The 88,779-nt window shown below is 67.8% G+C and carries 75 protein-coding genes and 1 other RNA gene (1 of these 76 cut by a window edge); 55 read left to right on the top strand and 21 right to left on the bottom strand.

The genetic code is table 11. The features are described 5' to 3' along the window. Positions 1-28 precede the first annotated feature (28 nt). Positions 29-2,359 (top strand): ribonuclease R, encoded by a 2,331-nt coding sequence (rnr, locus tag AC07OD_RS15665; RefSeq protein WP_218297710.1) that lies wholly within the window; start codon positions 29-31, stop codon positions 2,357-2,359. Positions 2,360-2,458: 99 nt separating this feature from the next. Here rnr and AC07OD_RS15660 read toward each other — a convergent pair whose 3' ends face one another. Beyond that, positions 2,459-3,463 (bottom strand): alpha/beta fold hydrolase, encoded by a 1,005-nt coding sequence (locus tag AC07OD_RS15660; protein ID WP_494597418.1) that lies wholly within the window; start codon positions 3,461-3,463, stop codon positions 2,459-2,461. Positions 3,464-3,630: 167 nt separating this feature from the next. Between AC07OD_RS15660 and AC07OD_RS15655 the strand changes: the two genes are divergently transcribed. After that, a complete protein-coding gene (locus AC07OD_RS15655) occupies positions 3,631-4,350 on the top strand; it encodes a helix-turn-helix transcriptional regulator (RefSeq protein ID WP_494597417.1) in 720 nt (239 codons plus the stop codon). A 69-nt stretch (positions 4,351-4,419) separates the two neighbouring features. Here AC07OD_RS15655 and AC07OD_RS15650 read toward each other — a convergent pair whose 3' ends face one another. Together AC07OD_RS15650 and AC07OD_RS15645 are read right to left on the bottom strand one after the other, a co-directional pair. Further along, complete coding sequence (locus tag AC07OD_RS15650; RefSeq protein ID WP_494597416.1) at positions 4,420-5,937, bottom strand: NAD(P)H-hydrate dehydratase; 1,518 nt, start codon at positions 5,935-5,937, stop codon at positions 4,420-4,422. Between the two features lie 50 nt (positions 5,938-5,987). Next, positions 5,988-6,899, bottom strand: a complete 912-nt coding sequence (locus AC07OD_RS15645; protein ID WP_218341580.1) for a MurR/RpiR family transcriptional regulator — start codon at positions 6,897-6,899, stop codon at positions 5,988-5,990. Positions 6,900-6,998: 99 nt separating this feature from the next. On the opposite strand from AC07OD_RS15645, the gene AC07OD_RS15640 reads away from it, so the two are divergent. The 4 genes from AC07OD_RS15640 to AC07OD_RS15625 all read left to right on the top strand — a co-directional run bounded on the left by AC07OD_RS15640 (position 6,999) and on the right by AC07OD_RS15625 (position 11,893). Beyond that, entirely contained in the window at positions 6,999-8,966 is a 1,968-nt protein-coding gene (locus AC07OD_RS15640) for a bifunctional 5-dehydro-2-deoxygluconokinase/5-dehydro-2-deoxyphosphogluconate aldolase (RefSeq protein WP_494597415.1), read from the top strand. After that, the gene (gene iolB / locus AC07OD_RS15635) at positions 8,963-9,769 is read left to right on the top strand and encodes a 5-deoxy-glucuronate isomerase (protein ID WP_494597414.1); all 807 of its coding nucleotides are present in this window, start codon (positions 8,963-8,965) and stop codon (positions 9,767-9,769) included. Before AC07OD_RS15640 ends, iolB begins: the two co-directional genes overlap by 4 nt. A gap of 127 nt (positions 9,770-9,896) precedes the next feature. Next, positions 9,897-10,871 carry a Bug family tripartite tricarboxylate transporter substrate binding protein gene (locus tag AC07OD_RS15630; protein ID WP_494597413.1) on the top strand — a complete coding sequence of 325 codons (975 nt, stop codon included), beginning with the start codon at positions 9,897-9,899 and terminating at the stop codon, positions 10,869-10,871. Between the two features lie 44 nt (positions 10,872-10,915). Further along, positions 10,916-11,893, top strand: a complete 978-nt coding sequence (locus tag AC07OD_RS15625; protein ID WP_492253501.1) for a tripartite tricarboxylate transporter substrate binding protein — start codon at positions 10,916-10,918, stop codon at positions 11,891-11,893. Between the two features lie 162 nt (positions 11,894-12,055). On the opposite strand, the gene AC07OD_RS15620 is transcribed toward AC07OD_RS15625, so the two are convergent. Further along, positions 12,056-13,000, bottom strand: a complete 945-nt coding sequence (locus AC07OD_RS15620; protein ID WP_218297701.1) for a LysR family transcriptional regulator — start codon at positions 12,998-13,000, stop codon at positions 12,056-12,058. A gap of 112 nt (positions 13,001-13,112) precedes the next feature. On the opposite strand from AC07OD_RS15620, the gene AC07OD_RS15615 reads away from it, so the two are divergent. Then, the gene (locus AC07OD_RS15615; protein ID WP_218341586.1) at positions 13,113-14,636 is read left to right on the top strand and encodes a CoA-acylating methylmalonate-semialdehyde dehydrogenase; all 1,524 of its coding nucleotides are present in this window, start codon (positions 13,113-13,115) and stop codon (positions 14,634-14,636) included. Positions 14,637-14,780: 144 nt separating this feature from the next. On the opposite strand, the gene AC07OD_RS15610 is transcribed toward AC07OD_RS15615, so the two are convergent. Together AC07OD_RS15610 and AC07OD_RS15605 are read right to left on the bottom strand one after the other, a co-directional pair. Next, positions 14,781-16,013, bottom strand: coding sequence for an FAD-dependent oxidoreductase (locus tag AC07OD_RS15610; RefSeq protein ID WP_492253500.1), 1,233 nt, complete (start codon positions 16,011-16,013; stop codon positions 14,781-14,783). Between the two features lie 49 nt (positions 16,014-16,062). After that, positions 16,063-17,421 carry an amidase gene (locus AC07OD_RS15605; protein ID WP_494597412.1) on the bottom strand — a complete coding sequence of 453 codons (1,359 nt, stop codon included), beginning with the start codon at positions 17,419-17,421 and terminating at the stop codon, positions 16,063-16,065. A gap of 214 nt (positions 17,422-17,635) precedes the next feature. Here AC07OD_RS15605 and rpsB point away from each other — a divergent pair, with 214 nt between their 5' ends. The 16 genes from rpsB (at position 17,636) to AC07OD_RS15525 (ending at position 32,692) form a co-directional block, all read left to right on the top strand. Continuing rightward, a complete protein-coding gene (gene rpsB, locus AC07OD_RS15600; protein WP_218297697.1) occupies positions 17,636-18,388 on the top strand; it encodes a 30S ribosomal protein S2 in 753 nt (250 codons plus the stop codon). A gap of 104 nt (positions 18,389-18,492) precedes the next feature. Beyond that, positions 18,493-19,419, top strand: coding sequence for a translation elongation factor Ts (gene tsf, locus AC07OD_RS15595; RefSeq protein WP_218297696.1), 927 nt, complete (start codon positions 18,493-18,495; stop codon positions 19,417-19,419). A gap of 50 nt (positions 19,420-19,469) precedes the next feature. Continuing rightward, positions 19,470-20,192 (top strand): UMP kinase, encoded by a 723-nt coding sequence (pyrH, locus tag AC07OD_RS15590; protein ID WP_056413356.1) that lies wholly within the window; start codon positions 19,470-19,472, stop codon positions 20,190-20,192. 58 nt (positions 20,193-20,250) lie between these two features. Then, complete coding sequence (frr, locus tag AC07OD_RS15585) at positions 20,251-20,811, top strand: ribosome recycling factor (protein WP_218297695.1); 561 nt, start codon at positions 20,251-20,253, stop codon at positions 20,809-20,811. Positions 20,812-20,834: 23 nt separating this feature from the next. Beyond that, complete coding sequence (uppS, locus tag AC07OD_RS15580) at positions 20,835-21,566, top strand: polyprenyl diphosphate synthase (protein ID WP_218297694.1); 732 nt, start codon at positions 20,835-20,837, stop codon at positions 21,564-21,566. Positions 21,567-21,574: 8 nt separating this feature from the next. Further along, positions 21,575-22,432 (top strand): phosphatidate cytidylyltransferase, encoded by an 858-nt coding sequence (locus AC07OD_RS15575; protein ID WP_218297693.1) that lies wholly within the window; start codon positions 21,575-21,577, stop codon positions 22,430-22,432. After that, positions 22,432-23,610 carry a 1-deoxy-D-xylulose-5-phosphate reductoisomerase gene (gene ispC / locus AC07OD_RS15570; RefSeq protein WP_369643761.1) on the top strand — a complete coding sequence of 393 codons (1,179 nt, stop codon included), beginning with the start codon at positions 22,432-22,434 and terminating at the stop codon, positions 23,608-23,610. Before AC07OD_RS15575 ends, ispC begins: the two co-directional genes overlap by 1 nt. Before the next feature lie 26 nt (positions 23,611-23,636). After that, entirely contained in the window at positions 23,637-25,001 is a 1,365-nt protein-coding gene (rseP, locus tag AC07OD_RS15565; RefSeq protein ID WP_218341589.1) for an RIP metalloprotease RseP, read from the top strand. Between the two features lie 45 nt (positions 25,002-25,046). Further along, positions 25,047-27,344 (top strand): outer membrane protein assembly factor BamA, encoded by a 2,298-nt coding sequence (gene bamA, locus AC07OD_RS15560; RefSeq protein WP_218297691.1) that lies wholly within the window; start codon positions 25,047-25,049, stop codon positions 27,342-27,344. Further along, entirely contained in the window at positions 27,344-27,862 is a 519-nt protein-coding gene (locus AC07OD_RS15555; RefSeq protein ID WP_218297690.1) for an OmpH/Skp family outer membrane protein, read from the top strand. The genes bamA and AC07OD_RS15555 overlap by 1 nt, the downstream gene beginning before the upstream one ends. A gap of 24 nt (positions 27,863-27,886) precedes the next feature. After that, complete coding sequence (gene lpxD / locus AC07OD_RS15550) at positions 27,887-28,870, top strand: UDP-3-O-(3-hydroxymyristoyl)glucosamine N-acyltransferase (protein ID WP_218341590.1); 984 nt, start codon at positions 27,887-27,889, stop codon at positions 28,868-28,870. Positions 28,871-28,886: 16 nt separating this feature from the next. Beyond that, positions 28,887-29,327: a 3-hydroxyacyl-ACP dehydratase FabZ gene (fabZ, locus tag AC07OD_RS15545; protein WP_010457855.1), complete on the top strand. Its 441-nt coding sequence runs from the start codon at positions 28,887-28,889 to the stop codon at positions 29,325-29,327. Between the two features lie 20 nt (positions 29,328-29,347). Continuing rightward, the gene (gene lpxA, locus AC07OD_RS15540) at positions 29,348-30,136 is read left to right on the top strand and encodes an acyl-ACP--UDP-N-acetylglucosamine O-acyltransferase (RefSeq protein WP_218341591.1); all 789 of its coding nucleotides are present in this window, start codon (positions 29,348-29,350) and stop codon (positions 30,134-30,136) included. Between the two features lie 9 nt (positions 30,137-30,145). Then, on the top strand, positions 30,146-31,309 hold the full coding sequence (lpxB, locus tag AC07OD_RS15535; RefSeq protein ID WP_218297687.1) for a lipid-A-disaccharide synthase: 1,164 nt from the start codon (positions 30,146-30,148) through the stop codon (positions 31,307-31,309). Then, positions 31,275-31,901, top strand: a complete 627-nt coding sequence (gene rnhB, locus AC07OD_RS15530; protein WP_218297686.1) for a ribonuclease HII — start codon at positions 31,275-31,277, stop codon at positions 31,899-31,901. The genes lpxB and rnhB overlap by 35 nt, the downstream gene beginning before the upstream one ends. Positions 31,902-31,918: 17 nt before the next feature. Next, on the top strand, positions 31,919-32,692 hold the full coding sequence (locus AC07OD_RS15525) for a TrmH family RNA methyltransferase (RefSeq protein WP_218341592.1): 774 nt from the start codon (positions 31,919-31,921) through the stop codon (positions 32,690-32,692). Between the two features lie 59 nt (positions 32,693-32,751). On the opposite strand, the gene AC07OD_RS15520 is transcribed toward AC07OD_RS15525, so the two are convergent. Beyond that, positions 32,752-33,567, bottom strand: a complete 816-nt coding sequence (locus tag AC07OD_RS15520; RefSeq protein ID WP_494597411.1) for a hypothetical protein — start codon at positions 33,565-33,567, stop codon at positions 32,752-32,754. Between the two features lie 286 nt (positions 33,568-33,853). Between AC07OD_RS15520 and carA the strand changes: the two genes are divergently transcribed. The 5 genes from carA to AC07OD_RS15495 all read left to right on the top strand — a co-directional run bounded on the left by carA (position 33,854) and on the right by AC07OD_RS15495 (position 39,840). After that, complete coding sequence (gene carA / locus AC07OD_RS15515) at positions 33,854-35,026, top strand: glutamine-hydrolyzing carbamoyl-phosphate synthase small subunit (RefSeq protein WP_218297683.1); 1,173 nt, start codon at positions 33,854-33,856, stop codon at positions 35,024-35,026. Between the two features lie 20 nt (positions 35,027-35,046). Then, positions 35,047-35,469: a hypothetical protein gene (locus AC07OD_RS15510; protein WP_218297682.1), complete on the top strand. Its 423-nt coding sequence runs from the start codon at positions 35,047-35,049 to the stop codon at positions 35,467-35,469. 10 nt (positions 35,470-35,479) lie between these two features. Beyond that, a complete protein-coding gene (gene carB, locus AC07OD_RS15505; protein WP_218297681.1) occupies positions 35,480-38,725 on the top strand; it encodes a carbamoyl-phosphate synthase large subunit in 3,246 nt (1,081 codons plus the stop codon). A gap of 180 nt (positions 38,726-38,905) precedes the next feature. Continuing rightward, entirely contained in the window at positions 38,906-39,382 is a 477-nt protein-coding gene (greA, locus tag AC07OD_RS15500; RefSeq protein WP_218297680.1) for a transcription elongation factor GreA, read from the top strand. Positions 39,383-39,393: 11 nt separating this feature from the next. After that, on the top strand, positions 39,394-39,840 hold the full coding sequence (locus AC07OD_RS15495; protein ID WP_494597410.1) for a DUF4149 domain-containing protein: 447 nt from the start codon (positions 39,394-39,396) through the stop codon (positions 39,838-39,840). A gap of 46 nt (positions 39,841-39,886) precedes the next feature. Here the strand turns inward: AC07OD_RS15495 and AC07OD_RS15490 are convergent, their stop codons facing one another. Together AC07OD_RS15490 and AC07OD_RS15485 are read right to left on the bottom strand one after the other, a co-directional pair. Continuing rightward, positions 39,887-40,621: a glycosyltransferase gene (locus AC07OD_RS15490; RefSeq protein WP_494597563.1), complete on the bottom strand. Its 735-nt coding sequence runs from the start codon at positions 40,619-40,621 to the stop codon at positions 39,887-39,889. A gap of 53 nt (positions 40,622-40,674) precedes the next feature. Continuing rightward, complete coding sequence (locus tag AC07OD_RS15485) at positions 40,675-41,148, bottom strand: YhbY family RNA-binding protein (protein ID WP_494597409.1); 474 nt, start codon at positions 41,146-41,148, stop codon at positions 40,675-40,677. Positions 41,149-41,255: 107 nt separating this feature from the next. Between AC07OD_RS15485 and AC07OD_RS15480 the strand changes: the two genes are divergently transcribed. From AC07OD_RS15480 to AC07OD_RS15455, 6 genes are all read left to right on the top strand, one after another. After that, positions 41,256-41,918 carry an RlmE family RNA methyltransferase gene (locus AC07OD_RS15480; RefSeq protein ID WP_218297677.1) on the top strand — a complete coding sequence of 221 codons (663 nt, stop codon included), beginning with the start codon at positions 41,256-41,258 and terminating at the stop codon, positions 41,916-41,918. A gap of 175 nt (positions 41,919-42,093) precedes the next feature. Further along, on the top strand, positions 42,094-44,013 hold the full coding sequence (gene ftsH / locus AC07OD_RS15475) for an ATP-dependent zinc metalloprotease FtsH (protein WP_218297676.1): 1,920 nt from the start codon (positions 42,094-42,096) through the stop codon (positions 44,011-44,013). 118 nt (positions 44,014-44,131) lie between these two features. Further along, positions 44,132-44,962 (top strand): dihydropteroate synthase, encoded by an 831-nt coding sequence (folP, locus tag AC07OD_RS15470; protein WP_492245440.1) that lies wholly within the window; start codon positions 44,132-44,134, stop codon positions 44,960-44,962. 95 nt (positions 44,963-45,057) lie between these two features. After that, entirely contained in the window at positions 45,058-46,392 is a 1,335-nt protein-coding gene (gene glmM / locus AC07OD_RS15465) for a phosphoglucosamine mutase (protein ID WP_218297674.1), read from the top strand. An 88-nt stretch (positions 46,393-46,480) separates the two neighbouring features. After that, positions 46,481-47,044 (top strand): GNAT family N-acetyltransferase, encoded by a 564-nt coding sequence (locus tag AC07OD_RS15460; protein WP_494597408.1) that lies wholly within the window; start codon positions 46,481-46,483, stop codon positions 47,042-47,044. Positions 47,045-47,069: 25 nt separating this feature from the next. Continuing rightward, on the top strand, positions 47,070-48,107 hold the full coding sequence (locus tag AC07OD_RS15455) for an amino acid ABC transporter substrate-binding protein (RefSeq protein ID WP_218297672.1): 1,038 nt from the start codon (positions 47,070-47,072) through the stop codon (positions 48,105-48,107). A 232-nt stretch (positions 48,108-48,339) separates the two neighbouring features. Here the strand turns inward: AC07OD_RS15455 and AC07OD_RS15450 are convergent, their stop codons facing one another. Both AC07OD_RS15450 and AC07OD_RS15445 read right to left on the bottom strand, forming a co-directional pair. After that, positions 48,340-50,565, bottom strand: a complete 2,226-nt coding sequence (locus AC07OD_RS15450) for a bifunctional diguanylate cyclase/phosphodiesterase (RefSeq protein ID WP_218297671.1) — start codon at positions 50,563-50,565, stop codon at positions 48,340-48,342. A gap of 122 nt (positions 50,566-50,687) precedes the next feature. Beyond that, positions 50,688-53,639: a bifunctional diguanylate cyclase/phosphodiesterase gene (locus AC07OD_RS15445; RefSeq protein ID WP_494597407.1), complete on the bottom strand. Its 2,952-nt coding sequence runs from the start codon at positions 53,637-53,639 to the stop codon at positions 50,688-50,690. A 202-nt stretch (positions 53,640-53,841) separates the two neighbouring features. On the opposite strand from AC07OD_RS15445, the gene AC07OD_RS15440 reads away from it, so the two are divergent. From AC07OD_RS15440 to AC07OD_RS15420, 5 genes are read left to right on the top strand one after another with little or no spacing between them, the layout of a single operon-like run. Continuing rightward, complete coding sequence (locus AC07OD_RS15440; protein WP_494597406.1) at positions 53,842-54,678, top strand: GNAT family N-acetyltransferase; 837 nt, start codon at positions 53,842-53,844, stop codon at positions 54,676-54,678. Beyond that, the gene (locus AC07OD_RS15435) at positions 54,678-55,547 is read left to right on the top strand and encodes a UDP-2,3-diacylglucosamine diphosphatase (RefSeq protein ID WP_218297668.1); all 870 of its coding nucleotides are present in this window, start codon (positions 54,678-54,680) and stop codon (positions 55,545-55,547) included. Before AC07OD_RS15440 ends, AC07OD_RS15435 begins: the two co-directional genes overlap by 1 nt. Further along, positions 55,544-56,632, top strand: coding sequence for a glycosyltransferase family 4 protein (locus tag AC07OD_RS15430; protein ID WP_494597405.1), 1,089 nt, complete (start codon positions 55,544-55,546; stop codon positions 56,630-56,632). Before AC07OD_RS15435 ends, AC07OD_RS15430 begins: the two co-directional genes overlap by 4 nt. 39 nt (positions 56,633-56,671) lie before the next feature. Then, positions 56,672-58,858 (top strand): polyphosphate kinase 1, encoded by a 2,187-nt coding sequence (gene ppk1, locus AC07OD_RS15425; protein WP_494597404.1) that lies wholly within the window; start codon positions 56,672-56,674, stop codon positions 58,856-58,858. Beyond that, a complete protein-coding gene (locus tag AC07OD_RS15420; protein ID WP_218297665.1) occupies positions 58,855-59,319 on the top strand; it encodes a SixA phosphatase family protein in 465 nt (154 codons plus the stop codon). Before ppk1 ends, AC07OD_RS15420 begins: the two co-directional genes overlap by 4 nt. A 40-nt stretch (positions 59,320-59,359) precedes the next feature. Here AC07OD_RS15420 and AC07OD_RS15415 read toward each other — a convergent pair whose 3' ends face one another. Continuing rightward, the gene (locus AC07OD_RS15415) at positions 59,360-59,929 is read right to left on the bottom strand and encodes a hypothetical protein (RefSeq protein WP_494597403.1); all 570 of its coding nucleotides are present in this window, start codon (positions 59,927-59,929) and stop codon (positions 59,360-59,362) included. A 62-nt stretch (positions 59,930-59,991) separates the two neighbouring features. Beyond that, positions 59,992-61,470 (bottom strand): Ppx/GppA phosphatase family protein, encoded by a 1,479-nt coding sequence (locus AC07OD_RS15410; RefSeq protein ID WP_218297663.1) that lies wholly within the window; start codon positions 61,468-61,470, stop codon positions 59,992-59,994. Positions 61,471-61,737: 267 nt separating this feature from the next. On the opposite strand from AC07OD_RS15410, the gene pstS reads away from it, so the two are divergent. The 7 genes from pstS to phoR all read left to right on the top strand — a co-directional run bounded on the left by pstS (position 61,738) and on the right by phoR (position 68,457). Further along, positions 61,738-62,760, top strand: coding sequence for a phosphate ABC transporter substrate-binding protein PstS (pstS, locus tag AC07OD_RS15405; protein ID WP_218297662.1), 1,023 nt, complete (start codon positions 61,738-61,740; stop codon positions 62,758-62,760). 79 nt (positions 62,761-62,839) lie between these two features. Then, complete coding sequence (gene pstC / locus AC07OD_RS15400; protein WP_218297661.1) at positions 62,840-63,859, top strand: phosphate ABC transporter permease subunit PstC; 1,020 nt, start codon at positions 62,840-62,842, stop codon at positions 63,857-63,859. 43 nt (positions 63,860-63,902) lie between these two features. Continuing rightward, complete coding sequence (gene pstA / locus AC07OD_RS15395) at positions 63,903-64,757, top strand: phosphate ABC transporter permease PstA (protein WP_218297660.1); 855 nt, start codon at positions 63,903-63,905, stop codon at positions 64,755-64,757. Between the two features lie 58 nt (positions 64,758-64,815). Continuing rightward, positions 64,816-65,598, top strand: a complete 783-nt coding sequence (pstB, locus tag AC07OD_RS15390) for a phosphate ABC transporter ATP-binding protein PstB (protein WP_218297659.1) — start codon at positions 64,816-64,818, stop codon at positions 65,596-65,598. 11 nt (positions 65,599-65,609) lie between these two features. Next, entirely contained in the window at positions 65,610-66,311 is a 702-nt protein-coding gene (gene phoU, locus AC07OD_RS15385) for a phosphate signaling complex protein PhoU (protein WP_010457902.1), read from the top strand. Positions 66,312-66,331: 20 nt separating this feature from the next. Next, entirely contained in the window at positions 66,332-67,039 is a 708-nt protein-coding gene (gene phoB, locus AC07OD_RS15380; RefSeq protein WP_142146933.1) for a phosphate regulon transcriptional regulator PhoB, read from the top strand. A gap of 74 nt (positions 67,040-67,113) precedes the next feature. Further along, positions 67,114-68,457: a phosphate regulon sensor histidine kinase PhoR gene (gene phoR, locus AC07OD_RS15375; RefSeq protein WP_494597402.1), complete on the top strand. Its 1,344-nt coding sequence runs from the start codon at positions 67,114-67,116 to the stop codon at positions 68,455-68,457. Here phoR and AC07OD_RS15370 read toward each other — a convergent pair. The 5 genes from AC07OD_RS15370 to trxA all read right to left on the bottom strand — a co-directional run bounded on the left by AC07OD_RS15370 (position 68,411) and on the right by trxA (position 73,969). Further along, positions 68,411-69,778, bottom strand: a complete 1,368-nt coding sequence (locus AC07OD_RS15370; protein WP_369642785.1) for an MATE family efflux transporter — start codon at positions 69,776-69,778, stop codon at positions 68,411-68,413. The two genes, phoR and AC07OD_RS15370, sit on opposite strands and share 47 nt — an antisense overlap. Beyond that, positions 69,778-71,478 carry a hypothetical protein gene (locus AC07OD_RS15365; protein WP_494597401.1) on the bottom strand — a complete coding sequence of 567 codons (1,701 nt, stop codon included), beginning with the start codon at positions 71,476-71,478 and terminating at the stop codon, positions 69,778-69,780. The genes AC07OD_RS15370 and AC07OD_RS15365 overlap by 1 nt, the downstream gene beginning before the upstream one ends. A gap of 106 nt (positions 71,479-71,584) precedes the next feature. After that, complete coding sequence (locus AC07OD_RS15360) at positions 71,585-71,839, bottom strand: type B 50S ribosomal protein L31 (RefSeq protein WP_008906759.1); 255 nt, start codon at positions 71,837-71,839, stop codon at positions 71,585-71,587. 260 nt (positions 71,840-72,099) lie between these two features. Then, positions 72,100-73,362 carry a transcription termination factor Rho gene (gene rho, locus AC07OD_RS15355; RefSeq protein WP_056067265.1) on the bottom strand — a complete coding sequence of 421 codons (1,263 nt, stop codon included), beginning with the start codon at positions 73,360-73,362 and terminating at the stop codon, positions 72,100-72,102. A gap of 274 nt (positions 73,363-73,636) precedes the next feature. Continuing rightward, a complete protein-coding gene (gene trxA, locus AC07OD_RS15350) occupies positions 73,637-73,969 on the bottom strand; it encodes a thioredoxin TrxA (RefSeq protein ID WP_218297655.1) in 333 nt (110 codons plus the stop codon). A gap of 109 nt (positions 73,970-74,078) precedes the next feature. On the opposite strand from trxA, the gene AC07OD_RS15345 reads away from it, so the two are divergent. From AC07OD_RS15345 to AC07OD_RS15335, 3 genes are all read left to right on the top strand, one after another. Next, complete coding sequence (locus AC07OD_RS15345; RefSeq protein ID WP_494597400.1) at positions 74,079-76,634, top strand: PD-(D/E)XK nuclease family protein; 2,556 nt, start codon at positions 74,079-74,081, stop codon at positions 76,632-76,634. 165 nt (positions 76,635-76,799) lie between these two features. Further along, a complete protein-coding gene (locus tag AC07OD_RS15340; RefSeq protein WP_494597399.1) occupies positions 76,800-80,294 on the top strand; it encodes a UvrD-helicase domain-containing protein in 3,495 nt (1,164 codons plus the stop codon). Positions 80,295-80,339: 45 nt separating this feature from the next. Next, a complete protein-coding gene (locus AC07OD_RS15335) occupies positions 80,340-81,695 on the top strand; it encodes a TIGR03862 family flavoprotein (RefSeq protein ID WP_218297652.1) in 1,356 nt (451 codons plus the stop codon). A 144-nt stretch (positions 81,696-81,839) separates the two neighbouring features. On the opposite strand, the gene AC07OD_RS15330 is transcribed toward AC07OD_RS15335, so the two are convergent. Then, positions 81,840-82,595 (bottom strand): hypothetical protein, encoded by a 756-nt coding sequence (locus tag AC07OD_RS15330; protein ID WP_494597398.1) that lies wholly within the window; start codon positions 82,593-82,595, stop codon positions 81,840-81,842. Positions 82,596-82,844: 249 nt separating this feature from the next. After that, an RNA gene (gene ffs, locus AC07OD_RS15325) (signal recognition particle sRNA small type) lies at positions 82,845-82,941 on the bottom strand. Between the two features lie 228 nt (positions 82,942-83,169). Here ffs and dnaX point away from each other — a divergent pair. The 6 genes from dnaX (at position 83,170) to AC07OD_RS15295 (ending at position 88,544) form a co-directional block, all read left to right on the top strand. Continuing rightward, the gene (gene dnaX, locus AC07OD_RS15320; RefSeq protein ID WP_218297651.1) at positions 83,170-85,137 is read left to right on the top strand and encodes a DNA polymerase III subunit gamma/tau; all 1,968 of its coding nucleotides are present in this window, start codon (positions 83,170-83,172) and stop codon (positions 85,135-85,137) included. A 228-nt stretch (positions 85,138-85,365) separates the two neighbouring features. Next, positions 85,366-85,698, top strand: coding sequence for a YbaB/EbfC family nucleoid-associated protein (locus AC07OD_RS15315; RefSeq protein WP_010457931.1), 333 nt, complete (start codon positions 85,366-85,368; stop codon positions 85,696-85,698). 153 nt (positions 85,699-85,851) lie between these two features. Beyond that, complete coding sequence (recR, locus tag AC07OD_RS15310) at positions 85,852-86,442, top strand: recombination mediator RecR (protein ID WP_218297650.1); 591 nt, start codon at positions 85,852-85,854, stop codon at positions 86,440-86,442. A gap of 100 nt (positions 86,443-86,542) precedes the next feature. Beyond that, positions 86,543-86,968 (top strand): MAPEG family protein, encoded by a 426-nt coding sequence (locus tag AC07OD_RS15305; protein WP_218297649.1) that lies wholly within the window; start codon positions 86,543-86,545, stop codon positions 86,966-86,968. Between the two features lie 171 nt (positions 86,969-87,139). Beyond that, positions 87,140-88,192 carry an ABC transporter substrate-binding protein gene (locus AC07OD_RS15300; RefSeq protein ID WP_218341610.1) on the top strand — a complete coding sequence of 351 codons (1,053 nt, stop codon included), beginning with the start codon at positions 87,140-87,142 and terminating at the stop codon, positions 88,190-88,192. A gap of 199 nt (positions 88,193-88,391) precedes the next feature. Beyond that, entirely contained in the window at positions 88,392-88,544 is a 153-nt protein-coding gene (locus AC07OD_RS15295) for a DUF3096 domain-containing protein (RefSeq protein WP_218297647.1), read from the top strand. A gap of 39 nt (positions 88,545-88,583) precedes the next feature. Here the strand turns inward: AC07OD_RS15295 and AC07OD_RS15290 are convergent, their stop codons facing one another. Next, positions 88,584-88,779: the final stretch of a transglycosylase SLT domain-containing protein gene (locus AC07OD_RS15290; protein ID WP_218297646.1), read on the bottom strand. The gene runs 1,331 nt beyond the window's last position; 196 of the gene's 1,527 nt are visible here — the last part of the coding sequence; its start codon lies beyond the right edge, outside the window; it ends in the stop codon at positions 88,584-88,586.

The following is an 88,779-nucleotide window of genomic DNA, read 5'->3' as shown; positions in this document are numbered from 1 at the left end:
CACCTGGGCATTTCAGGAAAGACTAAGATTGTATATCAAAAAAACCACCCCCGGCGCGCAGTCCGCGCATCTGTCGGACGAAATTGAAGGCAGCGTGCAGGGGCACCGTGACGGACACGGTTTTGTCATCCGCGACGATGGCGAAGGCGACATCTATATCCCCCCCAACGAAATGCGCGCTGTCCTGCACAAGGACCGCGTGCGCGTGCGCATCGTGCGCCAGGACCGGCGCGGCCGCCCCGAGGGCCGCGTGGTCGAGATCATCGAGCGCCCGCCCCAGCCCATCATCGGCCGCCTGCTGCAGGAAAGCGGCGTGTGGCTGGTGGCGCCCGAGGACAAGCGCTACGGGCAGGATGTACTGATCCCCAAGGGTGCCACCGGCGCCGCCAAGCCCGGCCAGGTGGTCGTGGTCGAATTGACCGAGCCGCCGGCCCTGTTCGGCCAGCCCGTGGGCCGCATCACCGAAGTGCTCGGCGAGGTGGATGACCCCGGCATGGAGATCGAGATCGCGGTGCGCAAGTACGGCGTGCCGCACGAGTTCTCGGCCGAGTGCCTGGCCCAGGCCAAGGAACTGCCCGACAAGGTGCGCGCGCAGGACAAGAAGCGCCGCGTGGACCTGACCGACGTGCCCCTGGTCACCATCGACGGCGAGGACGCGCGCGATTTCGATGACGCCGTGTACTGCGAGCCCGCCAAGGTCGGCCGCGCCAAGGGCTGGCGCCTGCTGGTGGCCATCGCCGACGTGAGCCACTACGTGGAGACCGGCAGCGCCATCGACATCGATGCCTATGACCGCGCCACCAGCGTCTACTTCCCGCGCCGCGTGATCCCCATGCTGCCCGAGAAGCTCTCCAACGGCCTGTGCTCGCTCAACCCCGAGGTCGAGCGCCTGTGCATGGTCTGCGACATGCTGGTCACCGCCAAGGGCGAGGTGCATGCCTACCAGTTCTACCCGGCCGTGATGTTCAGCCATGCGCGGTTCACGTACACCGAGGTCGCGGCCATTCTGGCCAACACGCGCGGGCCCGAGGCCAGCAAGCGCAAGGACCGCGTGAAGGACCTGCTCAACCTGCATGACGTGTACCGCGCCCTGCTGGTGGCGCGCCAGCAGCGTGGCGCGGTGGACTTCGAGACCACCGAGACGCAGATCATCTGCGACGAGAACGGCCGCATCGAGAAGATCGTGCCGCGCACCCGCAACGATGCGCACAAGCTCATCGAAGAGGCCATGCTGGCCGCCAACGTGTGCAGCGCCGACTTCATCGCGCAGGGCGGCCAGCCCGGCCTGTTCCGCGTGCACGAAGGCCCCACGCCCGAGAAGCAGGAAATCCTGCGCAACTACCTCAAGGCCATGGCCGTGGGCATGACCATCGGCGACGATCCCAAGCCCGCCGAGTTCCAGGCCATCGCCGAGGCCACCAAGGACCGGCCGGACGCGCAGCAGATCCACACCATGCTGCTGCGCTCCATGCAGCAGGCCATCTACACGCCCGTCAACAGCGGCCACTTCGGCCTGGCGTTCGAGGCCTACACGCACTTCACCAGCCCCATCCGGCGCTATCCCGACCTGCTGGTGCACCGGGTCATCAAGGCCATCCTGGGCAAGACCAAATACGCGCTGCCGTCGCTGCCGACGCCGGGCGAGGCCCACGCCAAGCTGGCCAAGCGCCTGGCCGCCCGCGTGGCGGCGCCCGGCACCAAGCCGCGCAAGGACGTGAAGCCGCCGAGCCGCGATACGCAGGCCTGGGAGGCCGCGGGCCTGCACTGCAGCGCCAACGAGCGCCGTGCCGACGAGGCCAGCCGCGACGTGGAAGCCTGGCTCAAGTGCAAGTACATGCGCGAGCACCTGGGCGAGGAGTACAGCGGCGTGGTCAGCGCGGCGACGAGCTTCGGCATCTTCGTCACGCTCGACGCGATGTACGTCGAAGGCCTGGTGCACATCACCGAGCTGGGTGGCGAGTACTTCAAGTTCGACGAGGCGCGCCAGGAGCTGCGCGGCGAGCGCACCGGCATCCGCTACGCCATCGGCGCGCGGGTGCGGGTGCAGGTCAGCCGCGTGGACCTCGATGGCCGCAAGATCGACTTCCGCCTGGTGCGCGAGGGGGAGGAGCTGCTCGGCCGCGCGCTCAAGGACAAGGGCGTTGCCTCCGACGGCCCCGGCGGCGCGCGCAAGGCGGGGGGCCGCCCGGCAGCCCGCAAGCGTGGCCCCGCGCCCGAGGCGTCCAGCACCGAACTCGCATCGCTCACGCGTGAGCGCGCGGCCCGCTCGCCCATCCAGGAGCTCAAGGCCTCGGTGAAAAAGGCCGCGGCCGGCAGCAAGTCCGGCAAGGGCAAGGGGCGCAAGCCGCGCCGGGGCTGACCCACCCGGCTTCCACCCGGGGTGAACCGTCTCCCGGGTCGGAGTTTGCTATATATTTGATAGCTTCCGGCGCTTTCCAGGAGAGCGCCAGGGGTCGATTCAATGGGATTTCTCTGGCATGGAGCGGGAGGGCCGCGCCCCGGGGTGTCGCAGGAATTCCGCATACCGCAGCGCCGTGTCCCGGGGCGCTTCCATCATCGGCAGGTGGCCCACCCCGCGCAGTGCCTCCACCTGCGCTCCCGGCAGGGCCGCCTTCAGGGGCCGCATGCCGGAGGGGTGGAAGACGCGGTCGCTTTCGCCCCACAGGACCAGAGTGGGGTGCTGCTCGAGGGCGGCGAGCTTTTCCTGCAGCAGATAGCGGTCCTTGAGCTGTGCATCCCAGAGCCGCGCATTGGATGCCGCGTTGCGCAGCGCGTCCTGCTGCGTGGCGTGCAGGATGGGATACGGCAGGAAAGGGCGTTTCTCGAACACCAGCGCCATCATGGCGTCGAACGCCGCGGGGTCGTGCGCCACGAGCGGGCGCTGCCCGCTGTTGATGAGGTGGTCCATGGCGCTGGGTTGCGGTGAACGGATGCCGTGTGGTGCTCCGATGAAGGCCACGCTCGCCACGCGCTCGGGGTGTGCTGCGGCGAACAGCGCCGCGATCGTGCCCCCCATGGAGTTGCCTGCCAGATGGGCCTTTTCAATGCCCAGTGCATCGAGCAGGCTGCGCAGGCGTTCGGTGTGGGCGGCGTAGTCATAGGCCTGGTCCTCGCGGCGCGTGCTTTCTCCGAACCCCGGCAGGTCTGGCGCGATCACCCGGTGGGTGGCTGTGAGCGGGCGGGCGAACTCCACCCAGTGGTCCTTCTCGGCAAAGATGCCGTGCAAGAGGACGACCGGAACGCGGGGGAAACTGGTGGCGCCCTGTGCCGGGGGCCCTGGCGTGGCGCCGCTGTCCAGGTAGTGGATCTGGTGCATCGCGGCGTCGACGGTCTTTTCCTCCAGGCCCGACAGGCTGCGATTGAGCGCGAGCAAGGGCTCCGTGAACAGCGAGGGGGCACCGTGGTACAGCGCCGTGGCGGCGAGCGCGAAAGCTGCCACGGCAGCAAGGACAATGCGTTTCAAGGAGGGGTCTCCAGAGGTTGTCGTGGGTGGGCCGGCGCATGCCTGTCCTGCCCGCGCGGGGGCATTGGAATGGGGGGCATGGACGGGGATGGCGAAGGCTATCGGGAACCGTGCGAGAAAACTTGTATGTTTGGGCTATGCGCATGCCAGCACGGAACACACTGACCTTGGGCGCCGACCGTGCGCTGTATCTGGGCGACCTTCCCTCCACGGGCTGGCACTGCCATGCGTCGCCGGTGCTGCTCATCGGCCTGTCGGGGCGCTTTGCCTTGCACTGGCAGCCGGGGCGGGTGGAGACGTGCCACAGCGCGCTGGTGGCCGCCGGGGTGGAACATGTGTTCGACCCCTGCGGAGAGCACGTGGCGCTGATGTATCTGGAGCCCGACTCTCCCGAGGCGCGGGGTCTCCGGGGCCCGTTCCAGCAGCACGATGGCGTGGTCCTCGACGCGGCCAGGGCCGTGGGCTCGCGCAGCGCCATGGACGCTTACCTGCGCCACTTCGATCTGCAGGCCCTGCTGCGGTGCGGGGGCGGGCATGCTGCGGCGCCCCTGGATCCGCGCGTGGCGCGCAGCCTGCTGGCCCTGCGAAGCCCCCGGGACGGGCGGTGGGCGCGCGAGGGGCTGGCGTCGTCCGTGCAGCTGTCGGCCTCGCGCTTCAACCACCTGTTCCGGGCGGAGATGGGCGTCAGCCTGCGCCGCTACCAGGTGTGGTCGCAGGTGCGGCTGGCCATGGCGAACCTCGCGGTCAGCCCCCGGCTGACGGATGCTGCGCTGCAGGGCGCGTTCTCCGATTCGGCGCATTTCAGCCGCATGTTCCGGCAGACCTTTGGCATGACCCCCTCCAGCGTGCTCAAGCCCCTGAAGGAGGTCACGCTGGTGGGCCGGTGAAGGCCTCCTTGGCGGCGGTGGGCAGCGTGCGGCCTCGGCCGTGGCGCGGACAACGCGCTGGCCGTGCCGTCAGCCGCCCGCGCGCCGCGCGAGCCCGCTGGCGGTGAGCGCCAGCCCGGCCGGCCAGGCATCTGCCGCCAGCCCGTGGCCATACACCGCCTCGCAGGCGGCGCGCAGGGCACTGGCCCCGGCGGCCATGTGCGCCGCGACCATGCCGGCAAGCACATCCCCCGTGCCCGCGGTGGCCAGCCGTGCGTTGCCCGTGGGGTTGATGGCGGGCACGCGGCCGGGGGCCGCCACCACCGTGCCCGAGCCCTTGAGCACGGCCACGCAGTTGAACTGCGAGGCCAGTTGCTGGGCCGCGTCCAGGCGGTCCGCCTGGACCTCGGCGGTGGACAGGCCCAGCAGCCGGGCGGCCTCCAGAGGGTGGGGCGTCAGCACCGTGGGCAAGCCGTGCTGGCCGCGCGCCACCACCAGCGCGTGCAGGGCGGCCTGGCTGGCGATGGTGTTGAGGGCATCGGCGTCCAGCACCAGCCGCGCCGAGCGCGTGATGACGCCCGGCAGCACATGGGCGACGGCCTGGCCGCCGCCGCAGCCGCAGACCACGGTGAGCTGTTCCAGCGCCAGGGCGTCGAAGCGGCGGAACATCAGCTCCGGTTGCTGCAGGTCCAGCTCCAGATGGCCGCCGTCGAGCAGGGCCACCAGTACACGCCCCGCGCCGCCATGCAAGGCCGCGGACGCGGCCAGCAGGGCGGCGCCCGCCATGCCCATGCCACGCCCCGCCAGCCCCTCTCCCCCCACCACGGCCACGTCGCCATAGCTGCCCTTGTGGCTGGCATGGGCGCGTGGTGCCGCCAGCGCGGGGCCACAAAGCCAGGCGCTGGGGGGCTCGTGCCCGGCCTCCGCGCCCAGCGCGTCAAACCACACCCTGCCCGTGGCGTCACGCCCCGCGCCGGTGAAGAGGCCGGGCTTGAGGGTGAGCAGGCTCAGCGTGTGCCGCGCGGCGCGCGGCGGGTGGGCTGCGTCGGGCGCGAAGCCCGCCGCGAACTGTCCCGTATCGGCGTCCAGACCGCTGGGCAGGTCCACCGCCAGCACGGGCGCGGGGCTGCGCTGCAGGGCCTCCAGGCAGCGGCGCAGCCGCTCGTCCGGTTCGCGGGCCGGGGGGCTGGCGGGGTTGGCTCCCACGCCGATGCCCAGCAGCGCGTCGATGCACAGGTCGGAGGCCGTGAGGTCTTCGGTGGCGCTGTCGGCCCACAGCACGCCCGCGTCCCGCGCGCGTTCCCACGAACGGCGGGCATCGGCGGGGGCGCGGTCCGGGTTGCCCAGCCAGGTGACCACCACGCGCCGTCCGTCGCGCTGCAGGTGCAGGGCGGCCTCCAGGCCGTCGCCGCCGTTGTTGCCGGGGCCACAGGCTATCCACACGGTGCGCGCATGGGGCGCGAGCGCCCGGGCCAGGCGGGCCACGGCCAGGCCCGCCCGCTGCATCAGCGCGTGCGGGGGCAGGGCGGCGGCGGCCTGCTGCTCCATGCGCCGCGTGGCTGCCGTGTTGAACAGAGGGTGCGGCTGCTGGGGCGTGATGGGGTGCATGGGCGGGGGCTGGCAGGTGGTGGTCGGGGTGGGTGCCGGGGGCGGCGGGCTCAGGGCTTCGCCGTGGAGCGGTGGTCGTAGGCCAGCTCCATCCGGTAGGCCAGGCCCAGGAACAGCGATTGCGCGAGGCTCAGCGTGCTGGTGAGCGAGCGGAAACCAAAGGTGGCACCGTCCTGCGCGATCAGGGTGGCGCTGGCCAGGGCCGCGAGCGGGCTCAGCTGGCTGTCGGTGATGGCAAGCAGGCGCGCGCCGCGCGCCACCGCCGCCTGCGCGAGCTCCAGGGTCTCCTGCGCGTAGGGCTCGAACGAGACGGCGACCAGCACATCGCCGGGCGCCAGCGCGCGCAGCTCGCCCTGGTGCATGAAACCCAGCCCGTGCAGCCAGTGCACCGGCTTGGCCGTGTGCTGCAGCGCGTAGGCCAGGTAGGCGCCCACCGGAAACGCGCGGCGCGATGCGGCCAGCCAGAGCGCGGGGGCCTGCAGCATCAGCTCCACCGCCGCATCGAACTGTGCGTCCGGCAGGTTGCGCTGCAGCGCCTGCAGGCTGTCGATGTTGCCGTCGATCACCTCGTGCGCGAGCTGGGCGGCCGACCGCGCGCTGCCGCCGGGCACGATCAGTTCGCGGATGCGCTCCTGGTAGTTGCGGTTGGGGGCCAGTTGCCGCACGGCTCCGGCGCGGAACAGGGCCTGCATTTCCGTGTAGCCCGAAAACCCGAAATGCTTGGCAAACCGCACCAGTGCCGACGGCTGCACGCCGCATTGCGCGGCCGTGGCCTGCACGCCATCGAGCGCCAGCTGGTCGCGTTGCTTCTCGACATAGCGCGCGATGGTCTTGAGCTGGCGGCTCAAGGGCTCGAAGCCCGCATGCACGGCCGCCAGGAACGCGTCCGCGTCGGGGTAGGGGGCGGACGCGTTGCCGGGGGGCGTGGCAATGGGATTGGCCAGGGTATTTCTATTTTTCATTAAATTAGAAAATATTTTCTATATTGGGCTATCATAGGCGCAACGAACCATTATCCGGCGCGCGCTTTCCCGCCGCCGCGCCCTTGCGGAGACCCATGCATGCTCTCTTTTCCTTCCAACCGGCCCTTTGACGTGGCCTGCCTGGGCCGGCTGGCCGTGGACCTCTATGCCCAGCAGATCGGCTGCAGCCTGGAGGCCGCGACCAGTTTCGCCAAATACCTGGGAGGCTCGTCGGCCAACATCGCCTTTGGCACTGCCCGGCTGGGGCTGCGCTCGGCCATGGTGTCGCGCGTGGGCAATGAGCAGAACGGCCGCTTCCTGCTCGACACCCTGCGGCGCGAGGGCTGCGACGTGAGCCAGGTGCAGGTGGACGACCAGCGCCTGACGGGCATGGTGCTGCTGGGCATCAAGGACCAGGACACCTTCCCCCTGCTTTTCGCCCGCGAGAACTGCGCCGACATGGCGCTGGACGCCGACGCGATCAGCGAGGAGTTCCTGGCGCGCTGCCGCAGCCTGGTGATCACCGGAACGCACCTGAGCACGCCCACCGTGCTGGCCGCGAGCCGCCGCGCGCTGGACATCGCGCAGCGCCATGGTCTGGTGCGGGTGCTGGACATCGACTACCGCCCCGTGCTGTGGGGGCTGGCCGCCAAGGGCGATGGCGAAACGCGCTACGTGGGCAGCGACGCGGTGAGCCGCCACCTGCAGGCGCAGCTCGGATCGTTCGAGCTCATCATCGGCACCGAAGAGGAGTGGCTGATCGCCGGCGGCGTGCCCGGGGACCTGATGGCCAGCCTGCGCGCAGTGCGCGGGCACACACAGGCCGTGCTGGTGGTCAAGCGGGGCCCGCTGGGCTGCAGCATCATCGAGGGGGCGGTGCCCGCCGCCCTGGACGATGCGCCCACGGTGCTGGGCGAGCGCATCGAGGTGCTCAACGTGCTGGGCGCGGGCGATGCCTTCGCGTCGGGCCTGCTGTCGGGCCTGCTGCGGGGCAAGACCCTGGTCGAGTCGGCGGCGATCGCCAATGCCTGCGGGGCCATCGTGGTGTCTCGCCACGGCTGCGCGCCCGCCATGCCCACACCGGCCGAGCTGGCCCACTGGTTCTCGGGGCACCGCCACCCCCGGCCCGACCAGGACCCGCAACTGGCCCATCTGCACCGGGTGACGGCGGCGCGGCCGCAGTGGCCCGAGCTGTTCGTGCTGGCCTACGACCACCGCGCCCAGTTTGAAGACCTGGCGCGGCAGGCCGGTGCGCAGGGCGCACGCCTGCCCGTGCTCAAGCAGCTGCTCAACGCCGTGGTGGCCGAGGTCGAGCGGGACCCCGGGTGCGGGGGGCGCATGGGCGTGCTGATCGACGGACGCATCGGCGAGGCCGCGCTGCACGGCGCCACGGGCCGGGGCTGGTGGCTGGGGCGACCGATCGAGCGGCCCGGCTCGCGCCCGCTGCGTTTCGACGGCACGCATTCGCTGGCCTCGCAGCTGGTGCACTGGCCGCGCGAGCAGGTCGTGAAATGCCTGGTGTTCTACCACCCGGACGACGCGGCCGCGCTGCGCGCCGAGCAGGACGAGTGGCTGCAGCAGGTGTGGGAGGCCACGCGCGCCAGCGGGCATGAACTGCTGCTGGAGGTGATTCCGCCCAAGGACATGCTGGCCCCGGGCGATACCGGCGAGGCCGTGCTGCGCGCCATCCGCCACTTCTACGGGATCGGCCTCAAGCCCGAGTGGTGGAAGGTCGGCGCCATGGCCGCGCGCCACTGGGAGGCGCTGGACGCCCTGGTGCGCGAGCGCGACCCGTACTGCCGTGGCGCGGTGATCCTGGGGCTGTCGCAGCCGGTGGAGCAGCTCATCGCAGGCTTTGCCGAGGCGCGCGCGCCCATCGTCAAGGGCTTCATGATCGGGCGCACCGTCTGGGCCGGGCCCAGCCTGGCCTGGCTCAAGGGCGAGATCGACGACGCCGGGCTGCAGGCCCAGGTGGCCGCCAATTTCCGCCGCCTCATCGCGGGCTGGCGCGACAGCCGCCCGGCGCAGGCCGCCACCGCCCCCGAGGCCGCGGGAGTGCCCGCATGACACTGCTCGTCAAGGCCAACCCGTCGGGCCGGGTGGTGGTGGAGGTGACGCCGGCCACGGCCGGATGGACCCACGTGGGGTTCAAGGCCCTGCGCCTGGGCGCGGGGGACGAGGAGTCGCTGGCCACCGGCGCGCGCGAGCTGTGCATCACGGTGCTCAGCGGGCAGGTGGACGTGCACGTGGGCGCACAGGCCTACCGGGCCCTGGGCAGCCGTGCCTCGGTGTTCGAGGAGGCCTCGCCCACGGCCGTGTATGTGCCGCCAGACCGGGCGGTGCGCATCGTGGCGCGGGGCGCCGCCGAGGTGGCGTTGAGCAGCGCGCCGGCGCGCGGCCTGTATCCCGAGCGGGTGATCGAACCCACGCAGATGCAGCGCAGCGTGCGCGGGCAGGGCAGCAACACGCGCCACGTCTGCGACATCCTGCCCGAGTCGCAGCCCGCCGAAGGCCTGCTGGTCGTGGAGGTGATCACCCCGGCCGGGCATTCATCGAGCTACCCGCCGCACAAGCACGACAGCGCCGACGCGGGCCAGCCACACGCCGAAACCGTGCTCGAGGAAACCTACTACCACCAGCTCCATCCCGCGCAGGGATTCGCCTTTCAGCGCGTGTACACCGACGACCGCTCGCTGGACGAATCCATGGCCGTGGAACACCGCGACACGGTGATGGTGCCGCGCGGCTACCACCCCTGCGTGGCCCCGCATGGCTACGACCTGTACTACCTCAACACCATGGCGGGGCCCGAGCGCCGCTGGGCGTTCAGGAACGATCCCGCGCATGCCTGGATGGTCGCGCCGCGCTGATGCTATTTATTTGATAGCTGCTGGCGCAATCGCATCAAGCGCAAGAGCGCAAAAACACCAAAGATTTCCGAAAAGGTTCGCAGAAAACCTTGCCCCTGAACCGCCAACCTCTGGAGACAAACACACCATGAAACGCAACACCCTTCGCATCCTTGCCGGTGCACTGCTCGCCTGCACGCTCGGCGCCCAGGCGCAGACCGCCGCCTACCCGTCCCAGCCCGTCAAATGGGTGGTTCCCTATGCGCCCGGCGGCACCACCGACGTGATCGCGCGCAGCCTGGCCGTGCGCATGGGGCAGGACCTGGGCCAGCCCGTGGTGGTGGACAACAAGCCGGGCGCGGCCAGCATCATCGGCGCCACCTTCATCGCGCGCTCCGCGGCCGACGGCTACACCGTGGGCACGGCCGATTCGGGCACGCTGGCCTTCAACCCGGCCATGTATTCCGCGCTGAGCTACAACGCCGAGAAGGACTTCAGCTTCATCGGCGGCCTGGGCCGCATGCCCCTGGTGCTGGCCGTGCACCCCGACTTCCCGGCCCGGAACATGCAGGAGTTCCTGGCCCAGGTGCGCAAGAGCCCGGGGGCCGTCTCGTCGGCCTCGTCGGGCCCGGGCTCTCCGCTGCACGTGGCACTGGAACTGTTCAAGCAGCGCACCGGCACGGACATCCTGCATGTCCCCTACAAGGGCTCGGCCCCGGCGCTGCAGGACCTCATGGCGGGCCAGGTGCAGTCGATGTTCGTCGACCTTCCGCCCAGCCTGTCGATGATCAAGGCGGGCAAGGTGCGCGTGCTGGCCGTGGCCACGCCGCAGCGGCTGTCCATCCTGCCCGATGTGCCCACCATGGCCGAGGCCGGCGTACCCGGCTTCGAGGCCTATGCGTGGCAGGGGTTCGTGGGCCCGGCCCGGATGCCTGCGGCGGTGGTGGAGCGCCTGAACAAGGACCTGGCGGCCGCCCTGCGCCATCCCGAGACGCGCGCCAAGCTCGAAGAGATCGGCATCCAGCCGCTGTCCATGACGCCCCAGCAGTTCACCGACTTCGTGCGCAGCGAACAGAAGCTGTGGGCGGGCGTGATCCGCGCCGCCAACATCCGCCTTGATTGACCGGGCCGATACGACCCCAGATACCCGACACGAGACACCACGCCATGACCGTTTCCCTGAACCGCCGCCATGCCTGCGCTGCCCTGGCCAGCCTGGCCGCAGGTACCATGCTGCCCGCCGCCGCCCAGACCGCGGCCTATCCCGGCAAGCCCATTGAACTCATCGTGCCCTTCGCCGCGGGCGGCGGCACCGATGTGCTGGCCCGGGCGCTGGCCGAGGCGGCGCGCAAGCACCTGCCGCAGGACCTGATCGTTCTCAACAAGGCGGGCGCCAGCGGCGCCGTGGGCTGGACCGAGCTGGCCAATGCCCGGCCCGACGGCTACAAGCTGGCCATCATCACGGTGGAGATCACGATGATCCCCCACATGGGCATCACCAGGATCACGGCCGACAGCCTGACCCCCATCGCGCGGCTGAACGCCGACCCGGCCACGCTGGCCGTGCGCGCGGACTCCCCCCTGCGCACCATCGAGGACCTGCTGGCGGCCGCCCGCAAGAGCCCGGGCGGCGTGCGCGTGGGCAATGCGGGGCCGGGCTCGCTGGGGCATCTGGCGGCCGCGGCGCTGGAGGACAAGGTGGGCGTGTCGTTCAACCATGCGCCGTACCGCGGTGCCAACCCCGCCGTGCTGGACCTGCTGGGCGGGCACATCGAGGTGGTGGCCGTCACGCCGGTGGAGGTGGCCACCTATGTGGCGGCGGGCAAGATCCGCCCGCTGGCCGTGATGTCAGAGCAGCGCATCGCCGCCGGGTGGGAGGCGGTGCCCACGCTCAAGGAACGCAAGATCGACCTCGTGATCGGGGGCTGGCGCGGTCTGGCCGCGCCCAAGGGCACTCCGCCCGAAGTGGTGGCGGTATTGCGCGCCGCCATCGCCAAGACCCTGCAGGAGCCCGCGCTGCGCGACACCATGGCCCGCCAGAACATGGGGGAGGGCTACCTGGACCAGGCGGACTTCAACGCCCTGATCGCACGGGACAACGCCACGTTCAAGCAACTGGTGGACAGGCTGGGCATCAAGGCCTGAGAAGCCGCCGAACCTGCAGGCCCGCCCTGCGGCGCCCCACGGGGCCGCTGCGGGCGGTTTTCTTTTTTTGGGTGTGCGTCCGCCGGGTCCACGGTGTCCGCCTCGCGGTGGGCATGGCCGCACGGCTTCCCCCGCCCCGGGGGCCGCGGCACGCGCACGGCCTCATGCCCCGAAGCCGGGGGCAAAGGCCTCGCGCAGCCATTCCACGAACACCGACACCGAACGCGGCACATGGGCCGAGTAGGGGCGTATCGCGTGGATCGTCTCGCTGAAGGTGCCCACGGAGCGCCAGTCGGGCAGCACCTGGACGAGCTTGCCCGACTGCAGCGCGGCCTGCGCGCTGAAGTCGGGGACCAGCGCGATGCCCAGGCCCGCCAGGGCCGCGTCGCGCAGGGCCTCGCTGTTGCTGGCGGCCAGCGGCCCGGCCACGGGCACGGTCAGTCGGGGGGCGGTGCCCGGCACCACGGGCTCGAAGGTCCAGGCCGGAGCTTCCTGGGTGCGGGGGTAGTGCAGGCAGTCGTGCCCGCGCAGGTCGCCGGGCGTGCGGGGCAGACCGGCGCGGCGCAGGTAGGCGCGGCTGGCCACCAGCACGGACCGCGTGGTGCACAGCAGCCAGGCCACATGGGTGTCGGGGGCCACGGCGGTGTGGCGGATGGCCAGGTCCAGCCCTTCGAGCGTCAGCGAGCGCAGGTTGTCCGACAGGTCCAGCTCCAGCCGTACTTCGGGATAGGCGCGCACGAACGCAGGCAGCCGGGGCACCAGTTGCTGGCGTGCCAGCGCGACGGGGGCGGTCACGCGCAGGCGGCCCTGGGGCACGCCGGCGCGGTCGCGCACGCTCGCAAAGCTCTCGGCGATGCTGTCGAACGCGCCCCGCGTGTCGTCCACCAGCTGCCGCCCCGCCTCGGTCAGGCCCACGCTGCGCGTGGTGCGCCGCACCAGCGGCACGCCTGCCGCGCGTTCCAGCTCCGCGATGTGCTGGCTCATGGCCGCCTTGCTCACGCCCAGGCGCGCGGCGGCGCCGGTGTAGCTGCCCTGTTCGCCCAGCACGACGAGCCAGTGCAGGTGCGACCACAGGGCTTCGGGTTTGGGATGGATTGTCGATTTCATGGCTCTATTGTTCATCAATGTGAACAATCAATTCACCGCCACGGTCTTGGCGCGGCGGGTTGTCGCTCCTAGACTGCAGGCCACTTTCCACCGTTCTTTGAAAGAGGTTTGCATGACCACCGCCACCCAGCCGGCCCCCATTGGCCACTATATCCACGGCCAGCGCACCATGGGCACCAGCACACGCAGCCAGGACGTGACCAATCCCGCCACGGGCGCCGTGACGGGCCGCGTGGCGCTGGCCCACCGCGCCGATGTGGATGCGGCCGTGGCCGCCGCGCAGGCCGCCTTTCCCGCCTGGGCGGACACGCCGCCCATCCGCCGCGCCCGCGTGCTGTTCAAGTTCCTGGAGCTGGTCAACCAGCACAAGGATGCGCTGGCCCGCGCCATCACGGCCGAGCATGGCAAGGTGTTCACCGATGCGCAGGGCGAGGTGGCGCGCGGCATCGACATCATCGAGTTCGCCTGCGGCGTTCCGCAACTGCTCAAGGGCGATTTCACCGACCAGGTGAGCACCGGCATCGACAACTGGACGTTGCGCCAGCCCCTGGGCGTGGTGGCGGGGATCACGCCTTTCAACTTTCCGGTCATGGTGCCCATGTGGATGTTTCCGGTGGCCATCGCGACCGGCAACACCTTCGTGCTCAAGCCCAGCCCCACCGATCCCACGGCCTCGCTGCTCATGGCCGACCTGTTCCGGCAGGCGGGCCTGCCCGACGGCGTCTTCAACGTGGTGCAGGGCGACAAGGAGGCGGTGGATGCGCTCATCGAGCACCCCGATGTCCGGGCGATCAGCTTTGTCGGCTCCACCCCCATCGCCAACTACATCTACGAGACCGGCGCCCGCCACGGCAAGCGTGTGCAGGCCCTGGGCGGCGCCAAGAACCACATGATCGTCATGCCCGATGCCGACATGGACCAGGCCGTGGACGCCCTCATCGGCGCGGGCTACGGATCGGCCGGTGAGCGCTGCATGGCCATCAGCGTGGCCGTGCTGGTGGGAGATGCCGCCGACAAGGTGGTGCCCAAGCTCGTCGAGCGCGCGAAGGCGCTCAAGGTGCTCGACGGCACGAACCTGGCGGCGGAGATGGGCCCCATCGTCACCCGCGCGGCCCACGAGCGCATCTCGGGCTACATCGACCTGGGCGTGAAGGAGGGCGCGCAATTGCTGGTGGATGGCCGCGGCTTTGACGCGGCGCAGGCCGGCGAGGGCTGCGAAGGCGGCTTCTGGATGGGAGGCACCCTGTTCGACCATGTCACGCCGCAGATGCGCATCTACCGGGAGGAGATCTTCGGCCCGGTGCTGGCGGTGGTGCGCGCCAAGGATTTTGGCGAGGCCGTGAAGCTGGTCAACGACCATGAGTTCGGCAACGGCGTGGCCTGCTTCACGCGCGACGGCAACGTGGCCCGCGAGTTCGGCCGCCGCATCCAGGCCGGCATGGTCGGCATCAACGTGCCGATTCCCGTGCCCATGGCCTGGCATGGCTTTGGCGGCTGGAAGCGCAGCCTGTTTGGCGACATGCACGCCTACGGCGAGGAAGGCGTGCGCTTCTACACCAAGCAAAAGAGCATCATGCAGCGCTGGCCTGAAAGCACGCCCAAGGGGGCCGAGTTCGTGATGCCGACGGCCAAGTAGGACCCGGCGCGCGGTCGCTGGAATGGGGCTTTGGCCCCATTTTTTCGTGGCCGCGGCGCGTTGCCGCGGGCCCTTTCTATCCCCGCGCCCAGCGTCCCTGGCGGGTTTGCCGGGCCTCCCGTTCCGGGGGGACTCCAGCACGCTCTAGAAACGCTGGATGCCGAACTCCTCGAGGCCGATCTCGGGGCTGCGCTGGCCGATCAGGTCCGCCACGGCCCGGGCGCTCCCGCAGGCCAGGGCCCAGCCGCCGGCGCCGTGGCCCGTGTTGAGCCACAGCCCCGGCACCCCGCTGGGGCCCACCACGGGGGCCGCGTCGGGGAGCATGGTGCGCGCGCCGCGCCAAACCTGCAGCCCCGAGGACAGCTGCGCCCCTCCGGGGAACCAGTCGTTGAGCGTGCGGTACAGGCGCTGCAGGGTGGGCGCATGGTGGTCCGCGCCGGCGCCCGCCAGCTCCGCGCCACCGGCAATGCGCACGCGCTGCCCCAGGCGGGTGATGGAGATCTGCTGGGCCATGTCCACCACGCTGGCGCGTGGCGCGTGCGTGGACTCGCGCAGGGGCGCGCTGACCGAATAGCCGTACACGGCGGTCATCGGCAGGCGCAGCGCCAGCGGCGGCAGAAGCGCGGCCGAGGCCATGCCCGCGCACAGCACCACGGCATCGAAGCGGCGCAGCTCGGGCTCGCCGGGCACCGCAATGCCCAGGGGGCTGGTGCCGATGCGTTCGACACGGGTGTTGAACGCGAACTGCACGCCCGAACCTTGCGTGCCCTGGCGCAGCAGTTGCGCGAACAGGCGGCAGTTGCCGGCGCTGGCGTCGGGCAGGTGGATGGCGCAGGCCAGCGGGGCGTCGGGGGACAGCCCGGGCTCGATGTGGCGCGCCGTCGCGGCATCGATCTCGCGTGCCGCCACGCCGCAGTCGCGCAGCACCTGCAGGGCCGGCTGCAGCGCGGCCTGCTCCTGCTCGCTGCGCAGCAGCACCAGGCGTCCGTCACTGGATTCGAAATCCAGCTCGTGCTGGCTGGCGATGGCCTTCAGGCGCTCCTGGCTGTACCGCGCCAGTTGCTCCAGAGCCGGGGCCGGCGCGCTGTTGGCGCGTGCCGCTCGGCGCCAGCGCCACAGCCAGGCCAGATGGTCCTGGCCCAGGCCGGACGCCAGCCGCAGCGTGGCGTGGGCGCCCATGAGCCGCAGCGCCTGGCCGAAGCCGGGCAGGGCCCAGGGGCTGAGCACGTGGGAGCCCAGCAGGCCGGCCGTGGCAAAACTGGCTTCTTCGGCGGCAGCGCTGCGCTGCTCGAACACGGTGACCTCGTGGCCGTCGCTGGCCAGCTCATAGGCAGTGGTGACGCCGACAATGCCGGCGCCCACGATGGCAATCTTCATGAATTTGGGTGTTTTTAGCCTCTAGAGCTTGATTATCAAGCGCTTGTAGCTATTGTTTTTGTAGTATTTTTTCGATTTGCAGGCCCGTGTTGAGCACGGTGTCATCCCGCAGGGCCCTGTGCCAGACCATCAGGCCCACCGGGAGTTCCCCCGGTACATGGCAGGGCAGGGACAGCGCGCAGCCGTCCAGTAGATTGACGGCGCTGGTATTGCGCAGCAGCAGGGTGTTGACGCGGAAGAACTCGGCGTCGCGCGCCGCATCCTGCGCGGCGTCCTGGCCGCCGGCCGGGGCCACATCCGCCAGGGCGGGGGCCACGATGGGCACGGTGGGGGACAGCAGGACGTCGTAGCCTTCCATGCACGCGTGCATGCGGGCCATCCAGTGCTGGCGGGCCTGCAGCAGGTCGATGTATTCCCATGCCATCAGCGCCGCACCCTTGTCGATGCGCGCACGCACACGGGGGTCGTAGCGCGTGCCCGCGCGCTGCAGCAGTTCGCGGTGCCAGGCGTAGGCTTCGGGCGCGGAGAAGCCATGCACCGGCTGCTCCTGCATGGGGGGCATGTCGATGGTGTCGATGGTGGCGCCCGCCGCGCGCAGCGCGGACAGGGTGCGCTCGAACGCCCGGGCTACCGTGGCGTCCATGCCGTCCAGGAAGACCGTCGAGGGGACGGCCAGGCGGTATTGCGACAGCGGTGCCAGGCTGCGCGTGACGCTCCGGGCGGCCAGCACCTCGTGCGCCACGATGGCATCGCGCACGCTGCGGGTCATGGCGCAGGCCGTGTCGAGCGTGGTGGACAGCGGGACGGCCCCGGCCGTGGGGACCAGCCGCGCGGTGTTCTTGAAGCCCACGATGCCGTTGAGCGCCGCCGGAATGCGGATCGACCCTCCCGTGTCCGACCCCAGTCCGATGAACGCAGCCCCCGTGGCCACCGACACGGCGGCGCCCGACGACGAGCCGCCGGGAACCCGTGGCGCGCCGGGCAATGCGCCCGACCGGGCATCGAAGGCCGCGGGCGTGCCGAAGTGCGGATTCACCCCCACGCCTGAAAACGCGAACTCCACCATGTTCGTGCGGCCGATGACAACGCCACCCGCGGCACGCAGGCGCGCCACCGCGGGGCTGTCGGCCGCTGCGGCGGGCGCATCCGCCAGCACCGTGGAGCCGGCGGGCGTGGGCTGGCCGGCGATGTCGAACAGGTCCTTGACCGATACCGCCAGGCCGGCCAAGGGCAGGCGGTCCAGGCCGGCTTGCACCGCATTGGTGCGTGCTTCCCCGAACAGCGTGCGCACGAAACTGTGGGTGTTCGCAGGGGACTGGGCGGCTTCGATGCAACGTTCCAGCTCTGCGGGCACGGCGGTGGTGCCGTCCCGCAGGCGGTCGCGGGTGGCGATCAGGTCAGGGAGCATGGGTGTGCTAGAATCTTTGGGTTTTGCTGGGAGCAGTAACACGGGCAAGGGGCAGTGCAATCCGGTGTGATCGGGCATTGTCGCAATGTGCGTGTGGCGGCTTACGCAGAACCAATCGCAAACCAGCCCTGTCAAGGTGTTGCGTCTTTCGTGAGAAACCACGGCGGCGCAAGTATTGGGGCTGGATTTTAGACCCAACCTTTGGAGTATTTTTATGTCCGTTACCATGCGCGAAATGCTGGAAGCCGGTGTCCACTTCGGTCACCAGACCCGCTTCTGGAACCCCAAGATGGCCCCCTACATCTTCGGCCATCGCAACAAGATCCACATCATCAACCTGGAAAAGTCGCTGCCACTGTTCCAGGAAGCCCAGAAGTTCGCCAAGCAACTGGCTGCCAACCGCGGCACGATCCTGATGGTCGGCACGAAGCGCCAGGCCCGTGAGATCCTGTCCACCGAAGCCCTGCGCGCTGGCGTGCCCTTCGTGGACCAGCGCTGGCTGGGCGGCATGCTGACCAACTTCAAGACGGTCAAGACCTCGATCAAGCGCCTCAAGGACATGAAGGCCCAGCAAGAAGCTGGCCTCGACAGCCTGAGCAAGAAGGAGCAGCTGACGTTCTCCCGCGAGATCGAGAAGCTCGAAAAGGACATCGGCGGCATCCAGGACATGGCTGCGCTGCCCGACGCCATCTTCATCATCGACGTGGGCTTCCACAAGATCGCCGTGGCCGAAGCCAAGAAGCTCGGCATCCCGCTGATCGGTGTGGTCGATACGAACCACTCGCCTGAAGGCATCGACTACGTGATCCCTGGCAACGACGACTCGGCCAAGGCCGTGACGCTGTACGCCCGTGGCATCGCCGACGCGATCATCGAAGGCCGTGCGAACGCCGTGAACGAAGTGGTCAAGGCCGTGACGGCCGAGAGCTCCGACGAGTTCGTGGAAGTGCAAGAAGCCGCCGCCTGATACCCGGCTGCGCGATCCGTCGCGAATGAAAGCGGGGCCCCTGGTGAGCCCCCTTTTTTTTAGGCTGAATCTAATCGATTGAACTGAACACTGAAGGAATAAAGATGGCTGCAATTACCGCAAGCATGGTGGCTGAACTGCGTGGCAAGACCGACGCGCCCATGATGGAATGCAAGAAGGCCCTGACGGAAGCCGACGGCGACATGGCCAAGGCCGAAGAGCTGCTGCGCGTCAAGCTGGGCACCAAGGCGGGCAAGGCTGCATCGCGCATCACGGCCGAAGGCGTGGTGGCGAGCTACATCGACGGCACCACCGGTGCCCTGGTCGAAGTCAACAGCGAAACCGACTTCGTCTCCAAGAACGACAGCTTCATCGCCATGGCCAATGCCGCCGCGAAGCTGGTGGCCGAGCACAACCCCGCCACCGTCGAAGCCCTGGGCGCGCTGCCCTACAGCCAGGACAGCTTCGGCCCCACGCTGGAAGACGTGCGCAAGGGCCTGATCGGCAAGATCGGCGAAAACATGTCGTTCCGCCGCTTCAAGCGCTTCAGCGGCTCCAGCCTGGCAGCCTACCTGCATGGCTCGCGCATTGGCGTGGTCGTCGAGTTCGACGGCGATGCCGCTGCCGCCAAGGACGTGGCCATGCACGTGGCCGCCATGAAGCCCGTGGCCCTGACCAGCGCCGACGTGCCTGCCGACCTGATCGCCAAGGAACGCTCTGTCGCCGAAGGCAAGGCCGACGAAGCCAACAAGGAACTCGTGGCCGCCGGCAAGCCCGCGCAAAGCGCGGAAATCACCGCCAAGCGCATCGACGGCGCCGTGCAGAAGTACCTCAAGGAAGTCTCGCTGGCTGACCAGGTCTTCGTGAAGGCCGCCGACGGCAAGCAGACCGTGGCCCAGATGCTCAAGGCCGCCAACACCAACGTGAAGGGCTTCACGCTCTACGTCGTGGGTGAAGGCATCGAGAAGAAGGTCGACGACTTCGCCGCCGAAGTGGCCGCCCAGGTGGCTGCTGCCAAGGCTGCTGCCTGATCGTTTCCGCAACCCCCCAAGCCCCGCATCTATCACCGGAGAAATTTCCCATGTCCCACGCCGCACCAGCCCACAAGCGCATCCTGCTCAAGCTGTCTGGTGAGGCGCTGATGGGGGATGACGCCTTCGGCATCAACCGCGCCACCATCGTCCGCATGGTGGAGGAGATCGCCGAAGTGACGCGCCTGGGTGTCCAGGTGGCCGTGGTGATCGGTGGGGGCAACATTTTCCGTGGCGTGGCCGGCGGCTCGGTCGGCATGGACCGTGCCACCGCCGACTACATGGGCATGCTGGCCACCGTCATGAACGCGCTGGCCCTGGCGGACGCCATGGACAAGCAGGGCCTGGTGGCCCGCGTGATGTCCGCCATCGCCATCGAGCAGGTCGTCGAGCCCTACGTGCGTCCCAAGGCCCTGCAGTACCTCGAAGAGGGCAAGGTCGTGGTGTTCGCGGCCGGTACGGGCAATCCGTTCTTCACCACCGACACGGCGGCTGCCCTGCGCGGTGCCGAGATCGGCGCCGAGCTGGTGCTCAAGGCCACCAAGGTGGACGGCGTATATACTGCCGACCCCCAGAAGGACCCCACGGCCACGCGCTACACGAAGCTCAGCTTCGACGAGGCCATGTCCCGCAACCTGGGCATCATGGATGCGACCGCCTTCGCGCTGTGCCGCGACCAGAAGCTGCCGGTGCGGGTGTTCTCGATCATCAAGCATGGCGCCTTGAAGCGCGTGGTGATGGGCGAAGACGAAGGTACGCTGGTTTACGCTTGACGACGACGATGATGGCTTGCGGCCTGCACCGGATGCAGACCGGCCCCGAGGAGAAAACATGACGATTGCCGACATCAAGAAGAATGCAGAGACCAAGATGGACCAGTCCATCGCGGCGTTCAAGAACAACCTGCAGAAGATCCGCACCGGCCGTGCCAACCCCGCCTTGCTCGACACCGTGCAGGTCGAGTACTACGGCTCCTTCGTGCCCCTGAGCCAGGTGGCCAACGTGGCGCTGATCGATTCGCGCACCATCAGCGTCCAGCCCTGGGAAAAGGGCATGGGCGCCAAGATCGAGAAGGCCATCCGCGAAAGCGATCTGGGCCTGAACCCCGCGTCCATGGGCGATCTCATCCGCGTGCCCATGCCCCCCATGAGCGAAGAGCGCCGCAAGGAAATGACCAAGCTGGCCCGCAATGAAGGCGAAAGCGCCAAGATCGCCGTGCGCAACCTGCGCCGCGATGCCAACGAGTCCGTCAAGAAGCTGGTCAAGGACAAGCTGGCGTCCGAAGACGACCAGAAGCGCGCCGAAACCGACGTGCAGAAATTCACCGACAGGCACATCGCCGAGATCGATGCGCTGGTGGCGGCCAAAGAGCAGGAAATCATGGCGGTTTAAGCCTTGAGGGCTTGAACGTTCACATGTCTGTATCTCCGGTGGTGCCGCACCACATCGCCATCGTCATGGATGGCAACGGCCGCTGGGCCACGCGCCGCTTTCTGCCGCGCCTGGCCGGCCACAAGCAGGGGGTTGATTCACTGCGCCGCTGCGCGCGCGCCTGCGTGCAGCGTGGCGTGGGGGTGTTGACCGTCTTCGCGTTCTCGTCCGAAAACTGGAACCGCCCGGCGGATGAGGTCTCTGGCCTCATGGAACTCCTGGCGATGGCGCTGGCACGCGAAGTGCCGCAGCTCAAGAAGGATGGCGTGCGCCTGTATTTCGTGGGTGAGCGTGCCGGCCTGTCGCCCAAGGTGCGCGATGGCCTGGCGCAGGCAGAAGCCGCCACGGCGCAAAACACCCGCCTCGTCCTCAACGTCTGTTTCAACTATGGCGGCCGCTGGGACATCGCCCAGGCCGCCGCATCGCTGGCAGCGCGCGGCGAGCCCATCACCGAGGCCAGCCTGCACGGTGCTATGGGCCTGGCCCATGTGCCCGATCCGGACCTGGTGATCCGCACCGGGGGGGAAATGCGGATCAGCAACTTTCTGCTGTGGCAGGCCGCATACTCCGAGTTCTTCTTCAGCGACCGGCTGTGGCCGGATTTCGACGAGTCGGCGCTGGACGAGGCGATTGCTGCCTTTGGCGGCCGCGAGCGCCGTTTTGGCAAAACCTCCGAACAGATCCTGTCCGCGCATCCCCATCCGATGCCGGGCTGAAAGGCCCCATGCTCAAACAGCGCGTCATTACAGCCCTTGTCCTGCTGGCCATTCTGCTGCCGGCGCTTTTTTATTCGTCGTCCACCGTCCCGTTCACCCTGGTGGTGCTGGTGCTCATGGCGGCTGGCGCCTGGGAATGGGGCCGTTTGAGCGGTTTCGGACAGGCGGGCTCCGTGGCGGTGGGGGGCGCGTGCGTCGCCCTGTGCGCCGGGTCGTGGGCCCTGGGCTGGATTGACCGCCCGCTGGCGGGGCTCTGGGTGGCGGGGGGTGGCCTTTGGGTGCTGTCCGCGGCCTGGCTGCTCAGGGCCGGCGTGCCCGGCTGGCCTCGCATTCCGGCGGCGGTGCGCCTGGTGGCCGGGGTGCTGGCCCTCTGGCTTGCGTGGCTGGCGGTCGTGCAGGCGCGCAACGTGGGCGTCAACTTCCTGCTGTCGGTGCTGCTGCTGGTGTGGGTCGCCGACATCTTCGCGTATTTCGCGGGCCGTGCTTTTGGCCTGCGCTTCACCAAGGGCAAGCTGGCCCCTTCCATCAGTCCCGGCAAAAGCTGGGAGGGTGTGTGGGGCGGCCTTGCCGGCGTGCTGGCCATGGCATTCATCTGGGTGGCCGCCGATGCCCACTGGCAGGCGGCCGTTCCCAGCTTCTACAGCCGCATGGCGCAGCAAGGCTGGTGGCTGCTCGTGATCGCGGCCCTGTTCATGGTGGCCATGAGCGTGTCGGGTGACCTGGTGGAGTCCCTCATCAAGCGCAGCGCGGGCGTGAAGGACAGCAGCGGCCTGTTGCCCGGGCACGGTGGCGTGCTCGACCGGGTGGACGCCTTGCTGCCCACCCTGCCGCTGGCCATGATGCTCACGAGCCTGACAACGCAATGATGAAACAACGACTGACTGTCCTGGGTTCCACGGGCTCCATCGGTACCAGCACGCTCGACGTGGTGGCCCGCCATCCCGAGCGCTTCGAGGTGTTCGCGCTCAGTGCCGCGACCCAGGTGGACCTGATGCTGGCGCAGTGCGCGCAGTTCCGCCCCCGCTACGCCGTGATGGCGAGTGCCCCCCATGCGGCGCTGCTGGCTGAAAGACTGCAGGCAAATGCCCTTCCAACGCAAGTCCTTCAAGCGCAAGATGCTCTTGAAATAATAGCATCCCACCCTGACGTGGATGCCGTGATGGCGGCCATCGTGGGCGCTGCCGGCCTGGCGCCGTGCCTGGCTGCAGCGCGCGCGGGCAAGCGGCTGCTCCTGGCCAACAAGGAGGCCTTGGTGGTGGGCGGCGGGTTGTTCATGCAGACCGTGCGCGAGGGCGGCGCGACGCTGCTGCCCATCGACAGCGAGCATTCCGCGATTTTCCAGTGCCTGCCCGAAGATCCGGCGACCTGGGCCGAACGCGTCGACAGCATCCTGCTGACCGCGTCTGGTGGTCCCTTCCGCCAGCGGGATCCGTCCACGCTCTCGCAGATCACGCCCGACCAGGCCTGCGCTCACCCCAATTTCTCGATGGGCCGCAAGATCTCGGTGGATTCGGCCACCATGATGAACAAGGCACTGGAAGTGATCGAGGCGCGCTGGCTGTTCGACCTGCACCCCGACCAGATCAAGGTGGTGATCCATCCGCAGCAGATCATCCACTCGATGGTGCAGTTCAAGGATGCATCGATCCTCGCCCAGCTCGGCACCCCCGACATGCGCGTGCCGATCGCCTGCGGCCTGGCCTGGCCGGAGCGCATCGCCAGCGGTGCCAGCCGGCTCGACTTCTCTGCCTTGACGGCGCTGGCGTTTGAAGATGCCGACGCGGCCCGTTTTCCCGGGCTGCACCTGTCCTGGCAGGCGCTCAAGGCGGCCGAAGGCACGACCGCCGTATTGAACGCCGCCAACGAGGTCGCGGTTGGGGCCTTCCTGTCGGGGCGGCTGCGTTTCGACCGTATCCATGCCGTGAATCTTGCAACTTTGGACGCGGTTTCTCCCTCCAAGCCGGATTCCCTCGAAGCCCTGCTGGACCTGGATGCCCAGGCACGCAATGCTGCCGAGCACGCCGCGGGCCGCCTGGCGGCCTGAGTTCTCACAGCACCACGGACCCGTACATGCTCCTTACCATCGTTGCCTTCATCGTGGCCCTGGGCCTTCTGATCGCCGTGCACGAATATGGCCACTACCGGGTGGCCGTGGCGTGCGGGGTCAAGGTGCTGCGCTTCTCGGTGGGCTTTGGCAAACCATTGCTGCGCTGGCAGCCCAAGGGGTCGCCCACGGAGTTCGTGCTGGGGGCTTTTCCGCTGGGGGGCTATGTGCGCATGCTGGACGAGCGGGAAGCGCCCGTGGCCGCCGAGGAGCGGCATCTGGCTTTCAATACCCAGCCGCTGCGCTCCCGCGCGGCCATCGTGGCCGCGGGGCCGCTGGCAAACCTGCTGCTGGCGGTGCTGCTGTATTCCATTGTGAACTGGAACGGGGTGGACGAGCCCAAGGCGGTACTCGCCAGTCCGGTGGCCGGGTCCGTCGCGCAGAGTGCCGGCCTGCGGGGCGGCGAGCTGGTCGCGCAGGCAGCGCTGGGGTCGGACGAGATGGAGCCCGTGCGCTCGTTTGAAGAACTGCGCTGGCTGCTCACGCGCGGTGCGCTGGAGGGTGTGAACGTGCGCCTCGACGTGCAGCCGCAGTCGGGCGCTGTGCACCGGGAAATCCTGCTGGACATGTCGAAGATCGACAGCCGGGAGGCGGACGCCCAGCTGTTTCGCAAGATCGGCATCCTGGGGCCGTGGACGCGGCCGGTGCTGGGCGAGGTCATGCCTGACGGGGCCGCAGCCCGCGCTGGATTGCGCCAGGGGGACGTGGTGCTCAGGATCGGTGCCAGCGACGTGGTGGACGGCCAGCAGCTGCGCGAGTTGATCCGCCAGTCGGTGCGGGGAAGCGAGCCATTGGCACAGTCCTGGCGCATTGATCGCTCAGGCCAGGTGCTGAGCGTGGACGTGTTGCCCGAGGCCAAGCCGGAACTGGGCGCCTCCGTCGGCCGCATCGGGGCGTATGTCGGGGCCCCCCCTGAATTCGTGACGGTGGAATATGGCGTGTTCGAGGGGGCCTGGGCCGGCGTGGTCAAGACCTGGGATGTCTCCATCCTCACGCTTCGGATGATGGGACGCATGGTGATCGGCGAGGCATCGCTCAAGAACCTCAGCGGCCCCCTGACGATCGCCGACTACGCAGGGCGCTCCGCCAGCCTGGGACTCTCGCAGTACCTTGTCTTCCTTGCGCTGATCAGCGTGAGCCTGGGCGTGCTCAACCTGCTGCCGCTGCCTGTCTTGGACGGAGGGCACCTGATGTATTATCTTTGGGAGGGTGTCACGGGCAGGGGGGTGTCGGATGCATGGATGGAGCGCCTGCAGCGTGGAGGCGTTGCGGTCCTGCTTCTCATGATGTCCATTGCCCTGTTCAACGATATCACCCGGCTCTTTGGCTAACACTTTTGCCGCGCTTGCCCTGCAACTGCGGCTCCAGCTTCATTCATGAAAAAACACATCAATCGCCTGGGCGTGCGTACCGCATCGGCCGTTGCAGCCATGATTTTTGCCGCCAATGCGGCATGGGCTCTGGAGCCTTTCAAGGTGCAGGACATCCGCGTCGAGGGCCTGCAGCGCGTGGAGCCCGGCACCGTGTTTGCCTCCATGCCGCTGCGGGTTGGTGACGACTACAACGACGAGAAGGGCGCCGCGGCCATCCGCGCTCTTTTCGGACTGGGCCTGTTCAAGGACGTGCGCCTGGAGGCGGCCGGCAACGTGCTGGTGGTGGTGGTGGAAGAGCGGCCCACCGTCGCCGACGTTGACTTCGCCGGCACGCGCGAGTTCGACAAGGACGCGCTCAAGAAGGCCATGCGCGATGTCGGACTCACCGAGGGCCGGCCCTACGACAAGGCGTTGACGGACCGCGCCGAGCAGGAGCTCAAGCGCCAGTACATCAACAAGAGCCTGTACGGCGCCGAGGTCGTCACCACTGTGACGCCGATCGAGCGCAACCGCGTCAACCTGACCTTCACCGTGGTCGAGGGCGAGCCTGCCCGCATCAAGGAAGTGCGCCTCGTCGGCAACAAGGCCTTCAGTGAATCCACGCTCAAAGGCCTGTTCGACCAGGACACCGGGGGCTGGCTCAGCTGGTACACCAAGTCGGACCGCTACTCGCGCGCCAAGCTCAATGCCGATCTGGAGACGCTGCGTTCGTACTACCTGCAGCGCGGGTATCTGGAGTTCCGGGTCGACTCCACGCAGGTCGCCATCTCGCCCGACAAGCAGGACATCTCCATCACCGTCAACGTGACGGAAGGCGAGCGCTACGTGGTCTCGGGCGTCAAGCTGGAGGGCAACTACCTGGACCGCGAAGACGAGTTCAAGTCCCTGGTCACCATCCGCGCGGGCGAGCCCTACAACGCGGACCAGGTCACGGAAACGACCAAGGCGTTTTCAGAGTATTTCTCGCGTTTTGGCTTCGCCTTCGCGCGCGTGGAAGCCGTGCCCGAAATCGATCGCGAAAACAACCGGGTCGCCTTCGTGCTGCAGGCCGAACCTTCGCGCCGCGCCTATGTGCGCCGCATCAACGTGAGCGGCAACAACCGCACGCGCGATGAAGTGATCCGCCGTGAATTCCGCCAGTACGAAGCCTCGTGGTACGACGGCGAGAAGATCCGCCTGTCGCGCGACCGCGTGGACCGCCTGGGCTTCTTCACCGAAGTCAATGTGGAAACCCAGGAAGTGCCGGGTTCCCCCGACCAGGTCGACCTCGTGATCAACGTGGCGGAAAAGCCCACGGGCTCGCTGCAGATGGGGGTGGGTTTCTCCAGCGCCGAAAAGGTGTCGCTGTCGTTCGGCATCAAGCAGGAAAACATCTTTGGTTCCGGCAACTACCTGGGCATCGATGTCAACACCAGCAAGTACCGTCGCACGCTGGTGTTCAGCACCACCAACCCATACTTCACGCCGGAAGGCATCTCGCGCACGCTGGATGTGTACTACCGCACGGACAAGCCCTACGAAGACCAGGGCGGCAACTACGAGTTGGTGACCACCGGAACGTCGGTGCGATTCGGTGTTCCGTTCAGTGAAACCGATACCGTGTTCTTTGGTGGGGGGCTGGAGCAGACCAAGATCAAGGCGGGTACGAACATTCCCGCCACCTACCTGGCCTATGCCGACCAGTTTGGCTACAGCAGCACCTCCATTCCTTTGACGATCGGTTGGTCGCGGGACGACCGCGACAGCGCTCTGGCGCCGAATTCCGGCCGCTATCAGCGCCTCAATTCAGAATGGTCGGTGGCGGGGGATGCTCGCTATGTGCGGGCCAACTACCAGTACCAGCAGTACGTGCCACTGAACAAGCGCTTTACCATCGCCTTCAACGGCGAGGTGGGCATCGGCAAGGGCATGAACGGCAGGCCGTTCCCCGTGTTCAAGAACTTCTATTCGGGTGGGCTGGGATCCGTGCGCGGCTTCGACCAGGGTACGCTGGGGCCGCGTGACGTGACGGGCGCGTCGTTGGGGGGACCCAAGAAGGTCACCTTGAACGCGGAGCTGATCGCACCCTTCCCGGGCGCGGGCAACGACCGGACACTGCGTGTATTCACTTTCTTTGATGTGGGTAATGTGTACGGAGAGAACGAAAAAGTTACTTTCAGTGACATGCGTTCCTCCGTCGGCCTGGGCCTGAGCTGGATTTCCCCGCTGGGTCCGTTGCGCCTGGCCTTTGCGCAACCGGTGCGCAAGTTCGCCGGCGATAGAATCCAGAAACTGCAATTCCAGATTGGAACGTCTTTCTAATGAAATCCTTTTCTCGCCATATCTCTCTGGCCCTGCTGCTTGGCACGCTTGCCATCGCAGCGCCTGCACAAGCGCAAGAGTTCAAAGCCGGGTTTGTCAACACCGACCGCATCTTCCGCGAGGCCAGCACCGCCAAGGCTGCACAGGCCAAGCTGGAGCAGGAATTCTCCCGCCGTGAGAAAGAACTGGTGGACATGGGCAACACCCTGAAGACCGCCACGGAGAAGTTCGAGCGCGAAGCTCCCACGATGGCTGAAAGCCAGCGCACCACCCGCCAGCGCCAGCTGGTGGACCAGGACCGTGAATTCCAGCGCAAGCGCCGCGAATTCCAGGAAGACCTGAGCGCCCGCAAGAACGAGGAACTGTCCCAGGTGCTCGAACGTGCGAACAAGGTGGTCAAGCAGGTGGCAGAGGCGGAGAAGTACGACGTGATCCTGCAGGAGGCCGTCTACATCAACCCCAAGCACGACATCACCGACAAGGTGATCAAGGCGCTGAATGCCGCTGCCGGCAAGTAAGTCCCAGCGCTGGACAGGTGGCGCGTGAGCTTGCTTCTCGGGCACATAGTTGATGCGCTCGGTGGCTCGCTGGAAGGAGGTGCGGCACGGGATGCCGTCATTTCCCGCATCGCGCCCCTGGAGGTTGCAGGGCCGGGAGACCTCAGTTTCCTGAGCAACCCCCGCTACCAACAGCAACTGGCCGCCTCCCGGGCGGCCTGTGTCATTGTGGCGCCTGCCATGCGCGATGCCGCCCTGGCCCGTGGCGCCTGCATCGTGGCGGACAACCCCTACGTGTACTTCGCGCGGGCCACGCAGCTTTGGCGCCGGCTCAATGCCCCCGCAGTGCAGGGCGGTGTGCACGCGAGCGCGGTGGTGGACCCGTCGGCGCAGGTCGATGCCACCGCCACCATCGGTCCCCTGTGCGTGGTGGAACGCGGTGCGCGCATTGGCGCAGGAACCGTGCTCAAGTCCCGTGTCACGGTGGGCGAGGGCTGCCGCATCGGCGCGCGCTGCATCGTGCACCCCGGCGTGGTGATCGGCGCCGACGGCTTTGGTTTTGCGCCCGAGAACGGGCAGTGGGTCAAGATCGAGCAACTGGGGGCCGTGCACATTGGCGACGATGTCGAGATCGGCGCCAACACCTGCATCGACCGTGGTGCGCTGCTGGACACCGTCATCGAAGACGGCGTCAAGCTCGACAACCTGATCCAGATCGGGCACAACGTGCGCATCGGCAAGCACTCGGCCCTGGCGGGGTGCGTGGGCGTGGCCGGCAGCGCGACCATTGGCGCGCACTGCACCGTGGGCGGCGGCGCCATCGTGCTGGGCCATCTGGAGATGGCGGACAACGTGCACATCTCTGCCGCCACGGTGGTCACGCGCTCTTTGAGCCAGCCTGGGCAATACACGGGCATGTTTCCCATCGACGACAATGCGCGTTGGGAAAAAAACGCTGCAACACTCAAACAACTGCACAGCTTGCGAGAGCGCATCAAGGCGCTGGAGCAAGCTCTGAAAGCAGCATGAACGGAAGAACAACTCGATGATGGATATCCACGCAATTCTCAAGCAACTGCCCCACCGCTACCCGTTCCTGCTGGTGGACAAAGTGATCGAGCTTGAGAGCAACACCCGCATAAAGGCGATCAAGAACGTGACGTTCAACGAGCCTTATTTCATGGGGCACTTTCCAGGGCGCCCGGTGATGCCGGGTGTGTTGATCCTCGAGGCCCTGGCGCAGGCCGCCGGCCTGCTGGCGTTCGACGCGATGGGCAAGGTGCCCGATGAAAACAACATCTACTACTTCGTCGGCATCGATGGCGCGCGCTTCAAGCGGCCGGTGGAGCCGGGCGATCAGCTGATTCTCTCCATCACGATCGACCGCGTGCGCGGCGGCATCTGGAAGTTCAAGGGCGTGGCCAGCGTGGGCGAGGAAGTGGCCTGCGAGGCCGAACTCATGTGCACCATGCGCAGCGTGGGTTGATCCGCTCAGACTTGCAGATCGTGAGCAATATTCATCCCACGGCCATAGTCGCGCAAGGCGCCAGTCTGGATCCCACGGTCACGGTGGGCCCCTACGCGGTGATTGGTCCCGACGTGGTGATCGGGGCGGGAACCACGGTGGGGCCGCACTGCGTGATCGAAGGGCGCACCACGATCGGCGCCGACAACCGCATTTTCCAGTTCGCATCGCTGGGTGCCGTGCCGCAGGACAAGAAGTACGCGGGCGAGCCGACCGAACTCGTCATCGGCGACCGCAACGTGATCCGCGAGTTCTGCACCTTCAACCTCGGTGTGCCGGGAGCCGGCGGTATCACGCGCGTGGGCAGCGACAACTGGATCATGGCGTACACCCACATCGCGCACGACTGCCGCGTTGACAACCACACCACGCTCTCCAACAACACCACGCTGGCAGGCCATGTGCACCTTGCCGACTGGGTCACCATCGGCGGGCTCACCGGCATTCACCAGTTCGTCTCGATCGGTGCCCATGCCATGGTCGGCTTTGCCAGCGCCGTGTCGCAGGATGTGCCCCCCTTCATGCTGGCCGACGGCAATCCGCTGGCGCTGCGCGGCCTCAACATCGTCGGGCTGCGCCGCCGGGGCTTCTCGGCAGAGCGTGTGGCGGGCATCAAGCAGATGCACCGCCTGCTCTATCGCCAGGGGCTGACACTGGAGGCCGCACGCGCAGGCGTGGCCGAGTTGCCAGCCGCCCATCCGGAGGCTGCGCCCGACATCGCCATGATGCTGGGTTTCCTGGATACCTCCACGCGCGGCATCGCGCGCTGAGGGGCAATGATGAAGGCTTCCCCCCGCGTCGCCATGGTGGCGGGCGAGACCTCCGGCGACCTGCTTGCCGGCCTGCTGATCGACGGCATGCAGGCCCATTGGCCGGGCCTGCAGTCCTGCGGCATTGGTGGCCCGCAGATGCAGCGCCGGGGTTTTGCCGCCTGGTGGCCCAGCGAGAAGCTCGCCGTGCATGGGTACAGCATGGAGGTGCTGCGCCGCCTGCGCGAACTGCTGGGCATTCGCAAGCAACTGCGTGAGCGGCTGCTCAAGGAGCGTCCGGACGTGTTCATCGGCGTGGATGCGCCTGACTTCAACCTGAAGCTGGAGGCCGACCTGCGTGCCGCGGGTGTCAAGACCGTGCACTTCGTGTGCCCGTCGATCTGGGCCTGGCGCGCGGACCGTGTCGAGAAGATACGCCGCAGCGCCGACCACGTGCTGTGCATCTTTCCGTTCGAGCCCGAGCTGCTGGCGCGGCACGGCATTGCGGCGACCTATGTGGGCCACCCGCTTGCCGGCGTGATTCCCATGGTGCCGGACCGCGCTGCCGCCCGCGCCCAGCTCGGCCTGCAGGATGCCGACGAGGTGCTGGCCATTCTGCCGGGCAGCCGCTCCTCGGAGATCGCCTACATCACGCAGCCTTTCTTTGAGGCTGCAGCGCTTGTCCTGAAAGCGCGTCCAGCTATTAAATTGATAGTTCCTGCCGTCCCGGCGCTGCGGGAGCGCATCGTGCAGGCGGCACGGGCCGCGGGTCTGGGTGGGGCGGTGCAGATCGTGTCCGGCCAGTCCCATGCCGTGCTGGCCGCCTGCGACGCCACGCTGATCGCCAGCGGCACCGCGACGCTGGAGGCGGCGCTGTTCAAGCGTCCCATGGTCATCGGCTACCACATGCACCCGTTGAGCTGGTGGCTCATGCGCCGCAAGCAGCTGCAGCCCTGGGTGGGGCTGCCCAATATCCTTTGCGGAGAATTCGTGGTCCCCGAGCTGATCCAGGATGCCGCGACACCCCAGGCGCTCTGCGCGGCAACGCTGCAATGGCTGGATGCGCGCCAGCACAATCCTGAGAAAATCACGGCCCTGGAGCAGCGCTTTACGGCGCTGCACGAAAGCCTGCAACGCAATACCCCCCAACTGGCTGCCGATGCGATCCAGAAAATCCTTCACCCAGCTGCCTGAACAGGCCTGCCTGCCATGGCACCCGCCGGGTCTTGTGTCCGGCGTGGACGAGGCGGGCCGCGGCCCGCTGGCGGGGCCCGTGGTGGCGGCCGCGGTCATTCTGGATGACCTCAATCCGATCGCCGGCCTTGCCGATTCCAAGAAGCTCACGCCTGCCCGGCGCGAGAAACTCTACGACGAAATCCGTGCCAAGGCGCTGTGCTGCAGCATTGCCGAGGCCAGCGTGGAAGAGATCGACCAGCTCAACATCCTGCAGGCCACGCTGCTGGCCATGCGGCGGGCCGTGATGGGGCTGCGCCTGAAGCCCGTCATGGTGCTGGTCGATGGCAACCGCCTGCCCACGCTGGGCATCCAGGCCGAGGCCATCGTCAAGGGCGATGCGCTGGTGCCGGCCATCTCGGCCGCCTCCATCCTGGCCAAGGTGCACCGCGACCGCTGGTGCGTGCAGGTGCATGAAGAGTTTCCGCAGTACGGGTTTGCCGGCCACAAGGGCTATGGCACCGCGGTGCACATGGCCGCCTTGCGCGAGCACGGGGCCTGCGTCCATCACCGGCGTTCCTTTGCGCCCGTGGCGCAGAGCCTGCTTGCCTGACGGAACCTGCTCGCCCCATGACCTCTCCGTCCATCACCGCGATCCATTCGCGGGACAACACCTTCGTGAAGGAACTGCGCCGGCTCGCGCAGGACACCACCGCCTACCGCAAGCAGGGCAGGGTGTGGCTGGAGGGTGACCACCTCTGCCGCGCCGCCCTGGAACGGGGTCAGCGGGCATCGATCGCGGTATTTTCCGAGTCTTTTTGGCCTCAGGCGCAAGTGGAATGGGCGCAGGCAGCTATGAAAACCATAGTGCTCGCCGATGCCCTGTTTGCCGACATCAGCGGTCTGGAGTCGCCTGCCCGCATGGGCTTCATCATCGATCTGCCCGCTGCCGCCGCATTGCGCATGGACGCCGCCACCGTCGTGCTGGACCGGGTGCAGGACGCCGGCAATGTGGGTTCCATCCTGCGCAGCGCGTCGGCATTCGGATTCCGTCAGGTGGTCGCCGTCAAGGGCAGCGCCGCCCTGTGGTCCCCCAAGGTGCTGCGCGCCGGCATGGGCGCGCATTTCGCGCTGGACCTGATCGAAGGCGTGGAGCACGGCGAACTCCAGTCCCTGAAGGTGCCCATGCTGGTGACCAGTTCGCACGCCGGGGACTGGCTGCACCGGGCCGCGCTGCCCTGGCCCTGCGCATGGGTCATGGGCCATGAAGGGCAGGGCGTCTCCGCCGTGCTGGAGGAGCGGGCTGCGATGCGCATCCGCATCGCGCAGCCCGGCGGCGAGGAGTCGCTGAACGTCGCGGCGGCGGCGGCGATCTGCCTGCATGCGAGCGGCGCCGGGCGCTGAACACCTCCCTTCGCAGCCGGCTCCGGGGGGCCGCGGAAGGCCCGCCTTCTCCCGTTTTTCTAGAGGTTGCGCAGGAACTGGCGCACGAAATCGCCCTGGTTGGGCGCATCCTTCTCGGTGCTGAACAGCACCTGCTGGTTTTCCACGCGGATCTTGAGCTGTGGCGCGAACCTGCACTGCACCTGGCCCAGCCCGGACGCAGTGCTCTTGAAGGCGGGCGTGTTGCGGCACATGGAGTCCAGCTCCGATGCCACCACGCCGCAGAAGCTGCCGATGCTCAGGGTCTGCAGCTTCTCGTCATCGATCGTGCTCCAGTCGACCGTGGTCTTCACCGGCGTGCCGCAGGCCGCGGAGGCTTCCTGGTCGGCCCTGGCCAGCTCGGCCTGCGCTCCCGCGAGGCGCTTGCTGCGGTCAAAGCGGGCCAGCTTTTCCTGCACGCCCTGCTTTTGCTGGCTCTGGTAGCTCGCCTGCAGGTCCGCCAGCTTGAAGGCCTTGCTCTTTTCCTCGCTGAAGGACAGCGGCAGGCCGTCGCGCTTGCCGGGCAGGTACACCATATACTGCTCGCCGTGGCGATAGGTGTGGCTCTGCTTTTGCAGCAGGCCGTAGCTGCGGCCGTCGAGCCGGGTGGCATAGACCTCCCGCGCGGAGCCCTGTTGCTCCAGCTGGCTCAGGAACACGACCTGGTCAATGGGATCGTTGATGCCGCTCACGCGCACCAGGGCCTGTTTGCCATCCGCGCTGGGCGCCAGCACCACTTCCACCCCCTGGGGGGCCACGAAGACCTGGGGGTACCTGGCCAGTTCCAGGGCCTGGGCGGCGACGGCGGCGCACAGGCCGGCCAGGGAAAGGGCAAGAGGGCGGAGAAAAGTGCGCATCGGGAGGGTTCTCTGTGGGAGTGGCGGGAGGCGTCGGGCAAAGTCTAGGCGGACCGTTGTCACCTGAAATGCCTGGAACACTTGCTTACGTAACAAGGTTATGCAAGGCATGCATTTGTGAGTGAATGCGCCGCGATGGGTATAATCGGGAGCTTTTCTCGCAACAGCGTCGCCCGACCGCACCCAAAGCAACAACCCATCTGAGAGCAGCCACCGGCACTTGCGTACCTTTGCGTGCACGAGTGGCCTGCAGGCGCCGGGCGACCGTAACCATCCGGAGAACCCAGTGCTTTTGTCTCTACAGGGAAATTTCCCGCCCGCCATCCTGGCGCTCGCAGACGGCACGGTCTTTATCGGCAATTCGATTGGTGCCACCGGCACCACCGTCGGCGAAGTGGTGTTCAACACCGCGATCACCGGCTACCAGGAAATCCTCACCGACCCCAGCTACTGCCAGCAGATCGTCACGTTGACGTATCCGCACATCGGCAACTACGGCGTCAACGTGGAGGACATCGAAGCCGACAAGGTCCATGCCGCGGGCCTGATCATCAAGGACCTGCCCCTGCTGGCCAGCAATTTCCGCTCCACGGAAACGCTCTCGCAGTACCTCGTGCGCGAGAACACCGTGGCCATCGCCAACATCGATACCCGCAAGCTCACGCGCCTGCTGCGCAGCAAGGGTGCGCAAAACGGCGCCATCATCGGACTGGCCGCCGGGCAGCCGGTCACGCAGGCGCTCATCGACGAAGCCATCGCCAAGGCCAAGGCCGCCCCCAACATGGCCGGGCTGGACCTGGCCCAGGTGGTGACCACGGCGTCGCGCTACGAGTGGACGCAGACCGAGTGGAAGCTGGGCTCGGGCTACGGCGAACTCGCGGCGCCGCAGTTCCATGTGGTGGCGTACGACTTCGGCGTGAAGAAGAACATCCTGCGCATGCTGGCCGAGCGCGGCTGCAAGGTCACCGTGGTGCCTGCCAAGACGCCCGCCGCCGATGTGCTGGCACTCAAGCCCGATGGCGTGTTCCTGTCCAACGGCCCCGGCGATCCGGAGCCCTGCGATTACGCCATTGCCGCCACCCGCACCATTGTGGACAGCGGCGTGCCCACGTTCGGCATCTGCCTGGGGCATCAGATCATGGCCCTGGCCGCCGGCGCCAAGACATTCAAGATGACCCACAGCCACCACGGGGCCAATCACCCCGTGAAGGACCTGGACACCGGCCGCGTGAGCATCACGAGCCAGAACCACGGTTTCGCGGTGGACATGGAATCGCTGCCTGCCAACCTGCGCGCCACGCACATCAGCCTGTTCGACGGCACGCTGCAAGGGCTGGTCCACAAGGACAAGCCGGCATTCTGCTTCCAGGGCCACCCTGAGGCTTCCCCTGGGCCGCACGACATCGCCTACCTTTTCGACCGATTCACCGATGCCATGCGCGCGGCGAAAGCCGGTTGAACCCGGGAAGGAATAGCCCCATGAAACTGTTCAGCTTTCCCCTCGCATCGCTGGAAAAGGCGATCCACAAGCGTGTCCTGACCCTGCCTTCGCCCCACCGCGAGTGGTTCACGGAACGCTGGGCGCAAAAGCCCTACAAGAAGGCGTTCGTCGAGAACAAGGCCATGCCCCTCGTCACGCTGGTGGCCAAGGGCAAGACCCTGGACGATGCCGCCTTCGCAGAACTGCTGCAGGAATGGGAAGTGACGTTTTATGACGCGGAAGAAGAGGTCCTGCGCCCGCTGATCCAGGGCGACGGCCTGCTGCAGCTGATGCAGAAGAACCTTCCTCCCGAACGGGCCCAGGCGCTGCTTGCCAAGTTGACCGAGCGGCGCCCGCCATCGGACGCAGCAGCCTCTGCCCCGACCCCCAGCCCCCAGGCAGCCGAACCCACGATCGACTGATCGACGCACCATGCCAAAACGCACAGACATCAAAAGCATTCTCATCATCGGCGCCGGCCCGATCATCATCGGCCAGGCCTGCGAGTTCGACTACTCCGGCGTGCAGGCCTGCAAGGCCCTGCGCGAGGAAGGCTACAAGGTCATCCTGATCAACAGCAACCCCGCGACGATCATGACCGACCCGGCCACGGCCGACGTGACCTACATCGAGCCCATCACCTGGCAGACGGTCGAGAAGATCATCGCCAAGGAGCGCCCCGACGCCATCCTGCCCACCATGGGCGGCCAGACCGCGCTCAACTGCGCACTGGACCTGTGGCACAACGGCGTGCTCGACAAGTACAAGGTCGAACTGATCGGCGCCACGCCCGAAGCCATCGACAAGGCCGAGGACCGCCTGAAGTTCAAGGATGCCATGACCAAGATCGGTCTGGGCTCCGCGCGCTCAGGGATCGCCCACAGCATGGACGAAGCCTGGGCCGTCCAGAAGAGCGTGGGCTTCCCCACCGTGATCCGCCCCAGCTTCACGCTCGGTGGCACGGGCGGCGGCATTGCCTACAACCCCGAAGAGTTCGAGACCATCTGCAAGCGCGGCCTGGAAGCCTCGCCCACCAACGAGCTGCTGATCGAGGAGTCGCTGCTCGGCTGGAAGGAGTACGAGATGGAAGTGGTCCGCGACAAGGCGGACAACTGCATCATCATCTGCTCCATCGAGAACCTCGACCCCATGGGCGTGCACACGGGCGACTCGATCACCGTGGCCCCCGCGCAGACGCTGACCGACAAGGAATACCAGATCATGCGCAACGCCAGCCTGGCGGTGCTGCGCGAGATCGGCGTGGACACGGGCGGCTCCAACGTGCAGTTCTCGGTGAACCCGAAGGACGGCCGCATGATCGTCATCGAGATGAACCCCCGCGTGTCGCGTTCGTCGGCGCTGGCCTCCAAGGCCACCGGCTTCCCGATCGCCAAGGTCGCCGCCAAGCTGGCCGTGGGCTACACGCTCGACGAGCTCAAGAACGAGATCACCGGCGGCGCCACACCCGCGTCGTTCGAGCCCTCCATCGACTACGTGGTCACCAAGATCCCGCGTTTCGCGTTCGAGAAATTCCCCACGGCCGACAGCCGCCTGACCACGCAGATGAAGTCGGTGGGCGAGGTCATGGCCATGGGCCGCACCTTCCAGGAGTCCTTCCAGAAGGCCCTGCGCGGCCTGGAAGTGGGCGTGGACGGCATGAACGAGAAGACCCAGGACCGTGAAGTGCTCGAAAAGGAGCTGGGCGAGCCCGGCCCCGAGCGCATCTGGTACGTGGGCGATGCGTTCGCCATGGGCCTCTCCGTGGACGAGGTGTATGACCTCACCAAGATCGACAAGTGGTTCCTGGTGCAGATCGAAGAGATCGTGAAGATCGAACTGGAGCTGGACCAGCTGGCCGTGGACAAGGGCGATGCGGCACTGGCCAGCCTGGATGCCGGCACGCTGCGCTCGCTCAAGAAGAAGGGCTTCTCGGACCGCCGCCTGGCCAAGCTGCTCAAGACGACGGAAAAAGCCGTGCGCGAAGCCCGCCGCGCGCTGAACGTGCGCCCGGTGTACAAGCGCGTGGACACCTGCGCCGCCGAATTCGCGACCAACACCGCCTACATGTACTCGACCTACGAGGACGAGTGCGAGGCCGAGCCGACCAACAACAAGAAGATCATGGTGCTCGGGGGCGGCCCCAACCGCATCGGCCAGGGCATCGAGTTCGACTACTGCTGCGTGCACGCCGCGCTGGCCATGCGCGAGGACGGCTACGAGACCATCATGGTCAACTGCAACCCCGAAACCGTGTCCACGGACTACGACACCTCGGACCGCCTGTACTTCGAGCCCCTCACGCTCGAAGACGTGCTCGAAATCGTGGACAAGGAAAAGCCCACTGGCGTGATCGTGCAGTACGGCGGCCAGACGCCGCTCAAGCTGGCGCTGGGCCTCGAAGCAGAGGGCGTGCCCATCATCGGCACCAGCCCCGACATGATCGATGCCGCCGAGGACCGTGAGCGCTTCCAGAAGCTGCTGCACGACCTGGGGCTGCGCCAGCCCCCCAATGCCACGGCCCGCACCGAGGCCGAGGCGCTGGAAAAGGCCGCCGCCCTGGGCTACCCGCTGGTGGTGCGCCCCAGCTACGTGCTGGGCGGCCGTGCGATGGAAATCGTGCACGAGCAGCGCGACCTGGAGCGCTACATGCGCGAGGCCGTGAAGGTGAGCAACGACTCGCCCGTGCTGCTGGACCGCTTCCTGAACGATGCCATCGAGTGCGACGTGGACTGCCTGCGCGACCCCGAGGGCAAGACCTTCATCGGTGGCGTGATGGAGCACATCGAACAAGCCGGTGTGCACTCGGGCGACTCCGCCTGTTCGCTGCCGCCGTACTACCTCAAGCAGGCCACGGTCGATGAACTCAAGCGCCAGTCCGCGGCCATGGCCGAAGGCCTGAACGTGGTGGGCCTGATGAACGTGCAGTTCGCCATCCAGGAAGTGGACGGCAAGGACGTGATCTACGTGCTGGAAGTGAACCCCCGCGCCTCGCGCACCGTGCCGTTCGTCTCCAAGGCCACGGGCATCCAGCTGGCCAAGGTGGCCGCGCGCTGCATGGCCGGCCAGACGCTGGCCTCGCAGGGCATCACCAAGGAGGTGACGCCGCCCTACTTCAGCGTGAAGGAGGCCGTGTTCCCGTTCGTCAAGTTCCCCGGCGTGGACACCATCCTCGGCCCCGAGATGAAGTCCACCGGCGAGGTGATGGGCGTGGGCAAGACCTTCGGCGAAGCCTTCGTGAAGAGCCAGTTGGGCGCGGGCACCAAGCTGCCGACGTCGGGCAAGGTGTTCCTCACCGTGAAGAACAATGACAAGCCCCGCGCGGTGGACATTGCCCGCCAGCTGGTGGCGCTGGGCTTTGACCTGGTGGCGACCAAAGGCACCGCTGCAGCCATTGCCGAGGCGGGCGTCCCGGTGGTGGTGGTCAACAAGGTCACGGAAGGCCGTCCGCACATCGTGGACATGATCAAGAACAACGAGATCGTCATGGTCATCAACACGGTGGAAGAGCGCCGCAACGCGATTGCAGACTCGCGCGCGATTCGCACCTCGTCGCTGCTGGCCCGCGTGACCACCTTCACGACCATCTTTGGCGCCGAGGCAGCCGTGGAGGGCATGAAGTACCTGGACAAGCTCGACGTGTACTCGGTGCAGGAGCTGCACGCCCAACTGGTGGCCTGAGCCCCGGCAAAAGCGGCATAATCTTCGCCTGACCAGACACCGCCGCGCGGCAACGTGCGGCGGTTTCCTTTTGTAGACTTGCCATTCACGAAGTCCGGCACAGCCCGGGCGTGACGTGGTGACTGACCGGTGGAAGTGCCTTGGCGCTTTCACCGTTTTGACTTATGGAGACTCGACAGAATGGCCACCATTCCGATTACCAAGCGCGGCGCTGAAAAGCTCAAGGAAGAGTTGCACCGCCTCAAGACCGTGGAACGGCCCGCGGTGATCACGGCGATCGCCGAAGCGCGTGCGCAGGGGGACCTCAGCGAAAACGCCGACTACGACGCCGCCAAGGACCGCCAGGGCTTCATCGAGGGCCGCATCCAGGAGATCGAGGGCAAGCTCTCGGTCGCGCAGGTCATCGATCCCAGTGCCGTCGACGGGGGGGGCAAGGTGGTCTTTGGCGCCACGGTCGAGCTGGAAGATGAAGAGTCTGGCGACACCGTGAAGTACCAGATCGTGGGCGAGGACGAGGCCGACCTGAAGCAGGGCCTGATCAATATCTCCAGCCCCATCGCCCGTGCGCTCATCGGCAAGGAAGAGGGCGATACCGCCGAAGTGCTGGCGCCCGGCGGCGTTCGCCGCTATGAGGTGGTGGCGGTCAGCTACCAGTGAACAGGCGCGGCATGCTCCATCGCCTTCCTGCCCTGGTGGCCGCCCTGTGGTGGGGAAGCCTGACCACCATCGGCTTTCTGGTCGTGCCCATGCTGTTTGCCCACCTCCCGTCGCCGACGGTGGCGGGCAACATGGCGGCCAGGCTGTTTGCGGCACAGACCTGGGTGGCGGTGGCCTGCTGCCTGGTGCTGCTGCTGGTCTCCAGGCCCAGGCAGGCGGTAGCGCAGTACCCATGGGCGCAAGCTGCTATGGTTTTCATACTGGGCGGCATGCTGCTGGCACTGCTCACGCAGTTTGGCGTGGCACCGCGCATCGTGGCGCGGCAGGATCTGCGCGTGTGGCACAGCGTGGGAACAGTGATGTACGCGCTGCAATGGTGCTGTGCGTTGGCCGTGCTGTGGCAAACGCTTCGCCACGACCCTCAGGCGCCCGCCGGGGGCGGCTCCGCCGGAGCCTGAAGCGCATGCACCGCGGCGGCTCGGCCAGCGCCAGCGCCGACGCCGCCTACTCGTGCCAGTGTTCCGCCACCCAGGTGGCGGGGCGAATGTAGCGAAAGCGGCGGTTGCGCCGTCCCGCCAGCGCGTCCGGTGGATTGCACTCCCCGTGAAAGATCACGATGCGCGCACCGGGCGGCACGAACGGCGCGCGCCAGTAGTTGGTGGGCCAGGGCGGTATGCCGTGGTACTTGAAGCTCGGGCACCACGCTGCGGGCCAGTATTGCAGCTTGCCCTGCCGGTGCAGAAAGTCCGACAGGTAGGCCTGTTCGTTGCGGAACTGTGCGCGGATTTCTGCGAAGTGGGCGCGAAAGTGTGCCAGCACGTCAGGGTGCGCTCCCAGTTCGAACCGGTAGACCGATGAATTGCCCGTGACGCGCCAGGGGCGCTTGTAGTCATGGATGATCAGGAATTCGCCCGGCTGGGTAAAAAAATCGTCCAGGCTGCCGGTGATGACCACGTCCACATCCAGGAACAGGGCCGTGCCGCTGAGCCCGTGCAGGTCCTGGCTGAAGGTGGCCAGCTTGGTCCAGCCCCGCTCGGGAATGCCGGGTGGCAGATCGAGCGCGGGGATGGGCAAGCACTGCACCTCGCTGCGGATGCCGGCGCTGTCGTCGGTCAGGCAGACGAAGCGGAAGTCGCCACGCAGGTGCCGCCGAACCATCGCGTACAGCCGATTGACATATTCGGGGCCGTATTTCGTGCCCCACTTCATGCAGAGGATGTGGCGCGCGTGGGCGGCCATGCCGGCAGGCGCTGCAGAAGCTGCAGGTACTGCAGAGACTGCGGGGGGGATCATCAGTCTGCCTGGCGCTTCTTGATCGACTTTTGCTTGGGTTTGGCGCGCTTGATCTGGCCGCCCGAGGTCAGGCGCTGGTTGCCCAGCACGCGCAGCTGCTTGATTTCGGGACGCTGGCCGCCGCGCTTGCTGAACTTCAGCACCTTGACGTCGCGCGGGCCCGGCATCCGGTCTTCATCGATCACGCGCTCCTTGACGGGCTGAGGGCGCCAGAGCACGAGCAGCTTGCCGATGTGCTGGATGGGGGCGGCGTTGAGGTCTGCCGTGATCTGCTGGTACATCAGCTCGCGGGCCGCGCGGTCGTCATTGAAAACACGCACCTTGATCAGCCCGTGGGCATTCAGGGCGGCGTCGATCTCCTTCTTGACGGCGGGGGTCAGGCCATCGCCGCCAATCAGGACGACGGGGTCCAGGTGGTGGGCATTGGCGCGTTGTTCCCGGCGCTCGGCGGGAGTCAGTTGAATTTGGGGCATGGGCCGTATTATGTCTGCGGCCCGCCGTGGGGTGCCTTCGCGTCGCCGCGCGAAATGGGCCTTGTGTCCAATCGGCTGTGCCGATTGTCGAGAGACAATGGAGCCGTATGAAAGTCAAAACCCAGAGCAAGAAGGTCAACAAGGCATGGTTGAACGACCACGTCAACGACACCTATGTCAAATTGGCCCAGAAAGAGGGATACCGCGCGCGCGCGGCCTACAAGCTCAAGGAGATCGACGAGCAGCTGGGCCTCATCAAGCCCGGCTACACGGTGGTGGACCTGGGCTCCACGCCCGGCGCATGGAGCCAGTACCTGCGCAGGCGCATGTCGCCCTCGGGTGCGGCTGCGGGGCAGCTCAATGGCACCATCATCGCCTTGGACATCCTGCCCATGGAGCCCATCGAGGGGGTGACCTACCTCAATGGCGATTTTCGCGAGGCGCAGGTGCTCGAGCGCCTGGAGCAGGCGCTCGGCGGCCGCGCGGTGGATGTCGTGGTGTCGGACATGGCGCCCAATCTTTCGGGCATCGGATCGGCCGATGCGGCCCGCATCGCCCACCTGGTGGAGCTGGCGGTGGATTTCGCTTGCAACCATTTGAAACCGGACGGTGCGCTGGTGGTCAAGCTCTTCCATGGCGGCGGGTACAGCGATCTGGTGACGCTGTTCAAGCAGACCTTCAAGGTGGTCAAGCCCTTGAAGCCCAAGGCGTCGCGCGACAAATCTTCGGAGACCTTCCTGGTGGGAATGGGCCTCAAAAAGGCCGCCTGAAAGGTCTTGCCCCAGGTCATGAATCCGTGAAATTCGCCCGTAAAGCCCGTGCTGTTTCCATGGCGGCTAGGGGGAATAGGGATGGCTGGGTGGCTTGAAAGACCTAAAATGGGCCGCACATGCGTGCCATGACGGCAGTGTGTCCGTTTTCTGTTCCCTGCAACTGGAGCCCCGCTTGAACAATCAGTGGTTTTCAAAAATTGCCGTGTGGCTGGTTATCGCCATGGTGCTGTTCACGGTGTTCAAACAGTTTGACACCCGTGCCGGCGCCAGCGCAGGCCACGTCGGCTACTCGGAATTCCTCGAGGAAGTCCGCAGCAACCGCATCAAGAGCGCAACCATCCAGGAAGGCCAGGGCGGCACCGAGATCGTGGCCGTCACCAACGACGACCGCAAGATCCGCACCACCGCGACCTATCTGGACCGCGGCCTCGTGGGCGATCTCATCAACAACAACGTCAAGTTCGACGTCAAGCCCCGCGAAGAAGGCTCCCTGCTCATGACCCTGCTGGTCAGCTGGGGCCCCATGCTGCTGCTGATTGGCGTGTGGGTGTACTTCATGCGCCAGATGCAGGGCGGCGGCAAGGGCGGTGCCTTCAGCTTCGGCAAGAGCAAGGCCCGCATGCTCGACGAGAACAACAACCAGGTCACGTTTGCGGACGTGGCCGGCTGCGACGAAGCCAAGGAAGAAGTCAAGGAAGTCGTGGACTTCCTGAAAGACCCACAGAAGTTCCAGAAGCTGGGCGGCCGCATTCCGCGCGGCCTGCTGCTGGTCGGCCCTCCGGGCACCGGCAAGACCCTGCTGGCCAAGTCCATCGCGGGCGAAGCCAAGGTGCCGTTCTTCAGCATCTCGGGCTCCGATTTCGTGGAAATGTTCGTCGGCGTGGGCGCGGCCCGTGTGCGCGACATGTTCGACAACGCCAAGAAGAACGCCCCCTGCATCATCTTCATCGATGAAATCGACGCCGTGGGCCGCCAGCGTGGCGCGGGCCTCGGTGGTGGCAACGACGAGCGCGAGCAGACCCTGAACCAGATGCTGGTCGAGATGGACGGTTTCGAGACCAACCTGGGCGTGATCGTGGTGGCTGCCACCAACCGCCCCGACATCCTGGACGCGGCCCTGCTGCGCCCCGGCCGCTTCGACCGCCAGGTCTACGTGACGCTGCCCGACATCCGGGGCCGCGAGCAGATCCTGAACGTGCACATGCGCAAGATCCCGATCGGCCAGGACGTGGCCCCCGGCATCATCGCGCGCGGCACGCCCGGCATGAGCGGTGCCGACCTGGCGAACCTGTGCAACGAAGCCGCCCTGATGGCCGCCCGCCGCAATGCGCGCACGGTGGAGATGCAGGACTTCGAGAAGGCCAAGGACAAGATCCTCATGGGCCCCGAGCGCAAGAGCATGGTCATGCCCGAGGAAGAGCGCCGCAACACGGCCTACCACGAGTCCGGCCACGCGCTCATCGGCAAGCTGCTGCCCAAGTGCGACCCGGTGCACAAGGTCACCATCATTCCCCGTGGCCGTGCCCTGGGCGTGACAATGAGCCTGCCCGCACAGGACCGCTACAGCTATGACCGCGAATACATGCTCAACCAGATCAGCATGCTGTTCGGCGGCCGCATCGCCGAGGAAGTGTTCATGAACCAGATGACCACCGGCGCCAGCAACGACTTCGAGCGCGCCACGCACATCGCCCGCGACATGGTCACCCGCTACGGCATGACGGATGCGCTGGGCCCCATGGTCTATGCGGAAAACGAAGGCGAGGTGTTCCTGGGCCGCTCGGTCACCAAGACCACGACCATGAGCGAGCAGACCATGGAAAAGGTCGACATGGAAGTGCGCCGCATCATCGACGAGCAGTACAACCTCGCCCGCCGCCTGATCGAGGAGAACAGCGACAAGATGCACGCCATGGCCAAGGCCCTGCTCGAATGGGAGACCATCGACACCGAGCAGCTGGACGACATCATGGCTGGCAAGGAGCCCCGTCCTCCGAAGGACTGGACACCCCGCACGCCTCCCTCGGGCGGCGACAATTCCAGCGGCGGCACGCCCGCCGTGGCAACGGACACCGCGCCTTCGGCAGCCTGAGGAGCCCGTTGCAGTTCCAGCCGTTCCAACGGGGCCTTGTGCCCCGTTTTTCATGGTCTGTTTGGTCCCCTTGCTGATCCCCGCGGCGGCACGCCCCTATCTCTTTTCCCCACGGACCATGCTCTGGCAGACCTCCCGTTTTTCCATCGATCTTTCCGAGCCCCGCGTCATGGGGATCGTCAACGCCACGCCGGATTCGTTTTCCGATGGCGGACGCCATGGCTCCACGGCGGGAGCCCTGCGGCATTGTGAACAGCTGCTCAAGGACGGGGCGCACATCCTGGATATCGGGGGGGAGTCCACGCGGCCCGGCAGCCCCGCGGTGCCCCTGGACGAAGAACTCGCGCGCGTGGTGCCCCTGGTGCGGGACGCGGTGTCCCTGGGCGCCCCGGTCTCCGTCGATACCTACAAGCCCGAGGTCATGCGGGCGGTGCTGGACCTTGGCGCCGACATCGTCAACGACATCTGGGCGCTGCGCCAGCCAGGCGCGGCGCAGGTTGTGGCATCGCACCCGCAGTGCGGCGTGTGCCTGATGCACATGCACCGTGACCCCCAGACCATGCAAGCGGCCCCCATGCAGGGGGATGTGGTCCGGCAGGTGCTATTGTTCTTGCAGCAGTCAGCGCTTGATCTGCAAGCGCTGGGGGTCAAGAATACCCGAATCGTGCTGGACCCTGGCATTGGATTCGGCAAGACGCCGGAGCAGAATTTTGCGCTGCTGGCCCATCAGCCTGCATTGTTGCGCGCGGGCTACCCCCTCCTGGCGGGCTGGTCGCGCAAGTCGTCCCTGGGGGCCGCGACGGGGCTGGCGGTGGAGCAGCGCATGGTTCCGAGCGTGGCCGCGGCCGTGCTGGCCGTGGAGCGCGGGGCTTCCGTGGTGCGCGTGCACGATGTGCGAGAAACCGTGTCGGCGCTGGCGGTGTGGAGCGCCATGCAGCGAGAGCGTTGAGGCCGGGCGCTGCAAGGGGCGAGGGCAGCATGCCGGGCGGCCCGCATCCACTTATTAATAGACAACGAGAGATTCACACGAGGAGACACCAGAACATGACGCGCCAATACTTTGGAACCGACGGTATCCGTGGCACCGTCGGGCAACCTCCGATCACCCCGGATTTCGTCTTGCGCCTGGCCCATGCCGTCGGGCGCGTGCTGCGCAGGGCCGAAGACCGGCCCACGGTGCTGATCGGCAAGGACACCCGCATTTCAGGCTACATGCTGGAGAGTGCGCTGGAGTCGGGTTTCAATTCCGCCGGCGTGGACGTGGTGCTGCTGGGCCCCTTGCCGACCCCGGGTGTCGCGTACCTGACCCGTGCCCAGCGCGCGAGCCTGGGGGTTGTCATCAGTGCCAGCCACAACCCTTACCCCGACAACGGCATCAAGTTCTTCAGCGCCCAGGGCACCAAATTGCCCGACGCCTGGGAGCAGGCGGTCGAAGCCGCCCTGGCAGAGCCCCCGGTGTGGGCCGACTCGGCCAGCCTGGGCAAGGCGCGCCGGCTCGATGACGCCGCGGGCCGCTACATCGAGTTCTGCAAGAGCACGTTCCCGCAGGACCTGACCCTCAAGGGCCTCAAGATCGTGGTGGACGCGGCCCATGGCGCGGCGTACCAGGTGGCGCCCAAGGTCTTTCACGAACTCGGTGCCGAGGTGCTGTCGATTGGCTGCTCGCCCGATGGCCTCAACATCAACCACGAGGTGGGCGCCACCCACCCTGACGCGCTCGTGCGCGCCGTGCGCGCCAACCGCGCCGACTACGGCATCGCGCTTGATGGCGATGCCGACCGGCTGCAGATCGTGGATGCCACCGGGCGGCTGTACAACGGCGACGAGCTTCTGTACCTCATGGCGTCGGACCGCATGGGCCGTGACGAGCATGTGCCCGGCGTCGTCGGCACCCTGATGACCAACATGGCGGTGGAGGTGGCGCTGCAGGCCCGGGGCGTGAAGTTTGTGCGCGCCAAGGTGGGTGACCGCTATGTGCTCGAAGAGCTGGCGCGGCACCAGTGGGTGCTGGGCGGCGAGGGGTCAGGCCACCTGCTCGCGCTGGACCGCCACACCACCGGCGACGGCCTGGTGAGCGCGCTGCAGGTGCTGCAGGCCAGCGTGCGCAGCGGGCGCACGCTGGCGCAACTGCTGGCGGACATCACGCTCTACCCCCAGGTGCTGCTCAATGTGCGCCTGGCGCCCGGGCAGGACTGGAAGTCCAACCGCCGCCTGGAGGAGACCACCCGCGCCGTGGAGCAGGAGCTGGGCGCCACGGGCCGGGTGCTGATCCGCGCGAGCGGCACCGAACCGCTGCTGCGCGTGATGGTCGAGGCGCGCGATGCGCAGCAGGCCAGCGCGTGTGCGCAGAAGCTGGCCGACGCGGCCCGTGCCGGCTGATGGTGGCGCCGCGCGCCGTCGCCACCGTGGGGCGCGCCGTGTGATCGGCTACGCTGCTGTCTTTGCCGCCAGCCTGGAACCGTTGCTGATGCCTTCCACCACCACCGATGCTCTCACTCCCATCACCGTCCGGCGCGTGGACTATGGCGATGCCCGCCAAGCCCGGGCGTTGGTCGAACTGCTCGACAGCTATGCGAAGGACGTGGCGGGGGGAGGCGTGCCGCTCAGCGCCGAGGTCCTGCGCGGCCTGCCCGAAGCCTTGCGGCGCAGGCCCCAGGCTTTCAGCGTGATCGCATGGGCGGCCGACGCCGCGGCGCCGCACGGCGAGGTGCCCGTGGGGCTGGTCAATTGCCTGGAGGGCTTTTCGACCTTTGCCTGCCGTCCCCTGGTCAACGTGCATGACGTGGTGGTGGCCTCCGGCTGGCGCGGCCACCGCATTGCCCAGCGCATGCTGCAGTCGGTGGAGGCGCTGGCGCGCGAGCGGGGTGCCTGCAAGCTCACGCTGGAAGTGCTTTCGGGCAACCGCAGCGCCCTGCGCGCGTACGAACGGGAAGGCTTCGCCGCCTACACGCTGGACCCCAGCATGGGACAGGCGCAGTTTCTGCAGAAGATGCTGGACGGGGCAGGGCCTGTGCCACCCGCGGTACTCTGAATCATTTTCCGGGAGACAAGACCGTATGAAGACATCTCTGGGCCAGATCGCCGCGGTGGGCGCCACCGCATTGGCGGCGTTGCTCGCGGCGCCCGCTGCCCATGCGGGCAAGACGCTTGACGGCATCCGGGCGCGCGGACAAGTGGTGTGCGGCGTCAACACCGGGCTGGCCGGGTTTGCGATCGCGGACTCCAGTGGCCGGTGGTCGGGCCTGGACGTCGACATCTGCCGGGCGCTTGCGGCCGCGGTGCTGGGCGACGGCCAGAAGGTCAAGTACGTGCCGCTGGACGTGCCGCAGCGCTTCACCGCGCTGCAATCCGGCGAGGTGGACGTGCTTTCGCGCAACACCACGTTCTCGCTCGCGCGCGACGCATCGCTGGGCCTGCACCAGACGGCCGTGACCTACTACGACGGCCAGGGCTTCATCGTGCCGGCCAGGAGCAAGATCAAGAACCTCCGCCAGCTCAAGGGGCAGACCGTGTGCGTGCAGTCAGGCACCACGACGGAAAAGAACCTGGCCGACTACTCCCGTGCCCACGACCTCGACATCAAGCCCGTGATGTTCGAGAAGGTGGACGCGGCAACGTCGGCCTACCTGTCGGGGCGCTGCTCCGCGTTCACCACCGATGCCTCGGGCCTGGCATCCCTGCGCAGCGGCGTTCCGCAAGGCGCGGCAACGCACACCATCCTGCCCGAGCTCATCTCCAAGGAGCCTCTGGGCCCCATGGTGCGGCGGGGGGACGACGAGTGGTTCGCGGTGGTCAAGTGGGTGATCTACGGCCTCATCGAAGCCGAAGAGCAGGGCGTGACACAGGCCAACGCGGACCAGCTGAAAACCAGCAGCAGCCACCCGGCGGTGCAGCGCATGCTGGGGACCTCGGAAGACACCGGAAAGCTGCTCGGCCTGGACCGCGACTGGCTGCTGCGCGCCGTCAGGACCACCGGCAACTATGGCGAGATCTTCGAGCGCAACGTCGGGCAGAAGTCGGCGCTGGCGCTGCCGCGCGGCCTCAACAACCTGTGGAACAGGCAGGGCCTGATGTACGCCTTTCCGATCCGCTGAACGTTGCCTGGAGGGATCTGCGCGCGGTGCGGACAGCTCGGGCATCGCGGCAGTGCAATGCAACACAGTGCATTTGCTATTATATTTATAGCTTTTCGCGCTTATCCATAAAGCGTCAGGGGCTGATTTTATTCAATATTTCCCCGTGTGGAGGCCTGTTGCCCGGGCGGGTCTGTGAGAGCCGGTCCGGCGGGCCCGGGCCGCGGCACGATCGTGCTGCCGGCCGGCCGGCTCAATGCAGCTGCCGCCGCATGAAGGCTTCCAGCTCCGGTGCCGACAGCGGCATGCTGAAGTGGTAGCCCTGCGCCTCGTCGCACCCCTGCTCGCGCAGGAAGGTCAGCTGGCCTTCGGTCTCCACGCCTTCGGCCGTGGTGCGCATGCCCAGCGCCTGCGCCATGCGGATGATGGCGCTCACGATGGCGCGGTCGTTGTTGTCGTTGCCCAGGTCGCGCACGAACGACTGGTCGATCTTGAGCTTGAAGATCTGAAATCGCTTGAGCTGGCTCAGCGATGAATAGCCGGTGCCGAAGTCATCCATCGACATGCGCACGCCGCGCGCGTGCAGCTGGTCCATGGTGGCCACCGCGGCATGCGGGTCGTCCACGGCCACGCCTTCGGTCAGCTCCAGCTCCAGGCAATCCGGCGGCAGGTCGAATTCGGCCAGCATGCGGCTTACCAGTTCGGGCAGCTGGGGCTGGCGGAACTGGATGGCCGAGAGGTTCACGGCCATCGTCAGGCCCGGGAACCCGCAGGCCCGCCAGGTCTTGAGCTGCGAGAGCGCGGTGCGCAGCACCCATTCGCCGATCTGCAGGATCTGCCCGCTGTCTTCTGCAATGGGAATGAATTCGGCGGGCGACACCCCACCGAGCTGCGGGTGCTGCCAGCGCAGCAGGGCTTCCACGCTGCGCACGGCCCCGGTGGTCAGGCTCATCTGCGGCTGGTAGTGCAAGTGGAACTGGTTGCGCTCCAGCGCCCGGCGCAGGGCGTTTTCGAGCTGCAGCGCGCGCACCGACTGCGCCTGCATTTCCGGGGTGAAGAACTTGAATGTGTTGCGCCCGTCGAGCTTGGCGCGGTACATGGCCACGTCGGCCGACTGCGTCAGGGTGTCGAAGTCCTTGCCGTCCTGGGGGAACAGCGCGATGCCCATGGACGGGGCCATGGTCAGTTCATGGTGGTCGATCTGGTAGTGCTGGCGCGAGGCCTCCTGCAGCTTGCCGGCCACGCGGGCCGCGCCGTGCGCATTGGCGCCGGGCAGCAGCAGGATGAACTCGTCGCCACCCAGGCGCGACACCGTGTCCTTGTCGCGCACCACGGCGCGCAGCCGCTTGGCGATCTCCACCAGCAGCGCATCGCCCACCCGGTGGCCCAGCGAGTCGTTCACGTGCTTGAAGTGATCCAGGTCCAGGAAGATCAGGGCCAGGGGCGTGTTGCCCTCCTGGGCCACGCGGATGGCCTGCTGCGCGCGCTCGGACAGCAGGGCGCGGTTGGGCAGGCCCGTGAGGGCGTCATAGTGGGCGAGCCAGTAGATGCGCTCCTGGTCGGCCTTGCGGTCGTTGATCTCGCGGTGCAGGTTGTCCACGGTCTCGCGCAGTTCGCGGGTGCGGTCCTGCACCTGCCGTTCCAGGTCCTCGTGCGTGCTGGCCAGGACGGCCTGTGCCTGCTTTCGCTCCGTGATGTCCATGGTGATCCAGATGGAGCCCTGCGATGGATCGGCGGGATCTATGGATTTGCTGCGCACCTCGCAGATCACGGGGGTGCCGTCCTTGCGGCACAGTTCCAGCTCGCCTTCGTACGAATGGCCGGCGGCCAGCTGCGGATAGCACCGGCGGCCGACTTCTTCCCACGCGGCGTCGCTGGCATACCAGCGGCGCGACGGGCTGCCCGCCAGTTCCCCCGGCTGGTAGCCCAGCATCTGCTCGAAGTGGTGGTTGCACCGGGTCAGGCGCCGGTCGCGCAGGAACACGATGCCCACCATGGCGCTGTCGAACAGCAGCTGTTTTTCGCGGACCGCGGCGCCCAGCGCGGCCTGCGCGCGCCGTTGCTCGTCGATATCGTCCAGGATCCAGATGGAGCCTTCGGTCGTGTCGTGCGGATTGATGAGCCGCCCCGTCAGGCTGCCCCAGAACAAGGAGCCGTCGCGCCGGCGCAATTGGCGCTCCACGCGGAAGGCCTGGCCCTGGGCGAGCACCGGGTAGGCGGTGCGGCCCAGATCGCGAAAGGCATCGCGCGAAGGGTAGAACGCCTCGGTGTTGAGGCCCACCAGCCCTTCGGCGCTGGCGTAGCCGAAGATCTCGGCGTACCGCTGGTTGCAGCGCACCACGCTGCGCTGGCGCAGGAAAACAATGCCCACGCCCGCACTGTCGAGCAGGGTTTGCTGTTCGCGCAGCGCGCGTTGCAGGGGGGTGTCGGTGGCAACTCCAGGACGCTGCAATTCTGGAGAGCTGTACGGCGCAGACATGGAAACCGGTACGGGCGGGAGGGCCAGGCGGCCTTGGTAATTTGTACCAAAGTGTAGCAGCGCTCCCTTACAAGCCTTTCGGCGGGGCGTCCGGCCCTTTCCCGTGCAGGGTCGGGTCGGCTTCAGTGGTCCCGCTGAGCGCGCAGGTACGCCTCGAACTCCGGCGCGGGCAGGGGGCGGCTGAAGTAGAACCCCTGGCCCTCGTCGCAGCCCTGGGCCTGCAGGAACTCGACCTGGCCGTCGGTTTCCACCCCCTCCGCCGTGGTCTGCATGCCCAGGGCCTGCGCCATGCGGATGATGGCGCTCACGATGGCCCGGTCATTGGCATCGTCTTCCAGATCGCGCACGAACGACTGGTCGATCTTGAGCTTGTAGATCTGGAACCGCTTGAGGTAGCTCAACGAGGAATATCCGGTGCCGAAGTCGTCCATGGACAGGCGCACGCCGCGGTCGTGAAGCTGGTCCATCATGGCGAGCGCGGCGGCGGGGTCGTCCACCGCCGCGCCCTCGGTCAGCTCCAGCTCCAGCCGGCGCGCGGGCAGGCCTGCCTGTTCCAGGCAGCGCGTGACCATCTCGGGCAGCTGGGGATGCCTGAACTGGACGGCGGAGACGTTCACGGACACCGCCCGCAAGGGCAGCTGCAGATCCAGCCAGCGTTTGGCGTCCTTCACCGCGGTGTGGATCACCCATTCCCCGATCGCCACGATCATGCCGCTGCTTTCGGCCACCGGAATGAACTCGGCCGGCGACACCATGCCCAGCTCGGGATGGCGCCAGCGCAGCAGTGCCTCGGCCCCCACCACCTGGCGCGCGGTGAGCGAGACCTGGGGCTGGTAGTGCAGTTCGAACTGGTTGCGCTCCAGCGCGCGGCGCAGGGCGTTCTCGATCAGCAGGGCGCGCGCCGTGCGCGCCTCGAGGTCGGCGGTGAAGAAACCGTATCGGTTGCGTCCGTTCTGCTTGGCACGGTACATGGCGGCATCGGCCCGCTGGTACAGCGTGTCGAACGAGTCGCCATCGGCGGGATACATCGCGATGCCCACCGACAAGGTGGTGGTGAGTTCGTACGGGTCCACCTGAAACGGCTGGGCGATGGCCGCGAGCAGCCGGGTTGCCATGTCGGCCGCGGAGGGTGCCGAGGTGGCGGGCAGCAGCAGCAGAAATTCATCGCCCCCCAGGCGCGAGACGGTGTCCTGAGGCCGCAGCAGGGACTGAAGGCGCTGCGCCACCGCCACGAGCAGGATGTCTCCAATGCGGTGGCCCAGCGAATCGTTGACGTTCTTGAAGTGGTCCAGGTCCAGGAACAGCATGGCCAGGGTGCCGCCTCGCGCCTGCTCGTTGGCAATGAGGTGCTGCGCGCGCTCGGCCAGCAGCGCGCGGTTGGGAAGGTTCGTGAGCGGGTCGAAATGCGCCAGGCGCTGGATGCGGTCCTGGGCCTCGCGCTGCTGCGTGATGTCGCGAAACAGCGTGATGGAGTGCGTGGCGACGCCATTGCCATCGCGCACGCTGCTGACCGACAGCCACTGGGGGTAGGTGGACCCATCCTTGCGGCGGCCGCAGGCCTCGCCCTCCCAGTGGCCGTCCTGGGACAGCCGTGCGTACACGGCGTCGGCGCTGGCGTTGTCTGCCGGTCGGGCGACCGTGAGCAGGCGCACGGACTGCCCCACGGCCTCGGCTTCCGTGTACCCCGTGATCCGCGTGAAAGCCCGGTTGATGCGCACGATCGTATGGGCCGCGTCGGCGATCACGATGGCTTCGCTGCTCTGGTCGAACACCTGGGCGGTCAGCTGCAGTTGCTCCTGGGACCGCTTGCGCTCCGTGATGTCGCGCGACAGCAGGATGAACCGTGGCTTCGCGCCCGCGGACGTGGCCTTGCGCGCGGCGGACAGCTCAAACCACGTGGTGCCCACCCCGGGCAGGTCGAGCATGATCTGCCGCCCGGAGGACCAGCCCTGCGCCTGGGCATCGCTCAGCACGTCCAGCACCGACAGGGCCGCCAGCGCTGGCAGCACCTCGGTCACGTTGCGTCCCACCAGCGTTTCGGCGGGGCCCATGAGCAATTCGGCGCGCTGGCTGTGCACGCTGCAATAGAACCCGTCCTGGTCGAGTTCGAAGAGAGGGTCCGGGATGGCGTCGATGGTGGCGTGCAGCTGCTGCTGGGTGGCCTGGATTTCCGAGGTGCGCTGGGCCACCTGATAGGCCAGCCCGCGCTCGTGGGCCTTCAGCTCGAAAAGAAGCCGGGCCAGGTAGGTCATCATCAAGGCAAACAGCAGGCCCACCGCGCAGCGCATGAGCAGCACGGCCGGGTCGCCCCAGCCCTTGATGGGGACCAGGCTCAGGGTCCATTGCCCGTTGGGCAGGGTCAGCGACCGGCCCACCGCGTCCGCGCCCGGGGGCGGGTCGGATGCGGCAATGGTCTGTTCCTCGCCCGTGTCGGGCCGGACGCGCCACAGCCGGTAGTGGTAGCCGCGCAGCGTCAGCTGCGGCAGGCGCGCGGCGGCCAGCACTTCGGGCAGGCGGATGGTGACGTAGGTGAACCCCCAGAAGGCGCGGTGCCCTTGGGCATCGTCGAGGTAGACGGGCTGGCGCCCCACCACGCCCAGGCCGCCTTGCACCAGCTCCATGGGGCCGGCCAGGGTCAGCCGGCCCGACTCCCGGGCCCTGGCGGATTCGGGGCCCTGCCGAGGGTCGTTGAGCTGGTCGAAACCGATGGAGTTCTCGTTGCCCTGGCGCGGCACGACCTGTTTGACCACCCCCCCGGGAGAGAGGCCCATGGCCGTGATGCCCGGGTAGAAGGGCAGCATCTGCGTGCCGATCTCCTCGAACTGCGTCACCTCTCCCCGGCCCTGGCGCACCAGCGCCACCAGGGTGTTGTTGGCCGACAGGGCCAGCTCGATGGCGCGTTGCAGCGCCTGGACGTGGTCACCCGCCATGTCCGTCACCTGCGTGCGGTGCTGGGCGCGCTCCTGGCGCTCAAGGGCCCACACCACCACCCCGGCACAGGCCGCCGCCAGAACAAACACGACCAGCGAGCCCGCAAGAGGGCTTCGGGAGCGGGTGGGGGCGGATGCGTGCACGGTGCGGTTTCCTGAACCAATTATGCAGGCCCGTTGGAGCCGATGCGGGGTTCTGCGCGGCGATCCGCTGTCATGGGATTGACATGCGGCCGACATGGCGGCGTCACGCGGCAATTTCACACTCGTGCCCAGGGGAAACGGTTCCCAGCCCATGGTTGGGGCCTCCAGCCGAACCCGTCCTGACACAAGGAGATGTTGCACCATGAATGAGCTGCCCACCTTGACGCCGCCCCTGTCCGCCGAAATCGTTCCCCAGCGGCCGCTTCGCGGCACGGCTGCCATGCCCGGCGCCCTGCAGCCGGTGGCGGCGCGGGGGGCCATCGAGGTGGCATGGGCGCGGCATGAAGATGAGGTGCGCCAGGCGCAGCGGTTGCGGTTCGATGTGTTCGCGGCGGAGATGGGCGCTCGATTGACGACCCCCATCCCCGGCCACGACGTGGACCTGTTCGACGACTATTGCGAGCACCTGCTGGTGCGCGACGCCCAGAGCCAGCAAGTCATTGGGACTTACCGCGTGCTCACTCCCGCACAGGCCCGGCGCGTCGGCGGCACCTACAGCGACACCGAGTTCGACCTGACGCGGCTGCGCTCCCTGCGCGCGCGCATGGTGGAGCTGGGCCGCAGCTGCGTGCACCCCGACCACCGCCACGGCGGCGTGATCATGGCGTTGTGGAGCGCGCTGGCGGACTTCATGGTGCGCAACCAGCTCGACACGATGATCGGCTGCGCCAGCATCCCCATGCTGCACAACGGCGTCGTCAGCGGCGACGCGGCCGCGAGCATCTGGCAGCAGGTGCGCAAGACACACCTGGCCCCCATCGAATACCACGTGCTTCCCCGGCTGCCGCTGCCCGTCGAGCAGCTGGACGGTTCGATCACGGTGGAGCCCCCGGCGCTCATCAAGGGCTACCTGCGCTTGGGCGCGCGCGTGCTGGGCGCTCCAGCCTGGGACCCGGACTTCAACACCGCGGACCTGCCGATGCTGATGCGCCTGGCGGACCTGCACCCCCGCTACCGCAAGCATTTCCTGGGGGCCTGATGCGCACCGCGTTCGATGCCCTGGGCCCCTGGATGGAACCGTCCGTGGGCCACGAGGACATGGCCGACGACGCACATGCCTTCGCGGCGGGTCATCGCCGGTACCGCGCGGTCTTCATTTCGGATTTGCACCTGGGCACTCCGGGGTGCCAGGCGGTCGCGCTGCTGGACTTTCTCAAGCACCACCCCAGCGACCACCTCTACCTCGTGGGCGACATCGTCGACGGCTGGCAGCTGCGCCGCAAGTGGTTCTGGCCCCAGGCCCACAACGATGTCGTGCAAAAACTCCTGCGGCGCGCGCGCAAGGGATGCCGGGTGGTCTTCGTGCCTGGCAACCATGACGAGTTTGCACGCGCCTTTGTCGGCCACTCGTTCGGCGGCATCGAAGTGCTGGCCGAGGCGGTGCACACCACGGCGGACGGCCGCAGCCTGTGGGTCACGCACGGAGACCACTTTGACGGAGTGATCCAGTGCGCCAAGTGGCTGGCCTACCTGGGGGACAACCTGTATGAGTTCACGCTGCGGCTCAACCGGCACCTCAACACCTTGCGCGCCCGCATGGGGCTGCCCTACTGGTCGCTGTCGGCCTACCTGAAGGGCAAGGTCAAGAAGGCGCTCAACTACGTGACCGACTTTGAAGTGGCCGTGGCCGCCGAGGCGCGCCGCAGGGGACATGACGGCGTGGTGTGCGGCCATATCCACCGCGCGGAGATGCGGGAGATCGGCGGAACCCTGTATTGCAATGACGGCGACTGGGTGGAAAGCCACACCGCGCTGGTCGAACACCTGGACGGCCGGCTGGAACTGCTCCAGTGGCCCGCTTCTCCCTTCGCCGACACATCGCGGACCGAGGCCGCCGTTGCCCTATGAAAATCGCCTTGCTGACGGATGCCTGGCTTCCCCAGGTCAACGGGGTCGTCACCACGCTGCTGGAGCTGGTGCGGGAGCTGGAAGCCGCCGGGCACGCGGTCCAGGTGCTGCATCCCGGCCAGTTCGCAACGCGCCCGTGCCCTGGCTATGCAGGGATCGATCTGGCCGTGCGGCCCGCGCAGCGCGTGGCAGGGATGCTGGACGCGATGGAGCCCGACGCCATCCACCTGGCCACCGAAGGACCGCTGGGCTGGGCGGGGCGCCGCTACTGCCTGCGCAAGGGCCTGGCATTCACCACGGCATTCCATACCCGTTTCCCGGAAATACTGAATGCGGCCTTGCGGGTGCCGCTTGGATGGGGGTACGCGCTGTTCCGTCATTTCCATCGCCCGTCATCGGGCGTGATGGTGCCGACGCACGGCGTCCTGCAGATGCTGGAGCACCGGGGATTTCGCAACCTGCGCCTGTGGACCCATGGCGTTGACACGCAGGCTTTCGCGTTCCACGGCGCCACCACCCCCAGCCCGCTCATGGGGGCCCTGGCCCATCCCGTGGCCTTGTACGTGGGACGGATCTCGTACGAAAAGAACATCGAGGCCTTCCTCCGGCTGGACATGCCCGGCTCCAAGGTGGTGTGTGGTGTCGGCCCGCTGGAGGCGCGCCTGAAGGCCAGGTACCCGCAGGTCCGCTGGCTGGGCATCCTGGACCGCCCGGCACTGGCCCAGGTGTATGCGGCGGCGGATGTTTTTGTGTTTCCCAGCCGTTCTGAAACCTTCGGGCTGGTCATGCTCGAGGCCATGGCCTGCGGAACGCCGGTGGCCGCTTTCCCCGTGGACGGGCCGATGGAAGTGCTGGGTGCACATCCTGGCCAGCCGGCACGGGGGGGCGTGCTGCATGACGATTTGCTGACTGCAAGCCAGGAGGCGCTGGCGATTGCCCGCTCCGACGCCCGGGCGCGTGCGCTCGATTTCACATGGGCCCACGCCGCGCGGCTGTTCGAGCAGTACCTGGTTCCTGCCCGGACACAGGGCGTGGCGCGTGTGACTGTCACGGAGCCTGTCACATCTTTGTCATCTGGGCGTTAAATACTGCAGCCATCCTGCACTCGCCGCGCTTGCGTATCCATGTTGCCCTTGCCCCCCGATGACGCTGTTGCCCTGTCGTGTGACAGTCCCGATGCCACGCCGGCGCCACGCGACGGCGGCGTGGGCCACGCACCGGCAGCCGCGCCCACTGCGGCGCCGCCCCACATGTTCCTGGACAGGGACCACAGCATCCTCGCGTTCAACGAACGGGTGTTCGACTGGGCCGTGAGAACGGATGTGCCGCTGCTGGAGCGGCTGCGCTACCTGTGCATCGTGTCGTCCAACCTGGACGAGTTTTTTGAAGTGCGTGCCGCGCCGCACATCACCGCGGCCCAGAAAGGCGAGACCCAGGGCCTTTATTCGACGGCATCCTTCGAAGCAGTGGCCGCCAAGGTGCACGGGCTGGTGGACCGGCAGTACACGCTGTACAACGAGTCCCTGGTGCCTGCGTTTGCCGCCCATGGCATCCGGATCGTGGGGCATGGGGAGCGTTCGCCCGCCCAGAAGCGCTGGGTCCACGAGTATTTCGTGGGCGAGGTGCGGCCGCTGCTGATCCCGGTGGGGCTGGACCCCGCGCACCCCTTTCCCCAGGTGGCCAACAAGTCCCTGAACTTCATCGTGCGCCTGAAGGGGCACGATGCATTCGGGCGAGAGAACGAGATCGCCATCGTCAAGGTTCCCAGGGCCCTGCCCAGGCTGATTCGCATGCCTGCCCGCGTGGCACCCTCGGAAGCGCTTTTCGTGAGCCTTTCCAGCATCGTGCGGGCACACCTGGACGAGCTCTTTCCGGGGCGCGAGGTGACGGAGTTCTCGCAATTCCGGGTGACGCGCCATTCCGACCTCGCGCTGGATGAGGAGGATGTGCGCAATCTGCGGACAGCCCTGCGCCAGGGCTTGCAGCACAGGCACTATGGGCAGGCCGTCCGGCTGGAAGTGTCCGCGGGATGTTCGCAATTCCTGTCCGACTTTTTGCTGGCGCAGTTTGCCTTGCCCCCCGCCGCCTTGTACCGGGTACCCGGGCCCGTGAACCTGGTGCGCCTGACCCAGCTGGTGGACCTGGTGGATGCACCCGCCCTGCTGTTTCCGACCTGGAATTCCGCCTGGCCACGGCAATTGCAGGCCGGAGTGTCCATCATGGAGCAGCTGCGCCAGCGCGACGTGCTCATCCACCAGCCGTTCGAGAGCTTCGACGGACTGCTCGCTTTCCTGCGCGAGGCCGTCAACGATCCCGACGTCCTCGTCATCAAGCAGACGATCTACCGCACCGGTGGCGATTCCGAACTCATGGACCTGCTGACCGAGGCCGTGCGCCGGGGCAAGGAGGTCATGGCGGTCGTGGAACTCAAGGCCCGCTTTGACGAGGAAGCCAACATCAACTGGGCCGAGGCGCTGGAGTCGATTGGCGCGCAGGTGGTGTATGGCGTGGTGGGGCTCAAGACACATGCCAAGATGCTGCTGGTCACGCGCAGGGAAGGGCGCCAGCTGCGGCGGTACGGGCACCTGTCCACCGGCAACTACAACGTGCGCACGGCACGGCTCTATACCGATCTGAGCTATCTCACTGCCGACGAGGAAACCACGGCGGACATGGACGGGGTGTTCAACCACCTCGCGAGCCAGAACCGCCCGCCCAAGCTGCGCAAGCTGATGCTGGCGCCGTTCCATCTGCACCGGCGCATGCTGGAGAAGATCGAGCAGGTGGGGCAGGCCGCGAGCCGGGGAGAGGATGCGCGCATCGTGGCCAAGATGAATGCCCTGACCGATGAAGCCTTGATGCGCGCGCTGATTCTGGCCGCCCAGCGCGGAGCGCGCATCGACCTCATCGTGCGCGGGGCCTGCATGCTCGCGGCCCAGGTGCCCGGGGTGACCGACAACATCCGGGTGCGCTCGGTGATCGGCCGCTTCCTCGAGCACACGCGGGTCTTCTACTTCCGCTGCGGCAGCGACGAGGACCTGTACCTTTCCAGTGCCGACTGGATGAACCGCAACATGATGCGGCGCGTGGAACTGGCCTGGCCCGTGACGGACCCGCGCCTGCGGCAGCAGATCGTTGACGAATGCCTGGTGGCCTACCTGCACGATGACCGGGACGCATGGACGCTGAATGCGCAGGGAGGCTATGACCGGGCACCCCGCCCCGAGGACGGAGTGGGCGCCCAGGACGCCCTGATGGTCCGCTACGGACCGGCCCCTTCCCCGGCGCAACTCGACCAAGGGACAGCATGATGGATCTCATCCTGTGGCGACATGCGGAGGCGGAAGAAGCCGCTGAGGGGGGTGATGACCTGGCGCGGGCCTTGACGCCGCGGGGCGAAAAGCAGGCAGCGCGCATGGCTGCATGGCTGGACCGGCAGCTGCCCGAGGGCCTGCGCGTGCTGGCCAGCCCCTCGCGGCGCACCGAGCAGACGGCCAGCGCCCTGGGGCGCAAGTTCAAGATGCGGGCCGAGCTGCTGCCGGGCGGGACGCCGCAGGAACTGCTGGACCTCGCACAGTGGCCGCGCGCCAAGGGCACGGTGCTGATCGTGGGCCACCAGCCCATGCTGGGGCAGACCATCGCCCAGCTGATGGGACTGCAGGCTTCGGAATGCGCCGTGCGCAAGGGCTCGGTCTGGTGGCTGAGGCAGCGGCAGCGGCTGGACCAAAGCCAGACATTGCTGATCGCCGTTCAGTCGCCCGAGTTTGTTTGATACCGGTTGCGCCAGGGGGCCGTCCCCGGCGCAGACCGGCTCACTTGCGCGTGGCCTTGGCGGCGGTCCTGGCGGCCGGTGCGGCCGTGGCGACGGGGGCTGCGGCCGCTTGGGCCTTGGGGCGTCCCGTCTTGATGGACGGCACGGCCTGCACTGCGGTGCGCAGTGCGCTGTCGGACATCGCCGCCAGCACCTTCAGGCCGGCGCGCAACAGCTCGCTCTTCTTCACGGGCTGCGCGAGCGCCGCAGAGCGCTGCTTCAGTGTCTCGATGACGGCGTATTCATCCTTCGGGATGGTAAAGCTGTCACGCACCAGCTTGGGCTTCTTGGCCTTGGTGTCCGGCGCCGGCTGCGGCGTGGGTGCTTTTGCTTTGGCGGGCTGGGGCGCGGCCGCAGCCTTCTTGGAGCTGGCCCCTTTCGCCTTGGGGGCGGCAGCAGCGGGCTTCGCGCCCGCTTTCCTGGCCTGCTTGGCGGGAGCCGCTGCCTTGGCGGGTGATTTGGCGGCCACCGCGGCAGAGGGCTTGGCAGGTTTTGCGGGCGCTGTGGCTGTGGCTGTGGCTGTGGCTGCGGGGGCGGACGGGGCGGGTGGTGTGGCGCTGGTGGTGGTCATGATGAAGGCAGTGGGTCAATAAATAAACGGTATAAACAGTTTATATAGTTTATTGCCAATGCTCAGGGAAGGTCAACCACCAGTTCCCAGGGCGTCTTCTGCCAGGCCTGGACTTCCTCGCGAAGAAGGTGCGCAGACTGCGGAAAGGCCGCAGCCCAGCCGGGGCGGGCGCGCAGGAGAAAACGCGGCCCCTCGGCTTGCAATGAGAGGCCTGCCGTGTCCGGATCGCGGCGCGCATGGCACAGCGCCACGGACAGGCGCAGGCTCAGCAGCTGCAGCACGAAGACAGGATCTTGCAGGTCCGCGCCGAGCTTGCGCACCTTGCCGCGCTGTCCCTGCACCAGCACGCCCAGGCGATGCAGCTCGGGAACGGCAAACCCGGCGGCATCGGTGTTGTCCAGGATGTAGGCGCCGTGGCGGTGGTAGTCGCTGTGGGATATGCGGCAGCCGATCTCGTGCAGCCGCGCCGCCCAGTCAAGCTTGCGCGACGCTCGCTCGCTGTCGCCGGGCGTGGCCTGCTCGAACAGGGCACACGCGGTGCGCGCCACCCGTTCCGCGTGCTCCATGTCCACGCCAAACCGCTGCATGAGTCCATTGACGGTGGTGGTACGCAGGTCGGTGCCGGGTTGCTCCCTGTCCAGCAGGTCGTAGAGGGCGCCCTGGCGCAAGGCGCCCTGTGCCACCTGCATGTGCTCGATGTCCAGCAGGTCGAAGACGGCGCGCAGCACGCTGATTCCCCCGCCGATGACGGCGCGCCGCTCTTCCTTCAGCCCTTCCAGGCGCACGCGGTCGGCAGACTGGGCGCGCAGCAGGCGCTCGTGCAGCCAGCCCAGCCCGTCCCGCGTGATGAGGCCCTGCGGGCCGCCGGCGGCGGCCAGGATGTCACCCACGGCGCCCGCGGTGCCGGAGGAGCCGTAAGACACGTCCCAGGTCTCGGGGCGGAAGGTTTCCAGCGCTTCGTCCAGCACGGCCTTGGCCGCGATCTCGGCGGCCAGGAACGCCTGGGCCGTGAATTCGCCGTTGGCGAAGTAGCGCTGCGACCAGGCCACGCTGCCCACGCGGTACGAGGCCACGGAGTAGGGTGTGAACTGCTGGCCCAGGATGAGCTCCGTGGAACGCCCTCCGATGTCCACGACCAGGCGGCGCTCGTCGGATTGCGGCAGCAGGCGGGCCACCCCCTGGTAGATCAGCCGTGCTTCTTCCGGGCCCGACACCACATCGATCGGATAGCCCAGCACCTCGCTGCCGCGTGACAGGAACTCGTCCCGATTGCGTGCCTCGCGCAGCGTCTGGGTCGCCACGGCACGGACCTGGGCACGGGGAAACCCCGCCAGCCGCTCTCCGAATCGTGCCAGGCAGGCCCAGCCACGCTCCATGGCGTCGCGCGTCAGATTGCGGTCTTCGTCGAGGCCGTTGCCCTGGCGCACGGTTTCCTTGAGGTATTCCACCCGCTGGATATGTCCGAACTCATAGCGCCCGATTTCAAGGCGAAAACTATTGGAGCCGAGGTCGACCGCGGCGAGGCGTGTGCCGTTCTGCATGTATTTCTGGTGGGAGCTTCGTTCGGCATCGTACCGCGAGCGTCAGGTGCATCGGTGCGGCACCCGTCGTCTCCCTCATGGAGGCGGGTGCTGATCGCGAGCCGCCCAGTGTCCGTGGACCGTGTGACAGATTCATGACGGTGCGCGCGGCGCTGGATGACCGTGTGGCGGCTCTGTGCGACGGGGTGCCTTGTGTCACCGAATTGTCATCTTGGGGGCCTAGAGTTCGTGCTGTTCCTGTTAACCCTAGCCAAAAGGTACTGAATAATGAAACGCACATTTCTCAAAACCGTCGCTGTCGCACTGGCCACCATGGCTGTGGGCAGTGCCTTTGCGGCGGACATCACCGGTGCAGGCGCGACCTTTCCGTTCCCCATGTACGCCAAGTGGGCCGAGGCCTACAAGAAGGAAACGGGCACGGGCCTGAACTACCAGTCCATCGGATCCTCCGGCGGCATCCGCCAGATCCGCGCCAAGACCGTGGCTTTCGGCGCCACCGATGCGCCCGTGTCCGGCGCCGACCTGGACAAGGACGGCATGGTGCAGTTTCCCGCCATCATCGGCGGCACGGTGCCCGTGATCAACCTGGACGGCTTCAAGCCCGGCGAACTGCGCGTGACGGGCCCCGTGCTGGCGGACATCTTCCTGGGCAAGATCGCCAAGTGGAATGATGCCAAGCTCGCCGCGCTGAATCCTGGCAAGACCCTGCCCGACCAGAACATCACCGTGGTACACCGCGCGGATGGTTCGGGCACCACCTTCAACTGGACCGACTACCTGTCGGCGGTCAGCAAGGAGTGGGCTGATTCCGTGGGCAAGGGCGCGGCCGTGAAGTGGCCTGCCGCTTCGTCCGTGGGCGGCAAGGGCAACGAAGGCGTGGCCGCCAACGTGACCCGCGTGAAGGGCGCTGTCGGCTATGTGGAATACGCCTACGTCAAGAAGAACAACATGAACTTCCTGCAACTGCAGAATGCAGACGGCAAGTACGTGAGCCCTGACGACAAGACTTTTGCGGCCGCCGCCGCCAGCGCCGACTGGTTCAGCGTGCCGGGCATGGGCATCTCGATGGTCAACGCCAAGGGCGCGGACAGCTGGCCCGTCAGCACCGCTTCTTTCATCCTGATGTACAAGGACCCCGCCGACAAGGCGCAGTCGGCCGAAGTGTTGAAGTTCTTCGAGTGGGCGTTCAAGAACGGCAAGGGCATGGCCACGGAACTGGACTATGTTCCGCTGCCCGACAGCCTGACCGCCGAGATCCGCTCCAAGGTCTGGTCGCAGATCAAGAAGTAAGCCAGTTGCCCCAGAATACCCCCCATCGGCCGGCTGGTCTGGCTGATGGGTGCTGGTTTGTGGGGCCTCCAGAAGCCAGATGGGAGTCAACATGAGCGTGGGAACCACCATGAGTTCGCAACCTGTGTCCGTCAAGACGACGGATGCCCCCACAGAGTCCATGGTATCGATTGCCAGGCGGCAGCGCCTGCAGGACATCTTTTTCCATCGCCTGACCCAAAGCCTGTCGCTGCTGGTGCTCGCGGCGCTGCTGGGCATCATCGTTTCCCTTTTTGTCTACGCGTGGCCGACATTCCACAAGTTCGGAGTCCAGTTCATCTGGCGCGTGGAATGGGACATCATCAATGAAGAATTCGGTGCCGCAATTGCCATCGTCGGCACCCTGGCGAGCGCCGGCATCGCGCTGCTGATCGCGGTGCCCCTGGCTTTCGGCATCGCCCTTTTCCTCACGGAAACCTGCCCGGTCTGGCTGCGGCGCCCGCTGGGCACGGCGGTGGAACTGCTGGCGGCCGTGCCTTCGATCATCTACGGCATGTTCGGCCTGTTCGTGTTCGCCCCGCTGTTTGCCGACTACTTCCAGATGCCGGTGCAGAAGCTGCTGGGCTCGATGCCGCTGGTGGGCTTCCTGTTTGGCGGCAGCACCAACGGTTTCGGCATCCTGGCCGCCGGCATCGTGCTGGCGTTCATGGTGCTGCCCTTCGTGGCGGCCGTGATGCGCGATGTGTTCGAGATCGTCCCGCCCATCCTGCGCGAGTCGGCCTACGGCCTGGGCTGCACGACCTGGGAGGTGGTGCGCCGCGTCGTGCTGCCCTATACGCAAAAGGGCGTGATCGGCGGCGTCATGCTGGGCCTGGGCCGCGCCCTGGGCGAGACCATGGCGGTGACCTTCGTGATCGGCAATGCCAACCGCATGCCCACTTCGCTGTTTTCGCCAGGGACGTCCATTGCCTCCACGCTGGCCAATGAATTTGGCGAGGCGGCGGATTTCCACCTCTCCACGCTGTTTGCCCTCGGTTTCCTGCTGTTCGTGATCACGTTCGTGGTCCTGTCGGCCGCCAAGATCATGATGCTGCGCGCCGAAAAGGCCAAGGGCCTCTGAGCCCGCGCCGCACTGCCCATGAACCTCCTTTGAGACAAGCTCCATGGAATTCAACCAACAACTCTACAAAAAGCGCCAGCGCTCCAACGCCGTCGGCCTGACCCTGTCCCTGGGCGCGATGGTGCTGGGCCTGTTCGTGCTGCTGTGGATACTGAGCGTGCTGCTGGCCAACGGCCTGGCCGCGCTGGACCTGAACATGTTCACCCAGTCCACGCCGGCACCGGGCTCCGAGGGCGGCGGCCTGGCCAACGCCATCGTCGGCAGCCTCATGATGGTGGGCTTCACCGTGCTGGTATCGACGCCGATCGGTGTTCTGGCGGGCGTGTACCTGGCGGAATACGGCGACCAGAGCAAGACGGCCGAACTCACCCGTTTCGTGACCGACATCATGCTGTCGGCCCCGTCCATTGTGCTCGGGCTCTTCGTCTACGCGATCGCCGTGGCAACGGTGGGCAACTTCTCGGGCTGGGCTGGCAGCCTGGCGCTGTCGCTGATCGCCGTGCCCGTGGTGGTGCGCACCACCGAGAACATGCTGCGCCTGGTGCCCGGCAGCCTGCGCGAAGCGGCCTTCGCGCTCGGCGCGCCGCGCTGGAAGGTGTCCACCATGGTCACCCTGCGCGCCGCGCGCAGCGGCGTGATGACCGGCCTGCTGCTGGCGGTGGCCCGCATCAGCGGCGAGACGGCGCCCCTGCTGTTCACCGCGCTCAACAACCAGTTCTTCAGCACCAACATGAGCGCCCCCATGGCCAACCTGCCGGTGGTGATCTTCCAGTTTGCCCTGAGCCCCTATGAGAACTGGGTGCGCCTGGCCTGGGGCGGTGCCTTGCTCATCACGCTGTCGGTGCTGATCCTCAACGTCGTGGCACGGGTCTTCCTGCGCGAGAAGAACCGCGTCTGACCCCACGCCAGCCCTCCCCATTGCAGATACAGACCGCCTCCATTTTCAGGAATTGACAATGAACGCCACCGCTACCGCCACCGCCAGCAAGAATGCGCTGGAACTGCGCAACCTGAGCTTCTTCTACGGCAAGTTCCAGGGGCTGCGCAATGTCAGTCTTAACATCGCGGAACACAAGGTCACCGCCTTCATCGGCCCTTCGGGCTGCGGCAAGTCCACCCTGCTGCGCACGCTCAACCGCATGTACAGCCTGTACCCGGGCCAGCGTGCGGAAGGCTCGATCAACTTCTACGGCCAGGACATCCTGGACCCCAAGCAGGACATCAACCTGCTGCGCGCGCGCATCGGCATGGTGTTCCAGAAGCCCACGCCGTTTCCCATGTCCATCTACGACAACATCGCCTTCGGCGTGAAGCTCTACGAGACGCTGAGCAAGAGCGAGATGGACGACCGCGTGGAATGGGCTCTGTCCAAGGCGGCGCTGTGGACCGAGGTGAAGGACAAGCTGCACCAGAGCGGCCTGTCCCTGTCCGGCGGCCAGCAGCAGCGCCTGTGCATCGCGCGCAGCGTGGCCGTCAAGCCCTCGGTGCTCCTGCTCGACGAGCCCACCTCGGCGCTGGACCCGCTGTCCACCGCCAAGATCGAAGAGCTGATCGACGAGCTCAAGCACGACTACACCATCGCCATCGTGACGCACAACATGCAGCAGGCCGCCCGCTGCAGCGACTACACCGCCTACATGTACCTCGGCGAAATGATCGAGTTCGGTGCCACCGAACAGATCTTCTTCAAGCCCGAGCGCAAGGAAACCGAAGACTACATTACCGGCCGTTTCGGCTAAGGAGACAGCAGATGCCCGATAAACATCTTTCGTCCCAGTTCGACAGCGAACTCAACAGCGTGTCCGCCCGTGTCATGGAGATGGGGGGGCTGGTGGAATCGCAGATCCGGCAGGCGGTCTACGCGCTGTCCCAGTTCAGCCTGGAGGCCGTGGAGACCGTGGCCTCGATGGAGACCCGCATCAATGCGATGGAGGTCGAGATCGACCAGGAGCTCTCCTCCATCATCGCCCGCCGCCAGCCCACCGCGCGCGATTTGCGCCTGCTGCTGGCCTTCTCCAAGGCCACGGCCAACCTCGAGCGCATGGGCGACGAGGCCAACAAGATGGCGCGCATGGTGCGCTCCATCATCGAAGGCGGCGCCCCGCGTTCGCTGCCGTCGAGCGACCTGCGCGTGGCAGCCGAGCTGGCCTCGGGCCAGCTGCGCAAGACGCTGGACGCGTTCGCGCGGCTGGACGTCAAGGCGGCCGTGGCCATCCTCAAGGAGGATGACCTCATCGACAAGGAATTCGACGGCTTCGTGCGCAAGCTCATCACCTACATGATGGAAGACCCGCGCACCATCTCGCCCAGCCTGGACCTGTTGTTCCTGGCCAAGGCCATCGAGCGCATCGGTGACCATTCCAAGAACGTGGCCGAGCTGATCATCTATCTGGTCAAGGGCAAGGATGTGCGCCACACTGCCCTCGACGAGATCGAGTCGGCCGTGCTGTAAGAAAGGGCTTTGGCACACCTATGAGAAAGCTCCCACGCGTCCTCATCGTGGAGGACGAACCCGCGATTGCCGAGCTGATTGCCGTCAATCTGCGCCACAACGGATTCCAGCCCTTCTGGGCGGAAGACGGCGACTCCGCCCAGCGCGAGCTCGACGCCGTGCTGCCGGATGTCATCCTGCTGGACTGGATGCTGCCGGGCCAAAGCGGCCTGTCGCTGGCCCGCAAATGGCGTGCCGACAGCCGTACCAAGCCCATCCCCATCCTCATGCTCACCGCCCGTGGCGACGAGCCCGACAAGGTGGCGGGGCTGGATGCCGGTGCCGACGACTACATCACCAAGCCATTTTCCACGCAGGAGCTGCTGGCTCGCATCCGCGCGGTGCTGCGCCGCCGTGCGCCCGAGCAGGTCAGCGACAGCGTGACCATCGGCGAGCTGGTGCTGGATGCCGGCACCTACCGCGTGACCTTCCAGGGCCAGCCGCTCAAGGTGGGCCCCACCGAGTTCAAGCTGCTGCACTTCCTGATGAAACACGCCGAGCGCGTGCACAGCCGCTCGCAGCTGCTCGACAAGGTGTGGGGCGACCATGTGTTCATCGAGGAGCGCACGGTGGATGTGCATGTCAAGCGGCTGCGTGAAGCGCTGGGTGCCGCATCCGTCATGGTGGAAACCGTGCGCGGGGCAGGCTACCGGCTCACGGCCCAGCCGCAGGTGCAGTTGCAGGCGTGATGGCGCAGGCCTGATGTTTGGATGGGGTGCACGGGTTGCGCCCCTGGCGTTGATAAGAAGGCTGAGCTGACCGCATGCTGTGGCGTATTTCGTATTTCCTGCTCTGGCAGATGGCGGGTGGTGGCCTGGGATGGTGGCAGGGCGGCCCCTGGGGCGCGGCCCTGGGCGCGGCCTTGGCGGGCTGGGCCTGGTTTGTATGGGACCTGCTGCGCGGTGCCCGCGTGCTGCGCTGGCTGCGCACGGGCGACCTGGCGGAAGTGCCTGCCATGCGCGGCATCTGGGGCGAGGCGGCGGACCGCGCTCGGCGCCTTCTGCGCAGGCAGCAGGCGCAGATCCGCGACAGCCAGGACCGGCTGCAGGAAATCCTGGCGGCGCTGCAGGCCACGCCCAACGGCGTGGTCTTGCTGGATGCGCAGGGCCGGATCGAGTGGTGCAACCAGATGGCGGCCAACCAGTTTGGTTTTGATGCCCAGCGCGATGTGATGCAATCGATCGGCAACCTGGTGCGCGACCCCGAGTTCACGGCCTACTTCGCCGTCCAGGACTTCACCCACGATGTGGTGCTGGAAGGGCGCTTCAGCACGCCCTCGCGGCCCGTGCGCATCTCGGTGCACCTGCACCCCTACGGGGACGGGCGCACCTTGCTGCTGTCGCGCGATGTCACGGCGCTGGAGCAGGCCGAGGCCATGCGGCGTGACTTCGTGGCCAATGTGTCCCATGAGATCCGCACGCCCCTGACGGTGCTGGCCGGTTTCGTCGAGACCCTGCAGACCCTGCCGCTGAATGCCGATGAGCGAGCGCGCTACCTGGGCATGATGGCGCAGCAGGCGCTGCGCATGCAAAGCGTGGTGCAGGACCTGCTGACCCTGTCGCGCCTGGAGGGCAGTCCGCCGCCCGGCATGGCGGAGTGGACGCCCGTGCAGGCGCTGATGCAGCGGTGCGAGGAAGAGGGCCGCGCATTGTCCGCCCTGCTCACGCAGAACCAGCCGCGCCAGCATGTGATGATTTTTCCGGCCGTGGACAGCCTGCGTGCCGAAGGCGATATCGCGGGCGTGCCCGCCGAGCTGCAGAGCGCGCTGTCCAACCTCATCAGCAACGCCGTGCGCTACACGCCCGCGGGCGGATCGATCACGGTGGCCTGGCAGCGCAAGGAGGACGGCCGTGCCGTCTTCTCGGTGCAGGACACGGGGCCGGGCATCGCGCCGGAACACCTGCCGCGCCTGACGGAGCGTTTTTACCGCGTGGACCGCAGCCGTTCCCGCGAGACCGGCGGCACGGGCCTGGGACTGGCCATCGTCAAGCATGTGCTGCAGCGGCACGGCGCCACGCTGGACATCTCCAGCACCCTGGGCAAGGGCTCGGTGTTCGCGGTCACCTTCCCGGCGAACCGGTTGCGTGTTTTCTCGCTGCCGGATTGACCGCACGCCAGAGCATCGCCAGGAACAGCGCGGCCGTCGCGACCAGCGCCGCTGCGCTCGCGGCCCAGAAAGGCGTAGGCGATGGCTCAGCGGCCCACGGCCCCAGGCCACGATAGGCCAGCAGGTAGCCGCCCCCCAGGCCGGCGCCCCACAGCAGCACGCAATACACCACCAGCGGCGCCACCGTGATGCGGTAGCAGCGCAGCACGAAGACGCACAGTGTCTGCAGCGCATCGGCCGCGTGGTAGGCGGCCACCCACACCATGACCCCTCCCGTCAGGGCCACCACGCCGGTGTTGCCGGAGTACACGCCTCCAATCTGGTCTTTTGCTATTAATAATATAGCTGCCAGCGCAATACCGATAAGCGCTGAGAGCTTGAAACCTATGAAAACCACCTGGCGTGCCCGCGCAGGTTCGCCCGCCCCCAGCCAGTAGCTGACGCGGGCGCTGGTGGCGATCGCCAGCGACAGCGGCACCATGTAGAGCACGGCCGCCACATTGGCCGCAATCTGGTGGGCCGCCGACGCCGTGGTGCCCTGGCGCGCGATGAACAAGGCCATCAGCGTGAACGAGGTCACCTCGACCATGACCGCGAGCCCGGCCGGGATGCCCAGCCGGGCAAAGCCCGCGATGGTGGGCCAGTGAGGGGGTTCCATGCGGCGCCAGATGCGCAGGGGCCCATAGAGATCCTGGGTGCGCAGCAGCCAGACCGCCACCGCGAGCATGCTGCAGTTGACCACCAGCGTGGCCCAGGCGCATCCGACCACGCCCAGCGCGGGCAGCCCGCCGCCGCCGAAGGTGAACCAGACCGACAGGGGCAGCTTCACGAGCAGCGATCCCACCTGCAGCCAGGTCACCAGCTGGGGGCGTCCCAGGGCCTGGTTCAGGGTACTGTAGATCCGAAAGAGCAGGGCGGGTGGCAGCGCCAGGGCCAGCACGGCCAGGTAGCTCTCCACCTCGGTGCGCAGGGCGGGGGGCACCTCGGTCCAGCGCAGCAGGGGCCCCGGCGACAGCAGGATGGCCATTCCCAGCAGCGATGCCGCCCCGCACAGGTACAGCGCCTGCCGCAGGGAGCGGCCCAGGGCGTCCGTCTGCCGGGCGCCGCGCTGCTCAGCCCATACCGGCAGCAGGGCCTGCAGAATCCCGATCAGCGCCACATACACGCTGATGAAGATGGCCGAACCCACTGACAGCGCGGCCAGCGAGGATTCCGCATGGCGCCCGGCAACGATGGTGTCCGTGACACCAAAGGCCATCACGGCCAGCTGCCCCGCCAGCACCGTCACCGCGTGGCGCGAGATGCCCGACAGTTCGGACATCAGCGCGCAGGCCCTGCGCGGCGAAACACCAGGAGGTGGTCGTTCTTGTCGGTGGGGCGGGGAATGGTGGCCCGGGCTTCCCAGCGCGCCGCGTTGACCATGCGCTCGGAAGGCGGCCAGGACGCGATGTCTGCCACCAGCCAGTCGCACTCGTCCTGCAGTCCCGCCCGCTGGAGCGAAAGGCCGCCGTGGTACTGCAGTGCCGCCACCTGGGCGCGGTTCAATCCCACAGTCTGCACGCAGCCCGGTGCCGGCCCGAGTGCCGCCATCACGCTGCGAACCTGGGGCCGGTAACTGCGGGCGTAGTCCAGAAGCGGCAGCCACAGCGTCATGAGCAGCAGCCAGCCCAGCGCCGCGCCGCCGGCGGGCAGCACCAGGCTTTTCCAGATCGGGGCCCGGTCGCGCGAAGCGCGCCACCAGACCAGGCTGCACCAGCCCACGGTGGCCGCCAGGGCCACGACCAGGGCCAGCGCGGAGAACTCCGGCACGAAGCCGGGGGCCAGCTTGGCCACATTGGCGGCGGGCTTGGCGGGAAACCCCGTCTGCATGGCGATCCAGATGACCCAGATCGCCAACGCCGATACCGTGAAGAACAGCAGCGTGAACCAGTCGATCAGGGCGCCCACGCTGCGGCGCAGCGTGGGCAGCGCGAAGGCCGCCAGCGCGGCCATGGCGGGCAGGCCCAGCAGCAAGGCCCGGTCGGCGGGCTGGGTGGTGGCGGTGGCGGCGACGGATACCGCCACAAACCACAGCGGAAGCAGCAGGTGCCGGTGCCCCTGGCGGCTGACGATCTGCTTGCGCCAGCGCCACAGGGTCCACAGGGCCAGGGGCCAGGCGGGCCATCCAAACCACAGCAGCAGCCGTGCCAGGCTCTGCCACTCCTTGCCCCCGGAGCCGGAGCCCACGATCCGCCAGCGCCAGAGGTCCAGGCCCCAGGCCAGCAGCGCCGCCGCCAGCGTGACCGCCGCGAGGGCCAGCGCCCACCGCAGGCGGCGGTCAGAACCGCTGCCGGGCGCATACACCACCACCGCCATGCTGCCCAGCCCGAGCAGGGCCGCGAGCGCGGGAGCCCCGGCCAGCGTCAGGCCAGCCATGCCGGCGACAAGCGCCACGGCGGGCGCGACCGTGCGGTGCGGCATGGCAGCCACCGCGAAGAAGAGCAGCGCCGTGCAACTGAGCTGCGCCAGGTAGCTCGTCACCTCATGCGACAGCTGCGCCAGGCCCAGGCAGGCAATCAGGGCCAGCAGGCCGCCATCGGCGATGGCGCGGGCATAGTCGGGCGGGTTGGCTTCGCCGCCGAAGGCGAAGGCCACGGGCTGGGCCCCCGGGCTGCGCGCGAGGTAGTACACGGCATACCAGGTGGCGGTCAAGGTGATCGCCAGCAGGGCCGCGAACGGAAAACGCACGGCCATCTCGGCGGACACCCACTGCGGCGCCAGCTGGATGGCCCACGCCCCCAGCCAATACGGAAGCAGCCCCTCGGTTTCCGGCGGCATGCCCCCGAGCAAGGGGCTGAGCCACGGAGTACGCCCCTGTGCCAGCTCCAGCATGTACCCAAATGCCGTGACATCCGCGCTTTTCCAAGGATCGCGCCCGATGAAGCCCGGCACGACGTAGGCGATGCACAGCAGCATCAGCGCCCAGCGTGGAAGGGGGCTGACGGCGTTCTGGGTGACGATGGCGGGGGTCGGTGGATTCACGCGTCAGGGGGCGGCAAAAACGGAGCCACCGAGAATAAAGGCAAAAGCATAGAAAAAGGCAGCGCGGTTGCCCGGGCTGCCTTTGTGGCGGAGCGCAGAAGGCGAATTACTTCGCTGCGGTCTTGCCGAAACGGTTGCGGAAGCGCTCGACGCGGCCACCCATGTTGTCCACGGACTTTTGCGTGCCGGTGTAGAAGGGGTGCGATTCAGAGGAGGTGTCCAGCTTGAACAGCGGGTATTCCTTGCCTTCGAAGGTTTCCATTTCCTTCGTGTTCACGCACGAACGGGTCACGAACTTGAAACCGTTGGACAGGTCCGAGAACAGGACTTCGCGGTAGTTGGGGTGAATGCCTTCTTTCATGATCAATCCTTGTCAAGTGCGGGAGCCGTGCTGAACCCGGTGCAACCTTTGCGCCGTGGAACATCCAGCGTACTTTCCGCAGAAAAAGCCCTCTATTATGGCACAGGGCGAATACGTGTCTTCTTCAACGTCGCTGCGCATCCGTCACAGCGATGGAAACCGGCGCGGCCCAAGCCCAGTGCCACCGTGGAACTGGCTCTGCCAGGCCACGGGTGGCGTCCCCCTCCGGGGGAAGGCGCCGAAGGCGACTCAGGGGGGGCTTACCCGCCTCGTCGCATCATGTCGAAGAAGTCCACATTGGTCTTGGTGGCCTTCATGTTCTTGATCATGAGCTCCATGGACTCGATCTCGTCCATGTTGTACATGAACTGGCGCAGGATGCGGGTCTTTTGCAGGATCTCGGGCGCCAGCAGCAGCTCTTCGCGGCGGGTGCCGCTCTTGTTGAGCTCGATGGCCGGGAACACGCGCTTTTCGTACAGGCGGCGGTTCAGGTGGATCTCGCAGTTGCCGGTGCCCTTGAATTCTTCAAAGATCACTTCGTCCATGCGGCTGCCGGTGTCGACCAGCGCGGTGGCGATGATGGTGAGCGAGCCACCTTCCTCGACCTTGCGCGCCGCGCCGAAGAAGCGCTTGGGGCGCTGCAGCGCGGCGGCGTCCACACCACCGGACAGCACCTTGCCGCTCGACGGCACGACGTTGTTGTAGGCGCGGGCCAGGCGGGTGATGGAGTCGAGCAGGATCACCACGTCCTTCTTGAGCTCGACCAGGCGCTTGGCGCGCTCGATCACCATCTCGGCCACGTGCACGTGGCGCGCGGCCGGCTCGTCGAAGGTGGAGGCGATGATCTCGCCCTTCACCGTGCGCTGCATTTCGGTCACTTCCTCAGGGCGCTCGTCCACCAGCAGCACCATCAGGTGCACGTCGGGGTTGTTGGCCGTGATGGCGTGGGCGATGTGCTGCATCATCACCGTCTTGCCGCTCTTGGGCGGGGCGACGATCAGCGCGCGCTGGCCGCGGCCGATGGGCGCGATGATGTCGATGATGCGGCCGGTGATGTTCTCTTCGCTCTTGACGTCGCGCTCCAGGCGCATCTGCTCCTTGGGGAACAGGGGCGTCAGGTTTTCGAACATCACCTTGTGCTTGTTCTGCTCGGGCGGGCCGTCGTTGACCTTGTCGAGCTTGGTCAGGGCAAAGTAGCGCTCGCCGTCCTTCGGGGTGCGCACTTCGCCTTCGATCATGTCGCCGGTGTGCAGGTTGAAGCGGCGCACCTGGCTGGGGGAGATGTAGATGTCGTCCGTGCTCGCCGTGAAGCTCGTGTCCGGGCTGCGCAGGAAGCCGAAGCCGTCCGGCAGGATTTCCAGCACCCCGTCCGCGAACACCTGCTCTCCCGCCTTGGCGCGCTTCTTGATGATGGCAAACATCAGCTCCTGCTTGCGCATCCGGCCCGTGTTTTCGATTTCGAGTTCTTCGGCCTGCTTCAGGACTTCAGACACGTGCAGTGCCTTGAGTTCGTTTAAGTGCATGGAATGACTCCTTGGCGGAGCTGGTATGAATCTTGGGGGAGGAGGGCTGGTGCCGGATGGGCTGCTGTTTGCAGGTCCGGCTTGCCGGGGATCTCGGTCCGGCTGCCAATGCGTGCAGGCCGGTGATCTGGGGGAATTATGACAGGAAAAAAAGCAGGGGATTCACGCGGGCCGGATTCGGTGGGCGCCGGGCTGGCGGCCCGGGCCATGCGCCTTCATCAAGAAAGCCCCGCATGCCGGGTGATCGCGTGCGGGGCCGGGGCTGGGCCGTCGGTCAGGCCAGTTGCTGGTCGATGAAGGCGGTCAGCTGTGCCTTGCTCATGGCGCCCACTTTCGTGGCGGCCAGCTGGCCATCCTTGAACAGCATCAGCGTGGGGATGCCGCGGATGCCGAACTTGGCGGGAATCTCGCGGTTCTCGTCCACGTTCATCTTGGCGATCTGCAGCTTGCCCTGGTAGGTGCCCGCGACTTCGTCCAGGATGGGGGCAATCATTTTGCAGGGGCCGCACCATTCGGCCCAGTAGTCCACCAGCACGGCGGTGCCGGGTTTCAGCACGTCGGCTTCAAAGCTGGCGTCAGAGACATGTTTGATGAGTTCGCTGGCCATGGCGGATTCCTTGTTTTTGAGCGGGTTGTGACCGGTGTACGTTTAAAGTCTGGGCATTGTGACAGAAACCAATCCCACGTTCACCGGTGTGGCCGGGCCCTGCGACGCTATGACTGTCATAGCGAAAAGCGATCAGTGCGCAGCCCTGGTGCCCCTGTGGCGGCGCGTGCTGGGACAGGTGGCCGGGCACTTGCGCCAGCAGGGCGCGCATCCCGCGCGCACGGTGGTGCTGGTCCCCTATGCCCAGCTCATGCCGTGGGCGCAGCGCTATTGGGCCCTGTTCCATGCGGACGGTTTTGCTCCCCGGTTTGAAACAACGCGCAACTGGGCACGGCAGCTGGCGGCGTTCGTGCCCCTGGGCGACGACCTGGCCGGGGATGTGGCGCGCGACACCTTGACGGCGCGGGCGCTGCTGGACCGCGCGGGCCTTTCGGCCCAGCGCGACGTGCTGGCCGCGCCGCTGCAGGAGGCCGCGGCGCAGCTGGCGACCGTGGTGGCCGCGGTGCCGCCCGCGCAGCGGCCAGCATGGGCCGCGCATGCGCGCGGCCTGCTGCCCGAGGCCGATGGCGCCTCGGCGCTGCGCTTCGAGGCCGTCGTGGCGCGCATTGCGCTCGAATGGGTGCTTGCCTCGCGCCATGCCACCGATGTGCTGTTCGAGGCCGGCGTGCGGGAGTCCGTGGACGCGCTGGTGGTGCTGCACGGGTTCCAGGCAGAACCCCTGGCGCAGGCCTTGCAGAACCACTGGGGCGACAAGGCCACGGCCCTGGCGCTGCCTCCCGGGCCTGGCGATCCAGGTCCCATGGGGCGGGTCGCGCTGCATGCCGCGCAGGATGCCGAGGACGAAGCCCAGCGGGCCGCCGCCTGCGTGCTGGCGCATGTGGCGGCGGGCCGCACACCGGTGGCGCTGGCGGCCAACGACCGGGCTCTCACGCGCCGCATTGGCGCGCACCTGGCAAGCTCGGGCGTGGCGGTGCGCGACGAAAACGGCTGGACGCTGTCCACCACCCGCGCCGCCGCGCAGCTGATGGCCGCACTCAAGGCCTGCGCATGGGATGCCCATGCGGATGAAGTGCTCGACTGGCTCAAGCACGCCCCCGCCGTGGCGGCGCCAGCGCTCGATGCGCTCGAGCGCGCGCTGCGCAAGGCCCCGGTGGCGAACTGGGCCGGTGCGGCGCAGCGCGACTGGTCCGGCAAGCCGGCCCTGGCGCAGTGCGTGGCGCTCGCGCAGGGCTGGCGTGAGGGCCTGCGCGCGCCCCGCCCGCTGGCGCAGTGGCTGCAGGCCCTGCGCCTGCTGCTGCAGGCCAGCGGCCAGTGGGCGCAACTGGAGGCGGATGACGCGGGCGCCCGCGTGCTGGCCGCGCTGCGCCTGCAGGCGGGGCAGGAGGCCGAGCTCGACGGCTGGGACAGCGCGGGGCGGCCCATGGCGCTCGCCGAATTCACGCGCTGGGCCAGCGAGGTGTGCGAGGCCGCGCGCTACGTGCCGGCCCTCGCGGGCGATGCGCCCGTGGTCGTCCTGCCCCTGCCGCAGCTGCTAGCACGGCCGTTTGCAGCGCTCGTGCTGCCCGGGTGCGACGAAAAACGCCTCCAGTCGTCACCGGAGCCCACGGGCGACTGGACCACGGCCCAGCGCGAGGCCTGGGGCCTGCCCACGCGCGGATCGCTCGAGGCCGCCCAGCGCGCGGCCTGGCACTACGCCCTGCAGACACCCGAGGTGGATGTGCTGTGGCGAACGGGCGACGAAGGTGGCGAGCCCCTGCTGGCCAGCGCGCTGGTGCTGGCGCTGCACCTGGATGGCGCCGCCCGCCCTGGCACCGATGGGCGCCGCGCGCGCACCGTGCCGGCCGCGCCCACCCCGCGCCCCGGGCCCGACGGGAGTGCCCTGCCTGTCCAGCGCCTGTCGTCCACGGCCTATTCCGACCTGCGGCATTGCCCCTACCGCTTCTTTGCGCTGCGCCAGCTGGGCCTGCAGGAGGCCGACGAGCTGGCCGCCGAGGTGGACAAGCGCGACTTCGGCAACTGGCTGCACGCGGTGCTGCAGCACTTCCATGAGGCGCTGCTGGCCGAGCCGACGGACGACGCGGGCGGGCGCGCGGCGCGCATGGACAGCGCCGCGCAGGCCGTCACGCTGGAGCAGGGCCTGGGGGAGGGCGACTTCCTGCCGTTCGCCGCAGGCTGGCCGCAGGTGCGCGATGGCTATCTGCGCTGGCTTGTGCAGCATGAGCAGTCTGGGGGGCACTTCCGGCAGGCCGAGGTGCAGACCACCCAACCGCTGGGCGCCCTGCAGCTGGTGGGCACCATCGACCGCATCGACGCCGTCTCCTCCACCGGCGAGCCCACGCCATTGGTCATCGACTACAAGACCGAGAACGACACCGTCACGCGCAAGCGCATCGGCGCGGGCGCGGAAGACACCCAGCTCGCGTTCTACGCCGCCTTGCTGAGCCACGACACGCTGCGCGCCGCCTATGTGAACGTGGGCGAGCGGGGCGAGACCCAGATGCACGAACAGGAAGAGGTGGTGCACCTGCGCGACCTGCTGGTGGAGGGCATCCAGCACGACTTTGAGCGCATTGCCGCGGGCGCGCCGATGCCCGCCCTGGGCGAGGGCGCCGTGTGCGACTACTGCGCCGCACGCGGACTGTGCAGAAAAGACTTCTGGACATGAAGAGGAACACCCCCCTGAGCCGCTTCGCGGCTTCCTGCCTCTCCCGGCTGCGCCGGGAGGGGGAACGATGCCAGCGCGGCGGGGCGGCCCTTGCGCGGCATCCCCCGCCTGGACGCGCGCCGGTTTTGCCGATCCCCGGCAGCCAGGGCGCGGTGGATCATGAGAATGACTGAACAAGCCGCCTACGAACACAACGGCCGTCCCGTCTCCCGCGAGGCCTTCTACGCCATCGCCTGCGACCCCGCGCGCAGCGTGGCGGTGGAGGCCTGCGCGGGCGCGGGCAAGACCTGGATGCTGGTGTCGCGCATGCTGCGTGCCTTGCTCGATGGCGCCGCGCCGCACGAGATCCTGGCCATCACCTTCACCAAGAAGGCGGCCGGTGAAATGCGCCAGCGCCTGCAGGAATGGCTCGAAGCCTTTGCCCAGGCTCCCCTGGAAGACCTCACCCGCGAGCTGGTTGCCAGAGGAATCAGCCCCGAGCGCGCTCAGGACAAGCGCGAGGCGTTACAAATTTTATACCGCCAGATGCTGGCCAGCGGCCGCCCGGTGCAGATCCGCACCTTCCACAGCTGGTTTGCCGCGCTGCTGGGCACGGCCCCGCTGGCGCTGCTGCAGGCGCAGGGCCTGCCGGCCAACTTCGAACTGCTCGAAGACGATGCCGAAGCCGTGCGCGAGGTGTGGGCCCCGTTCCTGCACACCGTGGCCACCAGCGCCGGCCTGCGGGCCGACTACGAGGCCGTGGTGGCCCGCCACGGCCGCTCGCAGACCCACAAGGCGCTGGCGGCGGCGCTGGCCAAGCGCGTGGAATTCGACCTGGCCGACGCGGCGGGCGTGCTCGATGCCTCGGTGCCTTCCTTTCAGGCGCACTGCCCGGAACTGGCGGGACTGGATGAGCCCGCCGGCGCGCTGCAGGGCGATGCCTGCCACCAGCGCTGGCTGGCGCGCGCCAGGGCGCTGGGGGCCGAGACCAACAAGACGCCCCAGAAGGCGGCGGACGCCATCGTGGACGCGCTGGCCTGCGGCGACCCGAACCTGCGCCTGGACCTGCTGCGCAAGGCGATGTTCGTGGCCAAGGAAGATAGGCTGTCCAAGAACCTCGAGAAGTTCGCAGCCGCCCAGGAGGCCGAGCCCGAACTGCAGCGCCTGCTGCTGGCGCGGCGCCAGCACGAGGCCTGGCAGCACCAGCAGCGCATGGCCCGCCTGGCACGCTGCCTGATCGGCGAATTTGCCGCCGTGAAGAACCGGCACGGCTGGGTGGACATGAACGACGTGGAGCGCACGGCGCTGGTCATGCTGTCCGATCCCATCCTCTCGGGGTGGGTGCAGGAGCGGCTCGATGCGCGCGTGCGCCACCTGCTGGTCGACGAGTTCCAGGACACCAACCCGCTGCAGTGGCAGGCGCTGCACGCCTGGCTGTCGGGCTATGCGGGTTCGGGCGGCGGCGCCAGCGGCCAGACGCCGCCCAGCGTGTTCATCGTGGGCGACCCCAAGCAGAGCATCTACCGTTTTCGCCGCGCCGAGCCACAGGTGTTCATCGCCGCGCAGGCCTTCGTGCGCCATGGGCTCGCGGGCGACCTGCTCAGCTGCGACCACACGCGCCGCAACGCCACGGGCGTGATCGCCGCCGTGAACCACGTCATGGGCACCGCCCAGGCGCAGCACGAGACCAGCGGCTTTCGCGACCACACCACCGAGTCCAGGGACCCCGGCGTGCTGCTGCGCCTGCCCGCCATCCTGCCGCCGGATGCCGGCAGCGGCGGCGCGGGCGCGGACCCTTTCGCCTGGCGCGACAGCCTGACCGAGCCCCGCCACGAGGCCGAGGAAACCCAGCGCATGCGCGAATGCACACAGGCCGCCGCGTGGGTGGCGGCGCAGATCGCGCAGGGCACGCCGCCCCACGAAGTGCTGGTGCTGGCCCGCAAGCGCGACCGGCTCGCCGCCCTGCAGGAGGCCCTGCGCGCCCTGCACCTGCCCTGCGTGCAGCCCGAGAAGGCCGACCTGTTCGACGCGCCCGAGGTGCAGGACATCGTGGCGCTGCTCGATGCGCTGGTGTCCACCGGGCACGACCTTTCCCTGGCACGGGCACTCCGCTCGCCCCTGTTTGGCTGCGGCGACGAGGCCCTGGTGGCCCTGGCGCTGCTGCGCCGCCAGCCGGAACACGCTGCCTGCAGCTGGTTTGATTTGCTACAGAAAAGTGAGCTGCTACCGCTTGAAATGAAAGCGCTGGGGCCCGTTTTGGCTCAATACAGGGCCTGGGTGGATGGCCTGCCCCCGCACGACGCGCTGCACGCCATCTACCAGCACGCCGATGTGCTGGCCCGCTTCGCGGCGGCCGCCCCCGCCGCGCAACGCACCGCGGTGCAGGCCAATCTGCGCGCCTTGCTGTCGGCCGCGCTGCAGCACGACGGCGGCCGCTACCTCACGCCCTACGCCTTTGTGCGTGCCATGAAAAAGGGCGGCGTGCGCGCGCCGGGCCGGGTGGATGCGCAGGCGGTGCGCCTGCTCACCGTGCACGGCGCCAAGGGGCTGGAGGCGCGCTGCGTGCTGCTGCTGGACACCGACACCCGCCCCCAGAAGGCCGAGACCATGGGCGTGCTGGTGGACTGGCCCGGCGAGCAGGCCGTGCCCAGGGCCTTCGTCTTCCTGGCCAGCGAATCGAACCCGCCGCCCAGCGCCGTGGAAGTGCTGGCCGCCGAGCAGCAGGCCCGCCAGCGCGAAGAGCTGAACATGCTCTACGTGGCGATGACGCGGGCCAAGCACTGCCTGGCGCTGTCCAGCGTGCAGCCAGCCGCATCCGCGCCGGGCAGCTGGTGGAACCGCCTGGCGCCGCTGGCGGCCGAGATCGCCGTGCAGGAGGGCCCTGGCGCGCCCGGGGGCGAAGCCCTGGCCGGGCCGGGCCGCCACGATCACTTCATGTTGGCGGAGCTGCCGCCGCTGCCGGAGCACCTGCGCGCGGCACCCGCCGCGGGGCCGGTGGATGCCGACCGGGCCGCCGACCCCGGCGATGCCACGGCTGCCTCCACGCCGCAGTCCCGGCTGGGCGAGGCCATGCACCAGCTGCTGGAGCAGGCGGGCGTGGCGGGGGCCCCGCTGATGGAGCTGCGCGCCCAGGGCTGGCCGCCCGCGCGGGTGGCGCGGCTGGCGCGGGATTTCGACATCACCATCGCGGCCGCGCGGCACGCCGCGCTGACCGCGCAGCGCATCCTGGCGGGCGAAGGCGCCTGGGCCTGGGAGGCGTCGGCCGTGGACACCGCCATCAACGAGGCGCCCTTGCGCTACCAGGGTCTGAGCCTGCGGCTGGACCGCCTGGTGCATTGCCACCAGCCGCCCGAACGCGCTGGGTGGTGGGTGCTGGACTACAAGAGCGCGGCCGAGCCCGAGCGCCAGCCCGCGCTGCTGGCCCAGCTGCAGCGCTACCGCAGCGCCGTGCAGGGGCAGACGCCCGGCGAGCGCGTGCGCGCGGCCTTCCTCACGGGCGACGGGCGCCTCGTGCCCGTGCCCGACGCCGTGCCTGCCGGGCCCGATGCAGTGCAGGGCGCAGAGGCCGCGCTGCGGCATACTCTCGCCCCCGCCGCGCAGGTACCCGGGGCCGTGCCGCCGCCGCTGCCCCTGCCGCGGGGACCCGGCCCCGACGATTCGCCCCAGGGTTCCCTGTTCTGACGCTTTTTTTCCCGATTGCCGGCCTCCCATCCAAAGGTTTTCCCCATGAATGTTTCCCTTCCTCCCGCCCCCGACGACGTGGCCGGCCTGCACTGCGACGTCGCCATCGTGGGCGGAGGCCCCGCCGGGCTCATGGCCGCCGAAGTGCTGGCGCAGGCGGGCGTGGCGGTGCATCTGTTCGACGCCATGCCCTCGGTGGGGCGCAAGTTCCTGCTGGCGGGCAAGGGGGGGCTGAACCTCACGCATTCCGAACCCCATGCGCCGTTCGCCGCCCGGTTTGCGGAGCGCCAGCCGCAGGTCGAGCCCTGGCTCACCGCGTGGGGCGGGCCCGAGATCCGCGCCTGGGCGCAGGGGCTGGGGGTGGAGACCTTCGTGGGCACCTCGGGCCGGGTCTTTCCGGCCGACATGAAGGCCGCCCCGCTGCTGCGCGCCTGGCTGCAGCGCCTGCGGGGGCAGGGCGTGGTGTTCCACATGCGCCGCCGCTGGCTGGGCTGGGCGGACGATGGCGCGCTGCGCTTCGCCGCGCCGTCGGGCGAGGAGCGGGTGCAAGCGCGCGCCGTGGTGCTGGCGCTCGGGGGCGGCAGCTGGGCGCGCCTCGGCTCGGACGGCGCCTGGGTGCCCCTGCTGGCCGGGCGTGGGCTTGCCGTGGCGCCGCTGCGCCCCGCCAACTGCGGTTTCGACGTGCTTCGTGGCGATGTGCCTGCGGGCGAGACGCGCCGCGCGTTCCTGCAGGAGCTCATCGGCCGCACACCTGCTCCCGCCACGGGCTGGACGCCCCACTTCGCCGGGCGGTTCGCGGGCCAGCCGTTCAAGACGGTGGCATTGGCGTTCACCGACAGCCAGGGCCGCGCCTTCAGCCGCCGGGGCGAGTTCGTGGCCACGGCCACGGGCGTGGAGGGCAGCCTGGTCTATGCCGCATCGCACCTGCTGCGCGACGAGATCGAGGCCCACGGCCATGCCACTTTTCACCTGGATCTGCTGCCCGACCACACGCCCGAACGCGTGCTGGTGGAGGTGCGCCATCCACGCGGGTCGCGCTCGCTGTCCAGCCATCTCAAGAGCCGCCTGGGGCTGGACGGCATCAAGGCCGGCATCCTGTACGAGCACCTGGGCAAGGACGGGATGAACGACCCCGTGGCGCTGGCCCACGCGATCAAGGCGCTGCCCGTCACGGTGGTCGCCGCGCGGCCGCTGGACGAGGCCATCAGCACTGCGGGCGGCGTGGCTTTTGACGCGCTCGATGCCCGCCTCATGGCCACCGCCGCGCCCGGCGTGTTCTGCGCGGGGGAGATGCTCGACTGGGAAGCCCCCACCGGCGGCTACCTGCTCACGGCTTGTCTGGCGAGTGGTCGCGTGGCCGGGCACGGCGCGCTGGACTGGATTCGCCAACGCGGGGTGTAGCTTTCGGCGGCTCCTTCATCCAGATGGCAGTTCCCTTCGGCGTTCAAAACTGACACGCCGCCACCGCCACCGTGGATCCGGCTGCGCCGGTCCACCGGAGGCGTCCCCCCCGGGGGGAAGACGCCGAAGGCGGCTCAGGAGGGCTCAAAACTTGGCGCGGTAATACAGCATCGGACCGCCCTTGCGCGCCCGCAGCACCAGGCGCGATCCGCCCTGCAGCTGCACGCCGATGGCGCCAAACTCGGGCACCAGCCCCCGGGTGCGGGAGGAGGCCCATTGCACCTCCACCCGGGTTCCATACATCGGCGGCTGCGACTGCCAGATCATGCCCATCGCGTCCTGGGGCTGGCCTGCCGGGAGAGGCCGTGTCCAGGCGGAAATGTCCAGATGGCGCCCGCTGTCCAGGCGGGACCGCCAGCGAACCCCGAGGTCCAGGCTGGCGGGGGGCAGGGCGCCGCCCGCCAGGGGGGCGCCAGCGGCCGAGGGCGCCGGCGCGCTCATGCCCAGCGACAGCCCGAATCGGCCCCCGCTATCGGACGTTTCGGGCGTGAGCCAGCGCGTCACGCCGATGTGCTGCGTGCTGTTGAAGCTGCTGCCCGGCTGGGCCGCTCCCGAGGTGGCCCATGGCGGGGCCGTCTCGCCCAGGCTGGGCAGCTCGACGCTGTGGACCTCATACGCGGCGGAAAGGCGGGCCGTTTCCTGCTCCAGGCTGGCCCGCGCCTCGTCGGCGAACTGGGAGTCGGCTCCCCAGGCCGCGCCCGCGACGGCCAGGCACAGCCAGCCCACCACCGGGCGCCCGGGCAGCATGCGGGCCAGGGCTTGCGGCCGGCGCGCACGCGCCGGCAAGGCGCGCCGGTAACGGAAGGAAAAAATCACTTGCGCAGTCAGGGGGGTTGACATGGCGGCACCCGATGAAAAGAAAGGATGAAGCGATGCAACAAAGTGTGCGCCTGCCGCCCGGTGCGGCGCAATCCCGAAAGCCGCAAAACAGCGTGGGAAAGGACTGACATGCGCTCGCGCCGCGTGCCTGTGCGCGCAGGAGGCGGCCAGCACATGCCACGAAGGGGAACGGGGTGGGGGAGGGGATGCGCGACAACACCGCGCCAGGAATGCCGCTCGCGGGCACGCCGCGCAGGCAAGAAAAGAGAAGTTGACGAGCCTTACCCCCGGCACTGGCTCCACAGTTAGGGCTGCTTGGTTCCCCACCTGACCCGGTTGGCCGCTTCACCATGCGGGGAGGCCCGTCAGGATGGGATTCTACCTCCTGAACAGGACGCCATTTTTTACTCCTCTCGAATGGCCTGCAATTGCAAAGGGCGACGACGCCAGCGCGGCGTTGCCCACGCCAGGGGCGGCCCCTGGGCGGCATCCCTGGCGTGGGCGCGCGAGCCGGTATCGGGCGGCGCAGGGCTTTCGCGGATGGCGGGCCGCGGCACCCAGACCCGGTACGCCATGGGCCCTAGAATCACCCCCCATGTCCTATCTCGTGCTCGCCCGCAAGTACCGCCCCCGCAATTTCACCGAAATGGTGGGGCAGGAGCACGTGGTGCAGGCCCTGACCAATGCGCTCACCCAGCAGCGGCTGCACCATGCCTACCTGTTCACCGGGACGCGGGGCGTGGGCAAGACGACGGTGTCGCGCATCCTGGCCAAGTCGCTCAACTGCCAGGGGCCCGATGGGCAGGGCGGCATCACCGCCACGCCGTGTGGCGTGTGCGCGGCTTGCACCGACATCGACAGTGGCCGGTTTCCGGACTACACCGAGCTCGATGCGGCCTCCAACCGGGGCGTGGACGAGGTGCAGAGCCTGCTGGAACAGGCCGTCTACAAGCCGGTGCAGGGCCGCTTCAAGGTCTTCATGATCGACGAAGTGCACATGCTCACGAACACGGCGTTCAACGCCATGCTCAAGACGCTGGAAGAGCCGCCCGAGTACCTCAAGTTCGTGCTCGCCACGACCGACCCGCAGAAGGTGCCGGTCACCGTGCTTTCGCGCTGCCTGCAGTTCAACCTGCGCCCCATGGCGCCGGAGACCGTGCTGTCGCACCTCACGCAGGTGCTGGCGTCGGAGAACGTGCCGGCCGAGCCCCCGGCGCTGCGCCTGCTCTCGCGCGCGGCGCGTGGCTCCATGCGCGATGCGCTGTCGCTCACCGACCAGGCCATCGCCTTTGGCAGCGGCCAGCTGCAGGAGGCCGCCGTGCGCCAGATGCTGGGCGCGGTGGACCGCTCCTACGTGTTTCGCCTCATCGACGCGCTGGCCCGTGGCGATGGCAAGACGGTGGTGGAAACCTCGGACACGCTGCGCCTCAATGGCCTGTCTGCCGCTTCCACGCTGGAAGAGATGAGCGCCGTGCTGCAGCGCATGGCCGTGTTCCAGGCCGTGCCGCAGATGGCGGCTGCCGTGGATGCCGACGACCCCGAGGCGGTGGAAACGGCCCGGCTTGCCGGCCTGATGCCCGCCGACGAAACCCAGCTGCTTTACAGCCTGTGCCTGCACGGGCGCGGCGAACTGGGCCTGGCGCCCGATGAGTATGCGGCGCTGACCATGGTGCTGCTGCGCTTGCTGGCGTTCAAGCCTTCGGGCGAAACGGCTGAAAAAAAAACTCTGACGCGGCCTGAAGCGGCGTCTTCTGGCCCGCCACCGGCGGTTTCCGCGGTGCCCGCGGCGGCGGATGCCGCCATGCCGGCACCCGTGGTTGCCCCGGCCCTGGCCGCCGCGCCACCTCCCCAGGTGCCGGCGGCTTCGCCGGAGCCCGCCGTGGCCCCGGCGTTGGCGCAAGACGCCCCTTCACCAGAATCCGCCGATGCCTCCGAGCCACCTCCCTGGCCGGGCTCGGACGAGCCGGGCGCCGCGGCGCCTGCCCCCTCGGCCGCCACCGCGCTGCCGGTGCGCACGTCCGATCGGTTTGAGCGAAATCGGCCCCCAGCGCAGTCCCCGCAAGCGCAAGGTGCTCCTGAATTCGTAGCGATTCCGGTGCGCGAGACTCCCGAACCCGGGGAGCGGCTGCAACCGCTGCCGCTTTCGGCCCCCGCGCCTGTTTCCGCGCGCTACACGCCCACCGAGGAGGGCGATGTCTGGCATGCCACCGTGCAGCAGATGGTGGCGGCGGAATCGATCACCGCCCTGGTGCGTGAGCTGGCCCTGCAGTCGCAGCTGGTGGCGCGCGACGGCGGCCACTGGCTGCTGCGCGTGGAGCGCGAGTCGCTCAATCAGCCCACCGCCCGCGAGCGCCTGCGCGCCGCGCTGGAGGCCGCGGGGCACGCCACCCAGATCAGTGTGGAGGTGGGCAATGTCATCGACAGCCCGGCCCGCCGCAATGCGGCCGCCGCTGCCGAGCGCCAGCGCCGCGCCGAAGAGATCGTGAACAACGACCCCTATGTGCAATCGCTGATGCGCGACTACGGCGCGAGAATCGTGCCGGGCAGCATCAAGCCTGCGTGAGATGAAGCTCCCCCTGAGTCGCCTTCGGCGCCTTCCCCCTCTCTCGCTTCGCGGGAGGGGGACGCACTCGGTGGCCTGGCACGGCCAGCTCCACGAGTGCACTGGATTGGGGTGTGCCAGTTTCGACGGCCGCTGACATTGCACAGCACAATACCGTGCATCTCGGATACCGAATCTCTGTCCCTTCGTGGGAATCGATCAACCAGAAAGAAGCAAAGGAAACACACCATGTTCAACAAAGGACAACTCGCCGGTCTCATGAAGCAAGCCCAGGCGATGCAGGACAACCTCAAGAAGGCGCAGGACGAGCTGGCCTTCATCGAGGTGGAAGGTGAATCGGGTGCCGGCCTGGTGAAGGTGCTGATGACCTGCAAGCATGATGTCAAGCGCATCACCATCGACCCGAGCCTGCTGGCCGAAGACAAGGACATGCTCGAAGACCTGGTGGCTGCGGCGTTCAATGCGGCGGTGCGCAAGGCGGAGGAGACTTCGGCGGAGAAGATGGGCAAGCTGACGCAAGGCATGCCAGGCCTCCCCGGCGGCATGAAATTCCCCTTCTGAGGCTGGCTGCCGAGCGGGCGATCTGCGTCGTTGGGCGGTGCTCGCAATCCTCACGTACAGGAAGTACGCTGCGGTTCCTGCGCTCCGGCCGCCTGGCAGCTGATTCCGCTCGCTACGCCCTTGAGGGCGGAGTTTTTGAAAACCAATACCTGCATGTCTGCTTCCGATTCCCTTGATGTCTTGATCCAGGCGCTGCGCCGGTTGCCGGGGGTGGGGGTGAAGTCTGCGCAGCGCATGGCGTTCCATCTGCTGCAGCATGACCGGGAGGGGGCGCTGGCGCTGGCGCGGGCGCTGGGCGAGGCGGTGGGCACCGTGCACCATTGCGCGCGCTGCCACACGTTCACCGAGGCCGAGGTGTGCGGCACCTGCCTGGACCCTGCGCGCGACGCCACGCGGCTGTGCGTGGTGGAGACGCCGGCCGACCAGGCGGCGCTGGAGCGCACGGGGGCATTCAAGGGGCTGTACTTCGTGCTCATGGGGCGCCTGAGCCCGCTCGACGGCATCGGCCCCAAGGAGATCGGCCTGCAGAAACTCATGGGCCGCGCCACCGATGGCACGGTGCAGGAGGTCATCCTGGCGACCAATTTCAATGCCGAAGGCGAGGCCACGGCCCATGTGATCAGCGAGGCGCTCAAGAGCCGGGGGCTGCACGTGACGCGGCTGGCGCGCGGCGTGCCCGTGGGCAGCGAACTGGAATATGTGGACCTGGGCACGATTGCGCATGCGCTGGTGGACCGCCGCTAGGCCCTGCGTGGAAAAAGGGCGCCACGGCGGCTAGAATACTCACAATTTAATAGCTGCCAGCGCTTATGTATAAAGCGCTGGAGCCCGAAAAGGCTTGAAAATGAATACCACCATGCATGTCGCACGGTTCACAGTGGCCTACTGGTGCGTGCTGATCGCGGCACTGCTTCCCATCGCCTGTGCCTGGCTGGCCAAGAGCGGCAGCTTCGGCAAGCCGCGCAAGGACGGGGGCTTCGACAACCGGGACCCCCGCGCCTGGATGGCCCGTCAGACCGACTGGCGGGCCCGCGCCAATGCGGCGCAGGCCAACAGCTTCGAGGCACTGCCGTTCTTCATCGGCGCCGTGATCATTGCGCACCTGCTGGGGGCGGGGCAGACATTGCTGGACATCCTGGCATTTTTGTATGTCATGTTGCGCATCTTCTACATCATGATGTACGTTTCCGACATGCCCACCGTGCGCAGCGCGATCTGGGCCGGGGCGTTTCTGGTCAACATCGCCATCCTGTTCGTCGGCTACCGCTGACCCGCGCCGCGCCTGGCTTGCAAAGGGCCAGGACGGCCGGTTCGCCCGGGGCCGCCGCCCCTGTTTTTCGACCCTGGTACGTAGAAACCCGCTGGGAATCCCCCTGATGCGGGCTGGCCCGCTCTGCGGCACGATTGTTGCAATGCAGCATCGATACTTTTCCGGATTGCCATGACCCGCCCCTTGCTCACCCGCCGCGCCTTTGGTGCCGTGTCCGCCCTGTCGGCGGCCGCGGTGTTCGCGCCGGCCGCCGTGCGGGCACAGGCTGAAGGCGCGGCACTGGGCAATGTCACGATCGCCGTGGGCGGGCAGGGCGTGCTCTACCACCTGCCGCTGGCGCTCGCTGTCCAGCTGGGCTATTTCCGCGCCGAGGGGCTGGACGTGACGGTGCGCGATTTCTCGGCCGGCGCGCTGGCGCTGCAGGCGGTGCAGGAGGGCGCGGCCGATGTCTGTGCCGGCGCCTTCGAGCACACCATCCGCCAGCAGGTGCGGGGCCAGGCGTTCCGGTCGCTGGTGGTGCAGGGGCGCGCGCCCCAGCTGGCACTGGGGGTCTCGCTGCGGTCGCTGCCGGCCTACAAGGATCTCGGCGACCTGCAGGGGCGGCGCATCGGGGTGTCGTCCGCGGGGTCGTCCACGCACTTGGCGGCCAGCCTGGTGCTGGCGCGCGCGGGCCTGGGCCCGCGCGATGTGGCCTTTGTCGGCGTGGGCTCCGGCATGGCCGCGATGAATGCGCTGCGCTCCGGCCAGGTGCATGCGCTGTGCCATGCCGACCCGATCATGACGCTGCTGGAGCAGAAGGCGGACACCCGCATCACGGCCGACATGCGCTCGCTCAAGGCCGCGCAGGAGATGTTCGGCGGCGCGATGCCCGCCAGCTGTCTCTACGCGCCGCAGGCCTTCCTGCAAAAGAACGCCGCCCAGGCCCAGGCGCTGGCCAACGGCATCGTGCACGCCCTCAAGTGGCTGCAGACCGCGGCCCCTGCCGACCTTGTCAAGGCCGTGCCCGCGGGCTACCTGATGGGCGACCGGGGGCTGTACCTGGCCGCCTTCAGCCGCGTGCGGGAAACCTACTCGCCCAACGGGGTGATGCCCGACGACGGCGCGGCCACGGCGCTGCGCGTGCTGGCGCGCGTGCACCCCGAGCTGGGGGATTTCAAGGTGGAGCTGGCGCGCACCTACACCAACGACTTCGTGCGCAAGGCGCGCCAGAAATTCAGCGTCTGAACGTGCGGCGGCGCCTCTCGGAGGCGCTTTGCGGCGGCCGTTGCCGTGGGGCGGGGGCCGGGCGCTGGAGACATGAAGTGAGGCCGCCCATTCCGTGTGGCGCCTGCGGCATCCGGGTCGGGAAGATGGCTTACATTCGTCGGCGTTCGGTTGGCCGTAGCCTCGGCATACCACTCACCCCTCCACCAAGGATCGCTCCATGACGTTCACCCTCAGCATCGGCCCGCTTGTCTCCCTGATCGCGGGCATCCTCATCCTGGTCATGCCCCGCCTGCTCAGCACCATCGTGGCGCTGTACCTCATCATCATGGGCATCCTGGGGCTGCTGGGCATGCACACGCTGAAGTTCTGAGGCGGGCGCCTCTGTCCGCGCTGCCCTTTCAGGGGCTTTTCAGCGGCGCTTGACCTTGGAGGGCGTGCCGCCCCGGCGCGACGGCGCGGCCGCCGGCCGCTTGGCGGCGGTGCCCGCCCGCGCCACCGTGCCCCGTGCCTGGCTGGCCTGCCGCACCGGCAGATACACCACGACCTGCTGGCCTGCCTTGAAGGCGGCCGTCGCGCGCACATCGTTCCAGTCCGCGACACTGGCC

The sequence above is a fragment of the Acidovorax sp. GW821-FHT10E03 genome, assembly GCF_059415205.1.
The sequence above is the reverse complement of the archived record's forward strand: the minus strand, read 5'-3'. Positions and strand labels throughout refer to the sequence as shown.

Coding starts and splice junctions, on each gene's coding strand:
- AC07OD_RS15555 (WP_218297690.1), top strand. CDS start 27,344: ATGAAATCCTTTTCTCGCCATATCTCTCTGGCCCTGCTGCTTGGCACG.
- AC07OD_RS15455 (WP_218297672.1), top strand. CDS start 47,070: ATGAAGACATCTCTGGGCCAGATCGCCGCGGTGGGCGCCACCGCATTG.
- AC07OD_RS15420 (WP_218297665.1), top strand. CDS start 58,855: ATGATGGATCTCATCCTGTGGCGACATGCGGAGGCGGAAGAAGCCGCT.
- AC07OD_RS15345 (WP_494597400.1), top strand. CDS start 74,079: ATGACTGTCATAGCGAAAAGCGATCAGTGCGCAGCCCTGGTGCCCCTG.
- AC07OD_RS15630 (WP_494597413.1), top strand. CDS start 9,897: ATGAAACGCAACACCCTTCGCATCCTTGCCGGTGCACTGCTCGCCTGC.
- pstS (WP_218297662.1), top strand. CDS start 61,738: ATGAAACGCACATTTCTCAAAACCGTCGCTGTCGCACTGGCCACCATG.
- AC07OD_RS15300 (WP_218341610.1), top strand. CDS start 87,140: ATGACCCGCCCCTTGCTCACCCGCCGCGCCTTTGGTGCCGTGTCCGCC.
- iolB (WP_494597414.1), top strand. CDS start 8,963: ATGACACTGCTCGTCAAGGCCAACCCGTCGGGCCGGGTGGTGGTGGAG.
- AC07OD_RS15410 (WP_218297663.1), bottom strand. CDS start 61,470: ATGCAGAACGGCACACGCCTCGCCGCGGTCGACCTCGGCTCCAATAGT.
- glmM (WP_218297674.1), top strand. CDS start 45,058: ATGACGCGCCAATACTTTGGAACCGACGGTATCCGTGGCACCGTCGGG.
- AC07OD_RS15330 (WP_494597398.1), bottom strand. CDS start 82,595: ATGTCAACCCCCCTGACTGCGCAAGTGATTTTTTCCTTCCGTTACCGG.
- recR (WP_218297650.1), top strand. CDS start 85,852: ATGTCTGCTTCCGATTCCCTTGATGTCTTGATCCAGGCGCTGCGCCGG.
- AC07OD_RS15650 (WP_494597416.1), bottom strand. CDS start 5,937: ATGCACCCCATCACGCCCCAGCAGCCGCACCCTCTGTTCAACACGGCA.
- AC07OD_RS15435 (WP_218297668.1), top strand. CDS start 54,678: ATGCGCACCGCGTTCGATGCCCTGGGCCCCTGGATGGAACCGTCCGTG.
- rho (WP_056067265.1), bottom strand. CDS start 73,362: ATGCACTTAAACGAACTCAAGGCACTGCACGTGTCTGAAGTCCTGAAG.
- rnhB (WP_218297686.1), top strand. CDS start 31,275: ATGCGATCCAGAAAATCCTTCACCCAGCTGCCTGAACAGGCCTGCCTG.
- pstC (WP_218297661.1), top strand. CDS start 62,840: ATGGGAGTCAACATGAGCGTGGGAACCACCATGAGTTCGCAACCTGTG.
- AC07OD_RS15370 (WP_369642785.1), bottom strand. CDS start 69,778: ATGTCCGAACTGTCGGGCATCTCGCGCCACGCGGTGACGGTGCTGGCG.
- fabZ (WP_010457855.1), top strand. CDS start 28,887: ATGATGGATATCCACGCAATTCTCAAGCAACTGCCCCACCGCTACCCG.
- AC07OD_RS15295 (WP_218297647.1), top strand. CDS start 88,392: ATGACGTTCACCCTCAGCATCGGCCCGCTTGTCTCCCTGATCGCGGGC.
- phoU (WP_010457902.1), top strand. CDS start 65,610: ATGCCCGATAAACATCTTTCGTCCCAGTTCGACAGCGAACTCAACAGC.
- ppk1 (WP_494597404.1), top strand. CDS start 56,672: ATGTTGCCCTTGCCCCCCGATGACGCTGTTGCCCTGTCGTGTGACAGT.
- AC07OD_RS15305 (WP_218297649.1), top strand. CDS start 86,543: ATGAATACCACCATGCATGTCGCACGGTTCACAGTGGCCTACTGGTGC.
- AC07OD_RS15360 (WP_008906759.1), bottom strand. CDS start 71,839: ATGAAAGAAGGCATTCACCCCAACTACCGCGAAGTCCTGTTCTCGGAC.
- bamA (WP_218297691.1), top strand. CDS start 25,047: ATGAAAAAACACATCAATCGCCTGGGCGTGCGTACCGCATCGGCCGTT.
- pstB (WP_218297659.1), top strand. CDS start 64,816: ATGAACGCCACCGCTACCGCCACCGCCAGCAAGAATGCGCTGGAACTG.
- AC07OD_RS15450 (WP_218297671.1), bottom strand. CDS start 50,565: ATGTCTGCGCCGTACAGCTCTCCAGAATTGCAGCGTCCTGGAGTTGCC.
- AC07OD_RS15510 (WP_218297682.1), top strand. CDS start 35,047: ATGAAACTGTTCAGCTTTCCCCTCGCATCGCTGGAAAAGGCGATCCAC.
- AC07OD_RS15460 (WP_494597408.1), top strand. CDS start 46,481: ATGCCTTCCACCACCACCGATGCTCTCACTCCCATCACCGTCCGGCGC.
- rseP (WP_218341589.1), top strand. CDS start 23,637: ATGCTCCTTACCATCGTTGCCTTCATCGTGGCCCTGGGCCTTCTGATC.
- AC07OD_RS15610 (WP_492253500.1), bottom strand. CDS start 16,013: ATGAAGATTGCCATCGTGGGCGCCGGCATTGTCGGCGTCACCACTGCC.
- AC07OD_RS15640 (WP_494597415.1), top strand. CDS start 6,999: ATGCTCTCTTTTCCTTCCAACCGGCCCTTTGACGTGGCCTGCCTGGGC.
- phoR (WP_494597402.1), top strand. CDS start 67,114: ATGCTGTGGCGTATTTCGTATTTCCTGCTCTGGCAGATGGCGGGTGGT.
- AC07OD_RS15485 (WP_494597409.1), bottom strand. CDS start 41,148: ATGCCCCAAATTCAACTGACTCCCGCCGAGCGCCGGGAACAACGCGCC.
- rpsB (WP_218297697.1), top strand. CDS start 17,636: ATGTCCGTTACCATGCGCGAAATGCTGGAAGCCGGTGTCCACTTCGGT.
- carB (WP_218297681.1), top strand. CDS start 35,480: ATGCCAAAACGCACAGACATCAAAAGCATTCTCATCATCGGCGCCGGC.
- pstA (WP_218297660.1), top strand. CDS start 63,903: ATGGAATTCAACCAACAACTCTACAAAAAGCGCCAGCGCTCCAACGCC.
- AC07OD_RS15620 (WP_218297701.1), bottom strand. CDS start 13,000: ATGAAATCGACAATCCATCCCAAACCCGAAGCCCTGTGGTCGCACCTG.
- AC07OD_RS15340 (WP_494597399.1), top strand. CDS start 76,800: ATGACTGAACAAGCCGCCTACGAACACAACGGCCGTCCCGTCTCCCGC.
- lpxB (WP_218297687.1), top strand. CDS start 30,146: ATGAAGGCTTCCCCCCGCGTCGCCATGGTGGCGGGCGAGACCTCCGGC.
- AC07OD_RS15430 (WP_494597405.1), top strand. CDS start 55,544: ATGAAAATCGCCTTGCTGACGGATGCCTGGCTTCCCCAGGTCAACGGG.
- AC07OD_RS15645 (WP_218341580.1), bottom strand. CDS start 6,899: ATGAAAAATAGAAATACCCTGGCCAATCCCATTGCCACGCCCCCCGGC.
- uppS (WP_218297694.1), top strand. CDS start 20,835: ATGTCTGTATCTCCGGTGGTGCCGCACCACATCGCCATCGTCATGGAT.
- dnaX (WP_218297651.1), top strand. CDS start 83,170: ATGTCCTATCTCGTGCTCGCCCGCAAGTACCGCCCCCGCAATTTCACC.
- pyrH (WP_056413356.1), top strand. CDS start 19,470: ATGTCCCACGCCGCACCAGCCCACAAGCGCATCCTGCTCAAGCTGTCT.
- AC07OD_RS15480 (WP_218297677.1), top strand. CDS start 41,256: ATGAAAGTCAAAACCCAGAGCAAGAAGGTCAACAAGGCATGGTTGAAC.
- AC07OD_RS15490 (WP_494597563.1), bottom strand. CDS start 40,621: ATGGCCGCCCACGCGCGCCACATCCTCTGCATGAAGTGGGGCACGAAA.
- folP (WP_492245440.1), top strand. CDS start 44,132: ATGCTCTGGCAGACCTCCCGTTTTTCCATCGATCTTTCCGAGCCCCGC.
- ispC (WP_369643761.1), top strand. CDS start 22,432: ATGAAACAACGACTGACTGTCCTGGGTTCCACGGGCTCCATCGGTACC.
- phoB (WP_142146933.1), top strand. CDS start 66,332: ATGAGAAAGCTCCCACGCGTCCTCATCGTGGAGGACGAACCCGCGATT.
- AC07OD_RS15495 (WP_494597410.1), top strand. CDS start 39,394: ATGCTCCATCGCCTTCCTGCCCTGGTGGCCGCCCTGTGGTGGGGAAGC.
- greA (WP_218297680.1), top strand. CDS start 38,906: ATGGCCACCATTCCGATTACCAAGCGCGGCGCTGAAAAGCTCAAGGAA.
- tsf (WP_218297696.1), top strand. CDS start 18,493: ATGGCTGCAATTACCGCAAGCATGGTGGCTGAACTGCGTGGCAAGACC.
- AC07OD_RS15615 (WP_218341586.1), top strand. CDS start 13,113: ATGACCACCGCCACCCAGCCGGCCCCCATTGGCCACTATATCCACGGC.
- AC07OD_RS15525 (WP_218341592.1), top strand. CDS start 31,919: ATGACCTCTCCGTCCATCACCGCGATCCATTCGCGGGACAACACCTTC.
- frr (WP_218297695.1), top strand. CDS start 20,251: ATGACGATTGCCGACATCAAGAAGAATGCAGAGACCAAGATGGACCAG.
- trxA (WP_218297655.1), bottom strand. CDS start 73,969: ATGGCCAGCGAACTCATCAAACATGTCTCTGACGCCAGCTTTGAAGCC.
- AC07OD_RS15440 (WP_494597406.1), top strand. CDS start 53,842: ATGAATGAGCTGCCCACCTTGACGCCGCCCCTGTCCGCCGAAATCGTT.
- AC07OD_RS15520 (WP_494597411.1), bottom strand. CDS start 33,567: ATGCGCACTTTTCTCCGCCCTCTTGCCCTTTCCCTGGCCGGCCTGTGC.
- AC07OD_RS15625 (WP_492253501.1), top strand. CDS start 10,916: ATGACCGTTTCCCTGAACCGCCGCCATGCCTGCGCTGCCCTGGCCAGC.
- AC07OD_RS15605 (WP_494597412.1), bottom strand. CDS start 17,421: ATGCTCCCTGACCTGATCGCCACCCGCGACCGCCTGCGGGACGGCACC.
- AC07OD_RS15315 (WP_010457931.1), top strand. CDS start 85,366: ATGTTCAACAAAGGACAACTCGCCGGTCTCATGAAGCAAGCCCAGGCG.
- AC07OD_RS15575 (WP_218297693.1), top strand. CDS start 21,575: ATGCTCAAACAGCGCGTCATTACAGCCCTTGTCCTGCTGGCCATTCTG.
- AC07OD_RS15335 (WP_218297652.1), top strand. CDS start 80,340: ATGAATGTTTCCCTTCCTCCCGCCCCCGACGACGTGGCCGGCCTGCAC.
- AC07OD_RS15415 (WP_494597403.1), bottom strand. CDS start 59,929: ATGACCACCACCAGCGCCACACCACCCGCCCCGTCCGCCCCCGCAGCC.